General features: G+C 55.2%; 116 protein-coding genes (2 of these 116 only partly in view). 51 read left to right on the forward strand and 65 right to left on the reverse strand.

Annotated elements, in window-relative coordinates; translation table 11 throughout:
- The 7 genes from RSK20926_RS07945 to RSK20926_RS07975 all read right to left on the reverse strand — a co-directional run.
- On the reverse strand, positions 1 to 42 hold the beginning of the coding sequence (locus RSK20926_RS07945; RefSeq protein ID WP_008205684.1) for a ParB/RepB/Spo0J family partition protein. Its footprint begins 855 nt before the window's first position; only the first 42 of its 897 coding nucleotides appear in the window; the start codon lies at positions 40 to 42; its stop codon lies beyond the left edge, outside the window.
- Between the two features lie 15 nt (positions 43 to 57).
- Positions 58 to 867, reverse strand: coding sequence for a ParA family protein (locus RSK20926_RS07950; protein ID WP_008205685.1), 810 nt, complete (start codon positions 865 to 867; stop codon positions 58 to 60).
- Positions 860 to 1495, reverse strand: a complete 636-nt coding sequence (gene rsmG / locus RSK20926_RS07955; protein WP_008205686.1) for a 16S rRNA (guanine(527)-N(7))-methyltransferase RsmG — start codon at positions 1493 to 1495, stop codon at positions 860 to 862. Before rsmG ends, RSK20926_RS07950 begins: the two co-directional genes overlap by 8 nt.
- Positions 1492 to 3366, reverse strand: coding sequence for a tRNA uridine-5-carboxymethylaminomethyl(34) synthesis enzyme MnmG (gene mnmG, locus RSK20926_RS07960; protein ID WP_037254422.1), 1875 nt, complete (start codon positions 3364 to 3366; stop codon positions 1492 to 1494). The genes rsmG and mnmG overlap by 4 nt, the downstream gene beginning before the upstream one ends.
- A gap of 12 nt (positions 3367 to 3378) precedes the next feature.
- Positions 3379 to 4665: a tRNA uridine-5-carboxymethylaminomethyl(34) synthesis GTPase MnmE gene (mnmE, locus tag RSK20926_RS07965; RefSeq protein WP_008205688.1), complete on the reverse strand. Its 1287-nt coding sequence runs from the start codon at positions 4663 to 4665 to the stop codon at positions 3379 to 3381.
- A 31-nt stretch (positions 4666 to 4696) separates the two neighbouring features.
- The gene (gene rho, locus RSK20926_RS07970) at positions 4697 to 5968 is read right to left on the reverse strand and encodes a transcription termination factor Rho (RefSeq protein ID WP_008205690.1); all 1272 of its coding nucleotides are present in this window, start codon (positions 5966 to 5968) and stop codon (positions 4697 to 4699) included.
- Positions 5969 to 6149: 181 nt separating this feature from the next.
- Complete coding sequence (locus RSK20926_RS07975) at positions 6150 to 6605, reverse strand: CopD family protein (protein WP_008205692.1); 456 nt, start codon at positions 6603 to 6605, stop codon at positions 6150 to 6152.
- A gap of 411 nt (positions 6606 to 7016) precedes the next feature.
- Here RSK20926_RS07975 and RSK20926_RS07980 point away from each other — a divergent pair, with 411 nt between their 5' ends.
- Genes RSK20926_RS07980 through dnaQ form a run of 4 tightly spaced genes read left to right on the forward strand, consistent with a single transcriptional unit; the run spans position 7017 to position 9757 of the window.
- Positions 7017 to 7616, forward strand: coding sequence for a Maf family protein (locus tag RSK20926_RS07980; protein ID WP_008205693.1), 600 nt, complete (start codon positions 7017 to 7019; stop codon positions 7614 to 7616).
- On the forward strand, positions 7613 to 8446 hold the full coding sequence (locus tag RSK20926_RS07985; RefSeq protein WP_008205694.1) for a shikimate dehydrogenase: 834 nt from the start codon (positions 7613 to 7615) through the stop codon (positions 8444 to 8446). Before RSK20926_RS07980 ends, RSK20926_RS07985 begins: the two co-directional genes overlap by 4 nt.
- Positions 8443 to 9036 carry a dephospho-CoA kinase gene (coaE, locus tag RSK20926_RS07990; protein ID WP_008205695.1) on the forward strand — a complete coding sequence of 198 codons (594 nt, stop codon included), beginning with the start codon at positions 8443 to 8445 and terminating at the stop codon, positions 9034 to 9036. The genes RSK20926_RS07985 and coaE overlap by 4 nt, the downstream gene beginning before the upstream one ends.
- Positions 9029 to 9757 carry a DNA polymerase III subunit epsilon gene (gene dnaQ, locus RSK20926_RS07995; protein ID WP_008205696.1) on the forward strand — a complete coding sequence of 243 codons (729 nt, stop codon included), beginning with the start codon at positions 9029 to 9031 and terminating at the stop codon, positions 9755 to 9757. The genes coaE and dnaQ overlap by 8 nt, the downstream gene beginning before the upstream one ends.
- 74 nt (positions 9758 to 9831) lie before the next feature.
- On the opposite strand, the gene secB is transcribed toward dnaQ, so the two are convergent.
- Together secB and RSK20926_RS08005 are read right to left on the reverse strand one after the other, a co-directional pair.
- Positions 9832 to 10317 (reverse strand): protein-export chaperone SecB, encoded by a 486-nt coding sequence (secB, locus tag RSK20926_RS08000; protein ID WP_008205697.1) that lies wholly within the window; start codon positions 10315 to 10317, stop codon positions 9832 to 9834.
- A 90-nt stretch (positions 10318 to 10407) separates the two neighbouring features.
- Positions 10408 to 10935, reverse strand: a complete 528-nt coding sequence (locus tag RSK20926_RS08005) for an FxsA family protein (protein ID WP_008205698.1) — start codon at positions 10933 to 10935, stop codon at positions 10408 to 10410.
- 113 nt (positions 10936 to 11048) lie between these two features.
- On the opposite strand from RSK20926_RS08005, the gene RSK20926_RS08010 reads away from it, so the two are divergent.
- Genes RSK20926_RS08010 through RSK20926_RS08020 form a run of 3 tightly spaced genes read left to right on the forward strand, consistent with a single transcriptional unit; the run spans position 11049 to position 13341 of the window.
- Complete coding sequence (locus RSK20926_RS08010) at positions 11049 to 11705, forward strand: Tim44/TimA family putative adaptor protein (protein WP_037254424.1); 657 nt, start codon at positions 11049 to 11051, stop codon at positions 11703 to 11705.
- Positions 11702 to 12754: a murein transglycosylase A gene (gene mltA, locus RSK20926_RS08015; RefSeq protein ID WP_008205700.1), complete on the forward strand. Its 1053-nt coding sequence runs from the start codon at positions 11702 to 11704 to the stop codon at positions 12752 to 12754. Before RSK20926_RS08010 ends, mltA begins: the two co-directional genes overlap by 4 nt.
- On the forward strand, positions 12754 to 13341 hold the full coding sequence (locus RSK20926_RS08020) for a Smr/MutS family protein (RefSeq protein WP_008205702.1): 588 nt from the start codon (positions 12754 to 12756) through the stop codon (positions 13339 to 13341). Before mltA ends, RSK20926_RS08020 begins: the two co-directional genes overlap by 1 nt.
- A 37-nt stretch (positions 13342 to 13378) precedes the next feature.
- Here the strand turns inward: RSK20926_RS08020 and RSK20926_RS08025 are convergent, their stop codons facing one another.
- Positions 13379 to 14494 carry an alpha/beta hydrolase gene (locus tag RSK20926_RS08025; protein ID WP_008205704.1) on the reverse strand — a complete coding sequence of 372 codons (1116 nt, stop codon included), beginning with the start codon at positions 14492 to 14494 and terminating at the stop codon, positions 13379 to 13381.
- Positions 14495 to 14585: 91 nt separating this feature from the next.
- Entirely contained in the window at positions 14586 to 15896 is a 1311-nt protein-coding gene (gene hslU, locus RSK20926_RS08030; RefSeq protein WP_008205706.1) for an ATP-dependent protease ATPase subunit HslU, read from the reverse strand.
- A gap of 190 nt (positions 15897 to 16086) precedes the next feature.
- Here hslU and RSK20926_RS08035 point away from each other — a divergent pair, with 190 nt between their 5' ends.
- Positions 16087 to 16485 (forward strand): DM13 domain-containing protein, encoded by a 399-nt coding sequence (locus RSK20926_RS08035; protein ID WP_008205707.1) that lies wholly within the window; start codon positions 16087 to 16089, stop codon positions 16483 to 16485.
- A gap of 79 nt (positions 16486 to 16564) precedes the next feature.
- Here the strand turns inward: RSK20926_RS08035 and RSK20926_RS08040 are convergent, their stop codons facing one another.
- Together RSK20926_RS08040 and hslV are read right to left on the reverse strand one after the other, a co-directional pair.
- Entirely contained in the window at positions 16565 to 17635 is a 1071-nt protein-coding gene (locus RSK20926_RS08040; RefSeq protein ID WP_008205709.1) for a hypothetical protein, read from the reverse strand.
- 1 nt (position 17636) lies between these two features.
- Complete coding sequence (gene hslV / locus RSK20926_RS08045; protein ID WP_008205711.1) at positions 17637 to 18200, reverse strand: ATP-dependent protease subunit HslV; 564 nt, start codon at positions 18198 to 18200, stop codon at positions 17637 to 17639.
- Between the two features lie 224 nt (positions 18201 to 18424).
- Here hslV and RSK20926_RS08050 point away from each other — a divergent pair, with 224 nt between their 5' ends.
- Positions 18425 to 18616, forward strand: a complete 192-nt coding sequence (locus tag RSK20926_RS08050) for a DUF1127 domain-containing protein (protein ID WP_008205713.1) — start codon at positions 18425 to 18427, stop codon at positions 18614 to 18616.
- 85 nt (positions 18617 to 18701) lie between these two features.
- On the opposite strand, the gene RSK20926_RS08055 is transcribed toward RSK20926_RS08050, so the two are convergent.
- The 11 genes from RSK20926_RS08055 to regB all read right to left on the reverse strand — a co-directional run bounded on the left by RSK20926_RS08055 (position 18702) and on the right by regB (position 31809).
- Entirely contained in the window at positions 18702 to 19091 is a 390-nt protein-coding gene (locus tag RSK20926_RS08055) for a Lin0512 family protein (protein ID WP_008205715.1), read from the reverse strand.
- Positions 19088 to 19438, reverse strand: a complete 351-nt coding sequence (locus tag RSK20926_RS08060; protein WP_008205716.1) for a Lin0512 family protein — start codon at positions 19436 to 19438, stop codon at positions 19088 to 19090. Before RSK20926_RS08060 ends, RSK20926_RS08055 begins: the two co-directional genes overlap by 4 nt.
- Before the next feature lie 90 nt (positions 19439 to 19528).
- Entirely contained in the window at positions 19529 to 19747 is a 219-nt protein-coding gene (locus tag RSK20926_RS08065; RefSeq protein WP_008205717.1) for a DUF6500 family protein, read from the reverse strand.
- Positions 19748 to 19814: 67 nt separating this feature from the next.
- A complete protein-coding gene (trxA, locus tag RSK20926_RS08070; RefSeq protein WP_008205718.1) occupies positions 19815 to 20135 on the reverse strand; it encodes a thioredoxin in 321 nt (106 codons plus the stop codon).
- Between the two features lie 65 nt (positions 20136 to 20200).
- Positions 20201 to 23581: a double-strand break repair helicase AddA gene (gene addA, locus RSK20926_RS08075; protein ID WP_008205719.1), complete on the reverse strand. Its 3381-nt coding sequence runs from the start codon at positions 23579 to 23581 to the stop codon at positions 20201 to 20203.
- Positions 23578 to 26526, reverse strand: coding sequence for a double-strand break repair protein AddB (gene addB / locus RSK20926_RS08080; RefSeq protein WP_008205720.1), 2949 nt, complete (start codon positions 26524 to 26526; stop codon positions 23578 to 23580). Before addB ends, addA begins: the two co-directional genes overlap by 4 nt.
- Entirely contained in the window at positions 26516 to 27211 is a 696-nt protein-coding gene (locus tag RSK20926_RS08085; protein ID WP_008205721.1) for a nucleotidyltransferase family protein, read from the reverse strand. The genes addB and RSK20926_RS08085 overlap by 11 nt, the downstream gene beginning before the upstream one ends.
- A complete protein-coding gene (locus tag RSK20926_RS08090) occupies positions 27208 to 28206 on the reverse strand; it encodes an aminoglycoside phosphotransferase family protein (RefSeq protein WP_008205722.1) in 999 nt (332 codons plus the stop codon). Before RSK20926_RS08090 ends, RSK20926_RS08085 begins: the two co-directional genes overlap by 4 nt.
- Positions 28193 to 28690: a tRNA (adenosine(37)-N6)-threonylcarbamoyltransferase complex ATPase subunit type 1 TsaE gene (gene tsaE, locus RSK20926_RS08095; RefSeq protein WP_008205724.1), complete on the reverse strand. Its 498-nt coding sequence runs from the start codon at positions 28688 to 28690 to the stop codon at positions 28193 to 28195. The genes RSK20926_RS08090 and tsaE overlap by 14 nt, the downstream gene beginning before the upstream one ends.
- 90 nt (positions 28691 to 28780) lie before the next feature.
- A complete protein-coding gene (locus RSK20926_RS08100; RefSeq protein ID WP_008205727.1) occupies positions 28781 to 30328 on the reverse strand; it encodes a PAS-domain containing protein in 1548 nt (515 codons plus the stop codon).
- Between the two features lie 89 nt (positions 30329 to 30417).
- A complete protein-coding gene (regB, locus tag RSK20926_RS08105; RefSeq protein WP_008205729.1) occupies positions 30418 to 31809 on the reverse strand; it encodes a sensor histidine kinase RegB in 1392 nt (463 codons plus the stop codon).
- A 130-nt stretch (positions 31810 to 31939) separates the two neighbouring features.
- Here regB and RSK20926_RS08110 point away from each other — a divergent pair, with 130 nt between their 5' ends.
- The 3 genes from RSK20926_RS08110 to RSK20926_RS08120 all read left to right on the forward strand — a co-directional run bounded on the left by RSK20926_RS08110 (position 31940) and on the right by RSK20926_RS08120 (position 34353).
- A complete protein-coding gene (locus RSK20926_RS08110) occupies positions 31940 to 32563 on the forward strand; it encodes an SCO family protein (protein ID WP_008205731.1) in 624 nt (207 codons plus the stop codon).
- Positions 32564 to 32644: 81 nt separating this feature from the next.
- On the forward strand, positions 32645 to 33199 hold the full coding sequence (locus RSK20926_RS08115) for an ActR/PrrA/RegA family redox response regulator transcription factor (protein WP_008205734.1): 555 nt from the start codon (positions 32645 to 32647) through the stop codon (positions 33197 to 33199).
- An 8-nt stretch (positions 33200 to 33207) separates the two neighbouring features.
- A complete protein-coding gene (locus RSK20926_RS08120) occupies positions 33208 to 34353 on the forward strand; it encodes a glycosyltransferase family 61 protein (protein WP_008205736.1) in 1146 nt (381 codons plus the stop codon).
- Between the two features lie 47 nt (positions 34354 to 34400).
- On the opposite strand, the gene RSK20926_RS08125 is transcribed toward RSK20926_RS08120, so the two are convergent.
- Together RSK20926_RS08125 and RSK20926_RS08130 are read right to left on the reverse strand one after the other, a co-directional pair.
- Positions 34401 to 34799 carry a carboxymuconolactone decarboxylase family protein gene (locus RSK20926_RS08125; RefSeq protein WP_037254431.1) on the reverse strand — a complete coding sequence of 133 codons (399 nt, stop codon included), beginning with the start codon at positions 34797 to 34799 and terminating at the stop codon, positions 34401 to 34403.
- An 81-nt stretch (positions 34800 to 34880) separates the two neighbouring features.
- Positions 34881 to 35477, reverse strand: a complete 597-nt coding sequence (locus tag RSK20926_RS08130) for an HD domain-containing protein (RefSeq protein WP_008205741.1) — start codon at positions 35475 to 35477, stop codon at positions 34881 to 34883.
- Positions 35478 to 35726: 249 nt separating this feature from the next.
- Here RSK20926_RS08130 and RSK20926_RS08135 point away from each other — a divergent pair, with 249 nt between their 5' ends.
- Together RSK20926_RS08135 and ahcY are read left to right on the forward strand one after the other, a co-directional pair.
- Positions 35727 to 36041, forward strand: coding sequence for a hypothetical protein (locus tag RSK20926_RS08135; RefSeq protein ID WP_008205743.1), 315 nt, complete (start codon positions 35727 to 35729; stop codon positions 36039 to 36041).
- Positions 36042 to 36160: 119 nt separating this feature from the next.
- Positions 36161 to 37546 (forward strand): adenosylhomocysteinase, encoded by a 1386-nt coding sequence (ahcY, locus tag RSK20926_RS08140; protein WP_008205745.1) that lies wholly within the window; start codon positions 36161 to 36163, stop codon positions 37544 to 37546.
- A 401-nt stretch (positions 37547 to 37947) separates the two neighbouring features.
- On the opposite strand, the gene RSK20926_RS08145 is transcribed toward ahcY, so the two are convergent.
- The 5 genes from RSK20926_RS08145 to tsaD are packed head-to-tail and all read right to left on the reverse strand — an operon-like array spanning position 37948 to position 41144.
- Positions 37948 to 38343 carry a DUF1761 domain-containing protein gene (locus RSK20926_RS08145; protein WP_008205747.1) on the reverse strand — a complete coding sequence of 132 codons (396 nt, stop codon included), beginning with the start codon at positions 38341 to 38343 and terminating at the stop codon, positions 37948 to 37950.
- A 48-nt stretch (positions 38344 to 38391) separates the two neighbouring features.
- On the reverse strand, positions 38392 to 38814 hold the full coding sequence (locus tag RSK20926_RS08150) for an EVE domain-containing protein (protein ID WP_008205749.1): 423 nt from the start codon (positions 38812 to 38814) through the stop codon (positions 38392 to 38394).
- Entirely contained in the window at positions 38814 to 39086 is a 273-nt protein-coding gene (locus RSK20926_RS08155) for a YciI family protein (RefSeq protein WP_008205750.1), read from the reverse strand. The genes RSK20926_RS08150 and RSK20926_RS08155 overlap by 1 nt, the downstream gene beginning before the upstream one ends.
- 1 nt (position 39087) lies before the next feature.
- Complete coding sequence (locus RSK20926_RS08160) at positions 39088 to 40050, reverse strand: NAD(P)H-dependent glycerol-3-phosphate dehydrogenase (protein WP_008205751.1); 963 nt, start codon at positions 40048 to 40050, stop codon at positions 39088 to 39090.
- Entirely contained in the window at positions 40047 to 41144 is a 1098-nt protein-coding gene (gene tsaD, locus RSK20926_RS08165; protein WP_008205752.1) for a tRNA (adenosine(37)-N6)-threonylcarbamoyltransferase complex transferase subunit TsaD, read from the reverse strand. The genes RSK20926_RS08160 and tsaD overlap by 4 nt, the downstream gene beginning before the upstream one ends.
- Positions 41145 to 41218: 74 nt before the next feature.
- Between tsaD and RSK20926_RS08170 the strand changes: the two genes are divergently transcribed.
- From RSK20926_RS08170 to RSK20926_RS08180, 3 genes are read left to right on the forward strand one after another with little or no spacing between them, the layout of a single operon-like run.
- Positions 41219 to 41974 (forward strand): uroporphyrinogen-III synthase, encoded by a 756-nt coding sequence (locus tag RSK20926_RS08170; RefSeq protein ID WP_157133070.1) that lies wholly within the window; start codon positions 41219 to 41221, stop codon positions 41972 to 41974.
- 54 nt (positions 41975 to 42028) lie between these two features.
- Positions 42029 to 43336 (forward strand): COG4223 family protein, encoded by a 1308-nt coding sequence (locus RSK20926_RS08175; RefSeq protein WP_008205754.1) that lies wholly within the window; start codon positions 42029 to 42031, stop codon positions 43334 to 43336.
- 10 nt (positions 43337 to 43346) lie between these two features.
- Positions 43347 to 44858 (forward strand): heme biosynthesis protein HemY, encoded by a 1512-nt coding sequence (locus RSK20926_RS08180; protein ID WP_008205755.1) that lies wholly within the window; start codon positions 43347 to 43349, stop codon positions 44856 to 44858.
- A 114-nt stretch (positions 44859 to 44972) separates the two neighbouring features.
- Here RSK20926_RS08180 and RSK20926_RS08185 read toward each other — a convergent pair whose 3' ends face one another.
- Complete coding sequence (locus RSK20926_RS08185) at positions 44973 to 45320, reverse strand: RidA family protein (RefSeq protein ID WP_037254350.1); 348 nt, start codon at positions 45318 to 45320, stop codon at positions 44973 to 44975.
- Between the two features lie 131 nt (positions 45321 to 45451).
- Positions 45452 to 46138 (reverse strand): helix-turn-helix domain-containing protein, encoded by a 687-nt coding sequence (locus tag RSK20926_RS08190; RefSeq protein ID WP_232281864.1) that lies wholly within the window; start codon positions 46136 to 46138, stop codon positions 45452 to 45454.
- Positions 46139 to 46375: 237 nt separating this feature from the next.
- On the opposite strand from RSK20926_RS08190, the gene RSK20926_RS08195 reads away from it, so the two are divergent.
- From RSK20926_RS08195 to RSK20926_RS08240, 10 genes are all read left to right on the forward strand, one after another.
- The gene (locus tag RSK20926_RS08195; RefSeq protein WP_008205761.1) at positions 46376 to 47326 is read left to right on the forward strand and encodes an ornithine cyclodeaminase family protein; all 951 of its coding nucleotides are present in this window, start codon (positions 46376 to 46378) and stop codon (positions 47324 to 47326) included.
- A 14-nt stretch (positions 47327 to 47340) separates the two neighbouring features.
- Positions 47341 to 48459, forward strand: a complete 1119-nt coding sequence (locus RSK20926_RS08200) for an aminotransferase (RefSeq protein ID WP_008205763.1) — start codon at positions 47341 to 47343, stop codon at positions 48457 to 48459.
- Between the two features lie 256 nt (positions 48460 to 48715).
- Positions 48716 to 50230, forward strand: a complete 1515-nt coding sequence (locus RSK20926_RS08205) for a methyl-accepting chemotaxis protein (protein WP_442852518.1) — start codon at positions 48716 to 48718, stop codon at positions 50228 to 50230.
- Positions 50231 to 50384: 154 nt separating this feature from the next.
- Positions 50385 to 51995: a GMC family oxidoreductase gene (locus tag RSK20926_RS08210; RefSeq protein ID WP_008205767.1), complete on the forward strand. Its 1611-nt coding sequence runs from the start codon at positions 50385 to 50387 to the stop codon at positions 51993 to 51995.
- Between the two features lie 34 nt (positions 51996 to 52029).
- Positions 52030 to 53649 (forward strand): long-chain fatty acid--CoA ligase, encoded by a 1620-nt coding sequence (locus tag RSK20926_RS08215; protein WP_008205770.1) that lies wholly within the window; start codon positions 52030 to 52032, stop codon positions 53647 to 53649.
- A gap of 225 nt (positions 53650 to 53874) precedes the next feature.
- Positions 53875 to 54711 (forward strand): flagellar motor protein MotB, encoded by an 837-nt coding sequence (locus RSK20926_RS08220; RefSeq protein WP_008205772.1) that lies wholly within the window; start codon positions 53875 to 53877, stop codon positions 54709 to 54711.
- Positions 54712 to 54844: 133 nt separating this feature from the next.
- Positions 54845 to 56146: a flagellar hook protein FlgE gene (locus tag RSK20926_RS08225; RefSeq protein WP_037254352.1), complete on the forward strand. Its 1302-nt coding sequence runs from the start codon at positions 54845 to 54847 to the stop codon at positions 56144 to 56146.
- Positions 56147 to 56189: 43 nt separating this feature from the next.
- The gene (gene flgK, locus RSK20926_RS08230; protein ID WP_008205776.1) at positions 56190 to 57644 is read left to right on the forward strand and encodes a flagellar hook-associated protein FlgK; all 1455 of its coding nucleotides are present in this window, start codon (positions 56190 to 56192) and stop codon (positions 57642 to 57644) included.
- A 4-nt stretch (positions 57645 to 57648) separates the two neighbouring features.
- On the forward strand, positions 57649 to 58653 hold the full coding sequence (locus RSK20926_RS08235) for a flagellin (protein WP_008205778.1): 1005 nt from the start codon (positions 57649 to 57651) through the stop codon (positions 58651 to 58653).
- Entirely contained in the window at positions 58653 to 59756 is a 1104-nt protein-coding gene (locus tag RSK20926_RS08240; protein ID WP_008205779.1) for a flagellar basal body P-ring protein FlgI, read from the forward strand. The genes RSK20926_RS08235 and RSK20926_RS08240 overlap by 1 nt, the downstream gene beginning before the upstream one ends.
- 511 nt (positions 59757 to 60267) lie before the next feature.
- Here RSK20926_RS08240 and fliP read toward each other — a convergent pair.
- The 4 genes from fliP to fliF are packed head-to-tail and all read right to left on the reverse strand — an operon-like array spanning position 60268 to position 63581.
- Entirely contained in the window at positions 60268 to 61011 is a 744-nt protein-coding gene (fliP, locus tag RSK20926_RS08245; protein ID WP_008205780.1) for a flagellar type III secretion system pore protein FliP, read from the reverse strand.
- Complete coding sequence (locus RSK20926_RS08250; protein ID WP_008205781.1) at positions 61008 to 61304, reverse strand: FliM/FliN family flagellar motor switch protein; 297 nt, start codon at positions 61302 to 61304, stop codon at positions 61008 to 61010. Before RSK20926_RS08250 ends, fliP begins: the two co-directional genes overlap by 4 nt.
- Entirely contained in the window at positions 61297 to 61896 is a 600-nt protein-coding gene (locus tag RSK20926_RS08255; protein WP_008205782.1) for a hypothetical protein, read from the reverse strand. Before RSK20926_RS08255 ends, RSK20926_RS08250 begins: the two co-directional genes overlap by 8 nt.
- Positions 61896 to 63581, reverse strand: coding sequence for a flagellar basal-body MS-ring/collar protein FliF (fliF, locus tag RSK20926_RS08260; protein ID WP_037254356.1), 1686 nt, complete (start codon positions 63579 to 63581; stop codon positions 61896 to 61898). The genes RSK20926_RS08255 and fliF overlap by 1 nt, the downstream gene beginning before the upstream one ends.
- A gap of 119 nt (positions 63582 to 63700) precedes the next feature.
- Between fliF and RSK20926_RS08265 the strand changes: the two genes are divergently transcribed.
- The 10 genes from RSK20926_RS08265 to RSK20926_RS08310 all read left to right on the forward strand — a co-directional run bounded on the left by RSK20926_RS08265 (position 63701) and on the right by RSK20926_RS08310 (position 73550).
- Entirely contained in the window at positions 63701 to 64228 is a 528-nt protein-coding gene (locus RSK20926_RS08265; RefSeq protein ID WP_008205784.1) for a flagellar basal body-associated FliL family protein, read from the forward strand.
- Positions 64229 to 64237: 9 nt separating this feature from the next.
- On the forward strand, positions 64238 to 64690 hold the full coding sequence (locus RSK20926_RS08270; protein WP_008205785.1) for a hypothetical protein: 453 nt from the start codon (positions 64238 to 64240) through the stop codon (positions 64688 to 64690).
- Positions 64690 to 65310 (forward strand): MotE family protein, encoded by a 621-nt coding sequence (locus tag RSK20926_RS08275; protein ID WP_008205787.1) that lies wholly within the window; start codon positions 64690 to 64692, stop codon positions 65308 to 65310. Before RSK20926_RS08270 ends, RSK20926_RS08275 begins: the two co-directional genes overlap by 1 nt.
- Before the next feature lie 76 nt (positions 65311 to 65386).
- Positions 65387 to 66256 carry a flagellar motor stator protein MotA gene (motA, locus tag RSK20926_RS08280; protein WP_008205788.1) on the forward strand — a complete coding sequence of 290 codons (870 nt, stop codon included), beginning with the start codon at positions 65387 to 65389 and terminating at the stop codon, positions 66254 to 66256.
- Positions 66253 to 68766 (forward strand): hypothetical protein, encoded by a 2514-nt coding sequence (locus RSK20926_RS08285; RefSeq protein ID WP_198136568.1) that lies wholly within the window; start codon positions 66253 to 66255, stop codon positions 68764 to 68766. The genes motA and RSK20926_RS08285 overlap by 4 nt, the downstream gene beginning before the upstream one ends.
- 130 nt (positions 68767 to 68896) lie before the next feature.
- Positions 68897 to 69205 carry a hypothetical protein gene (locus RSK20926_RS08290; RefSeq protein ID WP_157133071.1) on the forward strand — a complete coding sequence of 103 codons (309 nt, stop codon included), beginning with the start codon at positions 68897 to 68899 and terminating at the stop codon, positions 69203 to 69205.
- Between the two features lie 52 nt (positions 69206 to 69257).
- Complete coding sequence (flhA, locus tag RSK20926_RS08295) at positions 69258 to 71291, forward strand: flagellar biosynthesis protein FlhA (protein ID WP_008205791.1); 2034 nt, start codon at positions 69258 to 69260, stop codon at positions 71289 to 71291.
- Entirely contained in the window at positions 71288 to 72067 is a 780-nt protein-coding gene (locus tag RSK20926_RS08300) for a flagellar biosynthetic protein FliR (RefSeq protein WP_008205792.1), read from the forward strand. The genes flhA and RSK20926_RS08300 overlap by 4 nt, the downstream gene beginning before the upstream one ends.
- The gene (locus RSK20926_RS08305) at positions 72064 to 73146 is read left to right on the forward strand and encodes an EscU/YscU/HrcU family type III secretion system export apparatus switch protein (protein ID WP_008205793.1); all 1083 of its coding nucleotides are present in this window, start codon (positions 72064 to 72066) and stop codon (positions 73144 to 73146) included. The genes RSK20926_RS08300 and RSK20926_RS08305 overlap by 4 nt, the downstream gene beginning before the upstream one ends.
- On the forward strand, positions 73146 to 73550 hold the full coding sequence (locus tag RSK20926_RS08310) for a hypothetical protein (RefSeq protein WP_008205794.1): 405 nt from the start codon (positions 73146 to 73148) through the stop codon (positions 73548 to 73550). Before RSK20926_RS08305 ends, RSK20926_RS08310 begins: the two co-directional genes overlap by 1 nt.
- Positions 73551 to 73801: 251 nt before the next feature.
- Here RSK20926_RS08310 and RSK20926_RS08315 read toward each other — a convergent pair whose 3' ends face one another.
- The 9 genes from RSK20926_RS08315 to RSK20926_RS08355 are packed head-to-tail and all read right to left on the reverse strand — an operon-like array spanning position 73802 to position 78408.
- A complete protein-coding gene (locus tag RSK20926_RS08315; RefSeq protein WP_008205796.1) occupies positions 73802 to 74338 on the reverse strand; it encodes a flagellar basal body-associated FliL family protein in 537 nt (178 codons plus the stop codon).
- 8 nt (positions 74339 to 74346) lie between these two features.
- Positions 74347 to 75087 carry a flagellar basal body L-ring protein FlgH gene (gene flgH, locus RSK20926_RS08320; RefSeq protein ID WP_008205797.1) on the reverse strand — a complete coding sequence of 247 codons (741 nt, stop codon included), beginning with the start codon at positions 75085 to 75087 and terminating at the stop codon, positions 74347 to 74349.
- Positions 75087 to 75503: a flagellar basal body P-ring formation chaperone FlgA gene (gene flgA, locus RSK20926_RS08325; protein ID WP_008205799.1), complete on the reverse strand. Its 417-nt coding sequence runs from the start codon at positions 75501 to 75503 to the stop codon at positions 75087 to 75089. The genes flgH and flgA overlap by 1 nt, the downstream gene beginning before the upstream one ends.
- Positions 75503 to 76288, reverse strand: a complete 786-nt coding sequence (gene flgG, locus RSK20926_RS08330; protein WP_008205801.1) for a flagellar basal-body rod protein FlgG — start codon at positions 76286 to 76288, stop codon at positions 75503 to 75505. The genes flgA and flgG overlap by 1 nt, the downstream gene beginning before the upstream one ends.
- A gap of 10 nt (positions 76289 to 76298) precedes the next feature.
- Positions 76299 to 77015 (reverse strand): flagellar hook-basal body complex protein, encoded by a 717-nt coding sequence (locus RSK20926_RS08335; protein WP_008205803.1) that lies wholly within the window; start codon positions 77013 to 77015, stop codon positions 76299 to 76301.
- Positions 77015 to 77287, reverse strand: a complete 273-nt coding sequence (locus tag RSK20926_RS08340) for a flagellar biosynthetic protein FliQ (RefSeq protein ID WP_008205804.1) — start codon at positions 77285 to 77287, stop codon at positions 77015 to 77017. The genes RSK20926_RS08335 and RSK20926_RS08340 overlap by 1 nt, the downstream gene beginning before the upstream one ends.
- A gap of 3 nt (positions 77288 to 77290) precedes the next feature.
- Entirely contained in the window at positions 77291 to 77590 is a 300-nt protein-coding gene (gene fliE / locus RSK20926_RS08345) for a flagellar hook-basal body complex protein FliE (protein ID WP_008205805.1), read from the reverse strand.
- A 22-nt stretch (positions 77591 to 77612) separates the two neighbouring features.
- A complete protein-coding gene (flgC, locus tag RSK20926_RS08350; RefSeq protein WP_008205806.1) occupies positions 77613 to 78005 on the reverse strand; it encodes a flagellar basal body rod protein FlgC in 393 nt (130 codons plus the stop codon).
- 13 nt (positions 78006 to 78018) lie between these two features.
- A complete protein-coding gene (locus RSK20926_RS08355; protein WP_008205807.1) occupies positions 78019 to 78408 on the reverse strand; it encodes a FlgB family protein in 390 nt (129 codons plus the stop codon).
- Positions 78409 to 78497: 89 nt separating this feature from the next.
- On the opposite strand from RSK20926_RS08355, the gene RSK20926_RS08360 reads away from it, so the two are divergent.
- On the forward strand, positions 78498 to 79826 hold the full coding sequence (locus tag RSK20926_RS08360; protein WP_008205808.1) for a FliI/YscN family ATPase: 1329 nt from the start codon (positions 78498 to 78500) through the stop codon (positions 79824 to 79826).
- 112 nt (positions 79827 to 79938) lie between these two features.
- Here RSK20926_RS08360 and RSK20926_RS08365 read toward each other — a convergent pair whose 3' ends face one another.
- From RSK20926_RS08365 to RSK20926_RS08390, 6 genes are all read right to left on the reverse strand, one after another.
- Positions 79939 to 80745, reverse strand: coding sequence for a DUF1217 domain-containing protein (locus RSK20926_RS08365; RefSeq protein ID WP_008205810.1), 807 nt, complete (start codon positions 80743 to 80745; stop codon positions 79939 to 79941).
- Positions 80742 to 81146, reverse strand: coding sequence for a flagellar biosynthesis repressor FlbT (flbT, locus tag RSK20926_RS08370; RefSeq protein WP_008205813.1), 405 nt, complete (start codon positions 81144 to 81146; stop codon positions 80742 to 80744). Before flbT ends, RSK20926_RS08365 begins: the two co-directional genes overlap by 4 nt.
- A 2-nt stretch (positions 81147 to 81148) precedes the next feature.
- Complete coding sequence (flaF, locus tag RSK20926_RS08375; protein WP_008205815.1) at positions 81149 to 81535, reverse strand: flagellar biosynthesis regulator FlaF; 387 nt, start codon at positions 81533 to 81535, stop codon at positions 81149 to 81151.
- A gap of 84 nt (positions 81536 to 81619) precedes the next feature.
- The gene (locus RSK20926_RS08380; RefSeq protein ID WP_037254363.1) at positions 81620 to 82444 is read right to left on the reverse strand and encodes a flagellin N-terminal helical domain-containing protein; all 825 of its coding nucleotides are present in this window, start codon (positions 82442 to 82444) and stop codon (positions 81620 to 81622) included.
- 220 nt (positions 82445 to 82664) lie between these two features.
- Positions 82665 to 83024: a flagellar export chaperone FlgN gene (locus RSK20926_RS08385; RefSeq protein ID WP_008205818.1), complete on the reverse strand. Its 360-nt coding sequence runs from the start codon at positions 83022 to 83024 to the stop codon at positions 82665 to 82667.
- A complete protein-coding gene (locus RSK20926_RS08390) occupies positions 83017 to 83316 on the reverse strand; it encodes a rod-binding protein (protein WP_037254366.1) in 300 nt (99 codons plus the stop codon). The genes RSK20926_RS08385 and RSK20926_RS08390 overlap by 8 nt, the downstream gene beginning before the upstream one ends.
- A gap of 1086 nt (positions 83317 to 84402) precedes the next feature.
- Between RSK20926_RS08390 and fliK the strand changes: the two genes are divergently transcribed.
- The 3 genes from fliK to RSK20926_RS08405 all read left to right on the forward strand — a co-directional run bounded on the left by fliK (position 84403) and on the right by RSK20926_RS08405 (position 86939).
- Positions 84403 to 85302, forward strand: a complete 900-nt coding sequence (gene fliK, locus RSK20926_RS22805) for a flagellar hook-length control protein FliK (RefSeq protein ID WP_157133072.1) — start codon at positions 84403 to 84405, stop codon at positions 85300 to 85302.
- Positions 85303 to 85305: 3 nt separating this feature from the next.
- Positions 85306 to 85992, forward strand: a complete 687-nt coding sequence (locus tag RSK20926_RS08400; RefSeq protein ID WP_008205823.1) for a flagellar hook capping FlgD N-terminal domain-containing protein — start codon at positions 85306 to 85308, stop codon at positions 85990 to 85992.
- An 80-nt stretch (positions 85993 to 86072) separates the two neighbouring features.
- Complete coding sequence (locus RSK20926_RS08405) at positions 86073 to 86939, forward strand: aminoglycoside phosphotransferase family protein (protein WP_008205824.1); 867 nt, start codon at positions 86073 to 86075, stop codon at positions 86937 to 86939.
- On the opposite strand, the gene RSK20926_RS08410 is transcribed toward RSK20926_RS08405, so the two are convergent.
- The 5 genes from RSK20926_RS08410 to RSK20926_RS08430 form a co-directional block, all read right to left on the reverse strand.
- Positions 86912 to 88231 (reverse strand): NAD(P)/FAD-dependent oxidoreductase, encoded by a 1320-nt coding sequence (locus tag RSK20926_RS08410; protein ID WP_008205825.1) that lies wholly within the window; start codon positions 88229 to 88231, stop codon positions 86912 to 86914. The two genes, RSK20926_RS08405 and RSK20926_RS08410, sit on opposite strands and share 28 nt — an antisense overlap.
- Entirely contained in the window at positions 88231 to 89046 is an 816-nt protein-coding gene (locus RSK20926_RS08415) for an ABC transporter permease (protein WP_008205826.1), read from the reverse strand. The genes RSK20926_RS08410 and RSK20926_RS08415 overlap by 1 nt, the downstream gene beginning before the upstream one ends.
- Positions 89043 to 89924, reverse strand: coding sequence for an ABC transporter permease subunit (locus tag RSK20926_RS08420; RefSeq protein WP_037254442.1), 882 nt, complete (start codon positions 89922 to 89924; stop codon positions 89043 to 89045). Before RSK20926_RS08420 ends, RSK20926_RS08415 begins: the two co-directional genes overlap by 4 nt.
- Positions 89924 to 91051 (reverse strand): ABC transporter ATP-binding protein, encoded by a 1128-nt coding sequence (locus RSK20926_RS08425; protein ID WP_008205828.1) that lies wholly within the window; start codon positions 91049 to 91051, stop codon positions 89924 to 89926. Before RSK20926_RS08425 ends, RSK20926_RS08420 begins: the two co-directional genes overlap by 1 nt.
- Positions 91052 to 91176: 125 nt before the next feature.
- Positions 91177 to 92262: a polyamine ABC transporter substrate-binding protein gene (locus RSK20926_RS08430; protein ID WP_008205829.1), complete on the reverse strand. Its 1086-nt coding sequence runs from the start codon at positions 92260 to 92262 to the stop codon at positions 91177 to 91179.
- 139 nt (positions 92263 to 92401) lie between these two features.
- Between RSK20926_RS08430 and RSK20926_RS08435 the strand changes: the two genes are divergently transcribed.
- From RSK20926_RS08435 to RSK20926_RS08460, 6 genes are all read left to right on the forward strand, one after another.
- The gene (locus RSK20926_RS08435; RefSeq protein WP_442852519.1) at positions 92402 to 93088 is read left to right on the forward strand and encodes a GntR family transcriptional regulator; all 687 of its coding nucleotides are present in this window, start codon (positions 92402 to 92404) and stop codon (positions 93086 to 93088) included.
- Between the two features lie 65 nt (positions 93089 to 93153).
- Positions 93154 to 94536, forward strand: a complete 1383-nt coding sequence (locus RSK20926_RS08440) for an aspartate aminotransferase family protein (protein WP_008205832.1) — start codon at positions 93154 to 93156, stop codon at positions 94534 to 94536.
- Positions 94537 to 94873: 337 nt separating this feature from the next.
- Positions 94874 to 95974 carry an ABC transporter ATP-binding protein gene (locus RSK20926_RS08445; RefSeq protein ID WP_008205834.1) on the forward strand — a complete coding sequence of 367 codons (1101 nt, stop codon included), beginning with the start codon at positions 94874 to 94876 and terminating at the stop codon, positions 95972 to 95974.
- Positions 95975 to 96056: 82 nt separating this feature from the next.
- Positions 96057 to 97160 (forward strand): extracellular solute-binding protein, encoded by a 1104-nt coding sequence (locus RSK20926_RS08450; RefSeq protein ID WP_008205835.1) that lies wholly within the window; start codon positions 96057 to 96059, stop codon positions 97158 to 97160.
- A 104-nt stretch (positions 97161 to 97264) separates the two neighbouring features.
- Positions 97265 to 98539 (forward strand): ABC transporter permease, encoded by a 1275-nt coding sequence (locus RSK20926_RS08455; RefSeq protein WP_008205836.1) that lies wholly within the window; start codon positions 97265 to 97267, stop codon positions 98537 to 98539.
- A gap of 5 nt (positions 98540 to 98544) precedes the next feature.
- Positions 98545 to 99756 (forward strand): ABC transporter permease, encoded by a 1212-nt coding sequence (locus RSK20926_RS08460; protein ID WP_037254372.1) that lies wholly within the window; start codon positions 98545 to 98547, stop codon positions 99754 to 99756.
- Between the two features lie 31 nt (positions 99757 to 99787).
- On the opposite strand, the gene RSK20926_RS08465 is transcribed toward RSK20926_RS08460, so the two are convergent.
- Positions 99788 to 100522: a helix-turn-helix transcriptional regulator gene (locus tag RSK20926_RS08465; protein WP_050773059.1), complete on the reverse strand. Its 735-nt coding sequence runs from the start codon at positions 100520 to 100522 to the stop codon at positions 99788 to 99790.
- Between the two features lie 83 nt (positions 100523 to 100605).
- On the opposite strand from RSK20926_RS08465, the gene RSK20926_RS08470 reads away from it, so the two are divergent.
- Entirely contained in the window at positions 100606 to 101337 is a 732-nt protein-coding gene (locus tag RSK20926_RS08470) for a glutathione S-transferase family protein (protein WP_008205841.1), read from the forward strand.
- A gap of 59 nt (positions 101338 to 101396) precedes the next feature.
- On the opposite strand, the gene rnr is transcribed toward RSK20926_RS08470, so the two are convergent.
- The 3 genes from rnr to dapE form a co-directional block, all read right to left on the reverse strand.
- Complete coding sequence (gene rnr / locus RSK20926_RS08475; protein WP_037254375.1) at positions 101397 to 103676, reverse strand: ribonuclease R; 2280 nt, start codon at positions 103674 to 103676, stop codon at positions 101397 to 101399.
- Positions 103677 to 103737: 61 nt separating this feature from the next.
- Positions 103738 to 104322 (reverse strand): TIGR04282 family arsenosugar biosynthesis glycosyltransferase, encoded by a 585-nt coding sequence (locus tag RSK20926_RS08480; RefSeq protein ID WP_008205844.1) that lies wholly within the window; start codon positions 104320 to 104322, stop codon positions 103738 to 103740.
- 37 nt (positions 104323 to 104359) lie between these two features.
- Positions 104360 to 105505 (reverse strand): succinyl-diaminopimelate desuccinylase, encoded by a 1146-nt coding sequence (gene dapE, locus RSK20926_RS08485; protein WP_008205846.1) that lies wholly within the window; start codon positions 105503 to 105505, stop codon positions 104360 to 104362.
- 261 nt (positions 105506 to 105766) lie between these two features.
- Here dapE and RSK20926_RS08490 point away from each other — a divergent pair, with 261 nt between their 5' ends.
- Entirely contained in the window at positions 105767 to 106822 is a 1056-nt protein-coding gene (locus RSK20926_RS08490) for a transporter substrate-binding domain-containing protein (RefSeq protein ID WP_037254377.1), read from the forward strand.
- A gap of 100 nt (positions 106823 to 106922) precedes the next feature.
- Here RSK20926_RS08490 and RSK20926_RS08495 read toward each other — a convergent pair whose 3' ends face one another.
- Positions 106923 to 107270 (reverse strand): hypothetical protein, encoded by a 348-nt coding sequence (locus RSK20926_RS08495; protein ID WP_050773061.1) that lies wholly within the window; start codon positions 107268 to 107270, stop codon positions 106923 to 106925.
- Positions 107271 to 107452: 182 nt separating this feature from the next.
- Here RSK20926_RS08495 and RSK20926_RS08500 point away from each other — a divergent pair, with 182 nt between their 5' ends.
- Complete coding sequence (locus RSK20926_RS08500; RefSeq protein ID WP_008205850.1) at positions 107453 to 109045, forward strand: choice-of-anchor L domain-containing protein; 1593 nt, start codon at positions 107453 to 107455, stop codon at positions 109043 to 109045.
- A 93-nt stretch (positions 109046 to 109138) separates the two neighbouring features.
- Entirely contained in the window at positions 109139 to 109684 is a 546-nt protein-coding gene (locus tag RSK20926_RS08505) for a HutD/Ves family protein (RefSeq protein WP_008205852.1), read from the forward strand.
- A gap of 64 nt (positions 109685 to 109748) precedes the next feature.
- On the opposite strand, the gene dapD is transcribed toward RSK20926_RS08505, so the two are convergent.
- From dapD to RSK20926_RS08520, 3 genes are all read right to left on the reverse strand, one after another.
- Positions 109749 to 110576 (reverse strand): 2,3,4,5-tetrahydropyridine-2,6-dicarboxylate N-succinyltransferase, encoded by an 828-nt coding sequence (dapD, locus tag RSK20926_RS08510; RefSeq protein ID WP_008205855.1) that lies wholly within the window; start codon positions 110574 to 110576, stop codon positions 109749 to 109751.
- A gap of 131 nt (positions 110577 to 110707) precedes the next feature.
- Positions 110708 to 111307, reverse strand: coding sequence for a GntR family transcriptional regulator (locus tag RSK20926_RS08515; RefSeq protein ID WP_008205856.1), 600 nt, complete (start codon positions 111305 to 111307; stop codon positions 110708 to 110710).
- A gap of 38 nt (positions 111308 to 111345) precedes the next feature.
- Positions 111346 to 111913, reverse strand: partial view of a threonine/serine dehydratase gene (locus RSK20926_RS08520; protein WP_008205858.1) — the 3' portion only. 353 nt of this gene lie beyond the right edge of the window; only the last 568 of its 921 coding nucleotides appear in the window; the start codon falls outside the window, past its right edge; the stop codon is at positions 111346 to 111348.

A 111913-nucleotide genomic window follows, 5' to 3' on the forward strand; every position in this document is an offset into this window, starting at 1 on the left:
ACCACGACCCAAACCACGCGGTTTCGTTTTTTTCTCTGACATTCTATCCTCCGCTTTCTAGGCCGCTACATTCTGGTGAACTGAAATCAATTCTTCCGCCAAGGCACGATAGGCCTGTGCCCCGAGTGAGTTACTGTCATAGTTCAAGACGGGAAGAGCAAAGGATGGAGCTTCGCTAACTCTGACATTCCGGGGAATTTTTGTTTTAAAAACAAGCTCTCCCAGATTTTCTCGTGCATCCTGCTCCACCTGTTGGGACAGATTGTTTCGACGGTCAAACATTGTCAAAACAACGCCCTCGATACGAAGATTTGGATTCGCGGCTTGGCGAACTTCCCGAATTGTCAGCATCAACTGCGAAACCCCTTCAAGTGCAAAAAACTCGCTTTGCAAAGGGATCAGTACCGAATGTGCCGCGACCATTGCATTCACAGTCAACAGGTTAAGAGAGGGTGGACAATCGATTAGGACATAGTCCCAATCATACTCATCCATCGCTGTCTGGCGAAGCGCATCATGCAAGAGGAAACTGCGTTTCTCATTTGCAAACAATTCAATGTCAGCTGAACTCAGATCTACTGTTGCTGGAATAATGCAAAGATCTTCAATCTCTGTTGCATAAATCACCTCTTCTAGCGGAGTATCATCCACTAGAAGATCGTATGTTGTGAGGCCACGGTCTCCGGCTTCAATCCCCAGACCTGTTGAAGCGTTTCCCTGAGGGTCGAGATCAACGACGAGAACCCTCAGTCCAGTCTCAACCAAAGCAGCTGCCAAGTTTATGGCCGTAGTCGTCTTTCCTACGCCACCCTTTTGATTAGCTACCGCGATAATTCGTGGACCCTCAGGGCGGGAGAAATCAGACACGAGACACTCCTTTGATTTTCAAAACAACGGCTTCTTCTTCAGTTAAACTTGTAATCTCTTCCTGATCAAAGCGCCATCGTCTTGCAGCGTTATCCACTTCTTTTTTCCAAGTAGCGCCCTTTGGAAAGAAAGAAATGCCTCGCGGATGCAGATGTCTCTCAGAAAACTCAAAAAGAAGGTCCAAATCAGCAAGGGCACGCGCTGACAAAAAGTTTGCGTTTTGGGGATCAACCTTCTCAATTCTATCGGAAATAACTTTCACCCGAACATCGCATTCACGCGCAGCTGTTCTCAGGAAGGCCGCCTTCCTCTTATCACTTTCAATGAGTGTAACCGAGAGCCGCGCGGCACGCTCTGCAGCCAATATCGCAATGACCAAACCGGGAAAACCGCCACCACTGCCAATATCCAGCCAGTTGGTATCTTCCTCTTTGGAGATATAGTCCTCCGCCAGTAGAAAGACCTGCGCTGAATCGACGATATGGCGTGTCCAAAAATCCTGAAGGCTACTTTTCGATACAAGATTGATCTTCGGGTTCCACTTGAAAAGCGTTTGCTCAAAATGAGACAATCTGTCGATTGTTTCACGTGAAACATCCAAGCTTCCACAGATCAGATCACGAGTCATCCTTGTGCCCTCTGACCACCTTGATTTCGTCTCAGCCGAGCAAGAACAAGTGCAAGACCAGCCGGAGTCATTCCATTTATGCGACTCGCTTTTGCCAATGTCTCTGGCCTTGCAGCGGTGAGCTTTTGGATCAACTCAGCAGAAAGCCCTTCTATCAGGGAATAGTCGAAATCTCGAGGAATTTTATGTCCTTCATCTTTCTTCATTGCAGCGATCTCTCGCTCCTGGCGCACAATGTAATTCGAATAAAGAGCATCACGTTCCAGCTGCTTTTGGATCTCTGGTTCTGTGGACAGGACCTCCGGAACCAAGTTCGCCACATCATTGAAGCTTACATTTGGAAAGCCCAGGACTTCGAATCCTGTTCGCTTTTTGCCATCCTGATTGACATGAATTCCCGCACTGGATACCTGTTTAGGAGTAAATCTGTTCCCTTCCAGATGACGCCTAGCTGTATCCAGTTTTTCGGACTTTGCGCTAAAGGCTTTCCAGCGCTCTTCGCTGATACATCCAATTGAGTGACCTTCGGGAGTAAGTCGTTGGTCCGCATTATCAGCCCGAAGCGACAATCGGAACTCAGCACGCGAGGTAAACATGCGATAAGGTTCCGTAACCCCATTCGTAGTTAGATCGTCGATCATTACCCCGATGTAGCTATTTGCGCGACTGAAGATGATGGGATCCTTCTCGAGGACTTTTCTAGCAGCGTTGACACCAGCAACTAACCCTTGCGCAGCAGCTTCTTCATAGCCCGTAGTTCCATTGATCTGACCGGCAAGATATAGACCAGGCACATCCTTTAACTCTAGTTCCAGCGTAAGAGCTCTTGGATCAACATAGTCATATTCTATCGCATAACCTGATTGCAGAATTTTGGCTGCCTCCAAGCCAATAATAGAACGAACATAGTCCTCCTGCACATCAACAGGCAAACTAGTCGATATTCCATTCGGGTAAACGGTAGAATCTCTAACCCCCTCGGGCTCCAAGAAGATTTGGTGGGAGTTCTTCTCAGCAAATCGGACGATCTTATCTTCAATTGAGGGACAGTACCTGGGCCCTATACCATCAATATGACCACCATACATTGCTGAGCGACTGAGGTTCTCACGAATGATCTCATGAGTCTTTTCATTGGTATGTGTTATTCCACAATCGACTTGAGGAATATTCAACTTCTGCGTCTGAAAAGAGAAGAAGACTGGATCTTCGTCACCTGGCTGTTTTTCCAGAATGTCCCAATTGATCGTCCGGCCATCCAAGCGAGGTGGTGTACCAGTTTTCAATCGTCCTAACGGAAGTTCGAAGCTCTGAAGCTTTTCAGCGAGTTTTATGGACGGGCGATCCCCCATCCTCCCACCTGAATGCGAGGAATCACCGATATGGATAACCCCTCGTAGAAAGGTTCCCGATGTCAATATGACAGCGCCTGCTGAAATCTCCGAATTGTCTGCCAAGACCACCCCGGACACGGTCGTTCCTTTCATCACAAAATCAGTGGCTTCACCCTCGATGATAGTCAAATTCTTTTGCGCCTTGGTTTCTCGGAGCATTTCAGATCGGTAGACCGAACGATCAGACTGCGCCCTAGGTCCCTGAACAGCAGGCCCTTTTCTGCGGTTTAGCAACCTGAATTGAATGCCGGCCAGGTCAGCGACGCGCCCCATAACCCCATCCATGGCGTCAATCTCTCGAACCAAGTGTCCCTTACCTAGACCACCTATAGCTGGATTGCATGACATTACCCCGATACCATCTTGGGAAAGAGTGACCAAAGCAGTCCGGACTCCCAGGCGTGCAGAAGCATGAGCTGCTTCCGTACCCGCATGTCCACCACCAACAACGATTACATCAAAGTTTGAATGTTTCACGTGAAACACTCCCTATTTTCCAAGACAGAAACTGGAGAAAATCTCATCCAGAAGATTTTCGACACCAACGCGTCCAACTAACAATTCCAAGGCCCGAATCGCCGAACGCATATCTTCAGCAGCCAAATCATAGAACTCCGGCCCCTGCTCTAGGACATTTTGTGCCTGTCTCAAACTAGACAAAGCAATGGTCATTGTCTCTCGATGTCGAACCCGAGTAGCTACACCAACCTGTAAAGAGCGCTTCCTAAGCTCTTCCGAAATCGCTGAAACAAGTGAATCGAGACCATAACCGGACGCACCGGAAATACTGTTTTCCTTGTCGTCTCGCAAATCCGCTTTGGGCTTCAATCTGATATCACCAGAACAAAAGGTAAGCTCCAGATCTTCGTCCTCTTCACAGAGAAACACTCTAAGATCTGCATCCTCAGCTCTCTTTTTTGCCAGAGCAATACCTATTCCTTCGACATGATCTTCTGTTTCGCGCAACCCAGCGGTATCAAGAAGCGTGACTGGAAGCCCTGAGAGATCCATGCGCACTTCGATAATATCTCGAGTTGTACCGGCATATTCAGAAGTGATTGCTGCTTCCCGTCCCGCTAACGCATTCAAAAGCGTAGATTTTCCAACATTGGGTGCCCCAATGATTGCAACCTCGAATCCCTCTCGGATTCTCTCTGCAATCTGTACGCCCTGTGTCTCCCTTTGGAGATCCTGGGAAACACCTTCTAAAAGGCTAGAAACTTCCGGAGTGACATCAACCGGTACATCCTCATCAGCGAAATCGATAGTCACTTCGATCAGTGAGGCTGCGCGAATAAGATCTTGGCGCCACCGTTCTGCAAGACGGCCCAGGCCACCAGAGAGGATTACCTGCGCTTGTTTCCTCTGGGCTTCGGTCTCAGCATCTATAAGATCCGCCAAACCTTCGACCTGAGAAAGGTCCAGCTTTCCGGCTTCAAGAGCGCGTCGGGTAAATTCTCCAGGCTCAGCAAGGCGCAGATCCGCCTCATCTGACAAGGTTGCAAGTACTGCAGAAACAACGGCCGTACTTCCATGTACCTGAAATTCAACAACATTCTCTCCAGTAAAGCTCTCTGGAGAAGCAAATGTTAGTACCAGCGCTTCATCAAGGACCTCTCCTTGCTGGTCCTGGATTCGTCTGACTCCCCTACCCTTTTCTGGCAAGGGGTAATGACAGATCCTGTTCGCAACGATCAAGGACTCAGGTCCTGAAAGACGAATGACCGAAACCCCAGCCTTCCCCTGGGCAGAGGCCAACGCAAAGATCGTATCCATGGTGGCCTTCCTTAACTGCCAAGCCGCTTTTTTAGGTATTCATCGAGTCGAAGAAATCAGAGTTGGATTTGGTTTGCTTCAACTTGCCCAGCAAAAACTCAATAGCATCCGTGGTTCCCATCGGGTTCAGGATCCGCCGCAGCACGAAGGTCTTCGCCAAATCACCTTTGTCAACCAGCAGGTCTTCCTTACGGGTGCCAGATTTGAGGATATCAATGGCTGGGAAGACTCGCTTGTCGGCTATCTTACGATCCAGCACGATTTCAGAGTTACCGGTGCCTTTGAATTCTTCGAAGATGACCTCATCCATCCGGCTGCCAGTATCGATCAGCGCGGTTGCAATGATGGTGAGTGATCCACCCTCTTCGATATTTCGAGCTGCACCAAAGAAACGCTTTGGCCGCTGCAGAGCGTTGGCGTCGACACCACCGGTCAGAACTTTACCCGAAGATGGCACAACAGTGTTAAACGCCCTACCAAGTCTGGTAATAGAGTCGAGAAGGATCACAACATCTCGTTTATGTTCTACCAGACGCTTGGCTTTTTCAATAACCATTTCCGAAACAGCCACGTGGCGGGTTGCCGGCTCGTCAAAGGTGGAGGAGACAACCTCACCCTTCACCGAGCGCTGCATATCCGTCACCTCTTCGGGACGTTCATCGATCAAGAGCACGATCAGATAGCATTCGGGGTGATTTTTTTCGATCGAATGGGCGATATTCTGCAAGATCACGGTCTTACCCGTCCGCGGTGGCGCAACGATCAGCGAACGCTGACCTTTACCAATCGGCGCTACCAGATCAATCACCCGTGCTGAGCGATCCTTGATGGTGGGATCCTCGATCTCCATCTTCAACCGTTCATCGGGGTAAAGCGGCGTCAGGTTGTCAAAGGCGATCTTGTGACGCGCTTTCTCCGGCTCTTCAAAGTTGATCTTGGTAACGCTGGTCATCGCGAAATAACGCTCGCTGTCCAGCGGCGCTTTGATCTGACCTTCGATGGTATCGCCTGTCCGCAGGGAAAACTTGCGGATCATGTCTGGCGACACATAGATATCATCAGGACCCGGCAGGTAATTTGCCTCTGGCGAGCGCAGGAAGCCAAAGCCGTCTTGTAGCACCTCTAGGACACCATCACCGCCAATTTCCCAACCCTCATCCGCACGTTCGCGCAGGATCTGGAACATCATCTCGCCTTTACGCATGGTAGAAGCGTTTTCGATCTCCAGCTCTTCAGCCATAGCCAAAAGTGCTTTGGGGCTTTTCGCCTTAAGATCGGACAGATTTAGGGAATCGACGGTCATTAATATATGGCCCTTTTACCCAAGCAATTTGGGGAATGAGATCACTAAGAAGTGCGGAAAACACGTATGCCCGGACGGGCCCGTTGGGCGCCATTTCTAGGCGCAGAGGAGAGTGAAGTCAATAAGGGGCGTAGATCTCTCTAAAACGCCTTACAAGCGCTCTTTCCCCCTCAGAGAGGGATCAGAACTTAAATATCACCGAGACAACGATGACTACCATCAAAATGGTTGGGACCTCATTCATCAGGCGATACTGTCGTCCTGTGAGCGTGTTCTTCTCTGCTTCAAAATCCCGGTACCGACGCAAGAGCCAGATGTGAAACCATGTCATGGCAATAACGGAGGCACCTTTGGTCCAGGGCCAGATATAGCTCCAGTCGACAATACCAGGCGTCGCTACGATCAGCAGTCCTGCACCCCAGCTTACCATCATTGCCGGACGCATGATGAAACGCAGCAGTTTGTACTCCATGGTTAAGAAAATCTGAGTACTTCCTGGCACATTCTCAGCTTGTTCCACGTGGTAAACAAAAAGCCGAGGAAGATAGAAGAGACCAGCCATCCAGCTAAGCACCGCCATAATGTGCAGAGACTTGGCATAGGGGTAGACTGTGAACAGGAAATCACTCAGGTCCATGGTTCTTGCGCTCCGGTTCGCTTGCTCACCCTAATAAATAAAAGAAAGATTTAAAGGATGATGTTTTTGTAGGCCCTAGGGATTTCAGTGGATTACTGAGTCCTTCCTTGGCTTATCCCCAAGGGGCATAACTTACCAGTCCGTGGTCTGCCACATTGGTGACATTTTTCTTAACGGCCTTAGAAATATGGGAAATTAACACTCTGTTAATGAAGGTTACTCTGGGGATAAACCATGGAGGAATCGAGGAAGATCAGGATATCCCGCATTTGGAAGTTATCCCTTTCCCCGGAGGAGGAATCAGCCGGCGAAAACTTGAGATAGGGGAGCAAGCACGGGACTTGCTAAATCGGATAGATTTCATACAAACCCTCCCAACTTGCTCTGCTGTTTTTCCTAGGGGTTTTCCACATGGCTACCCACATCGTGCTGGCGTCAGGATCAGAAATTCGTGCCCAGCTTCTGCGCCAGGCTGGGCTGACCTTTGACATTCAGACCGCACGCCTGGATGAGGACGCGATAAAACAGGCCCTTTTGGCAGAGGAGGCGACGCCCCGCGACATTGCTGATGCATTGGCGGAAGCCAAAGCAAGAAAGGTTAGCGGCAGATCTCCCGATAAGATGGTATTGGGCTGCGACCAAGTGCTGGATTTCCAGGGCAAGCTTCTTTCAAAACCAAAATCTCCTGAAAATGCGCTTTCTCAGCTCAGAGAGATGCGCGGACAGCGACATATGCTTTTGTCAGCTGCCGTACTGTATAAAGCAGGGGAGCCGGTCTGGCGGCATGTTGGTCAGGTTCGCATGCGTATGCATGAATGTTCCGACGCTTTTCTGGAAGGCTATGTCGAACGGAACTGGGATAGTATTCGTCATTCCGTTGGGGCTTATAAGCTGGAAGAAGAGGGAGTTCGACTTTTCTCCAGCATCGAGGGTAGTTACTTTAATGTGTTAGGACTACCTCTAATTGAACTGCTCAACTATCTGAGACTGCAGGGAGTCATTGATCAATGAGTGACAAAAAGATCCCCTTGGCTGGAGTTATCGGCTGTCCGGTGGCGCATTCGAAATCGCCACAGCTGCAAACTCATTGGCTGACCACGCTCGGCATTGCGGGTCACTATGTGCCAATGCATGTGGAAGCTGAGGATCTGGAGACTGTTATCCGAACCTTGCCAAAAGCAGGCTTTGTCGGAGCAAATGTGACCATCCCGCACAAAGAAGCGGTGATGGAGATTGCTGATAAGATCACGGACCGGGCAAAGCTGATGGGCGCTGCGAATACGTTGATATTTCGGCCTGACGGATCAATTATGGCTGATAATACAGATGGTTACGGATTCATCACCAATCTACATCAAGGCGCGCCGAATTGGAATCCAGGTAGCGGGCCGGCCGCTGTTTTGGGGGCAGGAGGTGCCTGTCGCGCGGTTATTGCCTCTTTGTTGGAGGCAGGTATCCCGGAGATCATGTTGACCAACAGGACCCAGGAACGTGCTGAAAAACTGCGCAAGGAATTTGGCAAAAAAATCAAAGTGGTTGAGTGGCTGCATGCCGGCAATATCATCGAGGATGCCAAACTGGTGGTGAATACGACTTCACTGGGTATGGAAGGCAAGCCGCGGCTACGTGTTCCATTGGATGGGTTGGCGCCCGACAAGGTTGTGACTGATTTGATCTATACGCCGCTCAAAACCCACCTGATCAAAACCGCAGAGGAAGTGGGCTGTACGGTTGTTGATGGGTTGGGCATGCTTTTGCACCAAGCTGTACCAGGGTTTGAGCGCTGGTTTGGTCAACGTCCCGAGGTGGACGATGAAACCCGTGCGGCCGTATTGAAATGAGCTTTCTCTTGGGCCTGACAGGGTCAATTGGTATGGGCAAAAGCACCACGGCAGCTCTCTTTACTGAAATGGGGTGCGCTGTTTGGGATGCGGATGCCGCAGTTCATCGGCTTTACGAAACTGGGGGTGATGCTGTTGGGCCTATAGCCCAGCTGTTTCCCGATGCCATTGTAGATGGTGCTGTCAGCCGCGATGTCTTGAAACGCATCATTGGGCAGTCACCGGAAGCACTGAAGCAAATAGAAAATGTCGTTCACCCGCTCTTGGCCGAAGATCGCCGTCAGTTTCGGGAACAGGCCACAAGCGACATTCTGGTGTTTGACATTCCATTGCTTTTTGAAACAGGCGGGGATGTGGCCATGGATGCTGTTGCCTGTGTTTTTGTCGATGCTATGACACAGCGTTCCCGTGTGCTTGCGCGTGGAACGATGAGTGAAGAGCAATTCGAACAGATCCGTTCCAAACAGATGCCAATTGACGAAAAAATAGAACGATCAGATTTTGTGATCGAAACCGATACGATGGATCACGCTCGGGCTCAGGTCTCTGAGGTCCTGACCAAAATCAGAGTGAGGATTGCCAATGCGTGAGATCGTACTGGATACGGAAACCACCGGTTTTGATCCTTTTTCCGGGGATCGGATTGTGGAAATTGGCGCGGTTGAGCTGTTCAATCACATGCCAACCGGCAAAACCTACCACGAATACATCAATCCCGAACGCAGCATGCCGCATGAGGCCTTTGGCGTGCATGGCATTGGGCCTGATTTGCTGGAGCCCCCGCAACAGCCGGAAAAGGGTCAGGTGACCCTGCGGGACAAGCCGGTTTTTGCCAAGGTCGGCCAGAGCTTTCTGGATTTTGTGCAGGATTCAAAGCTGGTGATTCACAATGCCAGCTTTGACATGAAATTCCTCAATGCCGAACTTGACTGGATGGGCCTGCCCAAACTTCCGTTGAATCAAGCAATCGATACCCTGGCAGTGGCGCGCAAGCGTTTTCCTGGTGCGCCGGCCACATTGGACGCGCTATGTCGCCGGTTCCAGATCGACAACAGCAATCGAACCCTGCATGGGGCTTTGCTCGACTCTGAAATCCTGGCGGAAGTTTACCTGGAGCTGATTGGTGGCCGACAGCCCGATTTTGGCCTCTCAACTTCGACTTCGGGCAGCAAGGAAGGTCAGGTAGCTGAAGATTGGCGCCCAACCCAACGTGCAACCCCATTACCAAGCCGACTGACGCAAGAAGAGCTTTCTGCACATGACGCTTTTGTTGAGAAAATGGGTGACGCAGCTCTATGGCGCCAAGGCTAAAGATGTAAAGGACTGTCAGGTAAGAAAAAAGCCGCTGATTACAGCGGCTTTTCTAGTCTCGTATCCGGGTCAGCTTATTGCTGAGGGGCGGCCTCGGCCTGGCGGCGGGCCAACTCGTTGCGATAGATCGCGACAAAATCGATATTGTCGAGGTTCAGAGGCGGGAAGCCACCATCACGTGTCACATCGGAAACGATGCGGCGCAGGAAGGGGAAGGTCATGCGTGGGCATTCAATCAGCAAGAAGGGGTGCAACTGGTCTTCCGGCACGCCAACGATATTGAAAATGCCGACATATTCCAGTTCCAAAACAAAGAGGACATCGTCACCTTCCTTGTTTTTGGATTCGATGTTCAGTTTGGTCATCACTTCAAACTGGTTATCTGTGGAACGCTTCTTTGCATCCAGGTTCACCGAGACATTTACATCAGGCTGAACTTCGCCGCCGGCACCTTTTTGCGCCATGACATTTTCAAAGGACATGTCACGGATGTATTGTCCCAGGATGTTCATCTGGACTTGAGGCTGCTGTGCACCCTCTGCTGCGCCATTTTCGGCCATATTGATACTCCAAATACGTTGTTTGCCCCGTGCTTATCAGCTTGATGCTGGTAGCTCAACGGTCACGCAAGGCAAGAGAGCCCCAAGGGTTTACTTGGGTCCATCGACCCACTTGGAAGGCCGAGCAGAGGGGTTCTTTGGGCGAATTTCTTCAAACTCACCATCGATAACCTCTCCCTGATCGCGAAAATCACCTTGTGTGGGGCGGGGGCCAGTATCACCGGGATAGTGACGTCCCTGCATTGATCCCGGTCCCATTTGGAATTGGGCCACTGTGATCTTCTTTGACAGGTATCTGTAGGCTGCAACCCGAACAGGTGGCATCAACAGCGCAAAGCCAACCGCATCCGTGAAAAAGCCAGGAGTGAGCAAAAGCGCTCCGGCAAATAGGATCATGGCACCATGAGCCAGGGGTTCAGCTGGATCAGAAAGCGTCTGGAACGAACTGCGCATCTGCCCAAGCGCCATCCGGCCCTGTGATTTTACCAGTGAGGTTCCCAATATGGCGGTCAGGACCACAATTGCCAGTGTAGGCCACAGTCCGATTGCGCCACCAACCTGTATAAACAGGCCAATTTCAATCAGAGGTACCATCAGAAAAGCGAGAAAAAGATACATCAGTGCGTCCTTGGTTCACATCTTGGACGGTAGACTTGCCACCCATGGTCACCTACATAAGGACGGAGCGCCTGGGTTTCAAACCAGGCAGGCATGCCCAGCGAGAGGTTCTGATGGAGTCGCCTTTGATTCAGCTTTTGGTTTTGGCCGGTATAGCGGTGTTTTTGATCCTGCGCTTGAAAAGCGTCCTGGGTACACGGGAAGGATTTGAAAAACCGCCTGTTAGTGCTGCAGAGAAACGTCAGGGTCGTCCGGATCTTGAAGTGATCGAAGGCGGGCCGGACCGCGACATCACAGATCACGTGGAAGAAGAATCCCCTGCAGCTCAGGCCTTTGCCTCGATGAAGCGGGCAGAGCCTAGCTTTAGTGTCAGTGAATTTGTTCAGGGCGCGCGCGGCGCCTATGAGATGATCCTGATGGGTTTTGAGAACGGTGAACTCGACGCGCTTAAAGGGTTCCTGGCCGAAGACGTCTATGACAGCTTTGTCGAAGCGGTTGCAGATCGGGAAGACAAGGGTCTGACAATCGAAGCAGAGTTCATCGGAGTACGTGAAACCGCCGTCGTAGGGGCGCATTTTGATGATGCGAATAACACAGCCGAAGTTACAATGCGCTTTGTTGGTGAACTAACCTCTGTTGTGCGCGACCGCGATGGCGAAATTGTTGAAGGCGATGCCAAAGCTGTTAAGCGTCAGAAAGATACCTGGGTCTTTGCGCGCTCCATGGGCACTGATGACCCCAACTGGCAATTGGTGGCCACGGACGGATGATTGCAGCACTCCGGGATGCTTTCCGGGCGGTGGTATTTGCGGGGGCTGCAATGACAGCCTCTGCCGCTTCTGCGGAAACCAGCTATAAGATGCTGGATTATTCCGGGCTTGATGGCTGGGCAGAGGATAATCATGCCACTGCCCTGAAAGTCTTTCTAGAGACCTGCATGGATCTGGATGATCAGGATTGGCAAAGCCTTTGTGCGGTTGCACAAAACCAAGATCCAGCGGGCGCGCGCCATTTCTTTGAATTGTTTTTTCGGCCTGTCCTGATTGAGGACGGAAACCCCGCTTTGTTCACCGGATATTTTGAGCCAGAGCTTGATGGATCCAGATACCGTACATCGCGATTTCGCTATCCCGTTTACAAAATGCCACCCGAGGCCAAGCGTTCTGGAGTGTGGCTCGCACGGCGTGAGATTCTGTCCGGTGATGTAATGCAGGGCAGGGGGCTGGAAATCGCCTGGGTGGATGACCCTGTTGAGTTGTTCTTTCTGCAGATCCAGGGGTCCGGTCGGATCCGAATGCCGGATGGAACTTCCGTCCGTGTTGGATATGGAGGCGCAAATGGGCATCCATATCGTTCCATCGGTGCTGAAATGGTGCGCCGGGGGATTTACAACGCACATCAGGTGAGTGCTCAGGTAATCAAATCCTGGGTGCGCCGAAACCCTGCGGCGGGTCACGAACTCCTGATGCACAACCCATCCTATGTGTTCTTTCGTGAGATCCGAAAGATTTCGGCCTCAAAGGGGCCCCTTGGTGCGATGAACCGGTCTGTTACTGCGATGCGTAGCCTCGCTGTTGATCCAAAGTTCACGCCTCTTGGCGCTCCGGTATGGTTGGAAAAAGACGGGGAAAGCCGCCTGCGACGCTTGATGATTGCGCAGGATACCGGATCCGCGATCAAAGGCGCCCAGCGGGCGGATGTCTTTTATGGAACCGGTGATGAGGCCGGCCAGGCCGCAGGTCGTCTGCGCGACCCTGGACGCATGGTGGTCCTTCTGCCGATCCAACGCGCCTATGCTCTGTTGCCAGAGGATCTCTGATGACTCGGCGCAAACTGACAACTGAGGAAGTCGACCTATGGCACAAGGTGGTCGAGCATACAGAGAAGCTCAACCCGGGAAGTCATAGCGCTCCCCCGGCACTGCCTCTGCCCAAGCCAAAGCCCATGAAACACCCGCAACCAAAGCTGGATCGTTTTGACATTGGTTCTATGGCGAAACCAAAACCTGCTAAACATGAACTAAAGCCAAGCCCCGCGCGCCAACTGGCACAGGCACCGCTGAAAATGGATGAAAAATCCTTTCGCAGAATGAAGCGGGGCAAGCTGAAGCCAGAAGGTAAGCTGGATCTGCACGGAATGCGGGTTGATGGTGCGCATCCAGCATTGACGCGTTTCATCCTCTCGGCACAGGCATCAGGGAAACGGCTGGTTCTGGTTGTGACAGGAAAAGGCAAGGATAGGGATGAACCGGGTCCCATGCCAATCCCACGAGGGGTGTTGCGTCATCATGTGCCGCAATGGTTGGCACTGCCTCCGCTTGCCCAAGCGGTTTTGCAGGTAACGCCAGCGCATGTCACTCATGGGGGCGAGGGCGCCTATTATGTGTATCTGCGGCGCAGTCGTTAGCGATTAAACCCAATATCAAGTGAGGTCGCAACGGGGCCTATCGTTCACCGCCACCTTGGACGGAGAGGATAACACGGGTTGCTTTGCCGTCCTGGGAGACGGCTCCTGGCAAGAGTGTTTGCGCAGATAATCTGGATGGAAGTTTTTGAAAGGCCTCTGCTGTTTCCTGTGCGGCATTCAGCATCGAAAGCAAAGCCGGGGATGTTGCTGCAACAAAGTGACCAGACTCTGCTGTATCGGAGAAATCGGTAGTATCCACGACCTCTATCGGAAGATCAGACAGGGCATCAATGGACTGCAGATTGCCAAGTCGTTCCCGACTGTGGGTTCCGCGAATACGCTGCGAAATATTGAGGATCGTGTCTTTTTGAGAGGTAAAGACAACAAAGGGTTTTGGCACTCTTTTGATCCGGCGCATCTGGCTGCGAAACACATCCAGATCCAGATCAGGAGACATCAGAATTACCCCACCCAGGTTCCTTTCTGACCAATCCGGGGTGGCGATTTCTATTTGACGAAGCGTTTCCATGGTGAGAACCGATCCCATGGAATGCGCGACCAGCACAATCCGGCGCGCACCAGTACCGGGGAGTCGGCGTAGGAGGGTCTCCAGACCATCTCGAGCAAACAAAATACTGTCGCCATCGTAGGCATAGCCCAAAGGGCTGCCTAGGCTTGGCCAGGAATAGATGACTGTGGCGCCTGGGGTTTCGATATCATGTGTTAGCTGCGCAGCCCGAAAGGCGGTCTCGGCCTGGGTAGAGTTGAAGCCATGAATGAATATCGTAACATCCCGTTCTTTCGCTGGCAGAGACAGGAGTTCTTGTCGCATGCGGCGATCAAATTCGCCAAACTCGTCAAATTCCCGCCTCCCGGCTATGGTGAACTCTTGGGCGGGGTTCGGCTTATCATATCCGAAATCAAGCTTCCCTGTCTGATGGCTGGGAGGGATGGAGACGGTAAGTTCCAATAGGCTGAGCGTCTCACTGCGCTTTGGTCCGAAATAGCCGTCCATGCCCTTCTCACGGGTTGTAGCAGTAAAAATGGTCTTTGGTGTTCCGATTTCCAAAGCCTCTGGAACGGTGGGTGAAATGCTCCTGTCGGTGCAGGCGGATAGCAAAGCAAGACAAAAGCCGACTAAAAGAAAGCGCATTTCAGGATCCCGTAAACAAATCGCCCACAGGCTAACCTGCCTGCGGGCGATTTAAAACTGGATGGGTTGGCAAAACCCGAAATCAAGCGATTTAGAGGACGTATCGGCTCACATCGGTGGATTTGCTCAGCTCACCTAGATGTTTGCCAACATACTCTGCATTGATGAAAATCTTCTCGCCGCTGCGGTCAGGCGCAGTAAAGGACAGCTCCTCAAAGACGCGCTCTATCACAGTGTAGAGGCGACGCGCGCCTATGTTTTCAACCGATTGATTGACCTCTGCCGCGATCTTGGCCAGGGCCGCAATCCCATCTTCGGTGAATTCGACCTCGACCTCTTCGGTGCCCATCAAGGCAGTATACTGGAGCGTAAGAGCATTGTCGGTTTCGGTTAGGATGCGGACAAAATCCTCTTCGCTCAGCGCACGCAGGTTCACACGGATTGGTAGACGACCTTGGAGTTCTGGCAGCAGGTCACTGGGTTTGGCGATGTGGAAAGCACCTGAAGCAATAAAGAGGATATGGTCGGTCTTGATCGGGCCATGTTTGGTGCTGACGGTTGTGCCTTCGATCAGTGGCAGCAGGTCACGCTGCACACCTTCGCGGCTGACATCGCCACCACGCGCATCAGAACGGGCGCAGACCTTGTCAATCTCATCCAGGAAAACGATGCCGTTCTGCTCAACGGATTCGAGGGCTGCACGGGTGACTTGCTCATCATCCAGAAGCTTGTCTGCCTCTTCCCCAATCAGCACCTCATAGCTCTGGGCAACACTCATCCTTTTTCGAATAGTGCGACCACCCATGGCTTTCCCAAAGATATCTCCCAGGTTCAGCATGCCCATATTGGCACCGGGCTGTCCGGGGACCTCGAACATATTGCCCATTGGATTGGAGCTATCGGCCAGGTCCAACTCGATCTCAGTGTCGTCAAGCTCACCCGTTTTGAGTTTTTTGCGAAACATTTCGCGGGTGGCCTCACGGGCGTCTTCGCCGGCAATGGCTTCGATAACCCGATCTTCAGCCGCCTTATGAGCCTTGGTTTTTACATCTTCGCGCATGTATTCGCGGGTTTGCAAAATAGCAGCATCAGCCAGATCACGAATGATCTGTTCCACGTCGCGTCCCACATAGCCCACTTCGGTGAATTTGGTTGCTTCCACCTTGATAAAGGGCGCACGTGCCAGTTTGGCCAGACGGCGCGAAATCTCTGTTTTACCAACACCCGTGGGGCCAATCATCAGGATGTTCTTTGGATAAACCTCATCACGCAGATCATCGGCCAATTGCTTTCGCCGCCAACGATTCCTCAGGGCGACGGCCACGGCCCGCTTGGCGTCCTTTTGGCCAATGATAAACCGGTCCAATTCGGAAACAATTTCGCGAGGGGTCAAATCAGTCATATTCTTCTGCTTTCCTGTTTCATCAGGAACCTAATCATGCAGGGGAAAAACTCAACCCGATCACGAGCGGATCACAGCAAATGGTACAGATTTCACGGGCCCTCATAGGCCTGTGAGGCTGGGTATCTTTTTATCTTTCCTAATGCCCTGATGCAGCCAGGTACAAGGCCCGGAACAAGGAGGATTTCCCATGCTGAACCGTCGTTCTTTCATCACTGCCGCTGCAGGTACAACCATTGCACTCACCGCTGCAGGCACTGCAACAACCGCTATTGCAGGTGGACTCAAAGGTCATTTTGAAGGTCGCTCGAACCATGTGACCTCTGGTTCGGTCAAAGTTGTTGAAAAGAATGGTCGCTATATTGTTGAGCTGGGCCGCGACTTCTCCTTGGATGGGGGGCCTGATCCCCGCGTTGGGTTTGGCAAGGATGGTCACTACGACTCCAACAGTACCCTGGGCGCACTGCTGGACCTGAAGGGCAAGCAAAAGTACGCGGTGCCGGCAACCATGGATATCTCGGGCTACAACGAAGTCTATATCTGGTGTGAAGTAGCTGGTGTTCCTTTGGGTGTCGCCACAATCAAATGATTGGCAAATGAGGGCCGGGTTCCGAACCCAAAATGCCAAACGCCTTAACGAAAGCCGCCTGCGAGGGCGGCTTTCCTGCTTAATGCGCAGGGGGAAGACGATCCAAGGGTAAGACACGCCCCAGAGGAGCGAGGAGTACCATTCTTATCCGGCTCCAGAATGCGCCCAAGGCAACCAGGATAAACCCAAGGATGAGAACCGTCATCGCCGCACCTTCACCGTCAAAGACAGTCGCAGCCAGGGTGACGCTATAGCCGATAGCGGCAATCAAGAAAGAGCGCCGGTCAATCACGATAGCGACCAGAGCAAACCCCAAGAGCACGATCATCAACAGCAGCTGGGATCCGGCAGTTCCGCTTTCCAGCAGGCTGAGGGCAATGGTATTGACCAGGGCAGGGGCCGCAACGACATGTAGCCAGAACCCCTGCGCAGACCGTCGCGTCACCCGATGCGGATCACTGAGGTCAAAAGCCATGGCCACCGCAAAGACGCCGAGCCCCACAAGAAGGGTGATCCAGGCAAAAGGTCCAGAGGCTGAGAATAGGAACAGATCGCTCAAACCCGCTGGGGTGCCGGCTTGCTGTGCGGCCATCATCAAAGCGATTGCAAAGATCCCCAGCGCGATTTGCGCCATGGCAAAGGGCACTTTGAAGCGCCACCAGAATAGAGCAATCGCCCCTGTTGTCATGGCCATGGGCAAGGGTAGACTGGAATAGTCGTTTTGTGCGATCATGAAAACCTGAGAGAACTTTGCCGTGAGCCCAGTGCTGGCGTTGACCGACCATAAGAGCGAGAGCGCAATCGCAGGTGCCACCATGCGGCGCTTGCGAATGAAATACTCCGCCAAGCCCCAAAGAGCGAGAGCACCAATCGTTGAGGCCCAGAAAGCCTTATCAACAAATCCACCCAGACCACCGGCAATCGATAGACCAGTGACTGCAGCATAGCCCGAAGCCAGAATAAGCAGTCCGATGACAATGAAGATCTCGTTGAACCCCTTGAACAGCTCAAAGGGTTCATCCCCCGGGGCAAGGTTCTCGCGCGCGCCGCGTCGACTATGGGCCAGAGCCAGCAAGGAAGCCGCTTGGGCTTCACTCAACAGGCCAGAGCCAACCGCGGCTCTGATGTCTTCCTGTTCAATCTGCCCCACCTCAGACCTCGGGGCAGATGGTTTCAACGGTCAGGCGACCATTGGTGTAAACACAGATGTCGGCGGCAATCGCCATCGCATCCCGCGCCACCTGCTCGGCGTTGCGATCACTATCCATCATGCCCCGCGCTGCGGCCAAAGCAAAGTTACCGCCAGATCCAATGGCGGCGACGTCATGTTCAGGTTCCAGAACATCACCGGCCCCAGTGATGACCAGCAATTCTGTGCCGTCAGAAACAATGAGCATGGCTTCAAGTTTCTGCAGGTATTTATCTGTTCGCCAGTCCTTTGCCAGTTCGACACTTGCGCGGGCGAGTTGGCCAGGTGTGGCTTCCAGCTTTGCCTCCAACCGTTCCAGCAGCGTAAAGGCATCTGCGGTTGAGCCGGCAAAACCAACTACGACGTCAAAGCCACCCGGCGACAATCGCCGGACCTTGCGCGCGGTGCCCTTGATGACGGTCTGCCCAAGCGAGACCTGACCATCCCCGGCTATGACGACTTGGCCGCCTTTTTTTACTCCGATGATGGTTGTTCCATGCCAGCCCGGGAATTGATCATCTGCCATAAATGCCTCCAGTTTCTGTCCTGCCTATATGGAATCATCGCTTCGACTGTACAAGGCAGGCGACAGCATTCGGCAGGCTACGGACATTAACCAATTGTTCATGTGCTATGCACGCGCTGCAATTCGGGGCTGTCAAACTGGCAATTGTGAGACTCACTTGCTGCGCCTATCTCTTCCCCATCGGCGGCTGAAACGCCCGAACAGATAACTCAAGGAATAGTGCAATGACGACCGCAAACATCCATGCGCCGCTGGGCGCTGTCTCTGTCCTTCGCTTGGTGGACACCTTTTATCACCTTCGTGATGACCTTGTGGAATGGAATGAAAACCGCAAGACCCGTATCGCTCTGAGCAAGCTGACCTCAGCGCAGCTCGAAGATATTGGCCTGTCCCAGGCAGACATCGCCAAGTTCTGATCTGTAAAACAGAAGTCAGAAAAGATGAGCCGCTCCAGATTGGGGCGGCTTTGTCTTTTTGTGGCTCCTATTCTGGTCAAAAGTATCAAGCTTTGGATCGGGAGCTCAGCTTATAAGAGCGAGAAAGGTCTGGAAGCCAAGCTTCGACCGCAGCGGTTGCCACCACGTGGAAGGCTTCTGAATTGCTGTCCTGAACATTCAATCCACCGTGCACTGCACGCACAGACGCGAGCCCGCGTGGTAAATCGCTTGCAACCAGGTCACAGTCCACTTTTTCGGGTTCCTGTACCGCGATGGTCACCTCAACCCGCATTTCCTTGTGATCGATCCCAAGTTTGGAAAAGAGCGTGATAGAGGAATGATGCAGGGCGTCCTGCACAGCGCGCCGCGCGGCCTTGGTGTAATCCTGACCATAGAGGTCGTTGCCCGTGCCCATCTCCAGGATGATGCGCTTTTCACTTCCTTGCGTGCTCATTTTACTGCCTCCAGGTCAAAGGAAACTTTTATGGCCGCATTGGCGATCACGGTCTTGCCGGTGGTATGTGGTTTCACAATATCCAGCCCGCCGCGTGTTACAGAGATTGTTGGTTGCCCATAGGGGAATATCTCTGCCAGGGCCTGGCAATCTACCTCATCTGGCTGTTGCACGCCGATTTCCGCATCAATGATCATGGCTTCCTTTGGAAAGCCAAAGAGTTCCGCCATGTTGACCGAGTTATGCCAGAGCGCATCTTTGATCGCGCGTTTAGCGGCTTCGGTGTAATCCTCGCGTCTGAGCGATGTGCCCATACCGAATTCGACGAGTACTCTTGTTTTGGCCATGCCTGCCTCCTGTAGCTTTGATGGGCAAGGTGCACCGCCAGAGGCAGGGAAGGAAAGGGCCAGATTAGCCGGGAAGGCAAGCCAGGAGGATCACCCCTCTGCTCTCAGCAGGTCTCGAACTTTGGCGGCCTTTTCAAAATGGTCCAACTGATGGGTTTTGATCCACCACTCCGCCACCTGCATCAGCAGAACCGGGTCATCGTTGCGGTTCTTGAAAAACGCATAGAAGGAGAGCCCAACAGCATCGCCCTTTTTGGCGATTTTGGCGTCACAAACGGCGATGGCCTTTGCCTTGAACTTCGGAGTCATAGCATTGCCTTTCAAATGAAAAAGGCGCCCTCGCAGAGAGCGCCTTTGACGAAGGGGTAAGACGGGATCAGATCGACTCGTCGATCCAGCTCTGCAGCGCTGCTTTTGGTGCCGCGCCGGCACGGTTGGAGACAACCTGGCCGTCCTTGAAGATGAACAGCGCCGGAATGCCGCGCACACCCATGGCAGCAGCGGAGTTCGGGTTGCTGTCTACGTCAACCTTGGCAATTTTTACTTTGTCACCATATTCCGCGGCCAGTTCTTCCAGCGCAGGGCCGATCTGCTTACAGGGGCCGCACCATTCGGCCCAGAAGTCCACAACAACGGGAACGGAGGAGTTTTTGACTTCGGCATCAAAGGTTTCGTCAGTGACGGCTACGGTGGACATTAAGATGTCTCCTGAGATCTGATTTTGGCAACTGAAGGGGAACCTATGTAGGGCTTAACCAATCGTCAAGGTTCCAGCGATTGGAAGAGTGCATCTGTCACAACTTCGTGCGGTAGCATCATCAGCTGTGCCATGCGGGTCCAGATAATTGCGGTTCGGATTTCCTTATCCGGATAGATCTGCCCCAAAGCATGGGCATAGGCGCCCATTTGACGCAATAGCCCATCGGGGCAGTCCCCGGCCGATTTTGGGGTCGTGGCGTTGGATTTGAAATCCACCGCAAGAACATAGTCAGAAGTGATCACCAAACGGTCGATGATGCCGTAAAGCTTGTGCTGACCCAAATCTGCGGTAATGGCTACCTCCGCCAGACTGTCCGGTGCAAAGACATGTTCAAGATCCCGGGCCAACAGCACCGCGCTAGCCTCATCCAAAAGTTCCTTTTGGTCATGTACGCCAGAAAGCAAGGCGGTGGCGCGCTCTTGCCATTGCTCTGGCGGAAGCAGCGGAAGGTGTTCCAAAAGCAGATGCAGCCGGGTGCCGCGCGCCTTAGCTTCCTCTTCATCCAGACCCCGATCCCCTGGAAGTGCTTTTGCTCCTCCCAGATCGGATGGGCTGACAGCGGGGGCAGGGGCCAAGTAGTCCGGGGCCTTTTGCAAAAAAACATCTGGCAGGCTTGGCAGAGCCGAGACAGACCGTTCCTTTTCGACATAAGGGAGAGCGTCCCAATCACCATGCTCCAGCCTCAGCCCGGTGCCACCGGGATGCTCGTGATCAACCGCACCGCTGGATTTGAGGGCCGCTTCGACTCGCTGATACCAAGTGTCGCCCTCTTTTGAGAGATCGCCGGCGGCCCCCACGATCAGCCACTTTTCAGCCCGTGTTAGAGCCACATAGAGGAGCCGGAGTCTTTCGTTCTGCTGTTTTTCCTGCGCCGTATTTCGGGCAGATAGCAGCAGATCCGGCATCTGCTCCTTGGGCAGTTTCCACAAAGGCGTACCTTCGGCGACCATGATCTCAGCATCGCGTGGCGCATTGCGTTTGGCGGTGTCCGGCAGGATCACAATCGGCGCCTCCAAGCCTTTGGAGCCATGTACCGACATCACCCGCACCATGCCCTCTGCCGCGCCCATCTGACGCTTGATCTCCAAATCATCGGTCTGCATCCAGACCAGAAACCCGGTGAGGCTTGGAATGTCGGAGCGTTCGTAAGACAGCGCCTGACTGAGGAGCGCGTTGATCCCGTCTTCGGCCTCTGGCCCCAGCCGACCCAGCAGTTTTTGCCGTCCCTTGTGGCGGGTCAGGATCCGCTCGATTAGATCAAAGGGGCGCAGGAAATCGGTCTGGCCACGCAGATCATCTAGGATCCCCATAGTTTGAGGGAATTCGCTTTTACGCTTACGCAGTGCTTCCCATAGGTGCTGCTTCCCATCCCGCCGGTGCGCCAGATCAAACAGCATCTGTTCGCTCCAGCCAAAGAGCGGCGATTTCAGCGCCTCGGCAAGGGCCAGCGAATCTTCAGGTGTCGACAGGAAAGACAGCAGAGAAGCAATGTCCTTCACCGCCAGCTCTGCCCCGACCTTCAGCCGGTCGGCGCCGGCGATGGGCAGGTCAGCCTTTTTGCAGGCACGGATGATTTCAGAAAACAATTCAGAGCGGCGCTGCACCAGAATGAGGAAGTCGCCCGCATGTACGGGCCGCCGCTCGAAGGTCATCTGCCCATCCGGGCCCTTCGGCCCGTCGATCGGCAGGGTGACCTTTTGGTCAATCATATCCTTGATCTGCTGCGCGATGCGTTCGGCCAGGATGACGGTATGATGGCGCTTGCCCGGCCGGTCCACCGGATCGGTCCAGTCCACCTCCTCATCGTCATCGGGTTTTTCCACCACTGGCCAAAGGTCTACCCGGCCCGGCAGATCCACCTTAAAGGCGCGGTGCAACGCGTCGCGCGGAAAACCGGCGGCGTCCTGGCCCTGAAACACCAGATCCACCAGCCTCAGGATGGCAGCAGAGGAGCGGAAGGAAAACTCAAGCGCTGCATTCTGCAGTCCGGCACCGGTCTCTGCCAGCCTGTTGCCGAACTCCCGCTGCATGCGGTCAAAGGCATCCGGGTCGGCCCCCTGGAAGGAGTAGATCGACTGCTTCTTGTCCCCGACCACAAAAATGGTGCGCTCAACCCCGGAACGGGCCCCCTCGCCGGCGGTGAATTCCTGCGCCAGCTTTTCGATCACATCCCATTGCACCGGGCTGGTGTCCTGGGCCTCATCGACAAGGATATGATCGATGCCCCCGTCCAAACGATAGAGCACCCAGGCGGCCACTGCCGGGTCATTCAGCAATTGCCGCGCCTTCAGAATCAGGTCGTCAAAGTCGAGCCAGCCGCGCAGCTGCTTTCGGCGCTCATATTCCGGCAGGAAGGCCTGGGCGAATTGATGCAACTCCCAGGATTTGCGCAGGGCGGTGAGGGCCAGGCGTTTTGCGCGTGCATCTTCAACCCGCCGCATCAGCGGCTCTACCCGGTCCATCAGCGCCAGATTTGCCTCGCGCAGTTTCTTGGTGGGGAATTTCCCGATTTTTGCAGAAAAAGGCGCGGCCGCGCTAGCACCGGTCAGAAAGATACTTTCCAAATGCGCTAGATCCGCAAGCGCGGGCGCATCTATAGATGCCAGCTTTGCAGCGGCGCGCTGATCTGTTGTTCCACCGGATTGCAGCAGTGATCGAAGCTCTGCCAGAACCTCTGCCTCGCCGCCCAAAAAGACAGATTGCTCCAGCGATTGCCTATCAAATCCGTCGGGTAGGTCGAAACGCTCCTGAAGCTCTGCATAACTCAGAGGAGTAACAAACTCTGCCCGGCGTTGGCAGATGGCAGCGGTCAGATCTTCAAAATCGCTGCCGCCAACGTGGCGGGCGAGAGGTTCCACCAAATGAGAATGGTCTCCCTTGGCAAAATCCTCGACGATTTCGGCGCGCAACAAGGCCGCCGCGCGATCCTCCATTTCGGAAAACTGCGGGCTGACACCGGCCTCCAGTGGGAAACGGCGCAACAGCGACGAGCAGAAAGAATGGATGGTCTGGATTTTCAGCCCGCCAGGAGTTTCGATGGCGCGGGCAAAAAGCGTACGGGCCTGTGCCAGATCCTCGCCGGTAATCTGAACCTCACCCAGGTCGATCAGAGCAGCGGTCAGCTTGCCGTCTTCCAGCATCGCCCATTCACCTAAGCGTTTGAACAGCCGGTTCTGCATCTCGCTGGCAGCAGCTTTGGTATAGGTTAGGCAGAGGATATGTTGCGGCTGAACCCCCTTCAGCAGCAGGCGGGCCACCCGGTCGGTTAGCACTTTGGTCTTGCCGGAACCCGCATTCGCGGCCAACCAGGTGGAGGCATCGGGTCGGGCGGCGCGGAACTGCGCCTCGGAGGCGGCATCGCGCTGTTTCACTGCGGTGCTCATGTCAGATCCTCCGGCTGCGGCTCAGCGGCCCGGTCCCATTCGCCAAAGCGCGCCAGGTGGTCGTAATCCCCGGCCAGATCATCCCGGTGCACCATCCGGCGGCTAGAATAGCCTTGATTAGGGTCGAAATAGGCTTCGATAAGTTTCTTCAGCTCCTCCCAAATTTTTGCCGGAGGTTCTTCAGACAAGGGGGCGGCGACCTCTTTCAGGCTGCTGCCGATACCAAGGAAGGCAGCGCTGGCGACATCTGCCGGGCCAAGGTCCTTAAAGGCGCCTTCTTCTGCCATGGCGGCCTCAATCAGCAGCTGTTTTTCGAACTTCTTCTGCTGCGCCTCTGAAGGCGGCGCGCCGGTTTTGTAGTCGTAAAGATGCAGAAACCCGCGCTCGTCCTGGTCGATCCGATCAGCTCGGCAGGCGATGGTGAAATCAAGCGGCTCCAGCCGAGCTTCGCCCTTGGCTTCAAAGGCAACAGGGCGGGCGCGATTTTGGCGTTCCTTTTCGCCGGTTACAAAATCCTCGGCCAGTTTCTCGATGCGAGAGTGCCACAGGAGGCGGGCAACCGGCCAGGGCACGTGCTCTTGTAATAGCTCATCTGCCATAGCGGTGAGGTTCGCTGCGGTCAGCCCTTCGGGGTTGTCCTGGCAAGTTTTGATGAATTTTTCAAAGACCTCATGCACCACGATACCGCGCAGCAGTGCATCCGGTTCCTGCACCAGTGGATCCAGGGGGCGCAGGCGCAGCACGTGTTTGGCGTAGATCGCATAAGGATCGCGGATCAGACGCGGGATCTCGGTGATGGTTAAGCGCCGCGGCCTGGATGGGACTGGCGGCTGCGGGGAAGGACGCTTGGCTGGATCGGCTGGGGCAGGGGCCTCCAGCGCCTCGGCCCAGTCAAGCCAGACTTGGCCACGGTCAAGCATCCCAGTCAGAGCTGCTTTGCCGCCCTGATCGGGCAGACCTGCCAGCAGATTGGTCAGGCGGTTGAGCCAACGGGAGGGAACTGTGTCGGCCTCATCGGTGCGGGCCGCGCGGGTCAGCCAGACCTCTGGCGCGGCGATGGCCTGCTGGAAGTCATGGGCGGCCAGGCCGATGCGGCGTTCCGGCAGCAGGAGTCCTGCCTGGTGGCGCAATTGCCTATTGAGCCAGGGATCCGGTTTGGCCGCCTCTGGCCAGCTGCCCTCATTCAGACCGCCCAGGATGACCAGATCGGCCCCCTGCACGCGGGCTTCCAGCGTACCCCAGATCATGATGGAGCCATAGGGGGCATCGCGGTCGCGTACCTCACCCTGTGAGAGGATCGCCCCCAAAAGATCGGCAAAATCGCGCGCGCTCATCTCGCCACCATGAAGAGCCTGTGCTTCGAGATCCTCAAAGAGTGCCAGCGCCGTTTGGCCAGCTTTCTTTTCCCAAAGCGGCCCAGTTTCACCAGCGGCCAGGTTTTGGCTGCCAGCAGCGATCGCTTCGGCCCTTTGCCGCAAGAGTGCGACCCAATTGGTCAGTGCCTGCCGATCTGAAACCTCTTGCGCGGCAAAGTTATCTGCCAGCCAGTCCACCCAACCTGGCAGTAGATCCCGCCCGGTTGCGAATTGGTAGAAACTGTCTGCATCGGGAAATGGAGGCCCATTGCGACGGATATTCAGCTCAAAATCACGAGTATGGCGCAGGTGCTCTCCCCGTTCTGCATTGGGGCCGTCATGAGTCAGCGGATGCTTTAGCAGGGTCAGAAGAGCATCTGACGTAAGTGGCTTGCAGAACAGCTCTGCCACGTGGCGAAGAAAACGACCAGGTGGGGTCAGTTGCAAGGGCAGGCCAGCGGAATCATCTGGCAGGATGTCCCAGCGGTCCAGTGCTGCAGAGACCTGGCGCGTCAACATTCGGTCAGGTGAGATAAGCGCCGCTGTTTGCCCGTCTTCGGCTGCCTGACGCAGACGCAATGCAATGGCCAGGGCCTCTGCGCGGGGGCTCGGGGCTTCGACAAGGGTTATTTGGGCGCAGGCGCTATCTAGGTCCTGCAACTCTGGGCCTTCCTGCATCCAGGCATTGGTTACTGGAGCAGGGCGCAGCGCCAAAGACACCAAGCGATTGCGGGCAGGGCTTACAGGCGCAGTTTTGGTCCAGGGTCGGATATCTTCCGGGTCCAGATCGAGGTCTGAGATCAGTTTGGCAAAGCGGTATTGCGGGTGATCCTCAGAGGAGAGGGCATCCCTAAGATGGCTCCAAACAGTCAGCGGCTGGTCAAAATCATATCCAGGCAGGATCACGGCACCCTGGGGCAGTTTGGCTATGGCCTCCATCAGGATATGGGTGGTGCCGCGTGAACCGGTTGATCCAGCCAAAAGAATTGGATGCTGGGGAGGTGAGATCTCCCAACTCTCAATCAGATGGTGAACCAATTGGCGCTGCCGGGCCTGGGCATCCACGGCGCCTTCGTGCAGGTCGATGAATTGATCGACAATGCCAATGAATTGCTGTGCTCTGGCCCAATGGCCCGACATATCAGAAACATCGAGATTGCGGATTGCTTCGGTGTTGACGCCTTCGCTCTGCATCTCATCGATGAGGCCAGCCAGACTGTCTGAAAGATCAAAGAGAGAGGACCGCGCAGCCAGATCCGGTTGGGTTTCCAGCAGCTTTGCAATCAGTTGTGAGAGTTCCAACCGACGGCGCAGCGGTGGTAGGGCGGGGGGAAGATCTGCAATCACGCCGGTTTCAACCAGGGAAGACAGCAACCGCATCCGTGGCAAAAGCAAAGCGGGACCTGCCTCAAACAGGTTGCGCGTGCGCCGCGCCATCCGCGCGGTGTTGAGGATCAATTCAACCCGCGCCAAATTCTCTGGGCTGTGCTTTGCATTGCGCTGGATCAGGCCGCTGGCCAGGGCCTTAGGAAAATCCACACCTAGGGGAAGGGCAAAGACGCGTGGTTTATCTTGCGGTTCAAACAACATCTTTTGCGATCAAATCCTCAGCCAGGGCAATACCTTCAGGATGCCCGACATCGCACCAGTGACCGGGATATTCCACCGCAAAAAGCCGCCCTTCTTCAGCCATCTTGTTCCAGAGGAGATTGAGCGAAAATTTCCGATCTTCAATATCCTCCAAACCATCAGTCTTGAGGATCTGAATGCCTCCATAGACCAGGTCGCCCCCACGGCTGATGTTCCCGCTCTGATCCACAGAGAAATCACCCCCACCGCTTCGCCCGTGGCACCGGGTTACCGGGATGCATACCAAAAGCGCATCCATTTTCGCAGGTTCCCAGGCATCACGCGCCACCGCAAAAGGGTTTTCTCCTGTCCAGATCACATCCGTATTGGCGGTGAAAACCGGATCAGAACCCAATAGAGGCAGAGCATTCTTTAGCCCACCGCCCGTGTCCAGAACCTCTGGCGTCTCATGGCTTAGCAGCACACCCCTGGGGGCCAGGTAATCCTCAAGCATCTGCGGCAGGTAATGCAGATTGGCGACCGCCTTTGGGGGGCTCATTTCCTGCAGAAGTTCCAGAGTGTGACCTATCAGAGGTTTTCCAGCGACCTCGATCATGGGCTTTGGGCGGTCTTTTGTCAGGGATTTCATCCGGGTCCCAAAACCGGCAGCAAAGAGCATGGCATTCATGGGCGCAGGCGCTGTCATGGGCGTAGCTTTGCCAGGTTTTCCGGCGTGGGTTCGGGCAGAACCTCCAGCAGCCAATCAGCAAGGGAGGCAACCGCAGGTTCTTCAAGCCCATGACGCACATGGCGCCAAACGCGCGGCATTAGATCCAGATAGCTGGTCTTGCCAAAATCGAGGGAAAGCCGGGCAAAGACCCCCAGAATACGCAGATTTCTCTGAAGGCCGATGACGGAATAGGCGGCGCGGAAGCCGCTCTCCTCAACTCCCGTGATCTGCAGATAGCGGTCTATCATCTGCATTTCGATGGCCGGAGGAACATCCCGACGAACGTCTTGTAGAAGAGAGACCAGATCATAGGCACGATGTCCGGACCGGGCGTCCTGAAAATCAATGACACCGACGCGGGCGACCCCTTCGCGATCTGGGATCCACAGCAGATTCTGGGCGTGAAAATCACGGTGAACAAAAACCACATCACCACGCACATTCTGGCGCAGGATATCTTCAAACTGGTTCTCGAATTTTCGCTGCAGCTTTGTATCTTCGGTACCGGTTATGCCACCAAGATAGCGGCTTATTACCAATCCGGACAGCTCTGCCATGGCTCGTGGGCCCAAAGGTTCCAGCTTTGGCACCGGGGCTTTGTGCAGGGCTGCGAGCAGATCCGTTGCGGCATTATAGAGCGGTACCTCTTGGCTGGGATCCGCAGCGATCACATCAAAGAAAAGATCGTTGCCCAGATCTTCGATCAACAACAGCCCACTATCCAGGTCCTCACCCAGTACTGCGGGGGCGCTGACCCCCTGCGTGCGCAGATAATTTGCTATAATGGCAAAGGGTTTTTGACTGCCGCAATTCTGAGGATCTGCATCCATCAGGATCAAACTGCGCCCATCCGGGCTGCTTAGCCGTTCGTAGCGGCGCTGAGATGCATCACCTGACAAAGGTTTGCGCTGCCAATCCCCGCGACCGGTACGTTGCAAGAACTGAGAAATCAGTGTTTCACGATTGCTCATCCAAGTACTCCTTGCTGACTTGCCCGATAAGATTCTGCCACTTTTCATCGCTGAATGTTATGGTTATCTGCCGCGCATCTTCTGCCTGTGGAACAAGCGACAAAGAAAGATGCAGCGCGTGGTTGGGCCAGTATTCGCCAAGTCGATCAGGCCATTCGATCAGGCAAATGGCGGTTTCCATTGCTTCACTCAGGCCGAGTTCCTCAATCTCATCGAGTGAAGTCAATCGGTAGAGATCCGCATGCCAAAGCTCTGTTTCGGGTAGATCGTAGCACTGCACCAGGGTGAAGGTCGGAGAAGGGACATCTTCCTCTCGGCCCAATCTGGATTGGATCAATGCCCTGGCAAAATGGGTTTTGCCTGCTCCGATTGGGCCTTCCAACAACAGGCAATCGCCAGGGCTCAGAGATTTGGAAATCTTCGAGGCCAAAGTGGTCGTGTCATCCGGGGTGGGGAGCAAGAAAGTCAGGGTGGTCATGGTCATGGCCGCACAATGACCTTCCCACACAAATGCTGCAAGCCGGAAGGAGTGCATCGTACCCTTCCGGCTTGAACTAGAATTCCTTGAGTCAGTTTAACTTTGGTCGGTGATCGCGAACTTCTGTTGTTCCACCGGCGGAAGGCCGGGGTTCGGGGCTTGGAAACTGACCAAAGTTGCTCCGTTCTGGAGAGCGCTGACCTTGCAGACTAGTGCGGTTCCGTCGCGCAATTGTACATGGGCCCACCAGGGGGTACGCACCTCATTGCCGGCGACAAAATCCCTGATCTCTCCCCAGACAGAGGTTGCATTGCAGGTATCTTGCCAGACGCGCGCGGCATCCATGATAGAAACCTTTGCAAAGCTGGTGTCCGGATCCATTTTCCACAGCTCATGATAGGTGGTGTTGGAAAAGCTCATGGTGCCTTCATTAGTGAAGACGGCGATTGCTTCGTCCATCTGGTCCAGGATCGACTGACCAACCTCAAGTTCGGAACGGAACTGACGGGTCAGGGTGACCTCCGCGGTGATATCCTCGAAGAGAAAGGCGATTGCGCCATCGGGATGTGGACGACCGGAGACGGAGTAGACCGAACCAGAGGGGAGCGACCAAGTTTCTTGATACCGGCCTTCGGCAGCGGCTTCCAACAAGTCTTCGATCTGATGACGCCAGCTGGAATAGTTCTTTGGCTCCGGCATCATGCGCTGATCGCGCAGCCGGTCAAAGAAGGTCAGCAGGGTCGGGCGAGAGCTTAGGAAACTGGCGGGAAGCGCTGTCAGATCGATCAAAACAGGATTGAACAGTACCAGCTGACGATTTCTATCAAAGATCGCTAGGCCGATCGATAGCTGTGCAAAGGTTTTTGCGAGGGTCTGGACGAAATTGCGCTGGGCGATTTCTGCGTCGACCACCGCATTTACATCAACCGCATGGCAAAGCCAGCCAGCCTCTGTCTCGGTTGTCGAGATATTGTACCAAAGGCGCTTGTCGCTCTCTGGCAGCGGGATAGAGATCCGTTCCGGTTTGCCGCTGGACATGGGTTCTTGCAGATTGCTGAACATAGGCACCGAGAAGTCGGCATTTCGACCACGCAGTTTATTGCTAAGATCATCATAGGCGAGGTTCGACCAGGTTACCAAACCTTCCTCGGACTGCAGCCAGACAGGATAGGGGGCCTGATGCACTGCGGCGCGCAATGTCGTGAGCTCTTGGTCCAGGCTTTTGTTTTGCTCTTCCAGGGTGCTGCGGCGAAGCTGGACACGGGTGATTCCATCAATCCATTCACAATGCGCTTCACGGCTTTCGGCGGAGGCGGTGCCGGAAAGAACAAGAGGGCCGACATCCTTTAGAAAGCTCGGATTTTGTGGCAGACCTGGGTAGTTTCTGGCCAATTGGTCGCGTAGCATGTTCCAGCTGAAATGCTCTGTATGCTCACCAATGAACTTGCGCGCGCCAGATGACCAGCCGATTAAACTGTCGTCATCAAACAAGAAAACAGCGTCCGTACGCCCATCTCCAACCAGGAGATCCTGCTCCATTCCCTTCGCCTTAGGCTCGGGAGAAAGCCACCACACTGCTGCCGCTGCTGTTGCGCAGCACAATGTGATCAGCATAAACCACTCGACCGAGATGATGTTCTGCATTGTTTTCCGCCTATGTCAGAGCTTTGTTGCTCCTATGGTGTCTTAAAAATGGTTAAATCAAGTTTAATTGGTTGCCAAAAAATGAATAGCTAAACTTCTATCCATTTATTTTCCCCCAAAGGTACGGCGTTCTCACCTTGGAGCGCATCAATCTTTGAGCGAGGCCATTTCACTTCGACATAAGCACCACAACGATCACTTGGGTGTGGGTCCGGTCTGCTGGGACCATTAGAAAAGGTCAGTTGGGCTCCAGTGCGTTCCAAGAGCGTCTTTGCGATGAACAAACCAAGGCCCATTCCACGATACTCGGGGCGCTGCTTGCGGTCACTCTCGTTCCGCCGCCGCCGCATAAATGGGTCGCCAATACGCCCCAGGAGGTGGGGCGGGAAGCCGTGGCCATCATCCATGATTTGTAGTGTGATGCTTTCCTCGTCCCATGCGGCCTCGATCCAAACCTGAGCGCGGGCGAAGTCGACGGCATTTTGAACCAGATTTCGCAACCCATGGATAATCTCGGGCTTTCGCAGGATCGTCGGCTGTTGATAGCTGCCGCCAACTAGTGGACCCTCTTCAAAGATGATGTCTTTGCCGCGGTTGAGATGTGGTTCAGCGGCTTCATGAACGACGGTTGAAAGCGGGGCCTGGCGCAGATGCAGGTCATCTTTGCCGGCGCGCCCCATATCGCGCAGGATATCGCGGCAACGGTTGGCTTGCTCTCTGATCAGTGCGGCGTCTTCGCGCAGGTCGGGACGGTCTTCCAGTTCTTCGATCAATTCGGCACTAGTGAGTTTAATCGTCGCAAGGGGGGTGCCCAGCTCATGCGCGGCTGCAGCGACCACACCACCAAGATCGGTGAGTTTCTGCTCCCGAGAGAGTGCCAATTGGGTTGCGGCCACTGCGTCTGACATGCGCCGGATCTCGGTACTGATGCGGAATGCATAGGCGCCAATAAAGACAATCGCGATCACGATAGCGGTCCAGTTGCCAAACACAAAGACATCGGGAATACGCAGGATAAAACCCTGCTCGGTTCGCAAAGGCAGGTGAAACTCTGCCATGAGTGTGACCAGAATGATGGCGGAGCCACCGATCAACAGAGTGGAACGCAGACTCATCATTGCGGCAGAGATCGTCACCGGGGCCAGAACAAGCAGGGCAAAAGGATTGTTGAGCCCGCCTGTCAGGTAGAGCAGGAACCCGAGCTGAAGCAGGTCAAACAAGACCATCAGAAAGTTCTCAAACTCCGAGAGGCGTTTGTTTTCCGGAAACACAAAGATTGCCAAGAGATTGCTGACAACCGAAATCCCGATCGCCAGAATGCAAAGGCCTAGTTCCAGCTGCAGATTATAAAGCTGTTGTGCCACGGTGATAGCGATAACCTGGCCAGCAATGGCAACCCAACGCAAAACGATCAAGGTGCGCAAGCGGATCCAGTGGCTGCGTTCCTGCCCCTGCATGAGGCCGAATTGAGTCTCGCTCATCGCATCTATCCCAGTTTTGTTGCTGCTCTCAAAGCTGTGACGCCTTGTGCCAGTTGCATTGGCTGCGTTTCTTGATAGGTCTGGCGCATGACACGATCAACTCTCCTGCATCAACAACTAGTGTGATCATATGACACGTTCTTACGCAATTATCGCCGCCGCCTTTATCGCTGCTCTGGCTGGGGGCACCTGGTATGCCACCCAGGGTGGTCAGACCGGAGGGGATAAGTTTGCCCAATGTCGCAGCAGCCAGATTGCGGGCGGAACCGCTGCAATTGGTGGCCCATTGGAGCTGCTGAATGCAAATGGGGAAACCGTGACGGAGAAAGAGATCTTCACCGAGCCATCTATCCTTTACTTCGGCTATACCTTCTGCCCGGATGTTTGCCCCATGGATGTGTCTCGCAACGCTGAGACGATCGATCTTTTGGCCGAGCAGGGTATCAGCACCACGCCGGTTTTTGTCTCAATTGATCCGGATCGCGATACGCCAGAAGTCGTGGGTGATTTTGCCTTTAACATCCATGAAAAGATGATCGGCCTCACGGGATCAATGGAGCAGGTCAAAGCAGCAAGCCGTGCCTATAAGACCTATTTCAAGAAGCAGGATGGGGACGAGGATTATTATCTGGTCGATCACTCAACCTTCTCTTACCTGGTTCTGCCAGGCGAAGGTTTTGCAGAGTTTTTCCGCCGCGACGAGACCCCGGAACAGATTGCTGAAAAAGTCTCCTGTTTCGTCGAAAACATGTGAGTTTTTCCAGCTGTTTGACCTTTCCAGGCAAGGCAGTAAAATCACATTCAAGATTACGCGTAGAACAGGTGGGGAATAGGCATGGCAGAAAACGCTCTGCAGGAGATTGGATCGGATAAATCCCTCTTGCTTGTGGATGACGATGAACCTTTTCTGCGCCGGTTGGCCAAAGCGATGGAAAAGCGCGGGTTCGAAGTTGAAACCGCTGATTCTGTTGCAAGCGGCAGTGCCATAGCGACAGCGCGCCCACCCGCCTATGCGGTAGTCGATCTGCGGTTGGAAGACGGCAATGGATTGGATGTTGTCGAAGTGCTGCGCGAGAAACGCCCGGATAGCCGCGTTGTTGTGCTGACTGGCTATGGGGCAATTGCAACCGCGGTTGCCGCAGTAAAGATCGGTGCGACGGATTACTTGTCAAAGCCCGCCGATGCCAGCGATGTAATGAATGCTCTTCTCTCTGGAGAAGATGAACTGCCGCCCCCGCCCGAAAACCCCATGAGTGCGGATCGTGTGCGCTGGGAACATATTCAGCGCATTTATGAGCTTTGCGATCGTAATGTTTCAGAGACAGCGCGGCGTTTGAATATGCACCGGCGCACCCTGCAACGCATCTTAGCCAAACGCAGCCCGCGTTAAAACGCAGCATGCGGGATATCTCTAATCGACCGGAGGACCAGCCCTTACCGGAAGGTGGGTGGTCGGAAGAATCCCTGGCTCTTGCGGATGCCTGTGTGGTGCCGCCTAAGGTAAGTGCCTTGGTGCAGCCTGCAGGGGTGTTATACGCGGATGGTAGCTATTGCCCGCAGGCAGCACTCTGGCGCCGGTATCGCCCAATAACAACGCAGCCCGAAACACCACCGACCGTCGAGAGATCTCTGAACGGGCGCTGGCTCTGGGGCGGGGTTCTTTGGGCGCATTTCGGGCATTTCCTGGTGGAAAGCACCTCGCGCCTCTGGGGCTTGGCCCATCTAAAGCATGAAGTGCGTGGCGTTTTATTTATACCAAAACGGCCAGCAAGTGGGAGCGACATCCAAGGTTTTCACCGGGAGTTCCTTTCTCTGATTGCGCCGGAGTTGCGCATTCATGTTGCTGCCGAACCAACCAAAGTGGAAGAACTGATCGTGCCGGGGCAGGGGTTTGGTCTGGGTCGGATCACGCAGGGCACCCGAAAGTACCGCAATGCTATCCATAGTCGATTTGCCCGGGATGTCAGGCCGGACGGGCCCGAGAAGCTTTATATCTCCCGCTCTGCTCTGGGATTGGGCAAAGGGGGATTGCTAGGTGAAGAAAAGCTGGAACACTATCTGGAGGCCGAAGGCTATGAGGTGTTTCACCCGCAGGATCACAGCATGCGAGATCAGATCGCGCGATACAAAGCAGCGCGACATGTGATTGCGGCGGATGGCTCTGCGCTGCATCTCTTTGCATTGGTGGGGCGCCCGGATCAAAAAGTGGCAATCATTATGCGGCGCGAGTCCGGCGCCAGCAATCTATTGGCTGACAATGTTGCTGGTTTCTGCCGCCGCGACCCGCTGGTCATAGATGCTTTGCGTGCTGAATGGGTCCCGCAGGAAAAGCAAAGGTCGAGCCGGCTTAGCTTTGGAGAATTGAACCATAGCATCATAGGAAAAGAACTCGCCCGTCACGGGTTCATTTCCGGTGACGGGGAATGGCAAAGCCTATCACGGGCCGCCTGTCGGCGGCTCCTTGAAACAAAGGGGCTCGGCGGAGAGGGTGGCTTTGTGATGGCACCCAAGTATCGCCGGAAGCGGAAAGCGGTAAAGCAATAGGCTAGTTGGGCAGGGGGGAGACTCCGATCCGTCTAGCCCCGACCTGCCTAGTTTTCGTCGGTTCTGTTCTCTTCTTCGAAAACCTTGCGGGCCGCGCGAAAACACTCCAGCGCTTGTGGGACACCACAATAGATACCGATGACGTGGATGATTGCGCGGACTTCTTCTTTGGAAACGCCGTTGTTGCGGGCACCGCGACAGTGCAACTCCCATTCGTGCATTTTCCCCAGGGCTCCGATCATGGAGAGATTCATCATGGAACGGGTTTTTGCGTCGATGACATCGTCTCCCCAGCCAAAACCCCAGCACCAAGCGGTCATGGCCTCTTGAAAGGGACGGGTGAAGTCGTCTGCAGCTGCAAGGTTCTTCTCAACATAATCAGCCCCTAAGGTGGCTTTTCGTTGTTCCATCCCCTTTAGAAAGAGGTCTTCGTCAAATGTGCTCATCATGGCGCCTTTCATAGACTAAAAGCTGGGCTGTAGTTCCCACCTTCCCCTGCGGTTAAAACGTCGTGGTTTTGGCCTTCCCTAAAGCGATGCCAAAAGCGCTTTGTGGCGCGCGACAAAGGCGCAGCGCACTTCGAGTGGCGGACGTAGTGCGATATGCAAGCCTTGAACCACTTCCGCTTTAGGAGTGCCAAACAGCTTGTTTGCCTCTTGCTCAGAAAAACCGGCGATTTGTACCGCTTCCATTCGGGCGCTGATTTTATCAGCGCGCTTGATCTGCGACTTGATTGTCTTTGGCAGCACTGCGGGCAGCCCAAAGCGGAGGTGAATAGCCGCTGTCAGCCTTTGGTCCAGCTCCTCATAGCCGGGCCCAACGGCAGCTTTCACTGGGGAGATCATGTCACCGATCACGTATTCCGGTGCATCGTGTAACAGCGCTGCGAGGCGCCATTTGATTGGTGCTTTTGGATACATACGTTTGAACAGTGCTTCAACCAAGAGGGAGTGCTCAGCAACGGAATAGGCAAAATCCCCCTGCGTTTGTCCGTTCCACCGCGCCACAAAAGCAAGACCATGCGCAATATCGCTGATCTCAATATCCATGGGTGTCGGGTCCAGCAGATCAAGCCGACGCCCGGACAACATGCGCTGCCAGGCACGAGGAGATTTTACAGCCATAGACGAGAGTTCCAGTCCCAGAGTTTTCAGGAACCTGCCTAGCGTTTCTTCCTTGCCGGCGCAAATAGCAGCGGGTGAAAAAGGACTGTTCGGGCGTGATGAACACACGAAACCCCGCGATCTGGTGAAGGGCTGTGAGATTGAAAAACAGCCTCTCAACACCCAGATATATAGTACCGCAGGGGCCCAAATAGCCCGATAGGCATGCCCCTTTTGGTGAGAAGTGACTCAACAAAATTGGAGCTTGTCATGTTCAAACGTCTACTGTCCTCCGCCCTTATCTTTGGTATGGCAGCCATTGCCCCGCCGGCTTTTGCCAACAACTGTGCCCCACGTGAGGGCCTGATCGAGCAGCTGCAAGATAGCTATTCCGAAAGTCTCTCCGCGGCTGGGCTGCAGAACTCACAGAATACCGACACAGTGATAGAAGTCTGGAGTTCTGATGATACCGGTACATTTACAGTGCTGGTCACGCATCCCACTGGGATCAGCTGTGTAGTTGCCTCAGGGAAGAACTATTTTGAGGTTCCTAGGCCAAAGGTTCTGCCTGGTGTGGCCAGCTAGTACCCCTTTGCCCGGCCATTCTTCACAGATGTTCCTTATCCGGCCATCTTCGTTGCTTATAAACCTTTGTGGTGTTACCTCCGGCAACCAAGATTACTCGTAACCGGATAGGAGCAGAAATGGCCGGGGACTATATTGTCAAAGACATCGAGCTGGCCGGGTTTGGCCGCAAGGAATTGAACATCGCTGAAACCGAAATGCCAGGCCTGATGGCGCTGCGTGAGGAATACGGTGAAAGCAAACCGCTGAAGGGGTCGCGCATCGTGGGTTCCCTGCACATGACCATCCAGACAGCGGTTCTGATTGAAACCCTGGTGGCGCTGGGTGCGGATGTGCGTTGGGCGTCGTGCAACATCTTCTCGACCCAGGACCACGCGGCGGCGGCGATTGCGGCGGCGGATATTCCGGTCTTTGCCATCAAGGGCCAGTCGTTGGAAGAGCATTGGGACTACCTGGACCGCTCCTTCATGTTCCCTGAAGGCCCCAACATGATCCTTGACGATGGCGGCGATGCGACGCTGTATATTCTGCTCGGCGCCAAGGCCGAAGCAGGTGAAGATCTCGGCGTGCCGACCTCGGAAGAGGAAGAGGTGATCCACGCGCAGATCAAGAAGCGCATGGCGGCCAGCCCGGGCTGGTTCACCAAGACCCGCGAGGACATCCAGGGCGTCTCTGAAGAGACCACCACTGGCGTGCACCGTCTCTATGACCTGGTGAAGCGCGGCGAGCTGCCCTTCCCGGCGATCAACGTGAATGATTCCGTCACCAAGTCGAAGTTCGACAACAAATACGGCTGCAAGGAATCGCTGGTCGACGGCATCCGCCGCGCCACCGACACCATGATGGCCGGCAAGGTTGCCGTGGTCTGCGGCTATGGCGACGTGGGCAAGGGTTCTGCCGCTTCCCTGCGTGGTGCAGGTGCGCGGGTGAAAGTCACCGAAGCCGACCCGATCTGCGCGCTGCAAGCGGCCATGGACGGCTTTGAAGTGACCCTGCTGGAAGATGAGGTGGCAACCGCCGATATCTTCATCACCACCACTGGGAACAAGGACGTGATCCGCATCGAGCACATGCGCGAGATGAAGGACATGGCCATCGTCGGCAACATCGGCCACTTCGACAATGAGATTCAGGTGGCGAACCTGAAGAACCACAAGTGGACCAACATCAAGGAACAGGTGGACATGATCGAGATGCCCTCAGGCAACCGTCTGATCCTCCTGTCCGAAGGCCGCCTCTTGAACCTGGGCAATGCCACCGGCCACCCGTCGTTTGTGATGTCGGCCTCCTTTACCAACCAGGTGCTGGCTCAGATCGAGCTGTTCACCCGTGGTGATGAGTACAATAACGAGGTCTACATCCTGCCCAAGCACCTGGACGAGAAAGTCGCCCGACTGCACCTGGGTCGTATCGGCGTCAAGCTGACCCAGCTCAGCTCTGAACAGGCCTCCTATATCGGTGTAAAACCTGAAGGCCCCTTCAAGCCTGAGCATTACCGCTACTGATCGTTTTCGCGAACCAGTAGGAATTTTGAGCCGCCCAAAGCTTCTTTGGGCGGTTTTCCTTTTTTCCCTGTCTGCTTTGGCACTTAGCGCTAAATGAAAAGTAGAACCTTGAATCTGAAGCGGATGAGATACCGGCAATTTGAAAGATATTTTCCGTGCTTATGATTTGCCAAGTTATATCCATGCGTCGTATTGATGAGAAACCAGCCAGGATGGCAGGACCGAATTTCAAACGCGTGTGGTGGTTTTAGGAGCACGCGGGGTGAGAGGGAAGATCCTGTCAGTTTGTGACGGGATCTTCCCTTTTTTCGTTTGGGAGAATTCAGGATTTTGGGTGATCCAAACAAGTTGGAAAAACCCCAAACAAAGAGAAGCAGATATCTAGCTCTCTCTGGCGGAAATCAGAACAAGCAAAGTACAAGACCAATCAGGGCACAGGCAAGGCTGGCATAGCCTCCGTCGATCAGTGTCAGCCTTAGCGGCCTGCCCGCATAGAGGTTGTTAATGGCGATCCAGGGGCTGATGAAAAATAGTCCCACTCCAAGCCCAGCCACCAGCCCAGCTCCCGAAGTATCAATGCCCGAAAGTGAGAAAACATGGCGCATCATGCCTGCAACGACCAATTGCAGCGCAAAAGTTGCAGCAAAAAGGGCAGGGCTTTGGCCACCTTCAGGCTTGCCATCGGTGCCACGTTTTATGTTAGCGGCTTCCATCCAAGGGTTGGCGAGGATGCCGTAGTACACGGCACCCAATGCAAAACCAGCTGCGGCGGCGACCAGTACATTCAGAAATTCCATTTCTTTCCTCCAACGCTCAGGACCTGCAATTGGTAAGAAAGTGGCAGATCAATCCGCTTCTGTCTGCCCCAGGGCGCAGATTACGCCCCATTCTTCCGCTGTAACAGGCTGTACGGAGAGTCGAGAGTTCCTGACCAAGATCATCTCTTCGAGGCGCGGGTCAGACTTGATTTGATCCAGCGAGACCGGCTTAATGAAACTGCGAAAAAACTTGATATCTACGCAGTCCCAACGATCATCATCGGTGGTGCTGTCGGGATGTGCCTCCGCGCAGACCTCAACAATTCCCACCACCGATTTTTCTTTCTGCGAGTGGTAGAAGAAACCCCGGTCACCGAGTTTCATTTCCCGCATGAAGTTCCGCGCCTGGTAGTTGCGCACGCCGTCCCATTCCTCACCAGCATCGCCCTTGTTGATCTGGTCTTGCCAGCTCCAGGTTGAAGGTTCGGATTTGAACAGCCAGTAGCGCATCAGCCGATGACCTTATTCCAGGTGATCAGTTCAACTGCTTCAAACAGTCCTGCTTTGTTGTAGGGGTCATTGGCGGCCCAGGCTTCGCCGGCGGCCATATCTGCTACATCCAGGATGATCAGGGAACCGGCCATATTGCCATCCTGATCCAAAAGTGGTCCGGCCTGGGCAACAGATCCGGTTTCTTCGATATAGGCCAGGTGGGCGGCGCGGTTGTCCTTGCGGGTTTGCAGATGGTCCGGTTTGTCACGGGCGATCAGGGCAATCAGCATGTTATTCCTCTTTCAACGGGCGTGCCAGCAGTTGAGCGCCAGCGGCTTCGATCGTCAAGTCGCCATCAAGCAACCCAACAACAGTTTCTGTAATCGGCATCTCCAGCCCCATGGTCTTTGCCTTGGCTGCAGTTGCGCGCGCGGTTGCCGCGCCCTCAACGGTGATCGTGGGGTCAAAGGCCGCTCCCCGTCCAATGGAAAGGCCCAGCAGGTAGTTGCGCGACAGTTCAGAGGTGCAAGTGAGGGCCAGGTCGCCAAAGCCAGAAAGGCCGGCGAGCGTTTCAGGCATTGCACCGCAAGCGACCGCCATACGCTGCATCTCTGCATAGCCCCGGGTCATGAGGGCGGCACGGGCGCTGTCGCCAAGGCCAGCCCCGATAACGGCGCCACAGGCAATGGCCATGACATTCTTGAGCGCGCCGCCAAGTTCAGCCCCAATGGTGTCTTGTGTACGGTAAAGCCGCAGATTGGCGGTGGTCAAATCTCTTTGCAGGTTTTTCCCACGTTCCGCATCCGAGCAAGCGAGCGTCAGCGCTGTTGGCAGGCCGCGTGCTATGTCTGCGGCGAAACTAGGGCCTGTCAGCAGGGAAGGAAGGGCATCAGGAACACTCTGGCGCAGCACCTCTATCGGGCCCAACCCGGTCTCAAGCTCAATCCCCTTGCAGCAGGCGACGAGAATCTTCCCCTGCATAAGTTTTTGATTTTCTTTTAAAAATCCACGGAGCCTCTGCATAGGGACAGCCAATAGCAGAACTTCGGGATGGGTCGCAGCTGTGATCTCCGACGCGATTTTAAGATCATCAGGCAAAGTGACGCCGGGCAAGCGTTTGCTGTTCTCTCTGCTGGTTTCCATAGCCTGCGCATGCTCTGGATCGCGGGCCCACAGGGTGACCGGAGATGACTTCGCTATGGAAATTGCCAAAGCGGTGCCAAAGGCGCCCGCACCCAGTACCGCGACGCTCATGCCTTGGCTCCTTTGCGACCAGATCCCAGCATGGCCGGGCTGCTTTGGTCTAGGGGCCAGCGGGGTCGTGCTGCCAGATCCATGCCATCACGCGCTCCGGCTTTGAAACGCTCTAGCCCGGCATAGGCGATCATGGCCGCGTTATCCGTGCAAAGATGCAGTGGTGGCGCCACAAATCGCGTGTTGTTTTCTGCGCATACAGTCTCTAACTGGGCGCGAATTGCAGAATTTGCGGCGACGCCGCCTGCTACGGCTAAAACCGGTTCGCTGGGGTTTTCCTCTAGATAGATTTGCAGTGCACGCTGGGTTTTCTTGGCCAGAACATCGGCAACCGCTGTTTGAAAACCTGCACAGAGGTCAGCACGATCTTGCAGTGTCAGCCCGGATTTTTCCGCTGTGATCTGGTCTCGCATCCGCAAAAGCGCGGTCTTCAATCCTGAGAAAGAGAAATTGCAGTCCTGTCGATCCAATAGCGGACGGGGAAAGCGAAATCGCATGGGATCCCCTCTTTCCGCTTCAGCCTGCACCGAAGGCCCACCGGGTTGGGGCAGCCCCAACAGGCGGGCGGTCTTGTCAAAGGCCTCACCGGGGGCATCATCAATGGTGCCTCCCAAACGGGTGAAATCCTCTGGTCCACGGGCAATCAGAAACTGACAGTGGCCGCCAGATACCAACAGCATCAGATAGGGATAAGCAATACCATCTGTCAGGCGTGGGGTCAGGGCATGGCCTGCAAGGTGGTTCACACCCACAAGCGGCAGACCAGTTGCTGCAGCAATTCCTTTGGCGCACATGACACCGGACATAACGCCGCCAATCAAGCCAGGGCCAGCGGTTACGGCAATGGCATCAAGATCTGCCAATGTGACTCCAGCCTCTGCCAGGGCATCCGCAACACAAATATCCAGCTTTTCCGCATGGGCGCGGGCGGCGATTTCGGGCACAACTCCACCAAAAGCCCTGTGCAATTCCGTTTGGCCAAAGACGATCGAAGCGAGAACTTCAGCCGGTGCCTCCGCTTGCTGCCGCACCACAGCCGCCGCGGTATCGTCACAGCTGCTTTCCAGTCCCAGAAGTGTGAGTGTCTCGGTCATGCTCTACCCGTTGCATAAGGCTGCTGCGGGAGCTACCACCAAAGGGCAAGGCAAACAATCCCAGGAGCTCTGTGATGGGGAAGGCCGATCCCTCTTCTAGTACTCGATCCATCGGGCTCCTGATGACGCGGAGGCCTGCGGATTCTGATCGGTTTCTTGCTCTTTTGCCTCAGGATTTGCTCGACACCCTGAATGTCATTCATGCGCCCCTGTTGCAGATCCAGCCCCTATCCGTTGAACCAGTGATAGCCGACCTGGGAGGCGTGATCTTCACTTCGGCAAATGGTGTGGCAAGCAGCCCACCACCAGCTCAGCGGCTCCCAGCCTATTGTGTGGGGAAACGAACAACAAAAGCCGCAAGAGAACGGGGTTGGGACGCGGTCTGCTCTGGGGCTAATGCGGATGAGTTGGTAGCGCATCTGACCTCACAGATGCCAAAGGGCCCACTCTTGCATCTGCATGGGCAACACACCCGGGGAAATGTTGCGCAGCGCCTCTGCGCAGTCGGTCTGACCTGCGAAGGGTTGACCGTATATGAGCAGAAGCTCCTGCCGCTTGAGCCGGCGCAAAGAGCGGAGATCGCCGCGCAAAACCGCGTGATCGTGCCGCTTTTTTCACCGCGCACTGCGCGGCATTTCGCCAGCCTTGGTTTAGATCAAATGAATTTGACGCTTTTTGCGCTAAGTGAGGCCGTAGCATCAGAGCTGAAAGGCTTGCAGAGCAAGGGCTTGCAAGTCAGTAAGGCACCGGTTGCAGAAAGCATGGCGGCAATGGTCCGTGATGCCGCAGTTCGTTTAGCGCATCTTGAGGGTGACAACCCGGCACAGTAGGGTCGCTGGCGACTATGTGGCGAAAAGTGATTTGGATTCGAGGGGGAGGCCAGAGTGGCTGACAAGAAGACCGCAAAAGAAGAGATCCAGCCAGATGAGGCATCGCAAACCAGTGATGCCAGCGAGGCTCTGACCCATGAGTCGGTCTCCGATCCGCAAGTCAAAGAGGCTGTTTCTGATCTTGACCAGGTCATAAGCGAAGATTTGTCTTCCGAGACCGAGACCGAGACCGAGACCGAGACCGAGACCGAGACCGAGACCGAGACCGAGACCGAGACCGAGACCGAGACCGAGACCGAGACCGAGACCGAGACCGCCGAAGAGCCAGCTGTTATGGCAGCGGAACCAAGCAAAGAAATTGAACGTGTGATCGAAAAACGCGGTGGCTTTGGTTCGGCCCTATTAGGAGGCGCAGTCGCCGCTGTAGTTGGTTTCGCCCTTGGGCAAACCGGCGCATTGGATTCGCTTTTGCCACCTGCCTTGCAGCAACCTGCACCTGTGGATCTTGGCAAGTTTGAAGAGCAGCAGAATGCGTTGCAAAAGCAAATAGCGGCGCTTCAAACTCAGCTCGGCGAAATCAAACTGCCCGATGTTACCCCATTGGACCAGCGCATTGATGCTGTCGAAGCTGCGCTGAACGATATGGTCGCAACATCTGTCGAAGGGACAGATTACAGCGCCGAATTCGAAGCCCTAACCTCTCGCCTGGATCAGATGGAAAGCCGTCCTATTGCAGATGCCGCCTCACCCCAGGCCGTGGCCGCCTTTGAGGCTGAGCTTGGTAAGCTGCAAGCGAGCCTGAGCGAACAGCGCGGTGAAGTCGAACAAATGCTGGCAGAAGCGCGGCAGATGGAAGTGGCGAGTGCAGAGGCAGCACGTATTGCTGCGGCTCAAACCGCCCTGGCCAAACTCCGGGCTGCCTTAGACGCTGGCGGAAACTATACCGCTGCAGTGGCAGAGCTAGAGGACAAGGGCGTTGCCGTTCCCGCAGAGCTTGCGGGCAGTGCCGATAGCGGTGTTGTTACGCTTGCAGGCCTGCGTGAGGCATTCACCCCGGCGGCACGTGAAGCCCTTGCACTGGCACGTGAGGAAAGCAAAGGCGGTGGCGGTCTTTTGGACTATATGAACCGCTATCTTGGTGCGCGTTCAGTCACTCCTCAGGAAGGTGAAGGACCCGACGCTGTTCTGTCGCGCGCGGAAGCTGCGGTCAAATCTGGAGACCTGCCGCAAGCGCTGGCAGAGTTGAACACCCTGCCTGAAGCTTCAAAATCTGCGCTGACAGATTGGCTGGCTTCTGCGTCTACTCGTTTGGCAGCATTGTCTGCTGCGGATCAATTGGCCCAAAGCCTGAACGCCAAATAAGGAAGCTGACATGCTCTGGTCATTGCTAAAAGTACTAGTTTTCTTTGCCATCATCGCTGTGGCGGCATTTGGTGTGATAGTCCTAGGAGAAACCGCCGGCGGGGTGCAGATCACCGTTGCCGGGACCGAATATACACTCAGCGCGCTTCAGTCCGTTTTGGCGCTGGGCGTTCTGGTGCTTGCCGTTTGGGTCTTTTTCAAAGTACTGGCGCTGCTGGTTGCCACGCTTAAGTTCCTCAATGGGGATGAAACCGCGATCTCTCGCTACTTTGACAAGGGGCGTGAACGTAAGGGCTATCAGGCGCTTTCGGATGGGTTGATGGCGTTGGCCTCTGGCGAAGGGCGTCTGGCCATGGCCAAGGCTTCGCGCGCTGCCCGCTATCTGGAAAAACCGGAACTGACCGACCTGCTGACAGCACAAGCAGCTGAAATGGCGGGTGATACCGGGAAAGCAGCTGATGCCTATAAGCGTCTCTTGAGCAATCAGAACACGCGGTTTGTCGGTGTGCGCGGTATCATGAAGCAGAAACTCTCCGAAGGGGATAGCGACACCGCGCTACAACTGGCGGAGAAAGCTCTGGCTTTGCGCCCGAAACACGAAGAGGTGCAGGATACGCTGTTGCAATTGCAGGCCAAGGCAGAAGATTGGGCTGGCGCCCGCAAAACGCTCTCGACCAAGCTGAAAACCGGCACCTTGCCGCGTGATGTGTTCAAACGTCGCGATGCGGTTCTGGCGCTTTCGGCCTCTAAAGAGGTCGCAGCGGATACTTCGAGCCTGGAACAGCGAGAGCAGGCCATTGAGGCGAACCGCTTGTCGCCGGATCTGGTGCCGGCCGCTGCAATGGCGGCACGTGCTTACCTGGAGCAGGGTAAAAAGCGCGCAGCCATCAAGATCCTGAAGAAAGCTTGGTCCGCACAACCGCATCCGGATTTGGCCCATGCCTTTGCCGAAGTTGAACCAAATGAGAGCGCATCGGAACGCGTGAAGCGTTTTGATCAACTGGCGCGCCTCAACCCGCAGAATGATGAAACCCGCCTGGTGATGGCGGAACTCTTGATCGTTGCAGAGGATTTCCCAGAAGCGCGCCGCGTGCTTGGAGATCTGGTGGAACGCGCCCCTGATGCCCGTAGCCTGACCCTGATGGCCGCGATTGAAAAAGGTGAGGGTGCTGGAGATGCGGTTATCCAAGGGTGGCTTGCCCGTGCGCTTAGCGCGCCACGTGGGCCGCAATGGCTCTGCGAGAACTGCAATCACATTCATGCGGAATGGGCGCCGGTTTGCGAGCATTGCACCAGCTTTGACACTCTCAGCTGGAAACGTCCGGAGACGCCCGAGTTGAATAGCGCAACTGCAGCCCACATGCTGCCGCTTATCACTGGGGCTGGTGCTTCTACTGAAGTCGCCCAGATGGTCGAGGATGTGCCGGAGGCAGAGGTGGTGTCTGACGTGTCTGGTGAAGCTGAAGAAAGTGCTGATGCACCTGAAGCCGCCCCTTCGGGTGAAAAAGAAGAAGCCAAATAGGTTTTTATAAGCAGCGCGCGAAAAACAGAGCGCTCTGCATCTTGCCTTGGTATCAACTACCCGGCGAAAGGGTTCGCCGGGTAGCTTTTTTGGGGGAAGACCCGAGTGAGCGCGTTAGGCGCTTTCTGCTGCTGTGACGATGATTTCCACCTTCAGGACATCGCGGGCCAGCTTGGCCTCTCCGCAAGCCCGAGCTGGAGCATGGCCTTCCGGAACCCAAGCGTCCCAAATCTCATTCATCTCGGCGAAATACTTCATATCTGACAACCAGATCACGGCCTGAAGCATGTCTTTTTTGCTGGAACCCGCCTGTTCAAGAAGCGCCTCGACGCGGGAAAGACAGTCGCGTGTCTGTTCGGCAATGGTCTCACCGCTGCCAACCTGTCCGCAGAGGTAGATGGTGCCGTTGTGCTTGACGATCTTGCTCATGCGTTGACCAGTTTCCATACGCGTGATGGTCATGGGGTATTCTCCTATAGGGGTTGAGCTGGCGCCATTTATTGCGGCTTGCTTTGCCGGTGAAAAGACCCAAAGCAGAAAGCTGCGGCATTTCCATCCCATCCAAGAGAACTGACACTGAATTGGCCCTATGGCTAAGGCAGGTTTGCACCTGCTTGCCAGGTCAAAAAAGCGCTGAACAACTGCTGCTGAGTGCTTATGCCCAATTTGGTGTAGGCATTCTTGCGATGAGATTTGACCGTTGGCAGTGCAATACCCAGAGTTAAGCTTATCGACAGAGAGGAATGCCCCTGAAGGATCAGCTGAACGACTTCGCTCTCACGGGCGGTAAGGGCATCTTGTGCGAAATCCGCTAGTCGCAAAGGGGTAATTTGCCTTGGTGCGTTGTGCAAAGGATGATCACTCCAGAGCTTTCGAAAAGCCAGAGCATAGAGCGCCAGAAACGGCTCTAGCCGAGAGGCAGCATCCTTGGAAAACCCACCCTTCTGCGCAGGATGTGCAAAACTGATCTCGCCCATCGCGCCATCCGGGAGATCAACCACCAGGGAGAGTTCCTGCAAACCTGATGGCCAGCCGGGGGTGCGATAGCCAATTTCCTCACTTTGATCGGGGAGTACTCTGGGGCCATCCTGCGCTGGGCGCCAATTGTCCGGCGCCAGATCGGCCATGGCATAGATGCCCTGCGGAAGTCCGTTGAGGAAGGCATTGTACACGGGATTGAGTAAATAGGTGCTGCGCGCATAGAGCTGAACCGCCTCCTTTGCCGGGCCCGCAGCATAGGTATCCCCCAGTAGTACAGGCTGTTGTCCCTTGCGATTCACTGCGGCAAAACCTGCAGTGAAAGGCAAAATATGGCGCGCAGATTGGATCAGATCGCATGCAGTTCCCTGACCTTCGATAACCAGTGATAATTCTTTGCAAAGAGGGGCAATCTGGTCCACGCAGATCTGCATGAGGGGTACCCTGCCAATTATTAGCGCATCAGCTCATCCCTGGGGATGATGTCCGGTTGATAGTGCAGAGACTATACTGCCTTTCAATTAGCGAAAGGCCTGTCAATGATCAAAGTCCCTCTCACACTTGATGCAGATGCCGTTGCAGCACTGCTGCCCCGGATCAACATGCTGGAAGAGTTGCGGAGCCTCTTTTCCGAGCTTGGCGATGGAGCGGCGGTGCAGCCCCCCCAAAGCCTGACCTTGCTCCCGGAGGGGCAGGGAGATTTCATCACCTATCTCGGGGCTCTTTCTGGAGTGGGGGTATTTGGGGCCAAACTGTCCCCCTATCTTACCCAGGAGAGCAAGCCCATCATCACGGCCTGGACGCTGCTTATGTCGTTGGAGACTGGCAAACCCCTGATGCTATGTGATGCGGGGCAACTCACCACAGAGAGGACCGCAGCCACCACAGCGCTGGCGGTGGATTACCTGGTCAAAGCAGGGGCAAGGCGGTTGGCGATCATTGGTTCAGGCCCTGTCGCACAGGCGCATCTCCGCCATGTTCAACAGGTGCGGGATTGGCAGGACATCACCCTCTTTTCTCCAAATCTAGCTAGCAATCCGGACATACAGGCAATCTGGAAAGGCCTGTCGCCAGATGTGAGATTTGCACAAAGCGCAGCGGAGGCAGCCACTGGGGCAGATGCGGTACTGCTCTGCACCTCCTCTGGGACACCAGTGTTGGACTGGAAAACCGTCGCGCCAGGCGCGCTAGTGACTTCTATCAGCACCAATGTCGCCAAAGCGCATGAGGTCGCCCCGGAATTCCTGTCTCAGGCGCAGGTCTATTGTGACTATAGGGCGACCACACCGGCAAGCGCTGGTGAAATGGTTCTGGCGGCAGGTGCGGGCAATTGGTCGGCGGAGGAAATCAAGGGAGATTTGGCCGAGCTGGCCTGCGAAAGCTGCTCAAGGCCTGAAGGGTCGGCTCCAGTATTCTTCCGCTCTATTGGCCAGGGGCTTGAGGATATCGCCGCTGCCAATGCGATCTATCGTTGCAGCACGTCAGAATAACACAGGAGAGTCACATGCATATCGAACCCTTTGGCGTCGAGATCTGGATGAATGAATGGGAAACCAAATGTGAATGGAACCTCGCGGAGACCTGTGTTGAAAGCCTGACCATTGCAGAACTTCTGACTTTGGCAGGCAAGAATAGCGCTGATCTCTCAGAGCTTCTGCCAATGAAACTCACCTATGGGGCCATCGAAGGCTCTGACCGTCTACGTCAGGCGGTGGCAGCGATATATGAGAACCAATCCCCGTCCAGTGTGTTGATCACCCATGGCACAATCGGGGCCAATATGCTGGTGCATAAAACCCTGATCGAGCCAGGGGATCACGTGGTTGCAGTTGTTCCGACCTATCAGCAGCACTACTCCATTCCCGCCAGCATTGGCGCCGATGTGACAAGGCTGCAGCTGAAAGAAGAAAACGCCTTTCTTCCCGATCTGGAGGAGTTGCGCTGTCTGGCTGTATCGGGGACCAAGCTGATTGCCCTGAACAACCCCAACAATCCAACAGGCGCGTTGATGGATCGAGCACTCTTGCAAGAGATCGTGGAGATTGCGCGCGCCTGCGGTGCCTGGATCCTCTGCGATGAGGTTTACCGTGGGACAGATCAGCAAGGTGACGGCATGACCGCTTCGATTGCGGACCTTTATGAAAAGGGCATCAGCACGGCGGGCATGTCAAAGGCCTATTCTCTTGCTGGTCTGCGATTGGGATGGATCACCGGGCCGCAGGAACTGATAGAGGCGGCATGTATTCACCGCGACTACGATACAATTTCGGTCGGCATGATCGATGAGTATTTCGCTGCTCTCGCGCTCGAGAACAGAGCCCAGGTCCTGGCGCGCAGTCAGCGTATCACACGGGGCAATTTGCAAATCTTGGAGGACTGGGTCGAGAGGGAGGCAAAGATCAGTTGGGTGAAACCGCGTTCGGGGACGACGGCGCTGCTGAAGTATGATGCCCAGATGTCTTCACGCGAGTTCTGCGTGGCATTGCTAGGTGAAACCGGCGTGATGCTTACGCCTGGATCGGCCCTCGACATGGAAGGTTACCTTCGGATTGGATATGCAAACGGGCCAGAGGTTTTACGACAGGGGCTGCAACGAATGAGTGAATTTCTTGCTCGAATTTGACACGAGCGACTCATTTGCTTTGGTCCTTCCTCCGCTCAAAGCAAGGTAGGCAGAGGGCTTCCCTGTAGGAGCTGGATGATCCTGATTTCGAAAATTTAACGTAAAATCTCGCCCTTATAGAGGATTCAATCCGGAGTTTAACCAGCGGGAAAGCAAACAATGTGGATGGTCAGGGGAATCGAGACCTTTGTCTGACTCTCCAAGCCTCCTGTGTGGCTGTTTATAAAACCGGTGTGTTATGTTGAAAAAGCCAGAAATGTGGATAGCACTTCCTCTGACCTGGAAACTCCCTCTTCTCATCGCCACACCTATGCTGGTGGTGCTTCTATCAGTAGGGGGGGCGTTTGAGTGGTACTTGTCGAATGGTCTGGGCGCGGCCGAGACAACGATTGTGGACCTACAGCTCAGCAAACCCCTCGCAGCAGCTTTGGCAATATTGTTTGTGTCGACCGCAGTTTTGTCTTGGTTGGCTTCAAGAATGGTTCTGCATCACTTGGGCTTTCTTTCCGATTGTGTCGAGAGAATTGCTGAGGGGGACTATGAAACCCAACCAACAGCGGTCATCGATTTGCATGAATTTGGGCGCATCAACGCCCGTCTCTCGCAAGTCAAAGATGAGCTGCGGCTGGCTTCAGAGACGGATCGGGATCGACTAGAGCTTCAGCAACAACAGGACGAAGTAGTTCTTGAATTGACCAAGGGGCTCAAACAACTCGCGCGTGGAGATTTTTCCCAAACCATTGATCATGCCTTTCCCGCTACCCATGAAAACCTGCGAAAGAACTATAACCGGACCGTCGAAACTCTGAATGAAACGGTTAAAAAGGTCGTGGACGCGGCGGATAGTATTCGGGATGGGGCGACCGAAATCAGCCAAGCATCAGATGACTTGTCACACCGAACCGAAAGCCAGGCTGCAACTCTGGAGGAAACCGCAGCCGCAATTGAAGAAATGACCAACAGTGTCAAATCCGCTGCAGACAATGCCAAGGGCGTTGAAGAAGCCATGAACAATGCCAAATCAGAGGCTGAGGTCAGCGGGAAGGTGGTTCAGAATGCGGTTGAAGCCATGCATGGAATTGCGGAATCCTCCAGCCACATCGGAAAAATCCTAACAGTTATCGATGATATTTCGTTTCAAACCAACCTCTTGGCTCTAAACGCAGGGGTGGAGGCTGCGCGCGCCGGTGAGGCAGGGCGTGGTTTTGCTGTTGTCGCGGCAGAAGTGCGCGCTCTGGCACAGCGCTCTTCTGATGCGGCGATGGAGATCAAGGATCTGATCGGGAATAGTTCAGATCAGGTGGATAGAGGCGTAGATTTGGTTGGAAAAGCGGGTGTGGCCCTACAGAGCATTGTTGGCCAGGTTACACATATCTCGGCTCTTATCTCTGACATCGCGATTGGCGCTGCTGAGCAATCAACTGGGCTGAACGAAATCAATATAGGCGTCGTGCAGCTGGATCAGGTTACCCAGCAGAACGCTGCCATGGTGGAAGAGGTCACTGCCGCTGGCCAACTTCTCAGGACGGATGCGGGTCGCCTCGCGACTGAAGTAACGCAGTTTAAGGTTTCAGGCGGCTCGGAGGTTGCGGATTTTGGCTCTGCGCAGGCCCTACCCGCGATCCAAATGCCTGTGGATGTGGGCCAAACCACTCAGGTTGATCCCGCCCCAAGCCTAGAGACTGAGCCTTCAGATCCTACGCCCACGGCAAAGACAGCACCTCAGGCACAGGCAGCCGGCGGTGGCCGCGAAGTTTGGATGGATTTCTAAACCTGATGTCCTAGGTTTGGCGCGCCAGAGAAACCTGCCCAAGGTGGGGCTGGCGGATTTTCACTTTCTGTTTTTACGTTGTGTAAATCTGGACATCGCCTCACGCAATACGATCTGATCCTGGTAAGTTGTTTCTAGCATCAGGGGAGAGTTCATGCAGTTCGACTATGTTATTGTCGGGGGCGGGTCTGCCGGTGCAACGCTTGCGTCACGTCTGAGTGAAGATCCCAAGACAACGGTCTGCCTATTGGAAGCCGGTGGCAAAGGTGACAGCATATTGGTTCGCGCGCCAGCGGCGGTTGTGGCGATGCTGCCAGGGCGCCCAAAGATCAACAATTGGGCCTTTGAAACAGTCCCCCAGGCGGGCTTGAACGGACGAAAGGGCTACCAACCAAGAGGCAAGGCATTGGGCGGATCCAGCGCGATCAATGCAATGCTCTATGTACGTGGACATGCCAAGGATTATGACGAATGGGCTGAACTTGGTTGTCGCGGTTGGGATTGGCAGGGTGTTCTGCCCTATTTTCAAAAGGCAGAGAACAACGAGCGTGGCGCGGATGAATATCACGGGGCGGAGGGCCCCTTGCAGGTCAGCAATCAAAAAGCGCCCCGAAAAATCACCGAAGCCTTCGTAGAAGCCGGAGAATCTCTCCAACTTCGGAGATCTGCCGATTTCAATCGGGGTGAAAACGAAGGCATTGGCCATTACCAAGTCACTCAGTTCCACGCAGAGAAGAAGAATGGAGAGCGGTGTTCGGCAGCCGCGGCCTATCTGCATCCTGTTATGGGGCGCTCTAACCTGAAGGTGATTACAAAGGCGCATGCAAAACAGATCCTCTTTGAAGGCAAGCGCGCAACAGGTGTGAGATACGCCAAAGGGGCCACAGATCATGAGGTTAAAGCCGCTCGTGAGGTGATCCTTTGTGGGGGCGCTTTCAATTCACCGCAGCTTTTGCAGCTATCCGGTGTGGGGCGGCCCGAAGATATCACCCCGCATGGGATCAAATTGCTGCATGATTTGCCTGGGGTTGGACAGAACCTTCAGGACCATCTGGATTTTACCCTCGCTTATAAATCGCGGAACCGCGACAATTTCGGGATCTCATTGCCAGGCAGCCTAGCGCTGCTCAAACATATCGCGGCCTGGCGAAAAACGGGGCGGAGCATGATTGCAACTCCCTTTGCTGAGGGGGCCGCCTTCCTCAAGACAGAAAGCGACCTGGCGCGGCCGGATGTGCAGTTGCATTTCGTGATCTCCATTGTGGATGATCATGCGCGCAAGCTGCATCTGGGGCATGGATTCAGCTGTCATATCTGCGTGTTGCGGCCAAAGTCGCGTGGGACGGTTACATTGAATTCCGCTGATCCATTGGCTGCCCCCCGGATTGATCCGAATTTCCTTTCGGAAGAGGAGGACCTGCAGGTTTTGATTAGAGGCACCCGTATGTGCCGTCGCATCATGCAGGCAGAGCCGCTTGCCTCTTATATCAAGAAAGAGCTCTTTATTGAGGGAGAGCCGGATGACGCCGCGCTGGAACGGCACATAAGAGAACGGGCTGATACGATCTATCATCCCGTAGGAACCTGCAAAATGGGCCAGGATGAGATGTCGGTGGTGGATCCGGACCTGAAGGTTCATGGCCTCGAGGGACTGCGCGTTGTGGACGCTTCCGTGATGCCACGACTGATTGGCGGTAATACCAATGCGCCAACAATTATGATTGCAGAAAAAGCAGCGGATCTAATCCGCAATAAGGCAGTCTAGTCTGCTGATTGAACAGGAAGGAAATACCCCGGATATGATTGGCAAGATGATGCATAAGCAGCTGACGATCAGCTCTTTGATCGAACATGCGGGTCGCTATCACAGTGAAACCACTGTAACTTCTGTCGAAACCTCTGGTGAGGTGGTTCACTCTAACTGGGGCGAGATCGAGGCCAATGCGCGCAAACTTGCCTCTGCCTTGGAGCGGTTGGGTGTGCAGCAAGGGGAGCGCTGTGGCACCATTGCCTGGAATAACCGCCGCCACCTAGAGATCTATTTTGGGGTCGCGGGTGCTGGCATGATTTGCCATACAATCAACCCCCGCCTAAAGCCGGAACAGCTAATCTACATCATCAACCACGCAGAAGATAAGGTGCTTTTCATAGATGAGACCTTTGCCGCTGCTGCAGGACAGCTCCAGGCGCACCTGAAGACTTTGAAACATGTCGTTTTGATGGGGCCCCGGAATGAGGCCATCGCGAAAAAGGTGCCAGGTATACTGTTCTATGATGAGTTGTTGGCCGAGGAAGGAGAGGATTACCTCTGGCCAGAGCTGGATGAAAACATGCCTTCCAGCCTGTGTTACACCTCGGGGACGACGGGTAATCCGAAAGGAGTTCAGTACACCCATCGAACAACGGTACTGCATTCAATCGGTGGAAATCAGCCGGACGGGCTTGCGCTCTCGGCCAAGGATACCGTTATGGCCGTGGTGCCGATGTTCCACGTGAATGCCTGGGGTGTCCCCTATATTACCGCAAGTGTTGGCAGCAAACTGGTGCTTCCTGGTCCCAATCTGGACGGTGAGAGCCTGGTTCGTCTGATTGATGACGAGCGGGTTACCATCGCGCTCGGCGTGCCGACAATCTGGATGGGGCTGCTGCAGGCTCTTGAGAAAACCGGGAGCAAAGCAGAAAGCCTGACACGCACGGTTGTCGGTGGCTCTGCTTTGCCAACCGTGATGATCCCAACGTTCCGTGACACCTACGGGGTTGAGCTGATCCATGCCTGGGGTATGACCGAAACCAGCCCATTGGGGACCCTCAATCAGCTTTTGCAAAAGCACCAGGACCTCTCTGACACGGAGAAAGGATCCATCCGTGAGGGGCAGGGACGCCCTCCCTATGGGGTTGAGTTGCGCCTCGTTGATGAAACGGGGAAGAAACTGCCAGAGGATGGGGTGACGCAAGGAGAGTTGCAAATTCGCGGCCATTGGATCGTGGACACCTATTTCGGGCACGAAGAAAGCGCTCTGACTGCGGATGGTTGGTTTGATACCGGGGATGTCGCCACTATTGACCCGGATGGCTACATGATTATCCGAGATCGCTCCAAAGATATCATCAAATCCGGGGGAGAGTGGATCTCAACCGTTGAGCTGGAAGATATTGCTATGTCCCATCCAGGCATTGCACAGGCAGCAGCCATCGCGGCGCGGCATCCGAAATGGGACGAAAGGCCGGTGGTCATTGCCATCAAAGCGGATGAGGCGCTGACTGAAGCAACGCTTTTGGATTTCTACGAAGGTAAAGTCGCGAGTTGGCAGATCCCAGATAAGGTGATCTTTGTGGATGAATTGCCTCTCGGTGGGACCGGTAAGGTTTTGAAAAACAAATTGCGCGATTCGTTCGGTGGAATTCTTACCGAAACTTAGAAAACCGGGGTGTATATTGTGGCGAAAATGTGGCGATGTGCGTCCTCCTGCCTTTTTCTTAACATCGTTTTGGCGCCTGAGTGCTTCCTTTCTGCCCTTTCTCGGTGGTTTTTCGCCTTAAACCATATGTTTAGATGTCTTAACTGCCGGCAAATTTAGCTGTTAAGACCCGCTTAACACACCGCCTGTTATCCCGGTTGTGGGTGAAAAATAGTGGTGGTGAATATGAGCGCACAAAGCAATATGGCGCCCATTATCATCAAGAAGAAAAAAGTCAGTGGTGGCGATGGTCACCACGGGGGCGCCTGGAAGGTGGCCTATGCGGACTTTGTGACAGCCATGATGGCGTTCTTCTTGTTGATGTGGCTGTTGAACGCAACAACTGAAAAGCAACGTAAGGGTCTGGCAGATTACTTCTCGCCTTCGATCCCACTCAGCCGGGTTTCCGGCGGGGGCAATGGCGCCTTCCAAGGCGACAGCATGTTCACCGAAGATATTCAGCCGCAGTCCGGAACAGGCGCGACTGACATGAACCCAATGGATGCGCAGCAAGCTCAGGGTGAAACCGGGGTGAGCGACTCGCAGAAGGCGGAAGAAGACAGCAAGCTTCGTGCAATCGAAGAGCAGCTTCAGGGTCGCGGTGGCGAGAGCATGGTCTCTATTGAGATGGCGCGGCATATCATAACGCGAATCTCGGACGAAGGGCTAATCATTGAGCTGTTTGAAACTGAAACTGCCAAGCTCTTTGAGGATGGCACAGCGGAGCCGACACCATTGTTCCGCGATCTGGTTCGGATGGTTTCGAGGGTGAGTGCGACAGTGGCAAATGAGGTTGCGGTCAGTGGCCACATCCAGTCGCAGCCGGTGGTGATTGCACAGAATCCTGTCTGGGGTGTCTCTCATCAACGCGCTGATGCAGCACGTACCCTACTTGAATCAGGTGGCATGAAAGCGAATCGGATCCAACGTGTCACTGGTTATGCCGATCGCAAACTCGCAGCGCAAAATCCTATGTCTCCACGCAACAACCGGGTTGAGATTATCCTGCTGCGGGAACAATAAGCTAGGCTTTTACCCTCTTAGACCATCACCGGGCGGCGGCAGATAAATCACATTTTATCTGTTAGCCGCCCGTTAAGTGCTGATGCGCTAGAACTTGCAGCAAGAAGGATTTGTTGCAGCAGAAAGGCGCACTATGACCATTTCTTCCGCCCTGAATGCCGGAGTTTCCGGATTGAGTGCAAACGCCAGCTCTTTGGCGGCTATCTCCGACAATATCGCAAACTCGTCAACACGCGGCTACAAGCGCATCCAAACCGATTTTCAGTCAATGGTGGTTGGATCCAAAGGCGGAAGCTACACCGCTGGTGGCGTAGGTTTTGATAAACTGCGCCTTGTTGATGAACGCGGCCCCCTGGTTGGTACCAATAATGCGACGGATTTGGCGGTAAGCGGCCGTGGCATGTTGCCAGTAGCCGCTTTGTCAGAAGTTGAGAGTGGCAACGGCAATCCCACAATGATGCTGACCACTACCGGATCTTTCCGTACCAACGCGGACGGCTATTTGACCACGGCATCGGGCTTGGTTCTGATGGGTTGGCCGGCCAATGCAAATGGCACAGTTGATGATGGCCCTCGCGATACAGCGGAAGGGTTGGAACCGATCCAGTACAATATGAACCAGCTAACCGGTGAACCAACCACCGAAGTTACGCTTGGCGTCAATCTGCCTGCGACAGAGACCGAAGCAGGTGGTGATGGTGATACTGAGACCCTGACCGTTGAGTATTATGATAACTTGGGCAGCTCGCAGACCCTTACAGTATCTTTTACACCAACGGTTCCGGCTACCGGATCGTCAAATGAATGGACCATGCAGATTTCGGATAGCGCCTCTGGTGGAGCCGTGATTGGCGAATATACTCTCACCTTCGACGATAGCAGAACCGCAGGCGGTTCGCTTGCCTCGGTGACTGCTGTCACCGGTGGTGCCTATGATGCTACGACCGGCAAAGTCATGATCAATGTCGACGGCGGCCCAATGGAAATCGGACTGGGGTTGATTGGTGAAAGTGATGGCTTGACCCAGCTCTCTGACACCTTTGCACCTGCTTCTATCACCAAAGATGGATCGGAAGTGGGCACCATGGTCGGGGTTGAGGTCGACGCGCAGGGATATGTTCGTGCGAATTACGACTCCGGTGCCAGTAAGGTCATCTACAAGGTTCCGCTGGCCGATATGGCGAACCCCAACGGGCTGAAAGCACTGGATAAACAGACTTACCTGCCCTCATCGCAAAGTGGGTCCTACTTCCTGTGGGATGCGGGTGATGGCCCAACGGGTGAGGTTGCTTCTTATTCCATGGAAGAATCAGCAACCGACGTGGCGACTGAGCTGACAGATATGATCAAGACGCAGCGGGCGTATTCTTCAAACGCCAAGGTGATCCAGACTGTCGATGAGATGCTGCAGGAAACCACAAACATCAAGCGGTAAAACCCGCTAGAATTTGACCCTGGCTTAGAAAGAGCGGCCTGAAATGACCATTACAAGTGCAATCAACTCAGCCATGTCTGGGTTGACCGCCAATGCGCGGTCTTCCCAAGTGGTGTCGGAAAACTTGGCCAATGCCCTGACACCTGGTTATTCGGCGCAACGGCTGAATCTCTCAACCAATTCTTATACAGGCGGGACAAAGGTTGATGGGGTTGAGCGTCTTATAGACCCTGCATTGCAAGCCTCAGCGCGTACCGCTGAGGCGGAGCATTCGGCGGCTGAAACCTATGCCAACTTCTATTCTCGGATGTCCAGCTTGGTTGGCGTCGTGGACGATGACACCTCGATCTCTGCGCAGGTTTCAAATTTTGATTCTGCTCTGATCGAAGCAGTTTCGCGACCGGATTCCACAGAACGCCTGCACCAGCTTTCCGTGCAGGCGGATCTCGTTGTGAAAACCATCACCCATGCGGCTGATGGCTTGAACGCACTGAGAGTTGAGGCTGAAACCTCGATCAATTCTCAGGTGCGGACACTGAACAACAGTTTAAAGGAAATCGAGAAACTCAATGCGCGCATTGTTGTGTCCGAGGCAGCCGGTACCAGCACAACTGCGATGCAGGATCAGCGGGATAAGCTGATTGACGAGGTGAACAAGATTATTCCCGTCAATGTTCTGTCGCGGTCCCAGGGTCGTGTAGCCCTCTACTCCGAGGGTGGGGTTGCTTTGATTGATGGGCGTGCGTCGGAAATCACCTTTGACGCGCTGCAGACCATCGAACCCCATATGACGCTGGACAATGGTTTGCTCAATGGGCTCGAGGTCAATGGCAAACTCATTGACACTTCGGCGGACGGCCCATTGAGGGGCGGGACCCTGGCCGCACAGTTTGATATTCGTGATAGTGCGGCGGTTGAGGCCCAGAATGATCTGGATGCGCTTGCCCAAGATTTGGTTGAACGCTTTCAGGACCCTGCCTTGGATGCCACACTGGGGGCAACAGATGCGGGTATCTTTACGGATGCGGGCGGGTTCTTTGATAATACCGTTCCAGCAAATACCGTTGGCCTGTCCGCAAGGCTGGAATTGAACAGTTCCGTTTCGCTGAGTGGTGCGGCCGAAACCTGGCGGTTTCGGGATGGCATCAATGCGGCGTCCCAAGGTGATCCAGGGAATGCCAGCCTGCTGACAGCCTATAGTGATCGGCTGGCAGAAACGCGCTCTGTTTCGACCACCAAACTAGGGGCGATCACCGGCAGCTTGAACACTCTATCGGCTTCGGTCATGTCGCGGTTCGCACGGGACAGCGACACTGCCAACAGCACAATGAGCTTTGCTGCGGCGAGCTTTTCAGAGATGTCCAAGGCCAAATTGGCACTTGGTGTGGACTCCGATGCGGAGCTGCAAAACCTCATGATTATTGAGCGCGCCTATGCGGCGAATGCCAAGATGCTCGAGGCGGTGGACGAAATGATGCAAACATTGCTGAGGATCTAAGAGGATGATTTACAAGACCTATGGTGACCTGAGCATGCATGCGTTTCTGCAAAACAGAAATGCAGAACTCAATCGAGATATCGCCACCCTCTCCAAAGAGATGTCGACAGGGAAGAAATCGGACCTGACAGCAGAGCTGGGTGGGGACTTTTCCTTTCTTGCGGATATCGAAGACAACCTGAAACGCATTGATAGCCAGATCGTTGCGGCAAATGAGACTGAATTGTTCGCGATCAGTATGCAGGGAAGTCTCTCGCGTGCGCATAATGGTGTGCGAGAAATGCGTGACGATCTCCTTTCTCTCTCAACTTTAACCACACCGGTTGAAGCGGAGCGATTCTCTGATCAGGGTCGACAAGAGTTGGCCTCAACCATTGGCGCTTTTAACACCTGGTCAGGGGGACGAAGCCTTTTTGCGGGGACGGCTACGGGAACATCGCCTTTGAATAGTGCCGATACTCTCATGACTGAGCTGGTCGGAGAGGTCTCAGGTCTGACAGATGTTGCTGACATTATTCAGGCGGTCAAAGATTGGTTCGATGATCCAACCGGCTTTGATACGGCAATGTATGTGGGATCCACAACCGATGTTTCGCCGGTGGAAATTGGTGACGGGGATTCAGCGTCGCTGAGCATTCGCGCAGATGATGAACGTCTGAAACATGCTCTGCAGAGTTTTGCGATTCTGTCTCTGGTAAATGAACCTGGTGTGACTATTTCGGATCAAACTAAAGTAGATATTGTTCGTGCTTCTGCGTCTGAACTTGCTGACAGTGATCTCAAACTGATTTCAGCACAGGCTGATGTGGGTTTTGTCGAAGAGCAGTTGGATCGGGCCAAAACGAGAAATGAGGCCAGTAAGACCAGTTTGAGCTTGGCCTTTAATGAGATCGTTCTCTCGGATCCCTATGAAACAACCAGCCGTTTTGAAGCGTCGCAAAACCAGCTAGAAATTCTCTACACGGTGACAGCGCGTAGCTCCAGACTTAGCCTAGTGAACTTCCTATAATGACACGTTTAATCAAATACTTGATCGTCTTTCTGTTCTTGCCAATCATGGTTCAAGCGAACGCTATTCGCCTAAAAGACCTCGTTGAATTTGACGGTGTGCGTGGCAATGATCTGGTTGGGTATGGCCTGGTTGTTGGCCTGGACGGGACCGGGGACGGTCTGCGGAACTCGCCCTTCACCGAAGATATCATGTCCAACATCCTGGAACGGTTGGGGGTCAATGTGACGGGTGAACAGTTCCGTCCCAAAAATGTGGCGGCCGTCTTTGTCACAGCGACCTTGCCTCCCTTTGCGCGCGTCGGTGGTAATATCGACGTTACGGTCTCTGCCATTGGTGATTCAAAATCATTGCTGGGCGGAACGTTGATCATGACGCCACTGAATGCCGCTGATGGGCAGATCTACGCGGTGGCCCAGGGTACAATTCTTGCTGGTGGGGCAGTTGCCGAAGGTGAAGGAGCAAGTGTGACACAGGGTGTTCCCACAGCCGGTGTCATTCCTTCTGGCGGTCGGGTCGAGCGTGAGATTGATTTTGATCTCTCGTCACTCTCCACCATGCGTTTGGCGCTTCGGGAACCCGATTTCACGACTGCGGGCCGTATCGAGCGCGCGGTGAACAGAGAGTTTGGCCGCAATGTTGCGCTTATGCAGGATTCCGGCACGGTTCGCATCGACATTGGTGGTACAAACTCTCGCTCCACAGCTCATGCGATCGGCCGGATCGAAAACATCCTTGTTGAGCCACAGCGCAAGGCGCGTGTGGTCGTTGATCAACGTTCAGGCACCATCGTCATGGGCAGCGATGTACGAATTTCTCGCGTGGCTGTGGCGCAGGGTAATCTGACGCTCAGGATCGAAGAGGCGCCATTGGTCGCACAACCTAATCCATTTGCGGATGGGTCTACGGTCGTCGTGCCGCGTACAACTGCCGCCATTGATGAGGAGCCAGGCATCCAATTGGCAGAAGTTCCAGAGACCACATCCCTGTCAGAAGTTGTTGCTGGGTTGAATGCTCTGGGTGTCTCTCCACGTGACATGATAGACATCCTCAAGAGCCTGAAAGCAGCCGGAGCCCTGCACGCAGAGTTTGTCGTCCGATGACCAGCTGAACTCAATGGATCGATTGTTTAACCCCTGGAAAGCACAAGCTTTCCGGGGGTTTCTTGTCCGCTCGGACAAGACTGGTTTGCCCGATAGAAAAGGTTGGATAGGTCCTAGGCGTGCAAAGACCTAAGCGTGATTTAGCTGGTCTCCCTACGTGCGGTGCACGTTGGAATGCAGAGCGTTTCCCGAATTAGTGAGATGGAGGTTGAGGGCGGTGTCGAATTTTGATGGTGAGCTTTGAAGGGTAAAAGGCATAGGTTTGACAGGCTTGGGAGCAATGGACAGCGCGGAAAACCGCTGTTTGGTGACTTCAGAGATTATTACAAAAGCGGTCTGGGTCTTTCGTGAAGAACGGGACCTTAAGAGGTACAACCCAGTACATCGCAAAGGCAAAAAAGCTCCCCCAGATGGAAACACTACGTAGCAAAACCAATAGTCGCCCCAGCGCAGAACACGGGGGCGACTATTAGAAAATCTGGTCTGTGCAAATTGAGGCGTATTTTAGAGATTAGGGATAATAGCTGCGGACCAAGGCTGTTGCGATCAGGCTCCAACCATCTGCCACCACAAAGAAGGCAAGTTTGAAGGGGAGGGACACAACGGCAGGAGGCACCATCATCATGCCCATCGACATAAGAACCGCTGCAACAACCAGATCGATAACCAAGAAGGGGAGAAACACCAAGAAGCCGATTTGGAACGCACGGGCAATCTCTGACAGAAGAAAGCTGGGAACCAGAACGGAAATCGGTGCATCAACGGTCGGATCAATCCCTTTGGTGGCAGGACGAAGATCCGCGATGGCATAGAAAGTATCCGGATCCAGACGGTTTGCCATGAACCCTCGAAATGGCTCCAGGCTACGGATGAGACCTGTCTCCACATCGATCTGCTCTTCAATAAGCGGGCTTATGCCTGTCTGCCAAGCCTCGGTAAAGACAGGCTCCATGACAAAATAGGTGAGGAAGAGCGCAAGGCTGATCATCAGCATGTTTGGTGGTGCCTGCTGCAGCCCAAGGCCCTGCCGCAGGATCGAAAGCACCGTCACCAGGAATGGGAAACAGGTGATCATGATCAACATGCCAGGAGCCAGACTTAGCACTGTTATTAGCAAGATCAGCTGAATAGAACGCGCTGAAATCGACTGTCCATCCGCAAGCGACAGGCTGAGCTCCTGCGCAAGAGCCGCCTGCGGAAGCATCAGTGCTGCGCTCATCGCGAGCGCAGCAACTATTAGGCTATTGCGTGTCATCCCAACCCGTTTTGCAAATCGGCAATTTCTGTCAGGCGCACGGCCAGCTGCCCGGCCTGTTCACCATCCATTTCTTCAAGTTGACCGCGGGCAACAAGGCGATCTCCAACGTAGAGATCCACGGGATCCTCCACTCTCTTGTCCAGGGTCAGAATGGCGTTCTCCCCGAGACCAACGAGATCACGGATCAAAGGGCGGGCCTTGCCTACAGAGACCACTACTTCGACAGGTACCGATACAAAGGGGTTGCTAGCATCAGTTGCTTTCATGTTGAGATTCTCGGATTCATCCATTATGGCTGTCCTCTCTGACGTGATAGGTGAAGGCATCAATTGAATCATTGATCGATTCAATCAGCCCGGAGCTGTTGATTTCGCGTTCGGATTGCCCAACACGCAAATAGGCTTGACCAAGGGAAAGGTCTGCGCTTTCAGTGACTTTCACTGGTACCGCAAAGCCTTCGGGAAGAAGTGCGCGCACGGCGTTGCCCTCTCCTGGGGAGACGACGATATCCATGGGTTGGTTTGTCTGGCCGCGCGCCATATCGTTCATCTGGTCGACGATATGATGCCCAAAAGTTGCGGACATCGCATCAGGTAGCACGGCGCTGGTCAGAACCTTGAACATCGGATCCAGCGATTCAACCAGTTGCGACTGCGCCTCTTGGTAGGTGAAATTCAGATCTTCCAGGGAACTGGCGAGGGTTGCGGAGATATTGGTTGTTTCTTTGTCCTTGGCGGTCACGGCGTCTTCCCAGCCGGCGCTATACCCTTTTTCAAAAGAGATGAGGCGCTGTTCTTCGACCACTTCCTCTGAGATTTCCGGAATTATCGCTTCGACCTTGGTGGCTGGGCCGAAATCTTCAAGCAGGTGATTGATACTCATCAGGCACGTTCCTCATTCTCTTCCAGCCAGCCGCGCAGAATCTGCACAGTTTCTTCCTGACGCTCGCCGATCATCTCGCGCAGGCGATCAACGGGGTTGTCGCCCCCGCCTCCCATACCGCCGCCGAGCGCTGGAAGTCCGCCCATGCCGCCAAGGGAATCAAATTGGCCGGCCTCGTTCTCAATTTCTCCGTCCAGGGCGATGTTGGAGCCCAGATCAGGGTTCATCATGAAGTCACCCATATTCGGTGCAGTGTTCATGGCTGGTAGTTCAGGTAGCCCACCCGGCAAATCCCCCATGGGGTCTGGAGAGGAGAGAGCAGGGAGCGCGGCAGAATCGCCAGAGCCCGAGGACGCCAGGATTGGCCGTACGACAAAGAGGCCCAGAATTAGACTGACCAGCGCGAGCGCAGCAACCTGAATGATTCCCATCGTGTCGAAGTAAAGGTTGTCCATGAAGGAAGCTGTCGCTTCAGTCCCTTGGGGTTCGATGCTTGGCAGCTCCATGGATTTTAGGGTGATGACATCGCCGCGCGATTCGTCAAAGCCAACCGCTGCGGAAATGAGTTCGCGCAGTGCCGCCAGCTCTTCCTCCGGGCGAGGTTCAAACTGTGTTTCGCCAGTCGCTGTTGTTGAAGTGGTGCCATTGATGAGCACGGCGACTGTCAGGCGTTTGATGGCGCCTGGTCCGCGAATGATCTCTTTCTCGGTCTCTGAGATTTCGTAGTTCACGCGTTCGCGGGTGGCGCTTGTATTGTTTTTGGATCCTTCGCCCGATGCTGCATCACCATCAGGGAGGTTTGAGGCAACGGTGACTTCACCGGTTTGATTGCTGGAAGAATCGGCCCGCTCTTCAACATCTGTGCTGATTGCAACGCGGCTTTCCGGGTCGACACGCTTTTCTCGGATTGATTCCGTATCGGTGACTGTATCTACGCTGACTTCCACTACAGCATTGCCATGGCCCACCCGTGCTTCGACAAGGCGCATGACGCGGTCGCGAATCGACTGTGAGCGGTCATCTGATCCGGCGCCTGCCGCTGCGGCCGCTTCAGTTGAACCGATCAAGGCCCCATTGGCATCGATTACAGCAACATTATCAACGGCCAAACCCGTGACCGCAGAGGCGATCAGGAAGCGAATCGCATTGGCCTGCGCGGGGGTGATCGGCGAGCCAAGAGGAACAACTGATACGGAGGCAGTTGGATCTACAGTGCGTTGAAAAGGATTCGATCCAGTATTCGCGATATGGACACGGGCCTGGCTGATATGGGGGCTGCCCACAATTGTACGCGCCAATTCGCCTTCTTTGGCGCGCCAGTAGGCTGCGTCAAACATTTGCGATGTGGTGCCAAAGCCGGACAGAGAATCGAGCAGCTCATACCCCTTGCCGCCATTTGCGGGCAGACCTTCGCTAGCGAGGGTCAGACGGAGCTCATCTCTTTGATCTGACGGCACATAAATAGAACCGCCTCTTACTTCATATGGTGTTCCGCGTTGTTCGAGGGACCGAACAACATCTCCAGCGGAACCGCTTTCCAGCCCCGCATAGAGCAGTCTCATAGTGGGTTTGCTCACTATATGAGACATCGCCAGGACACTTGCTACTACGGCAATGGTGGCTCCTGCCACTATCAGCCGCTTCTTAGCATCCAACCCAGTCCAGACATTCTTGATCTGCTGCAATTTAACCTCCGTAGCATCGGCGTTCTCTCCGATGTGCGTCCTTTTTGACGGAGGGGCCTTAACATTCGGTTAGTTCCTCAGGGGTTATGAAGAACTTGCACGACGTTTTAGGGATAGCCATGACAGACGCTGTAGTGAATGCGGAAGAAGACGCACCAGTCGCCAAAAAGAGCAAACTGCCCATGATCATTGGCGTGGTTCTGGCTCTGGTAGGCGGCGGGGGTGGTTTCTTTGCCGCACAGTCAGGCCTTCTTCCCTTTGGTCAGTCAGCATCATCCGAAGAGATGCATGCGGCCGAAGTGGCGCCAGAAGGCGTAGATAGTGGTGAGACGGCTGAGGATTTGGCCAATCTTGCCTTTATAGATATGGAACCAATTGTCATCACGCTGCGCAAAGCCAGCGGGTTGAAACACCTGAGGTTCCGCGCACAATTAGAGGTCGATATCGCCAATCAGGCTGCTGTCGAGAAAGTCCTCCCCCGTGTTGTCGATGTCTTAAATAGCTATTTACGCGCTCTGGAGCTGGAGGATCTGACCGATCCCATGGCCTTGCCAAAACTGCGCGCACAGATGCTGCGGCGAATCAACATAGCCACCGGACAGGGGCGTGTTCGCGATTTGCTGATTATGGATTTCGTATTGAACTAGGAGGACGGGATGGACCTTATTGCTGATATCCTGCTTGCGGCTGGAGCCCTAGGGGCTGGCTTTTATTGTCTGGTGCTGTCGCGCCGGTTGAAAAGTTTCAATGATTTGGAAAAGGGCGTTGGCGGTGCCGTAGCCGTCCTTTCCTCGCAAGTGGATGATTTGAACAAGTCTTTTGCGGCCACCCGCAAGATGACGGATATGTCGACCCAAGAGCTTGAACAGCTGACCCATCGCGCTGAAGCGGTGGCACAGAAACTAGAGCTGATGATGGCATCGATGCATGACATGCCCGAGGTTCAGGCCGCTTCGGCAGCACCGGCCCCGCAGGCTGCTGCCGAAGAGCGTGACGCTCTGGCTGCTGCCTATGAATCAGAGGCAACCCATGCGGAACCAGTAGAAGAAGCGGCAAACACAGGCGTTATGTTCAAGCGTCACAGCCGTGAGAGGAACCGGGTGGCATAATGGCAAAGAAGAAAAAGGTAAAAAAGCAGCGCCGAATTCGCGGTGGCGCATTGTTGGCGCTTTCCCTGCTGCTGATTGGCTCGGCCGTGGTGCGGCTTGGAATCGAAGCTGGGCCGGCGATTGCACGAGAAATGGGGAACGTTGAGGCAAAAGATCATATGGCAGAGATGAATGATTCCGGCGCTCTGCATGTGCAAGAAATGCCCTCTTCTGCTGAGTTGCAAACCATGTTGGCCGCTTTCCAAGAGAGAGAGGTCAATCTGGAAATGCGCGAAGCGGAAATTGCCGACCGGATGAAGGCCCTGGAGATTGCGGATCAAGCAATCGAGAAAAAACTGGCTGCCTTGCAAGAGGCCGAAGAGGCGCTGCGCTCGACGCTTGCGCTGGCGGATGGCGCAACCGAGGCAGATGTTGATCGTCTGACCGTTGTTTACGAGCAGATGAAGCCGAAAGAATCGGCCGCTCTGTTTGAAGAGATGGACCCAAGCTTCGCAGCAGGCTTTCTGGCGCGCATGAAGCCGCAAGCGGCAGCAGGCATCATGGCTGGGCTTAGCCCAGAAGCAGCCTATACGATCAGCGTGGTCATGGCCGGGCGCAATAGTGCTGTACCCAAGGAATAACTTGGGTTCAGTGATCAGTCTTTCTTAATCAGACTCGCCTAATCTTAAAAAAAGCAATGGAATTCGGAGCGGCCCTATGATCGGAATAGTGGGTATTCTCATCATCTTTGTAATGGTGTTTGGTGGATATCTCTTGGCTGGCGGTAAGATGGCGATCATCCTCAAGTCGCTGCCATTTGAGATGATGATGATTGGTGGTGCCGCAGTTGGCGCCTTCCTGATTGGCAATGATGCCAGTGGGGTAAAACACACCCTCAAAGATGTCGGGAAGGTCTTTAAGGGACCAAAGTGGAAGTCGGATGATTATCGCGATCTCCTGTGCCTGCTTTTTTCGTTGATCCGAATCGCGCGCGCAAATCCGGTCGAGGTGGAACAGCATATTGAAGATCCTGAAAACTCTTCTGTTTTCAACAAGTATCCCAAAATTCTTGGTGACAGTGAGGCAGTAAATCTGATCTGCGACACCATGCGCTCGGCTTCGATGAACTATGATGACCCGCATCAGGTCGAAGAGGTTCTGGAAAAACGCATGGAGGCAAACCTGCACCATGCAATGCACTCCAGCCACGCGCTGCAAACTATGGCAGATGGTTTGCCTGCTCTTGGAATTGTTGCGGCGGTTCTCGGCGTTATTAAAACAATGGGCTCGATCGACCAGCCACCAGAGGTTCTGGGTAAGATGATCGGTGGTGCTCTGGTGGGTACCTTCCTTGGGGTTTTCTTGGCCTATGGTTTGGTTGGTCCCTTCGCCGGCAAGGTGAAAACCATTACCGAAGAAGACGCACATTTCTACCAACTCATTCGAGAGGTTCTGGTTGCGAACCTGCATAACCATGCAGCAGCGATCTGCATCGAGGTTGGTCGCCAAAATACTCCTTCTCATATTCGCCCAGGTTTCTCTGAGCTGGAAGAGGCCCTGAGGTCGGTGAAACAGGACGCAGCATGATACGGCGTGCATTAGCTATAGCCGCCATGATTATGGCGGCGGGTTACTCCCAGGCCCAGACCATCGTTGCCCGCTCCGGCGAGCACGATGGCTTCTCTCGCCTGGTTTTCCGGCTTCCGGACGGTGCAAAATGGGCCCTCAATCAGACGGGCCGTTCCGCAAGCCTGAGGATTGACTCCCCATCCGTCCTTTTCGATACCTCTCGGGTCTTCAACAAAATTCCTCAGGATCGACTGAAGGCGCTTTCGCAAGTGGCGCCGGGGAAACCACTGCAATTGCAGCTTGGGTGTGATTGCGAAATCAAGAGTTATATCCAGAGCAATGGATATCTGGTGCTGGACATCCGCGCGGGGCGTGGCGCGCCTGAAGCGGCCCATGCGGGGACGCTACTGGGGAATACCTCGTTTGGGGCCCCTCTCCCGGGTAGCTCCTATAGTTTCAATTTGTCTCAAGGCGCAATTATGGATGCACGCCTCGCCTTGAACCAGCGCGCCCAGGTGGCTGGGAATGCTGCCAGCAATCTCCTCGAGGAAGATCTGCAAAGGCGCGTTGAGCAAATCACGCAAGAGCATGCCCAAGGCAGTCTTGATGAGGCACCGGAACCCTCGACAGGAACCAGATTGCTGGTTGAGGGGCTGAGTTCCGAGCTTAGCCACGTCCCAGAGGGTGAAGCCCAGCCACAATTGGCGAGTACTGAAGACGCAGAGGGGCAGGACACAGCCCCAGCCTCTGATGTTCCAGACGTGAACTTGCTGCTCGATTTGGAGGAAAGTGCCCGCACTGCCGCGGTCAACGCCTCTGAGAAACGCCTGCTGCAGCAAATCGGCAGAGCCACAAACCAAGGGCTTCTGGATATCGCACTGGATGATATTCCTGGGCTGGAAAACGAGCGGATGCTCGAACCACTGGGTCGGTCAGATCGCCCTCTGAACGCCCTGGATAATATCTCTGTTACTTCCGCAATCGACCGAGAGGTTGGTTTGGTTGCGAGTTCCGGCAATGATGATGACCAAGAAGATCATTGTATCGCTGATAGTGAGCTTGCGGTTCACAGCTGGGGCAATGAAGAACCCTTTGCGGATCAGATCAGCCCTTTGCGCATCGCCTTGGTACGTGAATTCGATGATGTGAATCCTGCGACCGCGCGGCGCCTTGCGAAGCTGTTCCTTTATTTCGGATTTGGAGCCGAGGCAAAGGCGACATTGGCTATGGTGCCGGAAAATAGGTTAGATCCCCGACGCCGCAGGCTGCAACTTGCCATGGCTGAGTTGCTGGATGGCGCTGAACTTGACATCAACCATCCATTTTCCGGGCAGCAAAGCTGCGATAGCGAAGCCGCCTTCTGGTCTGCTTTGGGTGATGGTGTCATCAAGAAACGGGCTAATACAGATGCAATCCAACAGACCTTTGCGCGGCTGCCGGGTCATCTACGCGTTGCCCTGGGACCAAGGGTCAGCACTATGTTTGCTGAAGCGGGCAACCATCATGTTGCAGAGGCTATCCTGCGGGCTGTGACCCGGACCGGGGCAGAGCCTGTGCCAGAGATCAACCTCGCCGAGGCAGCGATTGCCGAACTGGTCGGGGATACCGAAACCGTTGCGGAAAAGCTCACAGATGAGGTTGCTGAGCGCACCGAGAGCGCGCCAGATGCTCTGATTGAACTGATCAAGCTGAGCTACCGTGAACGCAAGGCCCTATCACCTGATGTGCCGGAACTTGCGGCCTCCTATGAATTGGAAAGTCGCGATACCGAATTGGGCGCACGGCTGAGAGATGCAGAGGTTGTTTCACTGGCTTTGATGGGTCGATTTGAACAGGCGTTTTTTGAGCTGGAAGAAGTCACAGATCATGATGGCCCGGCCGCCAGAGCGCGGACTATGTCTCCCTTGATGACATTGCTGACGGAGCGCGCGGATGATGTCACCTTCCTGAAATATGGATTGGTTTTTGCACAGCTCGCCACAGTAAATGAGGCAACACCCGTTGCAGATCTGATGGCTCGGCGGTTGCTTGATTTGGGTTTTGCGGAACAGGCAGAATCTATTCTGAAAAAACTGGCACTTGAGCCAGGTAACACCGAACGCCGTTTGATGACTGCTGAAATCGCTCTGGCATTGGACAAACCCAGCAATGCTCTGGTTGAACTGATGGGGCTTGAAGGCTCCAAGGCGAATAAGCTGCGTGCCGAGGCCCTGTGGCGGAACGGCGAATATAGTCGCGCCAGCGAATATATGCTGGCAGAGCAGGATCGAAATGCGGCTGCGCGCGGATTTTGGCACTCAGAAGATCGTGATGCGATGGAGACCATAATTTCAACGAGAGGTGACGAACAGCTTCCATTTGAAACTGTTGCCGGCGTCACCAGTGAGATTGAGGAAACCAGTGCGGATCCTGAAGGGTTGGAGCCTCTTGCGCATGCACGTGCCCTGGTGGAAAGCAGCATTGGTACACGCGATAGCATCATGGACCTTTTAAACCGGGTTGGTACGGTTTCCGAGACTGAAAACTAAGCGAATTCAAGCTCTTTGAATCGCTTGAAGGCCGTCATGTAAATGGCGGCCTTTGCCTGTTCTGATAACTGTTTATCAATGGTCTCGCCATAGTTTCAGAGGCGGATGAATCCGCAATTGAGCAGGCAGAATGCCGATGGAAACCAGAATTTCAGATCCGCGTAAGCGGCTGTACCCGGTGGTGAAGGTAAACTTCATCGGCATTGCGACGCTTTTATCTCTTTTCCCCCGCAAAAAGCCTGCGACATCGGGTGTTCGCTTCCCAATGTCCAGTCTGTCAACCTTTTCAAAAGGTTGGCGAAAGACTGGTGGATCTCTTGCTGATTCCCTCAAAATGCATGCCGAAAAGAAAATGCAGTGCTCTGGTCCAGAACGGTCCAGCTACCTTCGTCTGACCCGCAATGTGATTGCGCAACAACAAGAGAAACACCGTGCCTAAACTGACAGTTCAACAGCTTTTCAGCCCTACAGTGCTTTTGGCACTGGCTCTCATGGCAATCATTGTCATGATGATCTTGCCGATGCCCGCCTGGGTGCTGGATGTAGGCCTTGCGGCCTCCTTTGGCTTAGCGATCCTGATTTTTACAATCACGCTCTTTATCGAGCGGCCGTTGGATTTCTCCTCTTTTCCGACGATCCTGCTTGCTTCGCTGATGCTTCGGCTTTCGTTGAATATTTCATCGACCAAGCTCATCATCGGGCAGGGGCATACTGGCACTGATGCAGCAGGGGACGTTATTCAGGGGTTTGCCCAATTTGTTATGGGCGGCAGTGTCTTCTTGGGATTGGTGACATTTGGCGTTCTGCTGATTGTGAACTTTATGGTGATCACCAAGGGTGCGGCCCGTATGGCAGAAGTGGGTGCTCGCTTTGCTTTGGATGGGATGCCTGGCAAACAAATGGCGATCGACGCAGATATGTCCGCAGGTGCCATTGACCATGCGACTGCGCGGGACCGTCGTGAGACGGATCAGAAGGAAACCACCTTCTTCGGCTCACTGGATGGTGCGTCAAAATTCGTAAAAGGCGATGCTGTTGCCGGCCTGCTGATCACCCTGTTGAACCTGGTGGTTGGATTGGTCATGGGCGTACTTGTCCATGGTATGGAAGTTTCCGTTGCATTTGAGACCTATGCGATCCTGACCGTTGGCGACGGCCTGGTTTCCCAGATCCCTTCGGTGATCATCTCGATCGCTGCGGCATTGCTGCTGGCCCGTGGTGGGGCCACCGGGGCGACAGACATCGCGATCTTTGATCAGTTTGGCAAGCACCCAGCAGCGCTGGCAACGGTTGCAATCCTGATGGCCTTGTTTGCTCTGGTTCCTGGCCTGCCGTTCTTGCCTTTCATCGTTGGCGCAGGCGTTCTGGGCTATACGGCCTATCGGCAGCATATGCGATCCGTCGAAGAAGAAGAGAGTGCGGTCGAAGAAGAAATGGAAGAGGCTGCAAATCCGGAGCCAAGCAAAGTACTGGGTGATATTCTGGATCTGGATGACCTGCATCTGGAGTTTGCTCCGGATCTTGTCAGCATGGTGCTGGATGCGGGAACCGGGCTTGATGCGCGGATAGCCAATATGCGAACCCATGTTGCAACCAGTTTTGGCCTGATCTTGCCAGAGATCCGGTTGACGGATCAGGGTGATCTTGAACGCGGAACCTATGTAATCAAGGTGCAAGGCGTTGAGCAGGTGCGCGGTAATTTGCATCCAGACCTGGTCCTAGCACTGCTGCCAGATAATCACGACGCTTTGCCGCCGGGCACCGATGTTACAGAACCAGTTTACGGCGCGCCAGCGCGTTGGATTACCGCCAACCAGCAGGAAGAGGCCGCCTTGTCGGGGGCAACTGTTGTAACCCCACCAGAGATCTTGGCCACGCACCTGCTAGAGGTCATCAAGCTCAACTTCTCGCGGCTTTTGACCTTCAAATCCCTGCGCCGGTTGCTCAATGAGATGACAGAGCTATCCGATGCTTACAGAGCAGAAGCAAACCGTAAACTGCTTGACGATCTGATCCCCGACAAGGTGCCGATGGATACGCTGCACGCGGTGCTGCGCCTGCTTCTCGAGGAGCGTGTCTCGATCCGCAACATTCCATTGATCTTGGAATCGATCGCTGAAGCGAGGGTGCATACAACCCAGCCAGAAACGATTTGCGAACACGTTCGCCAGCGTCTGGGCTTCCAACTTGTAGCAGAAATGAAGCGGGAGGACGGAACCATTCCACTGGTGCAACTGGCCCCGGAATGGGAAGATACCTTCACCACCTACCAGGTGGATGTGAATGGTGGAAATCTGGACGTTGCCCTTCCGCCGGATATGTTCAACCGATTGGCCGAAGGGCTGAGCGAGCGATTGAACATGGTCACAGAGCAAGGTGTATTTGCTGCTGTTGTGACCTCGACCCGCCGCCGCCGCTATCTGCGTACAATTCTGAAATCGCGCGGCATAACAAATCCAGTTCTTTCCTTTGAGGAGATTGGTCTGGAAGCTCGCCCAGCTCTGGTCGGGATGGTTGCTGCATGACACTTCTGGCTTTGCCACCGGAACTCTTGGCCTTTCTAGGTGCTGGAGCCTGGCATTTTGCCATTGTTTTTCTGCGGGTTGCGGCAATGTCGTCGGTTTTGCCTGCCTTTGGGGAGCAATATGTGCCTATGCGGGTGAAGCTGGCGATTGCAATCGCCTTTACCTTTGTAGTCGCGCCTGCACTGCCCCAGATCGGCGCGCCCGATCATGTTGTTCTCTTTGGCCGTTTGGTGGTGAGTGAAGCCATTATCGGTCTCGCCCTGGGCATGGGGGTACGGCTATTCATAATGGGGCTTCAGACCGCCGGGACGATCGCTGCGCAATCAACCTCATTGTCGCAAGTTCTAGGCGGCATCGGAGCAGAAGCCATGCCAGCCATCGGTGCTGTTTTGATGGTTGGAGGCTTGGCTCTGGCGGTGATGATGGGGCTACATGTCCGCATTGCTGAGTTTTTGATCTACTCCTACCAGTTCTTCCCGGTTGGAGAGTTCCCCGCAGCTAGCATGTTTTCCAAATGGGGCGTTCACAGGATTTCGCAGAGCTTCTATATGGCTTTCACCCTTGCGGCCCCGTTTCTGGTTACCGCGGTGATTTACAACCTGACACTTGGTGTCATTAACCGCGCGATGCCGCAATTGATGGTCTTCTTTGTTGGGGCTCCGGTCATCACGCTGGGTGGCATGCTTATCCTGATGGTCGGCAGCCCGCTGATCCTGGATGTCTGGATGCGCGCATTGATGGCGTTCTTTATGAATCCGGGGGGAGGGGCGCAATGAGCCAGGATGATGACTCAGATAAGTCATTTGAGCCGACGCCACAGAAGCTCCAGAAGGCACGCGAGAAAGGTGAGGTTGCAAAATCAACCGACTTGTCCGTTGCTGCCGCCTATCTGGGTCTTGTACTCGCTTTCTATGCGGTTGGAGCCGATATGGTTGCGGGTACAGGCACAGTGCTGATGACCTTTTTTGATCAGCCAGACCGTTTGGCCCAGCAATTGTTCTACGGCGGGGGAACTGCGCCGGTAGGTGGATTGCTTACCGCGATCGCAACTCCGTTGATTCCGCTTTTCTTGATCCCTGCGGTGCTGGTTCTGCTTTCGATTTTGGGTCAGAAAGCTCTTGTCTTTGCCCCAAGTAAGCTGGAGCCGAAGCTCTCAAAAATTTCGATCATTTCGAACGCGAAAAACAAGTTGGGTCGAGCTGGTCTGTTTGAATTTGGTAAAAGCGCCTTCAAACTGACCATCTATTCGATTTGCCTTGGTGTCTATCTGACCCATCGGATGCCCGAGATGATCGCTTCTGTTGGCACAGGCGCTTTCAGCGTCATCAAGCTCCTTTCCGAATTGGGGATGGAGTTCTTGGTCATCGCCCTGTTGGTCTCTTTGCCGATCGGAGTTGTGGATGCGGTATTCCAGCATGCGGAACATCGGCGCAAGAATATGATGTCGCGGAAAGAAATCCAGGATGAGCAAAAGAACAGCGAAGGCGATCCGCATATGAAGGCAAAGCGCCGTCAAAAGGCTCAGGCTATCGCCCTGGGACAGATGATGGGTGCTGTGCCTGATGCAAGCGTCGTTGTTGTGAACCCAACCCATTACGCGGTTGCACTGAAATGGGAAGGCGGGGCCGGAACCGCCCCGATCTGTGTGGCAAAAGGGGTTGATGAGGTGGCGGCAGCAATCCGCCAAGTTGCAAATGAAAACGCTGTGCCCATTCACAGCGATCCGCCAACGGCCCGCGCACTCTATGCGACGATCGAGATTGGCGAAGAAGTTATGGAAGAACACTACGCACCTGTGGCGGCGGCGATTCGCTTTGCCGAAGAAATGCGTGAAAGAGCGAAGGGAGGCGTCTGATGAAGCAAAAAATGGCGATGCTCAAACAAATGGCAGCGGTCACTGAGGCCCAGTACCTGCGTGAACATGCGCGTATCAAGCCGGTCCTGGATCACGAAGCCAGATTGCGCGGACAGATCCAGAAACTCTCGGATCAAGTCCAACAAAGCCGTGCAGAGACAGACGATGATCTGCGAATGCGCGCTTTGGGTGCGGACCTGTTGTGGGAGGGCTGGCATCAACGAACGCGCAAACAGCTCAACATGGAACTTGCCCAGGTCACCGCAAAGAAGCTGATGGCGATGGACCGGCTACGCCGAACTTTTGGTCGGAAAACCGCAGTTTCAGATATGGCAAAGACGGAACAGACGCGTCTGAAAGCCGCCAAGGCCAAAGCTCTTACAGACCGATTGCTGCAACAATAAAACCGCATGTAGTTCCGAATGCTCAAGACGAGCGCGATCCCCACCTGGGATACTCTTGAACACCACAAAAACAGGCGGGTTCGCCTACTGGCATTCGCTGGTTCAAGCTCACGGCGAACCAATTGTGCAGGGTAGTGAACAACAGCCCTATGACAGTTCTGCTCATTTGAACCGTAGGTATTCATCTGACCAACAAAACAGACCGGCTCCTGTTGGGGCCGGTCTTTTAGTATTGGGTAGAGTATTTTGTTTCAGACGTCCTGTCTGGAAATCTCGATGATCAACACGTCATAGATGCCCTTACCAATATCTCTTTGAGCCGCCTCGCGCAGAGCGGTGCGAAGGGGGTCAAGCACATCCGAACGCGTGAAGGCACCGCGGAAACCGCCCATGTTGGCGTGATCAAACAACACTTGCAGAAAGGCGTCTCTCAGCTTTGGTTCATAGGTGTGGATCCGCTCACTTAACCCCTTTCGAACTTCTAGCGATAGGGAGATCACAACAAGCGAAGACAGAGTTTCTTTTTCAACGACTGGAACAACAAATTGGTTGGCGATCTTGACGTATTCGCGCTCTTGTTCCGGAGGAAGATCTTCAAGCGCGACGTGATTGTCATCGGAGCTGTCCATTTCCATGTCCATATCGTCACCCATATCGTCAGAGTGATCTGAACTGGCAGCCGCCACTTCAGGTGGTGGCGCTGGGGCAGGGGCCAGCATGATGCCGGCTCCGATCCCGGCACCGGTGCCGATGACAAGCAGGATAACGGGGAGTAGTTTGGCGATCATGGCTTACCTCAGAATGGTAGGATCGCGTCCAGCACTTGCTGGCCGTATCTTGGTTGTTGAACGTCGGTGATTTGACCGCGACCACCATAGGAGACACGCGCAGAGGCGATCTTGTCATAGGTGATTTCGTTTTTACGGCTTATGTCCTGCGGCCGTACGTAGCCAGAAACCAAGAGTTCACGTAGTTCAAAGTTCACCCGCAGCTCCTGCGATCCGCTGATGGCTAAAACACCGTTAGGCAGAATATCTACAACGGTTGCCGCGACCTTGAGTTCAAGCTTTTCGCTGCGTTTTACCGAACCGTTGCCACGTGAGGTCGAGGCACCGCCCAGATCAACAGCGGTAGCGGCTGAGGCTCCTGTCGGGAGGTGCTCATCCAGACGCTGTGGGAGACCCAATAGCTGTGGCATATTCAGGCTCTCTGAACTTGATCGGGATCGGCTGGTGTCATTGGAGATTTCGGCCTCCTCATCGATCTCAATCACAACGGTAAGGATATCGCCCTTGTTCATGGCGCGCCGATCACCCAACAGGGATTGCTGTGAACCGCTCCAGAGAGAGGCGTTGTCAACGGGTCGTTGGCTTTGGACCTGGTGTGGGAGACCTTGCCAAAGCATCGCAACATGTTCTTGCGTTTCATTCGCCGGGGTAAAGCTGGGCGGCTTGCCCAGGTGATCCATACGGTTGCAGGCACCTAGTACAAACAGACCTGCAATCAGTCCTGTGGTGAAAAGAGTTTTCATTTTCATTATCTTACCTCTACGGACCCGTCAGCATTGATACGGCCAGTCACTGTTGATCTTGATGCTAGGTTCATGACTTTGATGATTTCACCTTCCGAACCGCGCCCTAGAGAGCGGCCCTCGGTGATGATGGTTAGCCCCCCTTGCCGATAGGCGAGCGTGACCAGATCGTTGCGATCGACGATTGCTGGTGGGCCGATGTCGCCGGCACGCATAGGGCGGCCCGGATAAAGAGCCACGCGTGCCTCCATTCCCACCACCACATTTGCATCCGACAGAGCACCAGGCAGGTTGACCTTTTTGAACGTCAGATCGGTTGCCTGGATAATTTCCTTGGCACGAATGGTACGCAGAGGCACCAGAATATCGGCCAGAGCGCTTTGTGCTGTCACAGCGATGAGGAAGGCGAGAAGGTGTTTCATCAGCGTACCTGAGTGGTTGCGCCCATCATCTGATCAACAGCTGAGATGACTTTGGCGTTCATTTCATACCCGCGCTGGGCCTCGATCAGCTCGGTGACCTCGCGGACCGAATCAACGGAGCTTCCCTCTAGGTATCCCTGCCGAAGGCTGCCCAGGCCGTCCTCTCCAGCGGTGGAGGTATTGGCGGCCCCCGACGCTTCTGTTGCGATGAAGAGGTTGCTACCAAGGGCTTCTAGGCCTTTGGGGTTGGTGAAGCCTGCGAGATTGAATTGACCCAACAGCTGACCTGCGGTTGATTCGTCAAAATAGGCGTAGACTTCGCCCTCAGGGTTGATCGAGATGCTTAGGGCATCGTTTGGAATGGTGATTTCAGGAGAGACCGGATAGCCGTCAGAGGTGACAATCAGGCCTTCGGCCGAGCGTTTCAACGCACCGTCGCGTGTATAGGCGCTTTGCCCAGAAGGCAGTGTGACCTCCAGATAGCCCTTGCCCTCAATGGCAACATCAAGATCGCTATTGGTCTGTTTCAGCGCCCCTTGGTTCAGATGCACTGAGATCGCAGCGGGACGCACACCCAGACCGACCTGCACACCGGTTGGCAGCACAGTCCCGTCAGAGGCATTGATTGTGCCGGCCCGGCTGACCTGCTGATAATGCAGGTCGGCGAATTCCGCACGACGCGCATTATAGGCCGTGGTGTTCATGTTCGCGAGGTTGTTGGAAATGGTTTCAACACGCAGTTGCTGGGCGCTCATGCCGGTCGCGGCGATTTTCAGGGCACGCATTGGGTTTCTCCTACGACTTAATCAGATTCTTGATGGCATCACGAATGCGCCGGTCTTCTGTTTCCAGAAAGCTCTGGCCCATTTCATAGGCCCGCTGGATTTCGATCATGCGGGTTACCTGACCGATGGCATTGACATTCGAGCCCTCGGTATAGCCCTGCAGCATGGCGACATTCTCAGCCGGGTCGATGTCCCCTTCTACGCGGAACATGACGCCATCCTCGCGAACCATTGTGTTCTTATCAGCAGGGCGGAACAGGCCAATTTGTCCGATGGAGTTTCCATCTGCGGTGATGGTCCCATCCGCGCCAACCTCGATGGATTGGGCGCTGCCTGGAACAAAGACAGGAGAGCCGCCCGCGTCCATGACGCGATAGCCATCCATGGTAACCAGGTCACCTTCGGCATTGGGAGAAAAGGCACCAGCACGCGTCAGGCGTTCTCCCATCGGTGTTTCCACCATGAAGAACCCTTCGCCCTCAATCGCAAAATCAAAGGTGCCGCCAGTTTTGGTCAACTGACCTTGTTCCAGCGAAGTGTTGTAAATGTTGGCGCGTGACATCGACAGAGACTGCTGCCCTGGTGACGACTGCACATATTCAGAAAAAATAAGGCCCTCTGACCGGTAGCCAGTGGTTGCGGAGTTGGCAATATTGTTTGCCACGACGCGCATTTCGCGCATCAAGCCGCTTTGGCGGGACAGGGTGGTATAGCTCGTAGCACCCATCAGGAGCCTCCAGCAATCAAGGGAATCACATGGCCGTCAAAAAAGGCCACAAGGGTCTGGGTCATGAAGCCCATGGTCATCCAGAACACGACAACAATCGCGGCCAGCTTTGGCACGAAAGTAAGAGACATTTCCTGAACGGAAGTCAGGGCCTGAAACAGGCCGACGGCCAATCCGACCACCAAAGCAACGGTCAGAATGGGGGTGGACATTGTCACGGCAGTCCAGAGTGCTTGCCGCAGGGTGTCGTAGAATTGGCCTTCAGTCATCATGGCTTAGACCGGCATCCTCAGGATTTCCTGGTAGGCTTCAACAACCTTGTTGCGTACGGTCACTGCGGTTTCTACGGCGAGCTCGGTTTGTGCCAGAGCCTGAACCAAAGCATGTGGGTCGCTGGAGCTGGTCATGGACTGAACCGCGGTGGTCTCAGTTGCGCGCAAAGTGTTGGCGAACTGGGCAAAGCTTGACTTCAGTTGATCGCCGGCACTGGGACCGTTGAAATCCGGATCAACTTTGGTAGCGGGGCGGGCCGCCGTATAGCCGCTGGCGGCTGAAGTAACAGAGCGAATATCCATTCTGGATCTCCTCGAGGTTGGTTTAGCGTCTCAGCAGGTCCATCAAAGATGCGGACATGCTGCGGGTTTGTTCGAACATTTTGAGGTTGGCGTCATAGCTGCGCTGCGCTTCGCGGGCATCAGCGATCTCGATCATCAGATCGACGTTTGAGCCTTCGTAGTGACCGGTGTCATCCGCCATCGGATGCGTTGGGTCGTAGATGTTGGTCAGTTCGGTGCGGTCAAGCGTAACGCGACCGGTCTCTACCTTTTCGGCGTCGTTCTGCAATTCGCGTACCGCCAGGAAAGGCACTGTTTTGCGGCGATACCCTGGCGTGTCTGCGTTGGAGATGTTTTCCGAAACATGGCGCAGGCGTTTGGCCTGTGCTTTCAGGCCGCTGGCCGTAACATTCAGGGAGTTTGCAAATTCACTCATCGGTCAGACCTCCTTATGCCTTGCCCAGGCTTGCGCGCAGAATGTTCATCGAGGATTTGTAAACCGCGAGGGCGCGTTTGTGCTGTCTTTGCACTTCGACGCCTTTGAGCATCTCCAATTCCAGTGAGACGGAGTTGTTGTTGGGATCACTGCCTTCCTTGGAACGCGAAACCGCCCAATCCAGATCACTACCAACCGCGCCATTCAGGTGATTGGACCGAGAGGCAATCATTTCACCAGGGCGAGTACCGGAGGCATAGATCTCTTTAAAGGGTTTGATGTCCTTGGCGTGATAGCCAGGGGTATCCGCATTGGCGATGTTCTCAGACACCAGTGCCTGGCGTTTCCCTGCATGGGTCGCCATGGAATATGCGATTTTGAAAACATTCAGTTCCGTAAACATCGGGGCTTCTCCCTCGAGCGATTTCAATCAAGGCTTAACCCTGATTCCTTTAGAAATTGTTTTCAGAAGCTAAGTGGAGGCCTTAGGCCATGATTGCAGAGCTGAAAGCTTTGACGGAACAAATCGCCGGCAGGAAGTTGGTTACACAGATGGGGCGCGTCACAGGAATTACCGGTGGGGAAATAGAAATATCGGGGCTGGAAAAACATGCCCGGATCGGAGATCGGCTGGTTTTGCAGCGCGGTCCAAAGGACCACCTTCACGGTGAAGTTCTGAAAATAGATGTAAGTAAAATCAGCATGTTGCCAGATCGAGCGCCAGATCGCGTTGCGATTGGAGATCGGGTCTTGTTGCATCCTGCCGCAGATTTTGCGCCTTCTGACAATTGGGTCGGACGGGTGATTGATCCATTTGGTGAACCACTAGATGGGCGCCCCATGTTGCGCGGAAGTGAGGCACGAGACTTGATGGCGCCACCACCCAAAGCGGCAGGACGGCGCCAAATGGGTGCCCGGCTTGCGACGGGGCTGTCAGTTCTCAATACGATTCTCCCGGTCGTTCAGGGACAAAGGGTCGGTCTTTTTGCAGGTTCGGGTGTTGGTAAATCGACTTTGTTGGCTAAACTTGCGCAATCGATGGAGGCCGACGTTGTTGTTATGGCCCTTATTGGTGAGCGCGGGCGAGAGGTGAATCACTTTGTTGAAGAGGTTCTCGGTCCAGAAGGGATGAAACGCGCGATCGTGGTTGCAGCAACCTCTGACCAATCCGCGCTGGTACGCCGACGCTGTGCCTGGTCTGCCATGACCATCGCAGAACATTTTCGCGATCAGGGTAAGAATGTGCTCTTTATGGCAGATTCTGTGACACGTTTTGCCGAAGCGCACAGAGAGATTGCGGCAGCATCGGGTGAGGCGCCGGCCCTGCGGGGTTATCCGCCTTCCGTCACCCCCCTGATCACGGGTCTCTGCGAGAGAGCAGGCCCCGGCGCAGAGGGGCATGGAGATATCACAGCGGTCTTCAGCGTCCTTGTGGCGGGGTCGGACATGGAGGAACCCATTGCAGACATTCTGAGAGGGGTGCTGGATGGACATATTGTTCTTAATCGCGAAATTGCCGAACGCGGACGATTCCCGGCGATTGATGTATCTCGCTCCGTTTCGCGTAGCCTTCCAGCTGCAGCGACGGATGACGAAAACGCGATGATCCTAGAGGTGCGAAAATACCTTGGTTCATATGAGCAATCCGAAGTGATGATCCGCGCTGGCCTCTATTCTGAAGGCAACGATTTGGTGCTGGATCAGGCGGTGAAGCTCTGGCCAGAACTGGACAGTTTCTTTGGCAAAGAAGACGCGCAGGGAATTTCAAACAGCTTTGGCAAGCTGCAATTGTTGCTTCGGCGGGCAGGTAAGAAACGCTGATCTCTGAGCTGAGAGTTCTAGAAAGAAGATATGAAAAAGGTGCTGACCGGAATACGGTGAGCACCTTTTTCATATCCTACCCAAGCGGATAGCTGCTAAAACTCCGAAAGGATCAGCTTTGCAACAATAACAACGCCGCGCTTGATCCAGAAATGGATGCATTGAATGCAGCGATTTCTGAACGCGCCAGATAGGTGCTGATGAGGTTGCTCATCTTTTCAGGGTCACTGAATTCTGAAAGGTCATCCGATCCAAAGAACCTTTCCGAAGCTTCACGAAAAATTTTGACCTGCTGATCAACATCAACCTGGCCAATGCTGTCCGGTAGACCCAAGGCCGTTTGCATCATCGAATGTAACTGGGGCTGGCCAATAATGTTGTACCATTGCGTATTGATGGAAGGTGTTTCACCATCCTCACCTTCAGCAACCAGAGGAACCAATTCGCGTTCCGCATAAAGTGCTACACGCAAAGTCTGTTCCTGATTGCCGACAGCGGTCTCGAAGGACTGAGTTTTATTGGTGAAAACCACGTCTTTCATGGCTTCCAGATCGCCGGTCTTGCGGGATTCACCTGGGCCAAAACCAAAAGCATCGGTAAATGAAACCCAGCGATCATCGCCCAAGCGGGTCGCTAGGGCATCATCCGCAGAAGAGCCCTCTTCCAGCACCTTTTGCACAAGGGCTTTCATGTCGATCTGATCTTCCAGGCCAAAGGCACCAAGCGCTACAGAAAGAAGTCGCCTGTCCTTGATCAGATCTTCTGCGGTTTCTACCTTCCCAATATTTTCAAGAAAGTAGTCACTCTCCCGTTCTATGGCGGCGCCACTGGAGAAGACCTCAAACTGGCGGTCATAGGTGGATTGGAGAAAATTCCAACCCGGGATGCCGCCGCCCAGAAGGATCGGATCGAAACTCATGACGGTCTGATTGCCATCAAGCGTTCCTCACGTGGCAAAAGGGCACGCAGAGCCTTGAGGCACCGGTAATGATTATCATTGATAAGCGCATCGGTCGCTTCGGCCAGATTGGCGCGGCTGTCGGGATCCACAAAGATCTGGCTCAGCTCTTCGATGTTGCGCAGCATTGGCATGCGATTTTCTTCGGGGTCGCTGTCGCCAGTCAAGATCAACTGTGCCGCATAGCAGACCCGACGGACAGGGGTGTTGGCTTCTTCGGGGTGAATTGCATCACGCAGCCGAAGGATGTGCGCATCGGGTGTCACAATAGACAACCTGCTGCGTCGGTCGCCATTTTCGATGACAGCCCCATTGACGAGAACGCGTTCTTTTGGGGCGAGTTTTAGGACCAGGCCGCTCATATTCAGGATGCTCCGCTGCGGAGGCCACGCATAATGGCCGTATTGATTTCAACCAGAGGCTTTATCCCCGCTTTTCGGGAGAGCACTTTGCTGGTGTGTTGACGAGTAAATTCCGCTAGGTAAAGGAGGTTCGTTTTCACTTCTTGCGGCAATTGATTTTCTTTAGCTAACAAATCGACTTCGAAGATGTTCCACATCTTGCGGTTTGTATGCAAAGCACTTGCCAGAACTTTGAAGCCTTCCGGTCCGGATTTGGCATTTGCAACCTTATGCGCTGCAAGCAGTTTGTGCGTCGCGCGGGCTACAACCTCATACTCATTATCTTTGGTTGTTCGAGTCGGGGCCTTCGCCGCGGAATAGGCACTCTTCGCTTTCAGAAGGGCATTCACGTGTTTTCCTAACGTATTATTTCTTCAGATTCTCTGAGAGAGGTGTCCAGGGCGCATCAATATATGCGCCCTGGATCAAGTGCTTTAGCGGAACAGCTGCTGCAGGGTCGACGGTGCCGAGTTGGCAATTGTCAACGCTTGGACGCCGAGCTGCTGCTGTGTCTGTAGGGCTTTAAGTCGAGCGGATGCTTCTTCCATATTGGTGTCCACGAGGGAGCCAATACCGGATTTCATTGCATCGGTGACTTTGCTTACAAACTCGGATTGCTTTTCAATCCGCGATGCCGAGGCACCCAGTGCCGCTGCACCATCAACAGCAACCTGGATCAGTTGTTCGATTTCGGAGATCGAACCTTCAGCAGCAGTTGCAGAGCTGACGTCAACGTTTGCCAGGGTCAAGGTCGCTTCAAAATCCACGGACGAAACGGTGATGTTCGAAGAAGTCACAGCACCGGTGGAGTCACGGTCAATTGAAGACAGAACGGTGATATCACCACCTGCGGTGTTCAACAGGTTGGCACCGTTGAACTGAGAAGCACCGATAACAGAGGTGATCTGGTCTTTCAGCGACTGAACATCTGCGTTCAGCTTATCGTGATCGACGTTTTCACCAGTTGCAGCAACAACTTTTTCCTTCATTTCTTTCAGAAGGTCGGTGATCTGCTCAGCGCCAGCTGTCGCAACAGCCACGGTTGATTCACCCAGCGACAGAGAGTCGGAGACAGCGTTGAAGCCTGAGACATCCGATTCCATAACCTTGGAAATCGCCCAGATGGCTGAGTTGTCTTTGGCGTTGGCAACCTCTTTACCAGTGGAAATCTGGTTCTGGGTCTCGGTCAGGTTGTTGTTGATGCTCTGCAGGGTCTGCAGGGCCACCATTGCACCATTATTTGTCAGAATGCTGGTCATTGCGTATATTCCTTTAGCGTTTTGAGGCGCTTTGGCCTCGGTTTTTCCCGGCCCCGAAGGGCAATCTGTGACGTCTTTCTGACAGTGCGTTCCGCCTCTTGAGCTTTCGCGCCACCTCGGCTTTGTGAGATGCAGAGGCAGATTGCGATCAAAGGTGCTAAGGGATTGCTAATGCGCCACTGCGGGTTCTCTAGAATTTTTCCTAAATTGCATCTTGCTCTTAGGAGCGCTTTTCCAGGCGGGTACCGCTAAGGGTTCCATAGCGAGACCGGCGGCCTGTGCGGTCATAGACATCCAGGCCCTTTCTCACTTTGCGCAATTCGGCCATGCGAGTTGCGACACTGCGAATGCCGTCCATGGCGCTGTTCAGAAGTTCTTGGTTGCGGGAGACTTTGGTCTGGACCTTATTCAGTTCTTTTCGCTCGAGATCATCAATTGCATTCAGTTGCTCGATTATGCGCTCTTTACGTGTCACCAATGATTCGATCTTTTCGAGTTCCCCGCGCACCAGGGCGCTGCGTTCTTCGTCCAGAATCTCATCCAGCTCATCTATAAGTGCCTGTGGTTCATGTTTACTCATCGCTCGATTCCTTCAGCGCGTTGTAGAGTGATTCGGCGAGGCCAATGCCGCCTGCCTCGGTGATTTGTTCGGCCTGAGCCCGGACAAGAAAGCTTCCAAACTGGTCTTCGCCCGCGCCGCCACCGCCAAGACCTTCCCGGCTTTTCCCAAGCCCGGCTGACTTCAACATTTCCGTAAGGAAAGAAGCCTCTAGCTGCTTTGCGGCTTCCCGGAGGGGATCTTTAGGAAGGGGAGGCTGAGCGGTTCCAGACGTTGGAAACGCTTGCGGTGATATGGTCGATAAACCAGGCATTCTGCACTTCTCCAAAATGTCTTCAGCGATTTGCTTCGATTTTTCGGAGATTGCATCAGGAGCGGTTAAAATTACCGTAACCGCTTTATTCTATGACTATTGGCATCAAGATAGAATGTCTGGAATAAAATGCTAACGAAAGTTCTCTTTGGGCAAGCGCATCCCAGCGTCCAAGAAATGCCCACCCCAATCGCGAAAGAAGGATCTTCGCGGGATCGGGGACCCAAATTCTCTGATTTCGTCAACGGCGGCCGTTCACAAAATGATTATGCGGTCCGACAAAAGAGGTATGAGGCGAACTCCGCATCGAGGAAAAGCGATCAGGGCGCCCCTGAGAGGAGCTCTGCTGTTTCCGGTTCGACTAAAAATTCGGGCAAGAACGGATCGATAGAATCTGACCAGAACCCTGCTTCTTCTCGGAAAACATCGAGCCAAGATGATGTTTCTGATCAGAGCCTTAGAGGAGCGCAGGGGCCTTCTGATGATGCCGCTACGGAAGTAGAAGAGGGCGCGAGCCCTGTGCGGCAAACTCCGGATGGACAAGTCCAAGAAGGTGAAGCAATCGCTCATAACGCAATGGGGTCGCCGATTGAGGCGACTGTCAGCGAACAGAAGCAGGCCACATCCGTAACTTTGTCAACCGTGGCGCCTGATGGAAAAACCGATCCCAGCGTCGGGGATGACGCTGAAATTCCTAAAACAACCGGGTCTGCTTCATCTGTGGCTGGGGCAGCAGGCCCTGTCGATGCCGGTTTGATTGATTCGGAGATGGGACCGGAAGAAAGGGATGAGCTTCTGCCTACGAGAAACGCTAAGAAGCAAATCCCGGGCAAAGAAGCGTTCCCTGCTGATCGGCCCACACCGGTAGAAGCAAGCGCGCAGAAACAAGGTGAAGCAGGTCGAAACCTGGATTTGCGATCTGCGAGTATCGTTCAACAACAAGAAACCGCCCTTGCTGGGAAAGAAGGAAACCTCAAAAGTGAGGAGATAGCTTCAGAACTGGCAGGCGCGAAAACTCAAAAAGGTGGAAATGGTCAGGCTCAGCTCACCGCTTTGGCGGGGCAAAGCGCATCGGGTCAGTCCAGAATGGTGGCTGGACAGGGACAACAGAACCTGACTGGGGAAGCAGCCGATGCCATGGAACAGGCAGTGAAAGAGGCGATCAAGTCGCAGAACCAATCTGGTGAAACGACTTTGACCTCTGAAAGCGTGGAGACTGGCAAAGCCGCCGCAAACTCATCAGTTTCGTCCTTGGCTTTGGCTGGTCAGGTTCCGGCCCCCCGTACAGAAAACGCCCTAGGCCGACGTGCAGAAGCGCGTTTACGTGAAGCAGCGGATGCGGCAAGCACATCTGCCGCAAATGCGTCACGTGCGTTGAACGCAAAATCGGCAGCAGCGGTTACAGCGCAAAACCTGTTCTCGGCGCAAGCCCTAGGCCAGGAACTGGCCTCGCAGGTAGCGGTGCAAGGCGATGCAAATCCCGCCGTTGGTGACTTGCCGATGGACCGTCCGGGCCTATCGCAATTGTTGACCGAGGCGGCCTTCCAACCCGGCACCGTGCATCGTCCTGAGACGCCGCGCATGATTGCAATGCAGCTGGCTCAGGCGTTTGTCACCAAGGGTGAGCGCAACATTGATGTCGCATTGAACCCGGAAGAGCTGGGTCGTGTGAAGATGCGTGTTTCCACCAGTGAGGCCGGTATCACTGTCGTGATCCAGGCAGAGCGACCTGAAACCAATGACTTGATGCGACGCCACATCAATGAGCTCGCAGAAGAGTTCAAGCAGATGGGTTTCGAAAACATCTCTTTCCAATTCGGTGGCGAGAATGCCTTTGGCAGCCAGACGGGTGGTGGGGAGAGCAACAATTCACAAGCGCCGGGTACGAGTACTGGCACCATAGATGATGCGGATGCGGCTTTGGTTGCAGAAGCGCAGGTTCAACAACTCCGGCTTGGAAGTGCCGGAGTCGATATGAGGGTTTAGAACATGACGTCCGAAGTCTCTTCTGTATTCACGCCCACTTCAACAGGTGCAAATAGCAGTCCCGCCAGCACGGGTGGGACCAATCTAACCTCGGATTTTGATACCTTTATCAAACTTCTTACGGCGCAGGCCCAGTATCAGGATCCGCTCGAGCCTATGGACAATACAGAATATGCCTCTCAACTGGCAGAATTCTCCATGGTGGAGCAGCAGGTTCTGACCAATACAAACCTAAGTACGGTGCATGAGCAGTTGGGGCTGGGCAATATGGCCTCGCTGACCGGTTGGGTTGGCATGGAGGTGCGCGCACCTGCACCTGCTCAGTTTGATGGAACCAATCCGGTGAATGTTGCGCCAAATCCTGCAGCAAGAGCGGATGAGGTGAACCTCATTGTACGCGATAGCGATGGGAATGAGGTCAATCGTATTTCCCTGCCTATTTCAGCGGATCCCTATAATTGGGATGGTACCAACCAAGAGGGCGATACCGTTGCCCCTGGCGCATACACTTTCATCGTGGAAAGCAAAATCGATGGTGAGGTTGTTCTTGCCGAGACCGCAGAAGTCTATACCGATGTGACAGAGACACGTATGCAGGGTAGCGATGTGGTGCTGATTACTGAGACCGGTACTGCAATTCTGGCCTCTAGTGTGACAGCTCTGCGGGACCCAAATACAGAGGAAGCTTGACCTCGGATAGCGGCTCGCCCATTTCTTCTGGGGTCTTTTTGATCAGACGTCAGACCATGGAGTAAGCGATCCTGTCAGTCATGGACAAAGATTTTGACCAGCGGTTTTTTCAATCGCTCAGGGCGCAGGGGCTGAATGTCCCTGCGCCTCAACCTTTGTTGGGCGGGCGGTCAAACCTGGTCTGGCGGGCTGGGGATCTGGTCATAAAACTATATCTGCGTCGGGTGGAAAACCCGCTGTTTGACAATGATCCAACACGGGAGTTCGCAGCGTTGGAGGCCCTGTCCGGTACTGGCATGGTCCCCTCTGCCCATCGCAGAGGAGAATTTGAGGGACGCCACTGGCTCACCTATGGCCATATCACAGGCAAACCCTGGCAGGAAAACCCGGCACAGGTTGCGCAGCTCTTAGGCCGTTTGCATGATCAACCGGTTTTCAAGAAACTTCCAAAAGGCCGAAATGGCAGTATGGCTCTGAAGGCGCAAACCAGGGATATCCTCGACTTCTGTTCGTCACAGTTTGAGCAGGTGGCAGAGTTAAACAGCCTCTGCCCCAGATCTCACGTGGCGCCCACGAAACAGGAATGTTTGATTCATGGCGATCCGGTTCCTGGCAACCTTGTGGCGCATGATGGCACATTGACCTTGATTGATTGGCAATGCCCGCAACATGGTGACCCAGCCGAAGACCTTGCGCTGTTCCTCTCTCCAGCGATGCAGTTTTTGTATCGCGGAGTGGTTCTAAGCGAGGAGGAGGAAACGAGCTTTCTACAGGCCTATCCAGACCCTCAGGTGACTGAGCGATATCAGGATCTAAAACCCTGGTTTCATTGGCGTATGGCCAGCTACGCTCTCTGGCGCTGCCAGGCAGGAGAAGCGCGGGACCATGTGGCCTATGACCTTGAAAAGGCAGCGTTGGTTCAGTCCATCAGACCCAGCAGCGCATAGGCCGGCGGCATCAGGGCCCGGCGCCAGCGCCCCAGGGGGAACTTGTCCATTTTCTGCATAACTTGCGAGTAAGGCAGTTCCGGCTGCCGCCCCTGTGCCAAATCCGCCAGCAGGCGACCGCTATAACTGCCCATAGCGACGCCGTTTCCGTGATAACACAGCCCGGCGAGCATACCTGGTTGACCGGGCACCGGCCCTGCATAGGGTGTGAGGTTGCGCGACAGGCAGACCATGCCGGACCAGATATGGGTGCTTTGCACATGGCGCCAGCGCGGGAACAGGGCCTCGAAGTCCCGGCGCAGCTTGATCCGGATGCCTTCTTCGGCGCTGGGCGAGGATAACAGCCCGCCGCGCATTCCAAAGAGGAAGCGCCGGTCCGGCATCAGGCGGAAGTAATGCAGCAAATTGCGGCTGTCATAGGCCATCTGGTCACTGAACCAGCCCTGTTCCTGCAGCTCCGCCTCGCTGAGGGGGCGGGTCACCATGGCGGTGGATTGCGTGGGCATATAGCGCGCCGCAAGCCAGCCAGGCAGATCCTCTGAGGAGTAGCCATTGGTGGCGATGAGAACTTGGCTGCAGCGGATCATCCCCTTGGGTGTCTGCACCGCAAAGCCGCTGCCGTTCCGGGTGATTTGGGTGGCCGGGCTGTTCTGGAACAGCTTTACACCAGCGGCCAGCGTCGCTTTTGCCAGCCCGAATAGATACTTGCGTGGATTGAGGGCAAAGCCGACGGGTGTTGTGAGCGCCCCGTGGAAATTGCCGTTCAGCCCGGCCTCGGCCAGCTGTGATTTGCTGAGGAAATCGGGTTCTTCTCCACCGGCTGCCAGGGCCTCGGCCTCGGCCTGCATCCTGCGCAGGGCGCGGGGGCTATGGGCCAGGCGGGTCTCGCCCTTGGAATGGGTGTCTGCATCGATGCCGTGTTTTTCCAACAGGCCAGCCACCAGGTTCACGGCGGCTTCTTCGCCGGCCTCATAGGTCTCGGTAGCCGCGGTTCCGAATTTGCGGCGCATGGCTGCGCTGGAGAGTTTGCTACCCCCCAGACAGCAAAACCCGCCATTGCGGCCAGAGGCGCCCCAGCCGGGCGTCTCCGCTTCCAGCACTGTGACTTCAGCGCCCGCCTCGGCGAGGTGCAGCGCCGCAGAAAGCCCGGTAAATCCGCCGCCGATCACTGCAACATCCGCCTGGGCATCGCCAGCCTGCTGAGGCCAGATTGGTGCCTCTATGGTCTCGTCCCACCAGCAATTGCTGCGCGGGCCGGGACCATAGGCGTAGTCAGAGTAGATCCGCTGCATCAGGTCCGCGCGGCGGCTTGCTCGTCACGCTTCTGCCTGACCATCTGCCGTTTGGTCACCAGGGAGGCGGTGATTACGCCCACGGTGACGATTGCGATCATCAGGGTCGATAACGCGTTGATCTCGGGGCTGACACCCAAACGCACCGCCGAAAAGATCTTGATCGGCAGTGTGGTGGCTGAGGGGCCAGAAGTGAAGGAGGCAATCACCAGATCGTCCAGTGACAGTGTAAAGGCCAGGAGCCAGCCGGAAATCACCGCGGGCGCGATGATCGGCAGGGTCACCAGGCGGAAGGCCTCTGACGGCGAACATCCCAGATCCAGTGCCGCTTCCTCCAGGGATTTGTCAAAGGTGACCAACCGCGAAGACACCACCACCGAGACATAACACATGGAGAATGTGGTATGGGCCAGCACAATGGTCATCACGCCGCGGTCCAGCCCGATGCCGATGAACAGCAGAAGCAACGACAACCCGGTGATCACCTCTGGCATCACCAGAGGCGCGTAGATCATGCCGGAAAACAGCGTGCGTCCCATGAAGCGGCCACCGCGCACCAGCACATAGGCCGCCATGGTGCCTAAAACGGTGGCGATGGTCGAGGACATCACCGCCACCTTGACGGTGACCCAGGCGGCATTGAGGAAGGCCTCATTCTGCAGCAGCTCACCGTACCATTTGGTCGAGAACCCCGCCCAGACGGTGACCAGCTTGCTTTCGTTGAAGCTGAAGATCACCAGGATCACCATGGGTATATAGAGGAAGGCAAAACCAAGGGTCAGGGAGACGGCGTTGAACCAGCTCATTCGGGTCATTGTTCTGCCTCCTGCTGTTTCTGTTGGTTGCGCTGGAACAGCACAATCGGAATGACAAGGATAAGAAGAAGGACAACGGCCACCGCAGAGGCAACTGGCCAGTCACGGTTGGAGAAGAATTCTTCCCACAGGACCTTACCGATCATCAAAGTGCTGGATCCGCCCAAGAGTGAGGGGATCACGAATTCACCCAAGACTGGAATGAACACCAGGAAACTACCCGCGATGATTCCAGGACGCGACAGCGGGATGGTCACAAGCCAAAAGGCTGTTAGCCGCGAGCAGCCCAGATCCTCTGCCGCTTCGATCAGCGATCCGTCCAGGCGTTCAAGTGCGCTATAGATCGGCAGGATCATGAAAGGCAGATAGGTATAGACGATGCCGATATAGACGGCGCTATTGGTGTTGAGGATGGTCAGCGGCTCCGAGATCACCCCGGTCCAGAGCAGGAACTGATTGAGGAAACCCTCGTTCGAGAGGATCCCCATCCAGGCGTAGACGCGGATCAGGAAAGAGGTCCAGAACGGCAGTATCACCAGCATCATCAAGGTCGGGCGCCACTCCTGCGGCGCGCGCGCCATGCCATAGGCCATCGGGTAGCCAACCAGCAGGGTGAAGAAGGTCGAGATAAGGGCAATCTTGAGCGAACTCAGATAGGCCTTCCAGTAGAGGTCATCTTCGGTAAGCCAGGTGAAATTCTCAAAATCCAGCTCCGACAGGAAGGCGCCGATCCCCGTGGCCCAATCGAATTGAGGCATATAGGGCGGCCGCGCCAGGGCCACATCGGAGAGCGAGATCTTCAGGACGATGACAAAGGGCACCAAGAAGAGCGCCAGAAGCCAGAGATAAGGGACTGAGATCAGGAAAAAGCGGCGCATCATTCAGCCAAGAGAACGCCTGCCGTGGCGGTCCAGGACAGCCAGACAGTGTCTTCCCATGTGAATGCACGGCGGGAGATGCGGCGGGTATTGGCGCTTTGCGCTTTGATTACCGCACCAGAGGGCAGCTCAACGTGATAGGTCGAGATATTGCCGAGATAGGCGATGTCCAGGATCTTGCCCTGGACCGCATTGTCCACCCCTTCGGGCTTTTCTGAGTTGATCGTCACCTTTTCCGGACGGATCGCCAGGTGGCATTTCTGCCCGTCGGAGAAGGGAGCGGGGGACTGAACGTTGAGAGGCGCCTGGCCCTCTTTCCAAGTGAGCGAATAGCTCTCTTCCCCGTTGGGGGTGACGACACCATCAATGATATTCACCTCACCGATGAAGTCGGCGACATAGACCGAGTTCGGGGTCTCATAGATCCGGTCGGGGGTGGCGACCTGAATGATCTTGCCATGGTCCATGACTGCCACGCGGGAGGCGACGGTCATCGCCTCTTCCTGATCGTGGGTCACGATTACAAAGGTGGTGCCGGTCTTTTCCTGGATATCCATCAGCTCAAACTGGGTATCCTGGCGCAGCTTTTTGTCGAGCGCGCCCAGGGGTTCATCCAGCAGTAAAAGCTTGGGGTGTTTGGCGAGGGAACGTGCTAGGGCCACCCGCTGACGCTGACCGCCGGAAATCTGATGTGGCTTGCGGCTTGCGAATTTCTCCAGCCTTGTGAGGCGCAGCATCTCATCCACGCGGTCGCTGATGTCATGCTTGGGCATCTTCTCGCGTTTCAGACCAAAGGCGATGTTTTCCCAGATGCTCAGATGCGGGAACAGCGCATAGGACTGGAACATCATATTGGTGGCACGCTTGTTTGGTGGAACGGGCGCTATGTCCTGCCCGGCGAGGAAGATTTTGCCCTCGGTTGGGGTCTCAAAGCCCGCAAGCATCCGCATCATCGTGGTCTTGCCGCAGCCCGAGGGACCCAGTAGGGCAAAAAACTCTTTCTCGTAGATGTCGATTGTCAGGTCGTCGATAGCCGTGAATTCACCAAAGCGCTTGGTGACATTCTGGAATTGGATCAAAGGCTTGGCCTCGGGATCGTTCCAGGGTTCGAATACAGGAATGGTCAAGCTGGTGCCCCCGCAAGTTCCGCACGCACGGCTGCCCGGATGCGGCGCCGCGTCAGTTGAATTTGGTGCAAGATAGACATGGGGGCAGGGCGGATTTCACGCCCTGCCGGATCAGGTGCCTGGGATCAGGTGCCCGATTTGATTTTGGTCCACATGCGCGTCGCCTTGCGCTGAACCTTGGTGGGATAGGCCTCTTTGATATAGAGGTTCTTGACGGTTTCCGCGTCCGGGTAGATCGCCGGATCGCCGATCACATCCTCTTCCAGGAACTCCTGAGAGGCTTTGTTGCCGTTGGCGTAATAGACGTAGTTCGAGGCCGCGGCCATGTTGTTCGCGTCCATGATGAAGTTCAGGAACTTATGGGCGCCATCGGGATTCGGGGCGTCAACCGGGATGGTCATCTGGTCGAACCACATCAGGGCGCCTTCTTTTGGCGCGTGGTATTCGATCTCAACACCGTTCTCCGCTTCGGCGGCGCGATCGCGCGCCTGCAGGATGTCGCCAGACCAGCCAAAGGCCACGCAGATATCGCCATTGGCCAGAGCATTGATGTATTCGGAACTGTGGAACTTCTTGATATGCGGACGCACGGCCATCAGGACCGGCTCTGCCTTGGCGATGACATCGGGGTCCATGCTGTTGGGGTCTTCACCGATGTATTTCAGTGCTGCCGGGATCATCTCATCCGGTGCATCCAGGAAGTAAACGCCGCAGTTGGCGAGCTTTTCCATGTTCGCCGGGTCAAAAACCAGATCCAGCGAGTCGAGTGGTGCATCTGCCCCCAACGCTTCCTGAACCTTGGCGACATTGGCGCCGATACCTGTGGTGCCCCACATGTAGTTGATGGAGTATTCGTTGCCGGGGTCATAGAGCCCGGTCCGCTCTTCGATGGCTTCCCACATGTTGGAGAGATTGGGCAGCACATCCTTGTTCAGCTTTTGAAAGGAGCCAGCCTGGATCTGGCGCGCCATGAAAGAGCCTGTCGGCACCACGACGTCATAACCGGATCCACCGGCCAGCATTTTGGTTTCCAGAACCTCGTTGCTGTCGAAGACGTCGTAGATCAGCTTGATGCCGGTCTCTTCTTCAAATTTCGCCAGGAGCTCTTCGTCGATATAGTCCGACCAGTTATAGACTCGCACTTCGTCTGCAATTGCGGCATTGCCAAGCAAGGCGACGACGGCGGTCATTGTCATCGTTTTGAGTGTCATGAGTTTCTCCCTGTGGGTACCGGTGTGAGCCCGGCTGAGCCTAATTTGATCAAGTTTTGCCTCTTTGGGCAATACTGTTTATGTTTCCACTGGGCGAAACTTGGTGCAAGCTGCCCAAAATTTAGGAGGAAAAACCCAGGTGTCGGTGACTAAATCAGCAGCTCAGGCAGCCCATGGTGAGGCGGCAAAACAGCCTGCCCATGAGACCGTTTATCAGAAGCTGCGGGCGCAGATTCTTTTTGGTGAATTGGCCCCAGGACAGGCGGTCACGATCCAGGGTCTGACAGAGTCTTTGGGGGCTGGCATGACGCCGGTCCGTGAGGCCATCCGCCGATTGATTTCGGATGGTGCTTTGATGTTTCAAGGCAACCGTCGTGTCTCGGTCCCGCAGTTGCGTTCCGAAGATATTGATGAGATAAGTTTTGTAAGAAAATCAATAGAGTCTGAGCTGGCTCGCCGTGCTGCGCAGCGGGTTACACCAGAGCAGATCGCAAAGCTGGAAGCTATCGATATTGCGCTGGATCGGGCCATCGCCACCGGCGATGTCGCGGGCTACCTGGTGCAGAACTACAGCTTTCACTCAGAGCTCTACGGATATGCTCAGGCGCCGATCCTTTCGGACCTCGCAGATCGGCTTTGGTTGCGCTTTGGCCCCTCCCTCCGTGTGGTCTGTGGTCGCCTGGGGACGCAGAGCTTTCCGGACCGCCACAAAGACATCATTGATGCCATGCGTCAGAATGATCCGGAAAAAGTGGCCTATGCGATGGAAATGGACGTGGCACAGGGCATGGAACAGGTGAGTCAGGGGTTAGGAGCGGCAAACTGATTCGATTGACATTCGAAAATTTGATCATATTCTGGGGGCAATCTTCTATTGCTGGAGGCTGTCCTATGACCGCGATAACCAACCACCTGCCCACGGCCGAGCTTCAGGCGCTGGATTCGGCTCATCATATGCACCCTTTCACCGCCAATGGTGAACTGGGCGAAAAAGGCGCGCGTATTATCACCCGCGCAAATGGCGTTACCCTGACAGATAGTGAAGGGAATGAAATCCTGGATGCTATGGCTGGTCTGTGGTGCGTCAACATCGGCTATGGCCGTGATGAGCTGGCCGATGTTGCGGCCCGTCAGATGCGTGAGCTGCCTTATTATAATACCTTTTTCCAGACCACCCATGTGCCGGCTATCGCACTGGCGGCCAAGATCGCTGAACTTGCGCCGGGTGATCTGAACCATGTCTTCTTTGCGGGCTCTGGTTCCGAAGCGAATGACACCAATATTCGCATGGTGCGCCACTACTGGGCGTTAAAGGGTAAACCCAGCAAGTCTATTATTATCAGCCGCAAAAACGCATACCACGGCTCCTCAGTCGGAAGTGGTAGCCTGGGCGGCATGACTGCGATGCATGAGCAGGGCGGTCTGCCTATCCCAGATATTCACCACATCAACCAACCGAATTGGTGGGCTGAGGGCGGTGATATGCCTGAGGAAGAGTTCGGCCTGCAGCGCGCCCGCGAGCTGGAAGAGGCGATTCTGGAGCTGGGCGAAGACCGGATTGCCGCTTTTATCGCGGAGCCGGTTCAGGGTGCAGGTGGAGTAATCCTACCCCCAGCCAGCTATTGGCCGGAAATCCAGCGGATCTGCGACAAATATGAGATCCTGCTGATCGCGGATGAGGTCATCTGCGGTTTTGGGCGTACCGGAAACTGGTTTGGCTCCGAAACACAGGGCATTCGCCCTGATATCATGACCATCGCCAAGGGGCTCTCCTCTGGTTACTCCCCCATCGGCGGCTCCATTGTCAGCGATGAGGTTGCAGCGGTGATCGGCAGCGATGAGTTCAATCACGGCTATACCTACTCTGGTCACCCGGTGGCCGCCGCGGTAGCGCTGGAGAACCTGCGCATCCTAGAAGAAGAGAAGGTGATTGAGCATGTGCGAGATGTCGCGGCGCCCTATTTGAAAGAGAAATGGGAAGCACTGATGGATCACCCGTTGGTGGGTGAAGCCAAGATCGTGGGCATGATGGGCTCGATCGCTCTGACCCCCAACAAAGAGACTCGCGCCGCGTTTGATGCGCCGGGGACGGTGGGATACATCTGCCGCGAGCGCTGCTTTGCCAACAACCTGGTGATGCGTCATGTCGGCGACCGGATGATCATCTCTCCGCCTCTGGTCATCAGCACGGAAGAAATCGACACCCTTATCGAGCGCGCCCGCAAGTCCCTGGATGAATGCCATGCGACCCTGAAAGAAAAGGGTTTGATCTAAGGTATTAGTTGGAGGTTGGTTTCCTCCTGGTGATAATAATGCGCCCCCTGCGAAAGATTCGCTGGGGGCTTTTTTTGGGGGAAATCCTATCATCATGGCGCCAAGTGCCGCATTTGGGTGGAGTTGGGTCGCAAAAGGTCTCCTAAGGTTAAGGGCAACGGGGTCTACTTGAGGGGAAGTATCTTTTTCAGAGGCGGATTGCCCGGAATTGACGGGCATCAGAAGGACCATTGGGAAAGATTATTTTTTTCATACCTAGCGCTTGCTATGCTTGGTATGCCAACATTGACTAAGAAGCGCAGAAACAATCTGCCGACCAAAACACGGGGAGCCTGCTTTGGCTGATGCGTCAAACGTCGATGCGTTCGTAGAATTCGAACGTGTCCAGAAGAGCTACGACGGTGAGAACCTTGTCGTAAAAGATCTCAACCTCTCTCTGCCGAAAGGCGAGTTTCTGACAATGCTGGGGCCCTCAGGATCAGGTAAGACTACCTGCCTGATGATGTTGGCTGGTTTTGAAACCGCGACCCATGGCGATATTCGTCTGGACGGGGTTTCTATTAACAACATCCCACCCCATAAGCGCGGCATCGGCATGGTGTTTCAGAACTATGCGCTGTTCCCGCATATGACCATCGCCGAAAACCTCTCTTTCCCGCTGGAAGTCCGCAAGATGGGCAAGTCTCAGCGTGAGGAAAAGGTGAAGCGCGCGCTTGATATGGTGGAAATGGGCGCCTTTGGTGGCCGCCGCCCCTCGCAGCTTTCCGGTGGTCAACAGCAGCGAATCGCCCTAGCGCGGGCTCTTGTGTTTGAACCTGAACTGGTTCTGATGGACGAACCGCTGGGCGCGCTCGACAAGCAGCTGCGCGAAAAGATGCAGTTCGAAATCACCCATCTGGCGCACCGTCTGGGCATTACCGTGGTCTATGTGACCCACGACCAGACCGAAGCCCTGACCATGTCGGACCGCGTGGCGGTTTTCGACGACGGCCGGATCCAGCAGATCGCACCACCGGATCAGCTCTATGAAAGCCCTGAAAACAGCTTTGTTGCCCAGTTTATTGGTGAAAACAACACGCTGGAAGGTGTTGTCAAAGAGATCAATGGCGATGTTGCCCTGGTTCAGCTGGACGATGGTGAGCTGATCGACTGTAAGCCGGTCAATGTCAGCAAGCCGGGTGAGCGTACGCGTGTTTCGATCCGTCCAGAGCGTGTGGAATACAACAAAGACCGCTTGCAAGAGGGGGCACATACCCTGAAAGCTGAAGTGCTGGAGTTCATCTATATGGGTGACATCTTCCGCACACGTCTTCGCGTCGCGGGCAACGATGAGTTTGTCATTAAGACGCGTAACGCGCCGGATGTGGAACGCCTGCAACCGGGTCAACAGATCGAAATTGGCTGGTTGCCAGAAGATTGCCGCGCCCTGGACGCTTGATCCAGGCGCGAGCCCAAACCCGGCAGACTAAGGACCGGGTGCATAATGTTAAACAAACAAATTCAACAAGGAGAGAGTGTTCATGAAACTCACCAAACTGACTGCCTTGGCCGCAACGACAGCGCTGTGCGCGCCGATGGCCTTCGCCGAGGACATGGCCAATGAAATGACCATCGTGTCCTGGGGCGGCGCCTACTCCAAGTCGCAGCTGAAGGCCTATCATGAGCCCTATTCGGAAAAGACCGGCGTCACCATTCTAAATGATGACAGCTCTGCCGAAGCCGTGGCCAAACTGCGTGCGATGAACGAAGCGGGCAACGTGACCTGGGACGTTGTGGACGTTGTTGCGGCGGACGCGATGCGTCTCTGCGACGAAGGCCTGGCGATGGAAATCGACGCTGACAACCAACTGGCTGCAGCACCCGACGGCACTCCTGCGTCTGAAGATTTCGGCGACCTCCTGGTTTCCGAGTGCTTCATCCCTCAGATCGTGTACTCCACAACTTTCGGCTACCGCACCGACTTGGTTGGCGATAACGCCCCGACTTCTGTCTGCGCAATCTTCGACACCGAGGCCTATCCGGGCAAGCGTTCGCTTGAAAAGCGTCCAATCAACAACATGGAATGGGCTCTGATCTGTGACGGCGTCGCCAAGGACGAAGTTTATGAGGTTCTCGAAACTTCTGAAGGCCAGGACCGCGCTCTGGCGAAACTCAACACCATCAAGGACAACGTGATCTGGTGGTCTGCTGGTGCCGATACTCCGCAGCTGCTGGCGGACGGCGAAGTTGTGATGGGTTCCACCTACAACGGCCGCCTGTTCTCGGTTATCGAAGAGCAGAAGCAGCCGGTTGCGATGCTGTGGGACGCGCAGGTCTTCGATCTGGACGGTTGGATCATTCCAGCAGGTCTGAGCCCCGAGCGTCAGGCACGTGCACTCGACTATATCATGTTCGCAACCGACACTCAGCGTCTGGCGGATCAGGCCAAGTACATCTCCTACGGTCCTGCACGCGCATCTTCCGCGCCGCTGGTCGGTCAGCACGCAGAACTTGGTATCGACATGGCGCCACATATGCCAACCGATCCTGAGAACGCCAAGAACACCTTCCTCTACAACTATGAGTTCTGGGCAGATTACCGCGATGACATCGACGCCAAATTCCAGGCGTGGCTCGCGAAGTAATTCATTGACCTAAAACACTGGAAGGGGCCCAAATGGCCCCTTCCACCGGCAAAAAATGTCCAAACAAAAACTAAGCCTGGACTAACAAGACCAACGGGGAAGATATGACCGATACAACCGCTTCCGGCGGGCCCGTGCTTGCTGCGGATGGCACGCCGCTCAAGAAAAGCCTCGCCCGTGCCCTCCGGCTCCAGAAGATACGCGCGCTAGGCCTGATTGCACCGCTGCTGATATTCGTATTGGTGTCCTTCATCATCCCGATCGGCTCGATGCTGACGCGCTCTGTCAATAATGACATCGTTGCCGATACCTTGCCCTTGACCGTCGAGGCCCTGCAGACCTGGGACGCCGACAGCGGCGAGCTGCCGGATGAAGCCGTCTATGCCGCCTTTGTCTCTGATATGGTGACCGCGATCGAGGCCAAGCAGCACACCCGTCTTGGCACGCGTTTGAACTATGAGCAGACAGGCATGTCCTCGCTGTTCCGCAAATCCGGGCGTAAGATCAAGAAACTCGACCCCACCACCGACGGGCCCTTCAAGGAAACCCTGATTGGCATCAACAAAAGCTGGGGTGATGTGGAGACCTGGCGGGTTCTGAAGACCCATTCGGTCCGCGTCACCAATGGCTATTTCCTCAATGCCATCGACATGCAGCGCACCCCCGAAGGGGCGCAGGCGCAGCCCGAGGACAAGCAAATCCTGATCACCCTATTCCAGCGCACGCTGGTGATGTCCATGGTGATCACCGTGTCCTGCATCATTCTTGGCTACCCGGTGGCCTGGATTCTTGCCAACCTGCCGGCGCGCACCGCCAATATGTTGATGATCCTTGTGCTCCTGCCCTTCTGGACCTCGCTGCTGGTGCGGACCTCCGCCTGGAAAGTGATGCTGCAGCAGCAGGGCGTTATCAACGAGGTGCTGGTCTGGATCGGCCTGGTTGCCGATGACGCCCGCCTGGTGATGATCAACAACCAGTTCGGCACCATCGTGGCGATGACCCATATCCTACTGCCCTTTATGATCCTGCCGATGTATTCAGTGATGCAGACCATTCAGCCGACCTATCTGCGCGCGGCGAAATCCATGGGTGCCACCAACTGGACTGCCTTCTGGCGGGTGTACTTCCCGCTTTCGGTGCCGGGTATCGGCGCGGGCTCCATCCTCGTATTCATTCTGGCGATTGGCTACTACATCACGCCTGAAATCGTCGGCGGCACCAAGGGTGTCTTTATCTCCAACCGGATCGCCTATCACATCTCCAGCTCGTTGAACTGGGGGCTGGCTGCGGCCCTTGGCACCATCCTTCTGGCGGTGGTTCTGATCCTCTACTGGGCCTATGACAAGATCGTGGGCATCGACAACGTGAAGCTGGGATAACGACAATGGCCGCACTTACTCCTATCTCCCGCAAGCCCATGTCGCTGGTTCTGCCCACCGTGGCAGCCGCCGGTGGCTTCTTCGGCCTCTTTGTCGGCACCGCCAATGGCTCCGGCCCCATGGGGGTTCTTCTAGGCGCTGCTCTGGTGACTGCCATGGCCGTGGTCTATATCCACGTGCTGAAGAACGAGCCGCTGGCAAAATGGATCACCATAGCCGTCATGGCGGTGATCGGCTTTGTCCTTGGTGGCATCGCGCTGATGATCGTCGGCGCAGCGGCCGGCTGGTTCTTCCAATGGTTCATTCATTGGCTTTATGAGGGCCGCTACCGCGCCCGTCTGCTGCCCTATCTGACTCCGGGGCAGGTGCTCTGGCACTATGGCTTCCGGGTCATTTGCGGCGCGATCTTCGTCTTCCTGATCACGCCGATCCTGGTGGTGATGCCGCTCAGCTTCAACGCAGAGGACTTCTTTACCTTCACCCCTGAGATGCTGCGCCTGGATCCCGAAGGCTATTCGCTGAAGCATTACCAGGACTTCTTCAGCAACAATGAATGGCAGCGCTCCTTCAAGAACTCGCTAATCATTGCGCCGATCGCCACCTTCATCTCCGTGAGCCTGGGCACCCTGGCAGCCATCGGCCTCAGCCAGAGCCACGTGCCCTTCCGCCGTGCGATCATGGCGATCCTGATCTCGCCCATGATCGTTCCGCTGATCATCTCGGCAACCGGCATGTTCTTCTTCTACTCGGATATCGGTAACTGGCTGGAAGGTGCCCTGGGTCTGAACAAGTCCTTTGTTGGCTATATCAAAGTGGTTTTGGCCCATGCGGTTCTGGGAATTCCCTTTGTGATCATCACCGTGACGGCAACCCTCGTGGGCTTTGACCGCTCACTGACCCGTGCTGCGGCCAATATGGGTGCCGGTCCGGTTACTACCTTCTTCCGGGTACAGATGCCGCTGATCCTGCCTGGTGTTATCTCCGGCGGCCTCTTTGCCTTCATCACCTCCTTTGACGAGGTTGTGGTGGTGCTCTTTGTCGGCTCGGCCGGTCAGAAGACCTTGCCATGGCAGATGTTCACCGGCCTGCGTGAGCAGATTTCACCCACCATCCTGGCGGTAGCGACAATCCTGGTGGCGATTTCCATCGCGCTTCTGGCGACCGTGGAAATGCTGCGCCGTCGTTCGGAACGCCTACGGGGTATGAGCCCGACTTAAACAGGCGGAGACAAGCTATTTGAAAAAGGCCTCAGGTTTTACTGGGGCCTTTTTTGCTTTGGAGGACTTCGCTGATTGCTGCTGTCTGTGTTTCTATCTGATCCAGTGCTTCGCGAAGTAGCGGCACCCGTTTGGGGCGAAAGCTCTTATCTGTGATTTCCAGATTTCTCATCCTGTCCAGGCGAAAAACCCTGAAATCCTGACGGAGCAGACATAAGGCCACAAGGGCTGAGGACTGGTCGAAATATACCAAACCCAAAGGTCTGACCTGTCGTTTTGTTTCTGCCCCCTTTGCATCGCAGTAGCCGAAAAAGACCTCTTTTTCCTCCCAGGTTGCCTGCCGCAAATCCCGAACCGAAATTTCTGGCTGCGAGGGGCGTTGAAACCGATGTGCGGCCAGGACTGCATGGCGCAGTCGGTTGGATTGGCGTGCAGGCAGGCGGGCTTGCAGCTTTCGCAGAGCATTGCTGGCCGCTTCGGAGAGATCAGGATCACCGATTTGCTCGACCTCTCTTAGACCAAGGACCAATGCTTCAAGTTCGGTATCACGAAACCCCATTGGTGGCAGAGCGTTGTCTTCGATGAGGGTAAAGCCAAAGCCCGCTTCACCGTCGATGATTGCGCCCAGCTCGCGCAGAGTCGCGATGTCACGGTGAATACTACGAGCGGAAACCCCTAGATCCTGACCAAGGGCCTGAGCCGTTCGAGGACCGCTGCCCTGGCGCAGAGCCTGCATCAATTGAAAGAGACGATGTGTTCTAGACATTGTAGGGATCATATTACCCCTAATGACAAAAATTGTCATTAGGGCGCGTTAGCTATCCTGTAGTTCAAACACAGGATTGTAGAATGCTCACTCTTCTAACCTACCCAAAAAATGGTGTTGTTTTCAGCCTAAGCCCCTTTTGCGTAAAGGCAGCGCTCTTGCTGGATTTTGCCAATGAGACATGGCAACGGGAGGATCTGAATGATCCGCGCAAGATGCCCCATGGTAAACTCCCGGTACTCAGGGCTGGTGACCAATTGATCCCCGACAGTCAGAACATCCGAAGGTATCTAGAGCAGAAAGGCACGGATTTTGATCCCGGATTATCCAGCCAGGAGAAGGCGCAGGCGCAGGCCTACATCCGAATGGCGGAGGATTCGCTCTACTTTCACATCGTTGAGGATCGCTGGAACAACGACCTGGTTTGGCCGACGATTCGGGACAACTACTTTGAGGAAATCCCAGCTTTGATCCGGCGGCCGGTGACAAATGCAATTCGTAAATCGGTTAAACAAGGGCTTCGATTTCAAGGGATTGACCGCTTTGGCAGTGCCGAACGGATGGAGCGGCTTGATGACCAGCTGCGATCGATTTCTGAATTGGTACAGGAACGGGGCTTCTTGATGGGCGCCAGGGTTAGCAGTGCTGACCTCAGCGTTGCGCCCATGATCCAGGCACTAGGGACAACCATGGTGCAAACGCCATCGGTTCTTCGGGTTCTGACGGACTCGGTTCTGACGGGTTATGTCGAGCGGGTTCTGCAGGAGGTTTCTGTATCCTACAGATCGGCGGGCTTTGTCAGGGAAGCGGCATAGAGACTGAAACGACCCTGTATCCTTGAAGGTGAAAACTTGGAGAAAGGACGGTGGTCTTATCAAGACCGCCGTTTGCGCTCCACCTTGCGTTTGATCTTGGCTGCCTTGTGTTTGGATTTGGCCTTTTTGCGTTTGGCACTATGTCCTGCGGGGCTGCGGCGGCCGTGGCGGGTGCCGCCATGGCTCTTGGGCAGGCTCTCGTCCTCGAGCGTCAGGAGCTCCAGCTCCAACCCGCCAGTCACTGGGGCCGCCTGGGTCAGGCGGACGGTGACGCGCTGGCCGATGGAGATCATCAGGCCGGTATCGGCACCCATCAGGGTATTGGCCTGGGCATCGTAATGGAAAAACTCGCGCCCGATGGAGCGCACCGGAACCAGCCCGTCGGCGCCAGTCTCATCAAGCTTTACAAAGGCGCCAAAACGCGCCAGCCCGGCGATGCGCCCGGAAAACTCATTGCCAACCCGCTCAGACAGATAGGAGGCCAGATACCGGTCGATGGTGTCGCGTTCGGCAATCATTGAGCGGCGCTCGGTCTGAGAGATATGCGTTGCTGTCTCTTCCAGGCCCTCGGCTTCCTCATGCGATAGACCGTCATTGCCCCAGCCATGGGAGGCAATCAGCGAGCGGTGCACAATCAGATCCGCATAGCGCCGGATCGGTGAGGTGAAATGCGCGTAATTCCTGAGGGCCAGGCCAAAGTGCCCATAATTCTCGGGCGTATAGTAGGCCTGCTGCATGGAGCGCAGCGTGCTGATATTGATCAGCTCCGCATCATCGGTCCCCGCGGCGCCATTCAAAAGCGCGTTCAGGTGCCGGGTCTGCAGAACCTGCCCTTTGGCCAAGCTGAGCCCCGCCGCCTGGGCAGTCTCTCGCAGCGCTTCCAGTTTTTCCGGCGAAGGCTCTTCATGGACCCGGAACAGCAGTGGTGAGCGTTTCTTGATCAAGGTTTCGGCGGCGGCGACATTGGCGAGGATCATGAATTCCTCGATCAATTTGTGTGCATCCAGCCGGTCGCGGAAGGCAACAGAGGTGACCTCACCCTCTTCGCTGAGTACGATCCGGCGTTCCGGCAGGTCCAGGTCCAGCGGCTCTCGGGCAGCGCGGGCTTTCTTCAGGGCTCCATAGGCCGCGTAGAGCGGTTTGATCACCGGCTCCAGGAAGGGTGCTGTGCGGTCATTCGGGGTGCCATCCATGGCCTCTTGCACTTCGCCATAGTGTAGCGAGGCGGCAGAGCGCATCAGCGCGCGCTGGAAACGGTGCGAGATCAGATTACCCTCTGCATCCACCTGCATGCGCACAGCGATACAGGCGCGCGGCACGCCCTCGTGGAGGGAGCAGAGATCGCCCGAGAGATGGTCCGGCAGCATCGGCACGACGCGATCCGGGAAATAGCTGGAATTGCCGCGTTTGCGGGCCTCTCGGTCCAGTGCGCTGCCGGGTCTCACATAGGCGGCGACATCAGCGATAGCGACCCAGATGATATGGCCGCCGGGGTTCTTGGGGTCTTCATCCGCATGAGCATAGCAGGCGTCATCGTGGTCGCGCGCATCCGCCGGGTCGATAGTGATCAGCGGCATATCCCGCAGATCTTCACGCCCTTTCAGACCCATTGGCTTGGCAGCATCGGCTTCTGCGATGACCTTGTCCGGAAAGTCATCCGGAATGCCATGCTGGTGGATGGCAATCAGCGAGACCGCCTTGGGCGCGCTGGGATCACCGAGGCGTTCAACTACACGGGCGCGAGGCAGGCCCATCCGGCCCTTTGGTCCAGCCTGTTCGGCCTCGACCAGTTCGCCATCGCGGGCGCCCATCATGGCATCGCCCATGACGCTCCACTCGGAGGCGCTGGCCTTGTCGATCGGCACGATGCGGCCGCCTTCTGCCCCTTTGCGGAAGATGCCAATGACCCGTTTCGGGTTGCTGCCGATGCGGCGGATCAACCGGGCCTCATAGTGGTGGTTTTCACCGCTCACCTTAGTGAGCCGCGCCAGGATACGGTCCCCGGCGCCCAAAGCGGGTCCGGCGGCACTGGGGATTATCAGAACGCCTGGTTCCACCCCTTCGCCATGCCACTCCAAGGGTTGGGCAAAGAGATCGCCATTTTCGTCCGGAGCCTTGACCAAGAGCACGGTGACTGGCGGCAATTGATCCGGGTCACGGTAGGTCTTGTTGCGCTTTTGCAGGTGGCCCTCAGCCTCCAGCTCTTTCAGCAGGCGTTTGAGATCAATGCGCTCTGCCCCCTTGATGCCAAAGGCCTTGGCAATATCGCGTTTCGATGTCTGGGTCGGGTGGGCGCTGATCCAGTCGAGGATCTCAGCCTTGGAAGGAATACGGGTCATATCTTCGCCTAACATGCTGCGCGGGGCGGGTCATCGGCAAAACGTGCAAAACGGATACAGCCTACTTAAGATCAGCGCCGGTATCCACGTCCTGTAGCTCATCAATCAAGGCAATGCGCCAGTCTGCCAAGGTAGTAAGTGAGTCTGCCAGGGCATGTTCTGTCGACCAGCGCACATTCTGAAAGATGCCTATGGGTAACTGTGTGGGGTGCTTTGCTCCAACAAGCCAATAGCCCCCATCCGGTGCCGGGCCAAAAACCGCCTCGTGATCGCCTAGTGCTGTAAAGGCGCGGGCGATATGGGTGCGAGTGATGCCGGGAATATCGGCCCCGATGAGGCAGACCGGCCCTGTGGTCTGGCTGTGCGCTCGCGTGGTTTGCAACATGCGTTTCATGCGCGCGCCCAGATCGCCCGGGCCTTGCGGTAGGCGTAGAAGATCGGCAGGCCAAACGGGTGATGTCACCGCCTTGTCGGGGGCAACAGCCAGCACGAGCTGCCACCGGGGGTCGCGCAGACGGCGGATCAGCTGGGCGCTTTGGTGGCGGAACCACCATGTTGCGGGGATCATGCCAATATCACGCGCCAGCCTGGTTTTGACGCGACCGGGCCTGGGTTCTTTGATCATAATGACGAGAACGGGCTTCATTGATGTCCTGCTGCTGCCTGATCTTTGGCGGAGGAAGTCAGGTGAAATAGTCTTTCAGGATGCGAGTATAGATCGCTTTGAGCTGTTCGATCTGCTCGACTGGCACGTTTTCATCCACCTGATGCATGGTCTTGCCGACCAGGCCAAATTCCACCACAGGGCAGTGGTGCTTCACAAAGCGCGCATCCGAGGTGCCGCCGGTGGTCGAAAGCTCCGGCCGCCGACCGGTTTCAGCCTCAACCGCATTGGCCACCAAATCGGAAAGCGTTCCAGGTGGAGTGATGAAGCTCTCGCCAGAAATCTTAATCTTCATTGCTACACTAGCGCCGAATTCGTCTTGGATACGCTCCGCTTCGCTCTGTAGCCACTCTGTCAGTCCAGCACCGGTATGGGCGTCATTAAAGCGGATGTTCACCGTCGATGTGCACTGCGCCGGGATCACATTGGTGGCTGGATTGCCGGTGTCTATGGTGACGACAGCCAGGGTGGAGGCATCAAAATGCTCGGTACCCTTGTCCAGCTCGTGGCTGGCAAGACGGTCCATCAGCCGCGCCATGGCGTTCAGCGGGTTGTTGGCGCGATGGGGATAGGCAGAATGGCCCTGCTTGCCGGTCACTGTGAACCAGGCCGTCATCGAACCACGACGCCCGATCTTGATCATTTCCCCCATTTCATTGGGGCAGGTGGGTTCACCCACCAGGCAGACATCCATCTGTTCCTTGGCTTCTGAAATATAGTCCAGAAGTGCTGTGGTGCCATCAAGGGCATCCGCTTCTTCATCGCCAGTGATAGTCAGAATGACCGACCCATCAGGCGGGGTATTGCGGGTAAAATCAATGGCGGCGGCAACAAAGGCAGCTACGCCGGATTTCATGTCGGTTGCACCGCGCCCATACATGATGCCGTCTTTCACTTCGGCGCCAAAGGGGGGCATGCTCCAGGCTGACTCATCACCCAGTGGCACCACATCTGTGTGTCCGTTAAAGCCGAAGCTGCGCGGATGACCCTTATTGCCCCAGCGCGCAAAGAGGTTGCAGATCCCGCCACGGTCCACGCGGGTGCAGGCAAAACCAGCCTCTGACAACAGGTTCTCCAGCAGCACCAAGGCGCCCCCTTCTTCGGGTGTAACCGAGGGGCAGCGGATCAGGTCGGCGGTCAATTGAATCGGGTCGATTGCGGACATGGAAATGCTCCTATTTCGGTGAGAGACACCGTTTCACGCTGCGTTTTGGTCTAGCGGGCTTTTGAGAGGCTTGCAAATGGCGTGGTTCAGCACGAGCAAAGCTCGGCCAGGTTGTAAATATGTTGTTGAATCGCAATATATTTGACGGGGAACGCCGGGCAAGAAGTTCCATTGACTTATTGTGATTGATGAAGCTTGCGCGAATGTGATGCAGCTCCTAAGACCTATTTGCATACCATGTAGATGCTTCCTAGGTGACCGGTGCGCGCATTCCGATTTATACTGAGTTTAACCTTCCTGTTCTGGGGTAGCGCGCTGCTGGCGCAGGTTTTGACTCTCAACACGGTCACCCGCCCACCGTTTTCGATGGTTGAAGACGGAAAGGAAACCGGTTTCTCCATCGAGTTGATGCAAGAGATTGCCCGCCGGATGGAGTGGCAGTTTGAAGTGAACCGCCTGGATGCTTTTTCTCAAATGTTGGGGGAAGTACGGGCTGGGGAGGCTGATCTGGCCGCCGCGAATATCTCTATCACTGCTTCACGAGAGGCAGTGATGGATTTCAGCCAGCCGGTTTTCGAAAGTGGCCTGCAGATCATGGTGCAGGCAGATGATGTGAGCGAACCCTCGCTGCTGCATGCACTGATGTCCTGGGATTTGGCGCTGGCGATTGGCCTGGCCTTTTTGATGCTCTTGGTGGGCGGGATGTTCATGTGGGTTCTGGAGCGTCGCGCCCAGCCCTATTTTGATCGGCCTTTGAAAGAGGCCTGGTTTCCCTCCTTCTGGTGGGCCTTGAACTTGGTCGTGAACGGAGGGTTCGAAGAGCGGGTTCCTCGTACTCCGATTGGCCGGATGTTTGGTGTGCTCCTGGTGCTTTCCTCTTTGTTCATCGTGTCGATCTTCGTGGCCAAGATCACTGCAGTGATGACGGTTGAGGCGATCACGGGATCGGTCAATTCAGTGAATGATCTTTACGGTAAGCGCACCGGTACGATCGAGGGGTCCACGGCCTCGGGTTTTCTGCTGCGTCGTGAAATCGACTACATTGGCTTTCGGGATCTGGATGAGTTGTTTGCCGCTTTTGAAGCGGGAGAGATCCGCGCGGTGGTCTTTGATGCACCCGTGTTGAACTACTACGTTCAGCACGAAGGCCAAGCCTATGGGCGAACCGTCGGGACCCCGTTCCTGCGCGAATACTATGGCTTTGTTTTCCCTCAAGGCTCTGCCTTGACTGAAGAGGTCAACCGCACGCTTCTGGAGATGCAGGAAGACGGGACCTATGCCGGGATCTATCACAGCTGGTTTGGCCGCCTGCAATAGGCTTGACCACTTTGGACAAAAGCCCGGGATGAAGTACCTGGAAGAAGCCGCTTAGACCGTACTCAGGTAAGCTGCTGATTTTACCTTTTCAGGCATAGTCTTAGTGTAGGGTTGCTTCTTGGCCATCAAAGAATGGGGTCATCTGGGCAACAATAACGGCATTCTCATCCAGGGCGCGTTGCATCAGGTCCCGTTCATCGTCTCCGATCTCATGTCCCTCGGCCTCACGTTCAGCCAGAGTTCCATATCCGGTGACATCCAAAGGCGCGGTATCCGCCTGTTTCAGGATCGCGACGGTTTCCCGCACTGCCTCGGCCTCATCCACGCCTGACGCATAGACCATGAGCGCAGCCCCGGTCGCACCTTCTGGCAGACCGTCACCTTCCTTGCGACCGATCTGAACCACAAGGGTATAGACTTGCTGACGGGATACTTTCTTCTTTTCCATATCGTCGCCATAGCGCCCTCCGGGTATGAGGGTCAATGGGATTTCCCAGTTTGCAAAAAGCGGGGTCAGCGTCCTCTACTTTTTGGCACGTTTACGCAGCATCAAGGGTCATTGGTTAAACATGCAGGTGATTCCAGTTGCAGGTGCCGCTGGAAGGCTGTCCCTCTTGGAGAACTATTGCAATGCCCACGGCCACAGAACTACCGATCAATACCTCTGTCTCAGCGGAGCAAATGGCTGAGGCGATGTTTGGCAATGGGATCTCCATTGTGAACGCGACCTATACGGGCGCGACCAATGCTTCGGGCATTTATTCCAATGGGGACAGTACTGCGGATGCGATCACGCCCTCCGATACCGGGGTCATCCTCTCTACTGGGGATGCGCGGGATGTGACCAACAGCAGCGGCAGTTCAAACACGAACGTTGCGGCCAACACATCTACCAACAATCATACTGCTGGTGATTCCGACCTGACAGGCATTGCAGGGGCTGCGACCTATGACGCGGCTGTTATTGAAGCGGATTTCATTCCGGATGGTTCTACCCTGACAATGCAGTTTGTCTTTTCCTCGGAAGAGTACCTCGAATATGTGAACGCGGGTTTCAACGATGCTGTTGGTGTTTGGGTCAATGGGGTCCAAGCAGAGATGACGATTGGAACGGGCGATATTTCAATCGACAACATCAATACAGAATCGAACGAGAATCTCTATGTTGACAACCCACGAACGGGTGATTCTTTTAACACCGAGATGGATGGTTTTACCGTTACTCTGACGCTTACCGCGCCGGTGAACCCTGGTGTTGTGAACAGCATCAAGATCGGGATCGCGGATTCCGGTGACCGGATCTACGATTCGAATTTGTTGATCGCGGGCGATTCCATTCAAACGGCCCTTGTTGCTGCAGACGATGAAGTCACAGTTTTAGAAGGTGATGAAGCCGTCCTGGATGTGCTCGCGAACGATGAACATGGTGATGGGGCAACCCTGACCATCACCCATATCAACAACCAACCGGTTGTGGTTGGATCTACCGTGACCCTGGCAGGTGGTGAAGAGATCACGCTGAATGCGGATGGAACCTTTACGGTTGCCGGTCAGCCCGATGTCGATGTGGATGAAGAGACAGTCTTCTCTTATACCGTTGCGGATGATCAGGGGAATACGGACACCGCCTTTGTCGAAATGACAACGGTGCCTTGCTTTGTTGCAGGCACTCTGATCGAGACCAGCCAAGGCCCACATTTGGTAGAAGCCCTGGAGCCGGGTGTGTTGATCCGAACCCGGGACAATGGCATGCAGCCTCTGCGCTGGATTGGGAAAAGCACCCGACGGGCCAAGGGGGTGACTGCGCCGGTGCATTTCAAGGCCGGTGCGCTGGGAGATCACCAAGCACTGGAGCTTTCCCCTAATCACCGGGTGCTTTTGACCAGTGAATGGGCTGGCGTGCTCTTTGGTGCAACCGAGGTTCTGGTGAAAGCCAAGGATCTTATCAATGATCATAGCATCCGGCGCCGCGAAGACGGGGGCTCGGTAACCTATTGTCATCTGCTGTTCGACCAACATGAGATCATATGCGGCAACGGGCTGGAAAGCGAAAGCTACCATCCGGGAGATGAGACCCTGGATGCCTTTGACCAGGAAACACGCGCGGAAATCCTCTCCCTGATGGAGAGTGATCCCGATAGCTATGGCGCCTGCGTGCGTAGATCTCTGCGGTCCTATGAGGCGAGAGCTTTGCTGCAACAAAGCAGCAACGAAGCTGTTTAGGGGGTTTGCCCCATCTGGAAATGCTTGGCTTCCACCGCTGTCGCGGATAGCCCTCAACCTGGTTGAAACTTGACCGGGTAAAGAGGGGGCCAGATGAAACGCTTTTCCCTGCAGGAAATCCCTGCGCAGCCCTGGAAGAATGGTGGCGGCACCACCCGTGAGCTGGCTCTGAGCGAATGCCAGGGGCAAACACGCTGGCGCATTAGCCTTGCTGATATCAATCAGGACGGTGCGTTTTCCTCTTTCCCGGGCCTTGCTCGTATCCATTGTATTGTGGAGGGGGCGGGTTTGGTGCTTTCCAACTCAACAGTAAAATTGGCCGCGCGCCCGCTGGATCCACTTGTCTTTTCTGGTGATCTGGCACTGTCGGCACAGCTGAATGAGGGGGCCTGTCGCGCCTTTAACCTGATTTATGACCCCGCATTTTGTCAGGCTGAAATGCGCGTATTGCACCCCAAAGCGGGTTTTGGCGGTCACGGGGAAAGCGTGATCTTTCTTCTCATGGGGGAATTAGCTGTCCAAACAGGTGCTGGTGAGCTGCGGCTCCGCGCAGGGGATGGACTGGTAACAAAGGATCTGTCGCCGGGCCATATCCCCGAAGGAGCCCTCGTGATCGAGACCCTGTTGAGTGAGCCTTGAGACTAGGCGGAAAAAAACGCGCCCCGGATTGAGGCGCGTTTTTGATTTCAAAATGGATGGTAAATCAGTCGCGCAGCAGTTCGTTGATGCCAGTCTTGGAACGGGTCTTGGCGTCCACCCGCTTCACGATCACCGCGCAGTAGAGGCTGATGTTGTTCTTTGAGGGCATGGAGCCTGCGACAACCACCGAATAGGGCGGCACTTCGCCATACATCACTTCGCCGGTCTCGCGGTCGACGATCTTGGTGGATTGGCCGATAAAGACGCCCATTCCCAGGACTGAGCCTTCGCGTACGATGCAGCCTTCGACCACCTCGGAACGGGCTCCGATAAAGCAGTTGTCTTCGATGATGGTGGGGCCGGCCTGCATCGGTTCTAGCACGCCGCCGATTCCAACACCGCCGGACAGGTGCACGTTTTTGCCGATCTGGGCGCAGGAGCCTACGGTGGCCCAGCCGTCAACCATCGAGCCTTCGTCAACATAGGCGCCGATGTTCACGAAGGACGGCATGAGCACCACACCTGGCGCGATGTAAGCGGACTGGCGCACGATCGAACCGGGCACGGCGCGGAAACCGGCGGCCTTCCACTCATTGTCGCCCCAGCCCTGCCACTTCGACGGGACCTTGTCCCACCAGCTGCTATTGCCGTTCGAGCCTTCGATCATTGCCATGTCGTTCAGGCGGAAAGACAGTAGCACTGCTTTCTTGGCCCATTGGTTCACGTGCCAATCGCCGTTTTCCAGTTTTTCCGCGACGCGCAAAGACCCGGTGTCCAGCGCATTCAGGGTGTCTTCGATGGCTTCGCGCTGCTCACCGGTGGTGGCAGGGCTGATGGTGTCACGGGCCTCCCAGGCGGCCTCGATCGCGGTTTCCAGCTGTGCGTTGGACATGGGGGGTAACTCCGGCGTCAGTGTCGTGCAAAAGGATTCGGAGCTTTCTAGCGGCAATCTGCCCGCAGGTCATGTGTGTATTGCGGCCAATATGACGCTATGCCCGTCGTTTTGCCTTTCGTTTCGCCCTGTCAGCGCACCCGGCGCAGGTGGCGGCGCAGGATTTCGCAGGCGGCGGTGGCATCGCGGTTCCCCATGGCCTCGACAATTGCGGCATGATCCTGATCGGCACGGGGACGCCATTGGTGCTGCCAATTGGCAAAGAGATGCCGAGCAGAAGCAATGTGCAGATCATCGATGGAGGCCAGGAGCCGCGGCATCTCGCAGGGAGTTAGGATCACCCGATGAAAGGCGCGGTTCAACCGCTCCCAATCGGCCATGCTGTCTGCCTCATCGCAGGCGATCCGCGCGTCATCCGCCGCCCTGACGTCGCGATCCGAAAAGCGTGGGAAGGCGTGTGTCAGGGCAAGGATCTCTAGTGCCACGCGCATTTCGATCACTTCGCGGATCTCTGCGGGGTTGAGGGCGCTTACCCTTGTGCCACGTCGAGGTTCTGATCTGGCCAGCCCATGTGCTTCCAGCCGCAAGAGAGCCTCGCGGACGGGGACATGACTGGTGTCGAACTCGCGCGCGATGTGGTCCTGCCGCAGTTTTTCACCTGCTTCTAGACGGCCTGTAACGATCTGCTCGCTCAGGGCTTGGTAGATGGTATCCGCGATAGTGGCGTTCATGGGCTCTCGATAGGGGGGCGGCGCCCCTCTGGCAAGAGTCAGGCCAAAGGATCCGGGGCAATGTTGCCGCCGCAAAGCAGGACGGCAACGCGTTCGCCCTCTGCCGGGCGGTAGGCGCCGGAAGTCAATGCCGCCAGGGCGGTGGCCCCTGCGGGTTCCACCAGCAGGCGGCGCTCCCGCCATAGCGCTGCTTGAGCGCTGGTGATGGCAGCATCGCTTACGGTGAGCGAAGTGATGTCCTGTTCTCGGGCGTGATCAAAACAGATTTGCCCGATGCGTTTTGCCCCCAGCGCATTTGCGGCCACGCCGGAGACCTCCACATCCACCGGCGAACCTTCCTTCAGTGCGGCATGCAGTGCGCAGGAGGTTTCCGGCTCCACCGCGATGATCTTTTTTGCGCGCTGGAACCAGGCTAGCGCGCCTGCGACCAGCCCACCGCCGCCCACGGCAATCATCAGCGTATCCGCCTCTAGGCCCTGGGCTTGCCATTCGGCAAAACATGTACCTTGCCCCGCGACTGTGGCCGGGGCGTCATAGGCATGAACCTGCATCGCGCCGGTCTCTGCCTCATAGGCCTGTGCCTGCTCCATGGCATTGGCATAGGCG

The sequence above is a fragment of the Roseobacter sp. SK209-2-6 genome, assembly GCF_000169455.1.
Lineage (GTDB): Bacteria > Pseudomonadota > Alphaproteobacteria > Rhodobacterales > Rhodobacteraceae > Pseudophaeobacter.

Bases quoted from the DNA above. Each gene is read 5' to 3' on its own strand.
- rsmG (WP_008205686.1), bottom strand. From the start codon at position 1,495: ATGACTCGTGATCTGATCTGTGGAAGCTTGGATGTTTCACGTGAAACA.
- mnmE (WP_008205688.1), bottom strand. From the start codon at position 4,665: ATGGATACGATCTTTGCGTTGGCCTCTGCCCAGGGGAAGGCTGGGGTT.
- rho (WP_008205690.1), bottom strand. From the start codon at position 5,968: ATGACCGTCGATTCCCTAAATCTGTCCGATCTTAAGGCGAAAAGCCCC.
- RSK20926_RS07975 (WP_008205692.1), bottom strand. From the start codon at position 6,605: ATGGACCTGAGTGATTTCCTGTTCACAGTCTACCCCTATGCCAAGTCT.
- RSK20926_RS07980 (WP_008205693.1), top strand. From the start codon at position 7,017: ATGGCTACCCACATCGTGCTGGCGTCAGGATCAGAAATTCGTGCCCAG.
- RSK20926_RS07985 (WP_008205694.1), top strand. From the start codon at position 7,613: ATGAGTGACAAAAAGATCCCCTTGGCTGGAGTTATCGGCTGTCCGGTG.
- coaE (WP_008205695.1), top strand. From the start codon at position 8,443: ATGAGCTTTCTCTTGGGCCTGACAGGGTCAATTGGTATGGGCAAAAGC.
- dnaQ (WP_008205696.1), top strand. From the start codon at position 9,029: ATGCGTGAGATCGTACTGGATACGGAAACCACCGGTTTTGATCCTTTT.
- secB (WP_008205697.1), bottom strand. From the start codon at position 10,317: ATGGCCGAAAATGGCGCAGCAGAGGGTGCACAGCAGCCTCAAGTCCAG.
- RSK20926_RS08005 (WP_008205698.1), bottom strand. From the start codon at position 10,935: ATGTATCTTTTTCTCGCTTTTCTGATGGTACCTCTGATTGAAATTGGC.
- RSK20926_RS08010 (WP_037254424.1), top strand. From the start codon at position 11,049: ATGGAGTCGCCTTTGATTCAGCTTTTGGTTTTGGCCGGTATAGCGGTG.
- mltA (WP_008205700.1), top strand. From the start codon at position 11,702: ATGATTGCAGCACTCCGGGATGCTTTCCGGGCGGTGGTATTTGCGGGG.
- RSK20926_RS08020 (WP_008205702.1), top strand. From the start codon at position 12,754: ATGACTCGGCGCAAACTGACAACTGAGGAAGTCGACCTATGGCACAAG.
- RSK20926_RS08025 (WP_008205704.1), bottom strand. From the start codon at position 14,494: ATGCGCTTTCTTTTAGTCGGCTTTTGTCTTGCTTTGCTATCCGCCTGC.
- hslU (WP_008205706.1), bottom strand. From the start codon at position 15,896: ATGACTGATTTGACCCCTCGCGAAATTGTTTCCGAATTGGACCGGTTT.
- RSK20926_RS08035 (WP_008205707.1), top strand. From the start codon at position 16,087: ATGCTGAACCGTCGTTCTTTCATCACTGCCGCTGCAGGTACAACCATT.
- hslV (WP_008205711.1), bottom strand. From the start codon at position 18,200: ATGGCAGATGATCAATTCCCGGGCTGGCATGGAACAACCATCATCGGA.
- RSK20926_RS08050 (WP_008205713.1), top strand. From the start codon at position 18,425: ATGACGACCGCAAACATCCATGCGCCGCTGGGCGCTGTCTCTGTCCTT.
- RSK20926_RS08055 (WP_008205715.1), bottom strand. From the start codon at position 19,091: ATGAGCACGCAAGGAAGTGAAAAGCGCATCATCCTGGAGATGGGCACG.
- RSK20926_RS08060 (WP_008205716.1), bottom strand. From the start codon at position 19,438: ATGGCCAAAACAAGAGTACTCGTCGAATTCGGTATGGGCACATCGCTC.
- RSK20926_RS08065 (WP_008205717.1), bottom strand. From the start codon at position 19,747: ATGACTCCGAAGTTCAAGGCAAAGGCCATCGCCGTTTGTGACGCCAAA.
- trxA (WP_008205718.1), bottom strand. From the start codon at position 20,135: ATGTCCACCGTAGCCGTCACTGACGAAACCTTTGATGCCGAAGTCAAA.
- addA (WP_008205719.1), bottom strand. From the start codon at position 23,581: ATGAGCACCGCAGTGAAACAGCGCGATGCCGCCTCCGAGGCGCAGTTC.
- addB (WP_008205720.1), bottom strand. From the start codon at position 26,526: ATGTTGTTTGAACCGCAAGATAAACCACGCGTCTTTGCCCTTCCCCTA.
- RSK20926_RS08085 (WP_008205721.1), bottom strand. From the start codon at position 27,211: ATGACAGCGCCTGCGCCCATGAATGCCATGCTCTTTGCTGCCGGTTTT.
- RSK20926_RS08090 (WP_008205722.1), bottom strand. From the start codon at position 28,206: ATGAGCAATCGTGAAACACTGATTTCTCAGTTCTTGCAACGTACCGGT.
- tsaE (WP_008205724.1), bottom strand. From the start codon at position 28,690: ATGACCATGACCACCCTGACTTTCTTGCTCCCCACCCCGGATGACACG.
- RSK20926_RS08100 (WP_008205727.1), bottom strand. From the start codon at position 30,328: ATGCAGAACATCATCTCGGTCGAGTGGTTTATGCTGATCACATTGTGC.
- regB (WP_008205729.1), bottom strand. From the start codon at position 31,809: ATGAGCGAGACTCAATTCGGCCTCATGCAGGGGCAGGAACGCAGCCAC.
- RSK20926_RS08110 (WP_008205731.1), top strand. From the start codon at position 31,940: ATGACACGTTCTTACGCAATTATCGCCGCCGCCTTTATCGCTGCTCTG.
- RSK20926_RS08115 (WP_008205734.1), top strand. From the start codon at position 32,645: ATGGCAGAAAACGCTCTGCAGGAGATTGGATCGGATAAATCCCTCTTG.
- RSK20926_RS08120 (WP_008205736.1), top strand. From the start codon at position 33,208: ATGCGGGATATCTCTAATCGACCGGAGGACCAGCCCTTACCGGAAGGT.
- RSK20926_RS08125 (WP_037254431.1), bottom strand. From the start codon at position 34,799: ATGAGCACATTTGACGAAGACCTCTTTCTAAAGGGGATGGAACAACGA.
- RSK20926_RS08130 (WP_008205741.1), bottom strand. From the start codon at position 35,477: ATGGCTGTAAAATCTCCTCGTGCCTGGCAGCGCATGTTGTCCGGGCGT.
- RSK20926_RS08135 (WP_008205743.1), top strand. From the start codon at position 35,727: ATGTTCAAACGTCTACTGTCCTCCGCCCTTATCTTTGGTATGGCAGCC.
- ahcY (WP_008205745.1), top strand. From the start codon at position 36,161: ATGGCCGGGGACTATATTGTCAAAGACATCGAGCTGGCCGGGTTTGGC.
- RSK20926_RS08145 (WP_008205747.1), bottom strand. From the start codon at position 38,343: ATGGAATTTCTGAATGTACTGGTCGCCGCCGCAGCTGGTTTTGCATTG.
- RSK20926_RS08150 (WP_008205749.1), bottom strand. From the start codon at position 38,814: ATGCGCTACTGGCTGTTCAAATCCGAACCTTCAACCTGGAGCTGGCAA.
- RSK20926_RS08155 (WP_008205750.1), bottom strand. From the start codon at position 39,086: ATGCTGATTGCCCTGATCGCCCGTGACAAACCGGACCATCTGCAAACC.
- RSK20926_RS08160 (WP_008205751.1), bottom strand. From the start codon at position 40,050: ATGAGCGTCGCGGTACTGGGTGCGGGCGCCTTTGGCACCGCTTTGGCA.
- tsaD (WP_008205752.1), bottom strand. From the start codon at position 41,144: ATGACCGAGACACTCACACTTCTGGGACTGGAAAGCAGCTGTGACGAT.
- RSK20926_RS08170 (WP_157133070.1), top strand. From the start codon at position 41,219: ATGGGGAAGGCCGATCCCTCTTCTAGTACTCGATCCATCGGGCTCCTG.
- RSK20926_RS08180 (WP_008205755.1), top strand. From the start codon at position 43,347: ATGCTCTGGTCATTGCTAAAAGTACTAGTTTTCTTTGCCATCATCGCT.
- RSK20926_RS08185 (WP_037254350.1), bottom strand. From the start codon at position 45,320: ATGACCATCACGCGTATGGAAACTGGTCAACGCATGAGCAAGATCGTC.
- RSK20926_RS08195 (WP_008205761.1), top strand. From the start codon at position 46,376: ATGATCAAAGTCCCTCTCACACTTGATGCAGATGCCGTTGCAGCACTG.
- RSK20926_RS08200 (WP_008205763.1), top strand. From the start codon at position 47,341: ATGCATATCGAACCCTTTGGCGTCGAGATCTGGATGAATGAATGGGAA.
- RSK20926_RS08205 (WP_442852518.1), top strand. From the start codon at position 48,716: ATGTGGATAGCACTTCCTCTGACCTGGAAACTCCCTCTTCTCATCGCC.
- RSK20926_RS08210 (WP_008205767.1), top strand. From the start codon at position 50,385: ATGCAGTTCGACTATGTTATTGTCGGGGGCGGGTCTGCCGGTGCAACG.
- RSK20926_RS08215 (WP_008205770.1), top strand. From the start codon at position 52,030: ATGATTGGCAAGATGATGCATAAGCAGCTGACGATCAGCTCTTTGATC.
- RSK20926_RS08220 (WP_008205772.1), top strand. From the start codon at position 53,875: ATGAGCGCACAAAGCAATATGGCGCCCATTATCATCAAGAAGAAAAAA.
- RSK20926_RS08225 (WP_037254352.1), top strand. From the start codon at position 54,845: ATGACCATTTCTTCCGCCCTGAATGCCGGAGTTTCCGGATTGAGTGCA.
- flgK (WP_008205776.1), top strand. From the start codon at position 56,190: ATGACCATTACAAGTGCAATCAACTCAGCCATGTCTGGGTTGACCGCC.
- RSK20926_RS08235 (WP_008205778.1), top strand. From the start codon at position 57,649: ATGATTTACAAGACCTATGGTGACCTGAGCATGCATGCGTTTCTGCAA.
- RSK20926_RS08240 (WP_008205779.1), top strand. From the start codon at position 58,653: ATGACACGTTTAATCAAATACTTGATCGTCTTTCTGTTCTTGCCAATC.
- fliP (WP_008205780.1), bottom strand. From the start codon at position 61,011: ATGACACGCAATAGCCTAATAGTTGCTGCGCTCGCGATGAGCGCAGCA.
- RSK20926_RS08250 (WP_008205781.1), bottom strand. From the start codon at position 61,304: ATGGATGAATCCGAGAATCTCAACATGAAAGCAACTGATGCTAGCAAC.
- RSK20926_RS08255 (WP_008205782.1), bottom strand. From the start codon at position 61,896: ATGAGTATCAATCACCTGCTTGAAGATTTCGGCCCAGCCACCAAGGTC.
- RSK20926_RS08265 (WP_008205784.1), top strand. From the start codon at position 63,701: ATGACAGACGCTGTAGTGAATGCGGAAGAAGACGCACCAGTCGCCAAA.
- RSK20926_RS08270 (WP_008205785.1), top strand. From the start codon at position 64,238: ATGGACCTTATTGCTGATATCCTGCTTGCGGCTGGAGCCCTAGGGGCT.
- RSK20926_RS08275 (WP_008205787.1), top strand. From the start codon at position 64,690: ATGGCAAAGAAGAAAAAGGTAAAAAAGCAGCGCCGAATTCGCGGTGGC.
- motA (WP_008205788.1), top strand. From the start codon at position 65,387: ATGATCGGAATAGTGGGTATTCTCATCATCTTTGTAATGGTGTTTGGT.
- RSK20926_RS08285 (WP_198136568.1), top strand. From the start codon at position 66,253: ATGATACGGCGTGCATTAGCTATAGCCGCCATGATTATGGCGGCGGGT.
- RSK20926_RS08290 (WP_157133071.1), top strand. From the start codon at position 68,897: ATGCCGATGGAAACCAGAATTTCAGATCCGCGTAAGCGGCTGTACCCG.
- flhA (WP_008205791.1), top strand. From the start codon at position 69,258: ATGGCAATCATTGTCATGATGATCTTGCCGATGCCCGCCTGGGTGCTG.
- RSK20926_RS08300 (WP_008205792.1), top strand. From the start codon at position 71,288: ATGACACTTCTGGCTTTGCCACCGGAACTCTTGGCCTTTCTAGGTGCT.
- RSK20926_RS08305 (WP_008205793.1), top strand. From the start codon at position 72,064: ATGAGCCAGGATGATGACTCAGATAAGTCATTTGAGCCGACGCCACAG.
- RSK20926_RS08310 (WP_008205794.1), top strand. From the start codon at position 73,146: ATGAAGCAAAAAATGGCGATGCTCAAACAAATGGCAGCGGTCACTGAG.
- RSK20926_RS08315 (WP_008205796.1), bottom strand. From the start codon at position 74,338: ATGATCGCCAAACTACTCCCCGTTATCCTGCTTGTCATCGGCACCGGT.
- flgH (WP_008205797.1), bottom strand. From the start codon at position 75,087: ATGAAAATGAAAACTCTTTTCACCACAGGACTGATTGCAGGTCTGTTT.
- flgA (WP_008205799.1), bottom strand. From the start codon at position 75,503: ATGAAACACCTTCTCGCCTTCCTCATCGCTGTGACAGCACAAAGCGCT.
- flgG (WP_008205801.1), bottom strand. From the start codon at position 76,288: ATGCGTGCCCTGAAAATCGCCGCGACCGGCATGAGCGCCCAGCAACTG.
- RSK20926_RS08335 (WP_008205803.1), bottom strand. From the start codon at position 77,015: ATGGGTGCTACGAGCTATACCACCCTGTCCCGCCAAAGCGGCTTGATG.
- RSK20926_RS08340 (WP_008205804.1), bottom strand. From the start codon at position 77,287: ATGATGACTGAAGGCCAATTCTACGACACCCTGCGGCAAGCACTCTGG.
- fliE (WP_008205805.1), bottom strand. From the start codon at position 77,590: ATGGATATTCGCTCTGTTACTTCAGCCGCCAGCGGCTATACGGCGGCC.
- flgC (WP_008205806.1), bottom strand. From the start codon at position 78,005: ATGAGTGAATTTGCAAACTCCCTGAATGTTACGGCCAGCGGCCTGAAA.
- RSK20926_RS08355 (WP_008205807.1), bottom strand. From the start codon at position 78,408: ATGTTTACGGAACTGAATGTTTTCAAAATCGCATATTCCATGGCGACC.
- RSK20926_RS08360 (WP_008205808.1), top strand. From the start codon at position 78,498: ATGATTGCAGAGCTGAAAGCTTTGACGGAACAAATCGCCGGCAGGAAG.
- RSK20926_RS08365 (WP_008205810.1), bottom strand. From the start codon at position 80,745: ATGAGTTTCGATCCGATCCTTCTGGGCGGCGGCATCCCGGGTTGGAAT.
- flbT (WP_008205813.1), bottom strand. From the start codon at position 81,146: ATGAGCGGCCTGGTCCTAAAACTCGCCCCAAAAGAACGCGTTCTCGTC.
- RSK20926_RS08380 (WP_037254363.1), bottom strand. From the start codon at position 82,444: ATGACCAGCATTCTGACAAATAATGGTGCAATGGTGGCCCTGCAGACC.
- RSK20926_RS08385 (WP_008205818.1), bottom strand. From the start codon at position 83,024: ATGAGTAAACATGAACCACAGGCACTTATAGATGAGCTGGATGAGATT.
- RSK20926_RS08390 (WP_037254366.1), bottom strand. From the start codon at position 83,316: ATGCCTGGTTTATCGACCATATCACCGCAAGCGTTTCCAACGTCTGGA.
- fliK (WP_157133072.1), top strand. From the start codon at position 84,403: ATGGTGGCTGGACAGGGACAACAGAACCTGACTGGGGAAGCAGCCGAT.
- RSK20926_RS08400 (WP_008205823.1), top strand. From the start codon at position 85,306: ATGACGTCCGAAGTCTCTTCTGTATTCACGCCCACTTCAACAGGTGCA.
- RSK20926_RS08405 (WP_008205824.1), top strand. From the start codon at position 86,073: ATGGACAAAGATTTTGACCAGCGGTTTTTTCAATCGCTCAGGGCGCAG.
- RSK20926_RS08410 (WP_008205825.1), bottom strand. From the start codon at position 88,231: ATGCAGCGGATCTACTCTGACTACGCCTATGGTCCCGGCCCGCGCAGC.
- RSK20926_RS08415 (WP_008205826.1), bottom strand. From the start codon at position 89,046: ATGACCCGAATGAGCTGGTTCAACGCCGTCTCCCTGACCCTTGGTTTT.
- RSK20926_RS08420 (WP_037254442.1), bottom strand. From the start codon at position 89,924: ATGCGCCGCTTTTTCCTGATCTCAGTCCCTTATCTCTGGCTTCTGGCG.
- RSK20926_RS08430 (WP_008205829.1), bottom strand. From the start codon at position 92,262: ATGACACTCAAAACGATGACAATGACCGCCGTCGTCGCCTTGCTTGGC.
- RSK20926_RS08440 (WP_008205832.1), top strand. From the start codon at position 93,154: ATGACCGCGATAACCAACCACCTGCCCACGGCCGAGCTTCAGGCGCTG.
- RSK20926_RS08450 (WP_008205835.1), top strand. From the start codon at position 96,057: ATGAAACTCACCAAACTGACTGCCTTGGCCGCAACGACAGCGCTGTGC.
- RSK20926_RS08455 (WP_008205836.1), top strand. From the start codon at position 97,265: ATGACCGATACAACCGCTTCCGGCGGGCCCGTGCTTGCTGCGGATGGC.
- RSK20926_RS08460 (WP_037254372.1), top strand. From the start codon at position 98,545: ATGGCCGCACTTACTCCTATCTCCCGCAAGCCCATGTCGCTGGTTCTG.
- RSK20926_RS08465 (WP_050773059.1), bottom strand. From the start codon at position 100,522: ATGTCTAGAACACATCGTCTCTTTCAATTGATGCAGGCTCTGCGCCAG.
- RSK20926_RS08470 (WP_008205841.1), top strand. From the start codon at position 100,606: ATGCTCACTCTTCTAACCTACCCAAAAAATGGTGTTGTTTTCAGCCTA.
- rnr (WP_037254375.1), bottom strand. From the start codon at position 103,676: ATGACCCGTATTCCTTCCAAGGCTGAGATCCTCGACTGGATCAGCGCC.
- RSK20926_RS08480 (WP_008205844.1), bottom strand. From the start codon at position 104,322: ATGAAGCCCGTTCTCGTCATTATGATCAAAGAACCCAGGCCCGGTCGC.
- dapE (WP_008205846.1), bottom strand. From the start codon at position 105,505: ATGTCCGCAATCGACCCGATTCAATTGACCGCCGACCTGATCCGCTGC.
- RSK20926_RS08495 (WP_050773061.1), bottom strand. From the start codon at position 107,270: ATGGAAAAGAAGAAAGTATCCCGTCAGCAAGTCTATACCCTTGTGGTT.
- RSK20926_RS08500 (WP_008205850.1), top strand. From the start codon at position 107,453: ATGCCCACGGCCACAGAACTACCGATCAATACCTCTGTCTCAGCGGAG.
- RSK20926_RS08505 (WP_008205852.1), top strand. From the start codon at position 109,139: ATGAAACGCTTTTCCCTGCAGGAAATCCCTGCGCAGCCCTGGAAGAAT.
- dapD (WP_008205855.1), bottom strand. From the start codon at position 110,576: ATGTCCAACGCACAGCTGGAAACCGCGATCGAGGCCGCCTGGGAGGCC.
- RSK20926_RS08515 (WP_008205856.1), bottom strand. From the start codon at position 111,307: ATGAACGCCACTATCGCGGATACCATCTACCAAGCCCTGAGCGAGCAG.